At 39.6% G+C, this 115,343-nt stretch carries 112 protein-coding genes (2 of these 112 cut by a window edge); 30 read left to right on the top strand and 82 right to left on the bottom strand.

Annotated features, from left to right (window positions below):
- Both ACSLUH_RS01540 and tviB read right to left on the bottom strand, forming a co-directional pair.
- Nucleotides 1–334: the start of an NAD-dependent epimerase/dehydratase family protein gene (locus ACSLUH_RS01540; protein WP_448563872.1), read on the bottom strand. The gene continues 686 nt to the left of window position 1, outside the view; the window shows 334 of its 1,020 coding nt (coding positions 1–334); it begins with the start codon at nucleotides 332–334; its stop codon lies off the left edge, out of view.
- Between the two features lie 158 nt (nucleotides 335–492).
- On the bottom strand, nucleotides 493–1,773 hold the full coding sequence (gene tviB / locus ACSLUH_RS01535) for a Vi polysaccharide biosynthesis UDP-N-acetylglucosamine C-6 dehydrogenase TviB (protein WP_448563870.1): 1,281 nt from the start codon (nucleotides 1,771–1,773) through the stop codon (nucleotides 493–495).
- Nucleotides 1,774–2,131: 358 nt separating this feature from the next.
- Between tviB and ACSLUH_RS01530 the strand changes: the two genes are divergently transcribed.
- From ACSLUH_RS01530 to serA, 4 genes are all read left to right on the top strand, one after another.
- A complete protein-coding gene (locus ACSLUH_RS01530) occupies nucleotides 2,132–3,577 on the top strand; it encodes a peptide MFS transporter (RefSeq protein ID WP_448563868.1) in 1,446 nt (481 codons plus the stop codon).
- A 120-nt stretch (nucleotides 3,578–3,697) separates the two neighbouring features.
- Complete coding sequence (locus ACSLUH_RS01525) at nucleotides 3,698–4,297, top strand: 5-formyltetrahydrofolate cyclo-ligase (protein ID WP_448563866.1); 600 nt, start codon at nucleotides 3,698–3,700, stop codon at nucleotides 4,295–4,297.
- Nucleotides 4,298–4,352: 55 nt separating this feature from the next.
- Nucleotides 4,353–5,009: a ribose-5-phosphate isomerase RpiA gene (rpiA, locus tag ACSLUH_RS01520; protein ID WP_448563864.1), complete on the top strand. Its 657-nt coding sequence runs from the start codon at nucleotides 4,353–4,355 to the stop codon at nucleotides 5,007–5,009.
- Nucleotides 5,010–5,098: 89 nt separating this feature from the next.
- Nucleotides 5,099–6,328, top strand: coding sequence for a phosphoglycerate dehydrogenase (gene serA / locus ACSLUH_RS01515; RefSeq protein ID WP_448563862.1), 1,230 nt, complete (start codon nucleotides 5,099–5,101; stop codon nucleotides 6,326–6,328).
- Nucleotides 6,329–6,469: 141 nt separating this feature from the next.
- Here the strand turns inward: serA and ACSLUH_RS01510 are convergent, their stop codons facing one another.
- The 4 genes from ACSLUH_RS01510 to ribH form a co-directional block, all read right to left on the bottom strand.
- Nucleotides 6,470–6,940 carry a phosphatidylglycerophosphatase A family protein gene (locus tag ACSLUH_RS01510; RefSeq protein WP_448563860.1) on the bottom strand — a complete coding sequence of 157 codons (471 nt, stop codon included), beginning with the start codon at nucleotides 6,938–6,940 and terminating at the stop codon, nucleotides 6,470–6,472.
- Nucleotides 6,940–7,899 (bottom strand): thiamine-phosphate kinase, encoded by a 960-nt coding sequence (thiL, locus tag ACSLUH_RS01505; RefSeq protein ID WP_448564013.1) that lies wholly within the window; start codon nucleotides 7,897–7,899, stop codon nucleotides 6,940–6,942. The genes ACSLUH_RS01510 and thiL overlap by 1 nt, the downstream gene beginning before the upstream one ends.
- Nucleotides 7,900–8,019: 120 nt before the next feature.
- Nucleotides 8,020–8,436 (bottom strand): transcription antitermination factor NusB, encoded by a 417-nt coding sequence (gene nusB, locus ACSLUH_RS01500; RefSeq protein ID WP_448563858.1) that lies wholly within the window; start codon nucleotides 8,434–8,436, stop codon nucleotides 8,020–8,022.
- A 26-nt stretch (nucleotides 8,437–8,462) separates the two neighbouring features.
- A complete protein-coding gene (gene ribH / locus ACSLUH_RS01495) occupies nucleotides 8,463–8,927 on the bottom strand; it encodes a 6,7-dimethyl-8-ribityllumazine synthase (protein ID WP_448563856.1) in 465 nt (154 codons plus the stop codon).
- Nucleotides 8,928–9,202: 275 nt separating this feature from the next.
- On the opposite strand from ribH, the gene ACSLUH_RS01490 reads away from it, so the two are divergent.
- The 16 genes from ACSLUH_RS01490 (at nucleotide 9,203) to ACSLUH_RS01415 (ending at nucleotide 26,895) form a co-directional block, all read left to right on the top strand.
- A complete protein-coding gene (locus ACSLUH_RS01490; RefSeq protein WP_448563854.1) occupies nucleotides 9,203–10,150 on the top strand; it encodes a Wzz/FepE/Etk N-terminal domain-containing protein in 948 nt (315 codons plus the stop codon).
- 84 nt (nucleotides 10,151–10,234) lie between these two features.
- Nucleotides 10,235–11,338, top strand: coding sequence for an EpsG family protein (locus ACSLUH_RS01485; protein ID WP_448563852.1), 1,104 nt, complete (start codon nucleotides 10,235–10,237; stop codon nucleotides 11,336–11,338).
- Nucleotides 11,339–11,375: 37 nt separating this feature from the next.
- Complete coding sequence (locus tag ACSLUH_RS01480) at nucleotides 11,376–12,314, top strand: glycosyltransferase (RefSeq protein WP_448563850.1); 939 nt, start codon at nucleotides 11,376–11,378, stop codon at nucleotides 12,312–12,314.
- 3 nt (nucleotides 12,315–12,317) lie between these two features.
- Complete coding sequence (locus ACSLUH_RS01475) at nucleotides 12,318–13,499, top strand: glycosyltransferase (RefSeq protein ID WP_448563848.1); 1,182 nt, start codon at nucleotides 12,318–12,320, stop codon at nucleotides 13,497–13,499.
- On the top strand, nucleotides 13,496–14,209 hold the full coding sequence (locus ACSLUH_RS01470; protein WP_448563846.1) for an acyltransferase: 714 nt from the start codon (nucleotides 13,496–13,498) through the stop codon (nucleotides 14,207–14,209). Before ACSLUH_RS01475 ends, ACSLUH_RS01470 begins: the two co-directional genes overlap by 4 nt.
- Nucleotides 14,202–15,245, top strand: coding sequence for a DUF1972 domain-containing protein (locus ACSLUH_RS01465; RefSeq protein WP_448563844.1), 1,044 nt, complete (start codon nucleotides 14,202–14,204; stop codon nucleotides 15,243–15,245). Before ACSLUH_RS01470 ends, ACSLUH_RS01465 begins: the two co-directional genes overlap by 8 nt.
- Nucleotides 15,246–15,267: 22 nt before the next feature.
- Nucleotides 15,268–16,146: a glucose-1-phosphate thymidylyltransferase RfbA gene (gene rfbA / locus ACSLUH_RS01460; RefSeq protein WP_448563842.1), complete on the top strand. Its 879-nt coding sequence runs from the start codon at nucleotides 15,268–15,270 to the stop codon at nucleotides 16,144–16,146.
- Nucleotides 16,146–16,694: a dTDP-4-dehydrorhamnose 3,5-epimerase gene (gene rfbC, locus ACSLUH_RS01455; RefSeq protein ID WP_448563840.1), complete on the top strand. Its 549-nt coding sequence runs from the start codon at nucleotides 16,146–16,148 to the stop codon at nucleotides 16,692–16,694. Before rfbA ends, rfbC begins: the two co-directional genes overlap by 1 nt.
- 36 nt (nucleotides 16,695–16,730) lie before the next feature.
- Nucleotides 16,731–17,792: a dTDP-glucose 4,6-dehydratase gene (gene rfbB / locus ACSLUH_RS01450; RefSeq protein ID WP_448563838.1), complete on the top strand. Its 1,062-nt coding sequence runs from the start codon at nucleotides 16,731–16,733 to the stop codon at nucleotides 17,790–17,792.
- A gap of 53 nt (nucleotides 17,793–17,845) precedes the next feature.
- Nucleotides 17,846–18,715 carry a dTDP-4-dehydrorhamnose reductase gene (gene rfbD, locus ACSLUH_RS01445; RefSeq protein ID WP_448563836.1) on the top strand — a complete coding sequence of 290 codons (870 nt, stop codon included), beginning with the start codon at nucleotides 17,846–17,848 and terminating at the stop codon, nucleotides 18,713–18,715.
- A 201-nt stretch (nucleotides 18,716–18,916) separates the two neighbouring features.
- A complete protein-coding gene (locus ACSLUH_RS01440; protein ID WP_448563834.1) occupies nucleotides 18,917–21,316 on the top strand; it encodes a hypothetical protein in 2,400 nt (799 codons plus the stop codon).
- Nucleotides 21,317–21,646: 330 nt separating this feature from the next.
- The gene (gene wecB / locus ACSLUH_RS01435) at nucleotides 21,647–22,768 is read left to right on the top strand and encodes a non-hydrolyzing UDP-N-acetylglucosamine 2-epimerase (protein WP_448563832.1); all 1,122 of its coding nucleotides are present in this window, start codon (nucleotides 21,647–21,649) and stop codon (nucleotides 22,766–22,768) included.
- A gap of 67 nt (nucleotides 22,769–22,835) precedes the next feature.
- On the top strand, nucleotides 22,836–23,300 hold the full coding sequence (locus ACSLUH_RS01430) for an acyltransferase (RefSeq protein WP_448563830.1): 465 nt from the start codon (nucleotides 22,836–22,838) through the stop codon (nucleotides 23,298–23,300).
- Between the two features lies 1 nt (nucleotide 23,301).
- Nucleotides 23,302–24,576, top strand: coding sequence for an oligosaccharide flippase family protein (locus ACSLUH_RS01425; protein WP_448563828.1), 1,275 nt, complete (start codon nucleotides 23,302–23,304; stop codon nucleotides 24,574–24,576).
- Nucleotides 24,569–25,672: a polysaccharide pyruvyl transferase family protein gene (locus ACSLUH_RS01420; protein WP_448563826.1), complete on the top strand. Its 1,104-nt coding sequence runs from the start codon at nucleotides 24,569–24,571 to the stop codon at nucleotides 25,670–25,672. The genes ACSLUH_RS01425 and ACSLUH_RS01420 overlap by 8 nt, the downstream gene beginning before the upstream one ends.
- Nucleotides 25,669–26,895 carry a glycosyltransferase family 4 protein gene (locus ACSLUH_RS01415; RefSeq protein ID WP_448563824.1) on the top strand — a complete coding sequence of 409 codons (1,227 nt, stop codon included), beginning with the start codon at nucleotides 25,669–25,671 and terminating at the stop codon, nucleotides 26,893–26,895. Before ACSLUH_RS01420 ends, ACSLUH_RS01415 begins: the two co-directional genes overlap by 4 nt.
- 13 nt (nucleotides 26,896–26,908) lie before the next feature.
- Here the strand turns inward: ACSLUH_RS01415 and ACSLUH_RS01410 are convergent, their stop codons facing one another.
- From ACSLUH_RS01410 to ACSLUH_RS01160, 51 genes are all read right to left on the bottom strand, one after another.
- Nucleotides 26,909–28,336, bottom strand: a complete 1,428-nt coding sequence (locus ACSLUH_RS01410; protein WP_448563822.1) for an asparagine synthetase B family protein — start codon at nucleotides 28,334–28,336, stop codon at nucleotides 26,909–26,911.
- A 50-nt stretch (nucleotides 28,337–28,386) separates the two neighbouring features.
- Entirely contained in the window at nucleotides 28,387–29,580 is a 1,194-nt protein-coding gene (locus ACSLUH_RS01405; protein WP_448563820.1) for a polysaccharide pyruvyl transferase family protein, read from the bottom strand.
- A 9-nt stretch (nucleotides 29,581–29,589) separates the two neighbouring features.
- A complete protein-coding gene (locus tag ACSLUH_RS01400) occupies nucleotides 29,590–30,900 on the bottom strand; it encodes a lipopolysaccharide biosynthesis protein (protein WP_448563818.1) in 1,311 nt (436 codons plus the stop codon).
- Nucleotides 30,901–31,047: 147 nt separating this feature from the next.
- Entirely contained in the window at nucleotides 31,048–33,114 is a 2,067-nt protein-coding gene (locus tag ACSLUH_RS01395; protein WP_448563816.1) for a secretin GspD/PilQ domain-containing protein, read from the bottom strand.
- Between the two features lie 2 nt (nucleotides 33,115–33,116).
- A complete protein-coding gene (locus tag ACSLUH_RS01390) occupies nucleotides 33,117–33,599 on the bottom strand; it encodes a hypothetical protein (protein ID WP_448563814.1) in 483 nt (160 codons plus the stop codon).
- Complete coding sequence (locus tag ACSLUH_RS01385) at nucleotides 33,596–34,141, bottom strand: hypothetical protein (RefSeq protein WP_448563812.1); 546 nt, start codon at nucleotides 34,139–34,141, stop codon at nucleotides 33,596–33,598. Before ACSLUH_RS01385 ends, ACSLUH_RS01390 begins: the two co-directional genes overlap by 4 nt.
- On the bottom strand, nucleotides 34,138–35,094 hold the full coding sequence (locus ACSLUH_RS01380) for a hypothetical protein (protein ID WP_448563810.1): 957 nt from the start codon (nucleotides 35,092–35,094) through the stop codon (nucleotides 34,138–34,140). The genes ACSLUH_RS01385 and ACSLUH_RS01380 overlap by 4 nt, the downstream gene beginning before the upstream one ends.
- Entirely contained in the window at nucleotides 35,078–35,929 is an 852-nt protein-coding gene (locus ACSLUH_RS01375; RefSeq protein WP_448563808.1) for a type II secretion system minor pseudopilin, read from the bottom strand. The genes ACSLUH_RS01380 and ACSLUH_RS01375 overlap by 17 nt, the downstream gene beginning before the upstream one ends.
- Nucleotides 35,919–36,602, bottom strand: coding sequence for a PulJ/GspJ family protein (locus ACSLUH_RS01370; protein WP_448563806.1), 684 nt, complete (start codon nucleotides 36,600–36,602; stop codon nucleotides 35,919–35,921). Before ACSLUH_RS01370 ends, ACSLUH_RS01375 begins: the two co-directional genes overlap by 11 nt.
- Nucleotides 36,599–36,991 carry a hypothetical protein gene (locus ACSLUH_RS01365; RefSeq protein WP_448563804.1) on the bottom strand — a complete coding sequence of 131 codons (393 nt, stop codon included), beginning with the start codon at nucleotides 36,989–36,991 and terminating at the stop codon, nucleotides 36,599–36,601. Before ACSLUH_RS01365 ends, ACSLUH_RS01370 begins: the two co-directional genes overlap by 4 nt.
- A gap of 10 nt (nucleotides 36,992–37,001) precedes the next feature.
- A complete protein-coding gene (locus ACSLUH_RS01360; protein WP_448563802.1) occupies nucleotides 37,002–37,391 on the bottom strand; it encodes a prepilin-type N-terminal cleavage/methylation domain-containing protein in 390 nt (129 codons plus the stop codon).
- Nucleotides 37,375–38,565: a type II secretion system F family protein gene (locus tag ACSLUH_RS01355; protein WP_448563800.1), complete on the bottom strand. Its 1,191-nt coding sequence runs from the start codon at nucleotides 38,563–38,565 to the stop codon at nucleotides 37,375–37,377. The genes ACSLUH_RS01360 and ACSLUH_RS01355 overlap by 17 nt, the downstream gene beginning before the upstream one ends.
- Nucleotides 38,562–40,223: a GspE/PulE family protein gene (locus tag ACSLUH_RS01350; protein WP_448563798.1), complete on the bottom strand. Its 1,662-nt coding sequence runs from the start codon at nucleotides 40,221–40,223 to the stop codon at nucleotides 38,562–38,564. Before ACSLUH_RS01350 ends, ACSLUH_RS01355 begins: the two co-directional genes overlap by 4 nt.
- Nucleotides 40,210–40,638, bottom strand: coding sequence for a type II secretion system major pseudopilin GspG (gene gspG, locus ACSLUH_RS01345; protein ID WP_448563795.1), 429 nt, complete (start codon nucleotides 40,636–40,638; stop codon nucleotides 40,210–40,212). Before gspG ends, ACSLUH_RS01350 begins: the two co-directional genes overlap by 14 nt.
- Nucleotides 40,639–40,790: 152 nt before the next feature.
- Nucleotides 40,791–41,510 carry a DsbA family protein gene (locus ACSLUH_RS01340; protein WP_448563793.1) on the bottom strand — a complete coding sequence of 240 codons (720 nt, stop codon included), beginning with the start codon at nucleotides 41,508–41,510 and terminating at the stop codon, nucleotides 40,791–40,793.
- A gap of 112 nt (nucleotides 41,511–41,622) precedes the next feature.
- Nucleotides 41,623–43,464: a hypothetical protein gene (locus ACSLUH_RS01335; protein WP_448563791.1), complete on the bottom strand. Its 1,842-nt coding sequence runs from the start codon at nucleotides 43,462–43,464 to the stop codon at nucleotides 41,623–41,625.
- 511 nt (nucleotides 43,465–43,975) lie between these two features.
- Entirely contained in the window at nucleotides 43,976–45,016 is a 1,041-nt protein-coding gene (gene wecA / locus ACSLUH_RS01330) for a UDP-N-acetylglucosamine--undecaprenyl-phosphate N-acetylglucosaminephosphotransferase (RefSeq protein ID WP_448563789.1), read from the bottom strand.
- A gap of 200 nt (nucleotides 45,017–45,216) precedes the next feature.
- Nucleotides 45,217–47,955, bottom strand: coding sequence for an SLBB domain-containing protein (locus ACSLUH_RS01325; RefSeq protein WP_448563787.1), 2,739 nt, complete (start codon nucleotides 47,953–47,955; stop codon nucleotides 45,217–45,219).
- Nucleotides 47,956–48,052: 97 nt separating this feature from the next.
- Nucleotides 48,053–48,826 (bottom strand): MlaA family lipoprotein, encoded by a 774-nt coding sequence (locus ACSLUH_RS01320; protein WP_448563785.1) that lies wholly within the window; start codon nucleotides 48,824–48,826, stop codon nucleotides 48,053–48,055.
- A gap of 163 nt (nucleotides 48,827–48,989) precedes the next feature.
- On the bottom strand, nucleotides 48,990–49,448 hold the full coding sequence (locus tag ACSLUH_RS01315) for a DUF2802 domain-containing protein (RefSeq protein WP_448563783.1): 459 nt from the start codon (nucleotides 49,446–49,448) through the stop codon (nucleotides 48,990–48,992).
- 43 nt (nucleotides 49,449–49,491) lie between these two features.
- Complete coding sequence (locus ACSLUH_RS01310; RefSeq protein ID WP_448563781.1) at nucleotides 49,492–49,986, bottom strand: chemotaxis protein CheW; 495 nt, start codon at nucleotides 49,984–49,986, stop codon at nucleotides 49,492–49,494.
- Between the two features lie 90 nt (nucleotides 49,987–50,076).
- Nucleotides 50,077–50,865 carry a chemotaxis protein CheW gene (locus ACSLUH_RS01305; protein ID WP_448563779.1) on the bottom strand — a complete coding sequence of 263 codons (789 nt, stop codon included), beginning with the start codon at nucleotides 50,863–50,865 and terminating at the stop codon, nucleotides 50,077–50,079.
- A gap of 3 nt (nucleotides 50,866–50,868) precedes the next feature.
- Nucleotides 50,869–51,645, bottom strand: coding sequence for a ParA family protein (locus tag ACSLUH_RS01300; protein ID WP_448563777.1), 777 nt, complete (start codon nucleotides 51,643–51,645; stop codon nucleotides 50,869–50,871).
- Between the two features lie 34 nt (nucleotides 51,646–51,679).
- A complete protein-coding gene (gene cheB / locus ACSLUH_RS01295; protein ID WP_448563775.1) occupies nucleotides 51,680–52,816 on the bottom strand; it encodes a protein-glutamate methylesterase/protein-glutamine glutaminase in 1,137 nt (378 codons plus the stop codon).
- 32 nt (nucleotides 52,817–52,848) lie between these two features.
- Complete coding sequence (locus tag ACSLUH_RS01290) at nucleotides 52,849–54,960, bottom strand: chemotaxis protein CheA (protein WP_448563773.1); 2,112 nt, start codon at nucleotides 54,958–54,960, stop codon at nucleotides 52,849–52,851.
- 13 nt (nucleotides 54,961–54,973) lie between these two features.
- Nucleotides 54,974–55,717, bottom strand: coding sequence for a protein phosphatase CheZ (locus tag ACSLUH_RS01285; protein ID WP_448563771.1), 744 nt, complete (start codon nucleotides 55,715–55,717; stop codon nucleotides 54,974–54,976).
- A gap of 26 nt (nucleotides 55,718–55,743) precedes the next feature.
- Nucleotides 55,744–56,127 carry a chemotaxis response regulator CheY gene (cheY, locus tag ACSLUH_RS01280; RefSeq protein ID WP_448563769.1) on the bottom strand — a complete coding sequence of 128 codons (384 nt, stop codon included), beginning with the start codon at nucleotides 56,125–56,127 and terminating at the stop codon, nucleotides 55,744–55,746.
- Between the two features lie 45 nt (nucleotides 56,128–56,172).
- A complete protein-coding gene (locus ACSLUH_RS01275; RefSeq protein ID WP_448563767.1) occupies nucleotides 56,173–56,892 on the bottom strand; it encodes an RNA polymerase sigma factor FliA in 720 nt (239 codons plus the stop codon).
- Between the two features lie 24 nt (nucleotides 56,893–56,916).
- A complete protein-coding gene (locus ACSLUH_RS01270; protein ID WP_448563765.1) occupies nucleotides 56,917–57,783 on the bottom strand; it encodes a MinD/ParA family ATP-binding protein in 867 nt (288 codons plus the stop codon).
- Between the two features lie 26 nt (nucleotides 57,784–57,809).
- Entirely contained in the window at nucleotides 57,810–59,252 is a 1,443-nt protein-coding gene (flhF, locus tag ACSLUH_RS01265; RefSeq protein ID WP_448563763.1) for a flagellar biosynthesis GTPase FlhF, read from the bottom strand.
- 40 nt (nucleotides 59,253–59,292) lie between these two features.
- Entirely contained in the window at nucleotides 59,293–61,395 is a 2,103-nt protein-coding gene (flhA, locus tag ACSLUH_RS01260) for a flagellar biosynthesis protein FlhA (protein ID WP_448563761.1), read from the bottom strand.
- 149 nt (nucleotides 61,396–61,544) lie between these two features.
- Nucleotides 61,545–62,675 (bottom strand): flagellar biosynthesis protein FlhB, encoded by a 1,131-nt coding sequence (flhB, locus tag ACSLUH_RS01255; protein ID WP_448563759.1) that lies wholly within the window; start codon nucleotides 62,673–62,675, stop codon nucleotides 61,545–61,547.
- A complete protein-coding gene (fliR, locus tag ACSLUH_RS01250) occupies nucleotides 62,675–63,457 on the bottom strand; it encodes a flagellar biosynthetic protein FliR (protein ID WP_448563757.1) in 783 nt (260 codons plus the stop codon). The genes flhB and fliR overlap by 1 nt, the downstream gene beginning before the upstream one ends.
- Complete coding sequence (gene fliQ, locus ACSLUH_RS01245) at nucleotides 63,457–63,726, bottom strand: flagellar biosynthesis protein FliQ (RefSeq protein WP_448563755.1); 270 nt, start codon at nucleotides 63,724–63,726, stop codon at nucleotides 63,457–63,459. Before fliQ ends, fliR begins: the two co-directional genes overlap by 1 nt.
- Nucleotides 63,726–64,442: a flagellar type III secretion system pore protein FliP gene (gene fliP, locus ACSLUH_RS01240; RefSeq protein WP_448564011.1), complete on the bottom strand. Its 717-nt coding sequence runs from the start codon at nucleotides 64,440–64,442 to the stop codon at nucleotides 63,726–63,728. Before fliP ends, fliQ begins: the two co-directional genes overlap by 1 nt.
- A gap of 64 nt (nucleotides 64,443–64,506) precedes the next feature.
- Nucleotides 64,507–64,959, bottom strand: coding sequence for a flagellar biosynthetic protein FliO (fliO, locus tag ACSLUH_RS01235; RefSeq protein ID WP_448563753.1), 453 nt, complete (start codon nucleotides 64,957–64,959; stop codon nucleotides 64,507–64,509).
- Complete coding sequence (fliN, locus tag ACSLUH_RS01230) at nucleotides 64,919–65,320, bottom strand: flagellar motor switch protein FliN (protein WP_448563751.1); 402 nt, start codon at nucleotides 65,318–65,320, stop codon at nucleotides 64,919–64,921. The genes fliO and fliN overlap by 41 nt, the downstream gene beginning before the upstream one ends.
- Nucleotides 65,321–65,338: 18 nt before the next feature.
- Nucleotides 65,339–66,406 (bottom strand): flagellar motor switch protein FliM, encoded by a 1,068-nt coding sequence (gene fliM, locus ACSLUH_RS01225; RefSeq protein WP_448563749.1) that lies wholly within the window; start codon nucleotides 66,404–66,406, stop codon nucleotides 65,339–65,341.
- Nucleotides 66,407–66,448: 42 nt separating this feature from the next.
- A complete protein-coding gene (gene fliL, locus ACSLUH_RS01220; RefSeq protein WP_448563747.1) occupies nucleotides 66,449–66,979 on the bottom strand; it encodes a flagellar basal body-associated protein FliL in 531 nt (176 codons plus the stop codon).
- A gap of 79 nt (nucleotides 66,980–67,058) precedes the next feature.
- Nucleotides 67,059–69,182: a flagellar hook-length control protein FliK gene (locus ACSLUH_RS01215; protein ID WP_448563745.1), complete on the bottom strand. Its 2,124-nt coding sequence runs from the start codon at nucleotides 69,180–69,182 to the stop codon at nucleotides 67,059–67,061.
- Between the two features lie 122 nt (nucleotides 69,183–69,304).
- A complete protein-coding gene (fliJ, locus tag ACSLUH_RS01210; RefSeq protein ID WP_448563743.1) occupies nucleotides 69,305–69,751 on the bottom strand; it encodes a flagellar export protein FliJ in 447 nt (148 codons plus the stop codon).
- Between the two features lie 9 nt (nucleotides 69,752–69,760).
- Nucleotides 69,761–71,155, bottom strand: a complete 1,395-nt coding sequence (gene fliI / locus ACSLUH_RS01205; protein WP_448563741.1) for a flagellar protein export ATPase FliI — start codon at nucleotides 71,153–71,155, stop codon at nucleotides 69,761–69,763.
- Nucleotides 71,156–71,179: 24 nt separating this feature from the next.
- Nucleotides 71,180–71,977: a flagellar assembly protein FliH gene (fliH, locus tag ACSLUH_RS01200; RefSeq protein WP_448563739.1), complete on the bottom strand. Its 798-nt coding sequence runs from the start codon at nucleotides 71,975–71,977 to the stop codon at nucleotides 71,180–71,182.
- A 30-nt stretch (nucleotides 71,978–72,007) separates the two neighbouring features.
- Nucleotides 72,008–73,057: a flagellar motor switch protein FliG gene (gene fliG, locus ACSLUH_RS01195; RefSeq protein ID WP_448563737.1), complete on the bottom strand. Its 1,050-nt coding sequence runs from the start codon at nucleotides 73,055–73,057 to the stop codon at nucleotides 72,008–72,010.
- Nucleotides 73,050–74,747 (bottom strand): flagellar basal-body MS-ring/collar protein FliF, encoded by a 1,698-nt coding sequence (fliF, locus tag ACSLUH_RS01190; protein WP_448564009.1) that lies wholly within the window; start codon nucleotides 74,745–74,747, stop codon nucleotides 73,050–73,052. Before fliF ends, fliG begins: the two co-directional genes overlap by 8 nt.
- 69 nt (nucleotides 74,748–74,816) lie before the next feature.
- On the bottom strand, nucleotides 74,817–75,173 hold the full coding sequence (gene fliE, locus ACSLUH_RS01185; RefSeq protein ID WP_448563735.1) for a flagellar hook-basal body complex protein FliE: 357 nt from the start codon (nucleotides 75,171–75,173) through the stop codon (nucleotides 74,817–74,819).
- Between the two features lie 160 nt (nucleotides 75,174–75,333).
- Nucleotides 75,334–76,674, bottom strand: a complete 1,341-nt coding sequence (locus tag ACSLUH_RS01180; protein ID WP_448563733.1) for a sigma-54-dependent transcriptional regulator — start codon at nucleotides 76,672–76,674, stop codon at nucleotides 75,334–75,336.
- Nucleotides 76,661–77,851 carry a sensor histidine kinase gene (locus ACSLUH_RS01175; protein ID WP_448563730.1) on the bottom strand — a complete coding sequence of 397 codons (1,191 nt, stop codon included), beginning with the start codon at nucleotides 77,849–77,851 and terminating at the stop codon, nucleotides 76,661–76,663. Before ACSLUH_RS01175 ends, ACSLUH_RS01180 begins: the two co-directional genes overlap by 14 nt.
- 178 nt (nucleotides 77,852–78,029) lie before the next feature.
- Complete coding sequence (locus tag ACSLUH_RS01170) at nucleotides 78,030–79,403, bottom strand: amidohydrolase family protein (RefSeq protein WP_448563728.1); 1,374 nt, start codon at nucleotides 79,401–79,403, stop codon at nucleotides 78,030–78,032.
- 90 nt (nucleotides 79,404–79,493) lie between these two features.
- Entirely contained in the window at nucleotides 79,494–80,507 is a 1,014-nt protein-coding gene (locus ACSLUH_RS01165; RefSeq protein ID WP_448563726.1) for a helix-turn-helix domain-containing protein, read from the bottom strand.
- A gap of 41 nt (nucleotides 80,508–80,548) precedes the next feature.
- Nucleotides 80,549–82,024, bottom strand: coding sequence for a sigma-54 dependent transcriptional regulator (locus tag ACSLUH_RS01160; protein ID WP_448564008.1), 1,476 nt, complete (start codon nucleotides 82,022–82,024; stop codon nucleotides 80,549–80,551).
- A gap of 342 nt (nucleotides 82,025–82,366) precedes the next feature.
- Between ACSLUH_RS01160 and ACSLUH_RS01155 the strand changes: the two genes are divergently transcribed.
- The 4 genes from ACSLUH_RS01155 (at nucleotide 82,367) to ACSLUH_RS01140 (ending at nucleotide 87,750) form a co-directional block, all read left to right on the top strand.
- Nucleotides 82,367–84,859: a 6-hydroxymethylpterin diphosphokinase MptE-like protein gene (locus tag ACSLUH_RS01155; protein WP_448563724.1), complete on the top strand. Its 2,493-nt coding sequence runs from the start codon at nucleotides 82,367–82,369 to the stop codon at nucleotides 84,857–84,859.
- Between the two features lie 80 nt (nucleotides 84,860–84,939).
- Complete coding sequence (locus ACSLUH_RS01150) at nucleotides 84,940–85,116, top strand: hypothetical protein (protein ID WP_448563722.1); 177 nt, start codon at nucleotides 84,940–84,942, stop codon at nucleotides 85,114–85,116.
- Nucleotides 85,117–85,149: 33 nt separating this feature from the next.
- Nucleotides 85,150–86,175 (top strand): 6-hydroxymethylpterin diphosphokinase MptE-like protein, encoded by a 1,026-nt coding sequence (locus ACSLUH_RS01145; protein WP_448563720.1) that lies wholly within the window; start codon nucleotides 85,150–85,152, stop codon nucleotides 86,173–86,175.
- A gap of 3 nt (nucleotides 86,176–86,178) precedes the next feature.
- Complete coding sequence (locus tag ACSLUH_RS01140) at nucleotides 86,179–87,750, top strand: B12-binding domain-containing radical SAM protein (RefSeq protein WP_448563718.1); 1,572 nt, start codon at nucleotides 86,179–86,181, stop codon at nucleotides 87,748–87,750.
- Nucleotides 87,751–87,837: 87 nt separating this feature from the next.
- Here ACSLUH_RS01140 and ACSLUH_RS01135 read toward each other — a convergent pair whose 3' ends face one another.
- The 5 genes from ACSLUH_RS01135 to ACSLUH_RS01115 all read right to left on the bottom strand — a co-directional run bounded on the left by ACSLUH_RS01135 (nucleotide 87,838) and on the right by ACSLUH_RS01115 (nucleotide 93,249).
- Nucleotides 87,838–88,572 (bottom strand): acylneuraminate cytidylyltransferase family protein, encoded by a 735-nt coding sequence (locus ACSLUH_RS01135; protein WP_448563716.1) that lies wholly within the window; start codon nucleotides 88,570–88,572, stop codon nucleotides 87,838–87,840.
- The gene (locus ACSLUH_RS01130; protein WP_448563714.1) at nucleotides 88,565–89,674 is read right to left on the bottom strand and encodes a nucleotidyltransferase family protein; all 1,110 of its coding nucleotides are present in this window, start codon (nucleotides 89,672–89,674) and stop codon (nucleotides 88,565–88,567) included. Before ACSLUH_RS01130 ends, ACSLUH_RS01135 begins: the two co-directional genes overlap by 8 nt.
- A 281-nt stretch (nucleotides 89,675–89,955) precedes the next feature.
- Entirely contained in the window at nucleotides 89,956–91,065 is a 1,110-nt protein-coding gene (neuB, locus tag ACSLUH_RS01125; protein ID WP_448563712.1) for an N-acetylneuraminate synthase, read from the bottom strand.
- A 2-nt stretch (nucleotides 91,066–91,067) separates the two neighbouring features.
- Nucleotides 91,068–92,240: a UDP-N-acetylglucosamine 2-epimerase gene (neuC, locus tag ACSLUH_RS01120; protein WP_448563710.1), complete on the bottom strand. Its 1,173-nt coding sequence runs from the start codon at nucleotides 92,238–92,240 to the stop codon at nucleotides 91,068–91,070.
- Between the two features lie 10 nt (nucleotides 92,241–92,250).
- Complete coding sequence (locus ACSLUH_RS01115; protein WP_448563708.1) at nucleotides 92,251–93,249, bottom strand: NAD-dependent 4,6-dehydratase LegB; 999 nt, start codon at nucleotides 93,247–93,249, stop codon at nucleotides 92,251–92,253.
- Nucleotides 93,250–93,815: 566 nt separating this feature from the next.
- Here ACSLUH_RS01115 and ACSLUH_RS01110 point away from each other — a divergent pair.
- On the top strand, nucleotides 93,816–95,090 hold the full coding sequence (locus tag ACSLUH_RS01110; protein ID WP_448563706.1) for a motility associated factor glycosyltransferase family protein: 1,275 nt from the start codon (nucleotides 93,816–93,818) through the stop codon (nucleotides 95,088–95,090).
- Nucleotides 95,078–95,359 (top strand): hypothetical protein, encoded by a 282-nt coding sequence (locus ACSLUH_RS01105; protein WP_448563704.1) that lies wholly within the window; start codon nucleotides 95,078–95,080, stop codon nucleotides 95,357–95,359. The genes ACSLUH_RS01110 and ACSLUH_RS01105 overlap by 13 nt, the downstream gene beginning before the upstream one ends.
- Nucleotides 95,360–95,380: 21 nt before the next feature.
- On the opposite strand, the gene ACSLUH_RS01100 is transcribed toward ACSLUH_RS01105, so the two are convergent.
- The 19 genes from ACSLUH_RS01100 to ACSLUH_RS01010 all read right to left on the bottom strand — a co-directional run bounded on the left by ACSLUH_RS01100 (nucleotide 95,381) and on the right by ACSLUH_RS01010 (nucleotide 112,727).
- Nucleotides 95,381–95,701: a hypothetical protein gene (locus ACSLUH_RS01100; RefSeq protein WP_448563703.1), complete on the bottom strand. Its 321-nt coding sequence runs from the start codon at nucleotides 95,699–95,701 to the stop codon at nucleotides 95,381–95,383.
- A 1-nt stretch (nucleotide 95,702) separates the two neighbouring features.
- Nucleotides 95,703–96,140, bottom strand: a complete 438-nt coding sequence (gene fliS / locus ACSLUH_RS01095; protein ID WP_448563701.1) for a flagellar export chaperone FliS — start codon at nucleotides 96,138–96,140, stop codon at nucleotides 95,703–95,705.
- 31 nt (nucleotides 96,141–96,171) lie between these two features.
- Nucleotides 96,172–97,539: a flagellar filament capping protein FliD gene (gene fliD, locus ACSLUH_RS01090; RefSeq protein ID WP_448563699.1), complete on the bottom strand. Its 1,368-nt coding sequence runs from the start codon at nucleotides 97,537–97,539 to the stop codon at nucleotides 96,172–96,174.
- 26 nt (nucleotides 97,540–97,565) lie between these two features.
- On the bottom strand, nucleotides 97,566–98,024 hold the full coding sequence (locus ACSLUH_RS01085) for a flagellar protein FlaG (RefSeq protein WP_448563697.1): 459 nt from the start codon (nucleotides 98,022–98,024) through the stop codon (nucleotides 97,566–97,568).
- A gap of 85 nt (nucleotides 98,025–98,109) precedes the next feature.
- A complete protein-coding gene (locus ACSLUH_RS01080; protein WP_448563695.1) occupies nucleotides 98,110–98,922 on the bottom strand; it encodes a flagellin N-terminal helical domain-containing protein in 813 nt (270 codons plus the stop codon).
- Between the two features lie 237 nt (nucleotides 98,923–99,159).
- Nucleotides 99,160–99,975 (bottom strand): flagellin N-terminal helical domain-containing protein, encoded by an 816-nt coding sequence (locus ACSLUH_RS01075; RefSeq protein ID WP_448563693.1) that lies wholly within the window; start codon nucleotides 99,973–99,975, stop codon nucleotides 99,160–99,162.
- Between the two features lie 117 nt (nucleotides 99,976–100,092).
- Nucleotides 100,093–101,298 carry a flagellar hook-associated protein FlgL gene (gene flgL / locus ACSLUH_RS01070; protein ID WP_448563691.1) on the bottom strand — a complete coding sequence of 402 codons (1,206 nt, stop codon included), beginning with the start codon at nucleotides 101,296–101,298 and terminating at the stop codon, nucleotides 100,093–100,095.
- Between the two features lie 9 nt (nucleotides 101,299–101,307).
- Nucleotides 101,308–103,308, bottom strand: coding sequence for a flagellar hook-associated protein FlgK (flgK, locus tag ACSLUH_RS01065; protein WP_448563689.1), 2,001 nt, complete (start codon nucleotides 103,306–103,308; stop codon nucleotides 101,308–101,310).
- Nucleotides 103,309–103,357: 49 nt separating this feature from the next.
- On the bottom strand, nucleotides 103,358–104,317 hold the full coding sequence (flgJ, locus tag ACSLUH_RS01060; RefSeq protein ID WP_448563687.1) for a flagellar assembly peptidoglycan hydrolase FlgJ: 960 nt from the start codon (nucleotides 104,315–104,317) through the stop codon (nucleotides 103,358–103,360).
- Between the two features lie 14 nt (nucleotides 104,318–104,331).
- A complete protein-coding gene (locus ACSLUH_RS01055; RefSeq protein WP_448563685.1) occupies nucleotides 104,332–105,426 on the bottom strand; it encodes a flagellar basal body P-ring protein FlgI in 1,095 nt (364 codons plus the stop codon).
- Nucleotides 105,427–105,437: 11 nt separating this feature from the next.
- The gene (gene flgH / locus ACSLUH_RS01050; protein ID WP_448563683.1) at nucleotides 105,438–106,121 is read right to left on the bottom strand and encodes a flagellar basal body L-ring protein FlgH; all 684 of its coding nucleotides are present in this window, start codon (nucleotides 106,119–106,121) and stop codon (nucleotides 105,438–105,440) included.
- A 19-nt stretch (nucleotides 106,122–106,140) separates the two neighbouring features.
- Nucleotides 106,141–106,929, bottom strand: a complete 789-nt coding sequence (gene flgG / locus ACSLUH_RS01045; protein WP_448563681.1) for a flagellar basal-body rod protein FlgG — start codon at nucleotides 106,927–106,929, stop codon at nucleotides 106,141–106,143.
- Between the two features lie 20 nt (nucleotides 106,930–106,949).
- Nucleotides 106,950–107,750, bottom strand: coding sequence for a flagellar basal-body rod protein FlgF (locus tag ACSLUH_RS01040; protein ID WP_448563679.1), 801 nt, complete (start codon nucleotides 107,748–107,750; stop codon nucleotides 106,950–106,952).
- A gap of 155 nt (nucleotides 107,751–107,905) precedes the next feature.
- Entirely contained in the window at nucleotides 107,906–109,285 is a 1,380-nt protein-coding gene (gene flgE, locus ACSLUH_RS01035; RefSeq protein WP_448563677.1) for a flagellar hook protein FlgE, read from the bottom strand.
- 43 nt (nucleotides 109,286–109,328) lie between these two features.
- On the bottom strand, nucleotides 109,329–110,015 hold the full coding sequence (locus ACSLUH_RS01030) for a flagellar hook assembly protein FlgD (RefSeq protein ID WP_448563675.1): 687 nt from the start codon (nucleotides 110,013–110,015) through the stop codon (nucleotides 109,329–109,331).
- Between the two features lie 19 nt (nucleotides 110,016–110,034).
- Nucleotides 110,035–110,454, bottom strand: coding sequence for a flagellar basal body rod protein FlgC (gene flgC / locus ACSLUH_RS01025; protein WP_448563673.1), 420 nt, complete (start codon nucleotides 110,452–110,454; stop codon nucleotides 110,035–110,037).
- A gap of 2 nt (nucleotides 110,455–110,456) precedes the next feature.
- The gene (gene flgB / locus ACSLUH_RS01020) at nucleotides 110,457–110,855 is read right to left on the bottom strand and encodes a flagellar basal body rod protein FlgB (protein WP_448563671.1); all 399 of its coding nucleotides are present in this window, start codon (nucleotides 110,853–110,855) and stop codon (nucleotides 110,457–110,459) included.
- Nucleotides 110,856–110,926: 71 nt separating this feature from the next.
- Nucleotides 110,927–111,763 (bottom strand): CheR family methyltransferase, encoded by an 837-nt coding sequence (locus ACSLUH_RS01015; protein ID WP_448563669.1) that lies wholly within the window; start codon nucleotides 111,761–111,763, stop codon nucleotides 110,927–110,929.
- 28 nt (nucleotides 111,764–111,791) lie between these two features.
- Complete coding sequence (locus tag ACSLUH_RS01010) at nucleotides 111,792–112,727, bottom strand: chemotaxis protein (protein ID WP_448563667.1); 936 nt, start codon at nucleotides 112,725–112,727, stop codon at nucleotides 111,792–111,794.
- Between the two features lie 168 nt (nucleotides 112,728–112,895).
- On the opposite strand from ACSLUH_RS01010, the gene flgA reads away from it, so the two are divergent.
- From flgA to flgN, 3 genes are all read left to right on the top strand, one after another.
- A complete protein-coding gene (gene flgA / locus ACSLUH_RS01005; protein ID WP_448563665.1) occupies nucleotides 112,896–113,585 on the top strand; it encodes a flagellar basal body P-ring formation chaperone FlgA in 690 nt (229 codons plus the stop codon).
- A gap of 77 nt (nucleotides 113,586–113,662) precedes the next feature.
- Nucleotides 113,663–113,980, top strand: coding sequence for a flagellar biosynthesis anti-sigma factor FlgM (gene flgM, locus ACSLUH_RS01000; RefSeq protein WP_448563663.1), 318 nt, complete (start codon nucleotides 113,663–113,665; stop codon nucleotides 113,978–113,980).
- A 23-nt stretch (nucleotides 113,981–114,003) separates the two neighbouring features.
- Nucleotides 114,004–114,435, top strand: coding sequence for a flagellar export chaperone FlgN (flgN, locus tag ACSLUH_RS00995; protein ID WP_448563661.1), 432 nt, complete (start codon nucleotides 114,004–114,006; stop codon nucleotides 114,433–114,435).
- A 73-nt stretch (nucleotides 114,436–114,508) separates the two neighbouring features.
- Here flgN and ACSLUH_RS00990 read toward each other — a convergent pair whose 3' ends face one another.
- The gene (locus ACSLUH_RS00990) at nucleotides 114,509–114,976 is read right to left on the bottom strand and encodes an LPP20 family lipoprotein (protein WP_448563659.1); all 468 of its coding nucleotides are present in this window, start codon (nucleotides 114,974–114,976) and stop codon (nucleotides 114,509–114,511) included.
- A 210-nt stretch (nucleotides 114,977–115,186) separates the two neighbouring features.
- Between ACSLUH_RS00990 and ACSLUH_RS00985 the strand changes: the two genes are divergently transcribed.
- A protein-coding gene (locus tag ACSLUH_RS00985; protein ID WP_448563657.1) for a flagella assembly protein FlgT crosses the window boundary here: on the top strand, nucleotides 115,187–115,343 show its beginning. 1,010 nt of this gene lie beyond the right edge of the window; only the first 157 of its 1,167 coding nucleotides appear in the window; it begins with the start codon at nucleotides 115,187–115,189; the stop codon falls past the right edge of the window.

Raw genomic sequence — 115,343 nt, 5'->3', positions numbered from 1 at the left:
TAATGGGATCGGCAATCGAGCGCGGTACTGACCCTAAAGCCGCTTGATGAAGGACATAATCGACGTTTTGCATTGCTTTTTGACAATCCGATAGTTCGCGGATATCCCCTTTAATAAAGGTAAAGTTTTGCCATTGCGCCTCAGAAACAGAATATTGAACTTCATCGAGATTCTTTTGATAACCAGTAGCAAAATTATCTAAACCTATGACTTTCTGGTTTAGCAGTAATAATGTCTCTAGAATATTAGAGCCAATAAACCCCGCACACCCAGTAACTAACCATGTCGATTGATTTGATAATAAGCTGGATTTTATTTGATGGTAATCACTCATAATACGTCTTTTGGTCTGAAAAATATTAAAGATGAAGTTTAACACCACCATGATCAGGTGCCAACGATGTATCGTGCCTAGCGTTAAAAAATGTTAATAAAACGTATAACTGGTAGCAAAAAAGCCAGCAATACATCACTAGCTCAAGCATACAATACTTATAAACGAATATCAGACAACGATTGATCCAGCATGTATTTTAAATCATAAATGACATGATTCGGTTTTAAGTATGATTTAATTTCTTGCGCAGTCAACGCTTTAAATTGGTGATGAGCAACCGCAAATATCACAGCATCATAGTGCTCGTTTGTTAAACTATCAATTAAGTCCACATTATATTCATGTTTGGCTTCAGCTGGATTGACCCAAGGATCATAAACATCAACATTAACATGGTATTCGTTAAGCTCAGACAAAATATCAACTACCTTGGTATTTCGAACATCCGGACAATTCTCTTTAAATGTTAGTCCCATCACCAATACGTTGGCACCATTAACCTGTATTTTCCGTTTAATCATTTCTTTAGTTAGCTGCGAGACAACATAAGCGCCCATCCCATCATTAATGCGACGTCCAGCTAAAATCACTTCAGGGTTATAACCGATTGACTGCGCTTTATGGGTTAAATAATATGGGTCGACACCGATACAATGTCCGCCCACTAAGCCAGGTCTAAACGGTAAAAAGTTCCATTTAGTGCCAGCCGCTTTTAAAACTTCTTCGGTATCAATACCCAATTTATTAAAAATAACCGCTAACTCATTAATCAAGGCTATATTTAAATCACGTTGGGTATTTTCAATGACTTTAGCCGCTTCTGCGACTTTTATTGATGAAGCCTGGTAAGTACCTGCTTCAATAATTGAGCCATATAAACTATCAATAAAAGTTGCGATCTCAGGAGTTGAACCAGAAGTCACTTTTAATATATTCGTGACGCGATGTTCTTTATCACCAGGGTTAATACGCTCGGGGCTATAACCAGCAAAAAAATCTTGATTAAATTTCAAGCCAGATACTTTTTCAACTTCTGGCAGGCAAACCTCTTCAGTTGCGCCAGGAAATACTGTCGATTCATAAACGATAATATCATTAGCGTTTATAACCTCACCCAACATTTGACTTGCTTTAACTAAAGGCGTTAAATCTGGCTGTTTATGCTGATCGATCGGGGTTGGCACCGTAACGATATAAACATTGCAGTCTGCTAAATCTTGGACGTCCGCTGAATACCTAATTTGACTAGCCTGTGCCATCTCCTCTGACGAAACTTCAAGCGTACCGTCAACCCCCTTGCTAAGTTCGGCTACGCGTTGTTGGTTAATATCAAAACCTACAGTTGGATATTTTTTGCCAAATTCAACCGCCAATGGCAATCCTACGTACCCTAAACCTATAATGGCGATTTTTGTGTTTTCATGAGTTGGTGACATGGTATTAACTTTATCCTTCGCTTAAACCAGAGAGCTAATTTATGTAAATTATCTTACTATTATTTAACAAATGAGCACCAGTAAAATTTGCCAAAGTCGCGAAGTTAATTCGATCATATGACCAAAAACGATAATCAATTAATGTTTAAGCTTTTTTAAATTTTTGTATACAATACTTGTAATTTAAGCCTAGTTAAAAGTTGTGAATAGCTTGCACTTCTTAGCCATCCTCGGTATAACAAGCGCTGATTAACTTTAACCGTCGGTCTATTTGAACTGTTTTTAAACAGTTTGATGATAATAACAGCATTAAAATAATAATGACTGACGTTCTAATTCACTCTGGAAGGATATTTTTATGACAACGCAATCGACAGGAACGATTTTTGGTCATCCAAAAGGGCTCTTTTTACTCTTTGGAACAGAAATGTGGGAACGCTTTGGCTACTATGGTATGCGCGCCCTTTTAGTATTGTATTTAGTAGCAACAGTACAAGATGGAGGGTTTGCATGGTCAACAGCAGATGCTCTTAGCTTATATGGTTACTTTACCATGGGGGTTTACTTAACACCTCTGCTTGGTGGCTGGTTAGCTGATAATTATATAGGTCAACGTAAAGCGATCATCCTTGGTGGTATTTTCTTTTCTGTTGGTTACTTTACTTTAGGCTTTCAAAACATAGTATTAGGTAATGATGAGACTATTTTTTATCTCGGCCTTGCTCTTGTCATGTGCGGTAATGGTCTTTTTAAAGCGAATGTTTCTAGCTTAGTTGGCGACTTGTACGAAGAAGGTGACCACCGTCGTGATAGTGCTTTCACCATATTCTACATGGGGATCAATTTAGGGGCATTTTTGTCGCCACTTATTGCTGGTTATTTAGGTGAAAAAATTGGTTGGGGTTATGGCTTCATCGCCGCTGGTGTCGGTATGGTCATCGGTTTATTGCTACAGCTAACACTAGCGAAAAAGTATTTAGGTGAAATTGGTGTCGTTCCATCGGCAAAACTAGCAAAAAACAATCAACAAGCACAAGAAAACGCGGCGCCTCTTACTAAAGAAGAAAAAGATCGTACCAAAGTCATTTTAATTATGAGTGTTTTTTCGATTATTTTCTGGGCGGGTTTTGAACAAGCAGGCGGCCTATTTAATATTTACGCCTCAGAATTTACTGACAGAAACCTCATGGGATTTGAAGTGCCAGCATCATGGTTTCAATCGCTAAATGCATTGTTCATTATTACCCTTGCACCAGTGGTTGCCTCTATATGGGTAAATATGGGTAAGAAAGAGCCAACATCACCCGTGAAGTTTGCGCTAGGCCTATTTTTACTATCGATCGGTTTCTTCGTAATGATGTGGGCGACTATGGTTCAAGGTGGTGATACAACCGTTAAAGTTAGTATGTTATTCCTTGTTTTTGCTTATTTATTTCATACTTTAGCTGAGCTTTGTATTTCTCCTATCGGCTTATCGATGGTCTCAAAACTTGCTCCTTTGAAATTCACCTCGTTATTAATGGGTGCTTGGTTCTTATGTACTGCATTAGCCAACTTCTTAGCCGCCTTTATCGGTTCATTTGTCGGTGAAGGAGATGCACAAGTTGAAAATGCGTTTAGTATTTTCTTAGGGGTTGGTATCGCTGGGATTATTGCAGGTGGTATCGTGCTATTAAGCGCCAATAAACTGGTTGACTGGATGCACGGTGCAGAAGGCGACCACAGCAGCGACCTTGAAGAAAAAATTGAAGAAGAAATCAACGTTACAGGCTCACATGAAGCGATGCCTAAAAACCACGTATAAATTCATTTAAATGACGTGAACAAGCGAGCACATGTTGCTCGCTTTTTTATAACAGTTTTTGACTAACGATATGTCTTAACGCAGAATAGTCCTCTTTTACAAATATTATCAACAGTAAACATGGAAGAAAAAAGCGCCTCGCACATTCGTCAATTAATGCGTGAAAAAAGGCAATCTTTATCCAAGCAAGCGCAACAACAATCGGCAATAGACTTAACAAAGCAAGTGAGTAAACTTGAAAGCGTTAAACAGTCAAGTAAGGTTGCAATTTATCTCGCTAATGATGGTGAACTATCGACTGATAAAACCATTGAGTGGCTGTGGTCATCTAACATAAATACTTACTTACCTGTGGTGCATCCCTTTTCAAAAGGTCATTTACTATTTTTGCAGTACCACGCCGATAGCGAAATGATAGTAAACCAATACGGAATTAAAGAGCCTAAACTCGATATTAGAACCATTATTTCACCATCACAATTCGATGTAATTTTTACGCCATTAGTCGCCTTTGACAATACTGGTGCCAGAGTAGGAATGGGTGGTGGCTATTATGATAGAACATTTGCTAGCCTGTTAAGTACCGATTCGAATAAAGTCCCCTTAAAAATAGGCTTAGCTCATGATTGTCAGCAACTACCAAGAATCAAACGCCAACCTTGGGATATGCCACTTGATAGCATAATCACTCCTTCTCAAATATTTCAATTTAATCAGTAACGCGACAACACGAATACCGCTATAATAGCGACGACACCAATTTTTGGAGCATGTAATGACACAAGACGAAATGAAGAAAACCGCTGCGATTGAAGCACTTAAATACGTAAAAGACGACACCATTATTGGTGTAGGTACAGGCTCAACCGTCAATCATTTTATCGATGCATTAGCCACTATTAAAGAGCGCATCGTTGGCGCAGTTTCTTCATCAGAAGAATCAACTAAGCGTTTAAAAGCTTATGGCATTGAAGTATTCGATCTTAACAGTGTTGATTTAATTGACGTCTATATCGATGGTGCCGATGAAATTACCGAACATATGCATATGATCAAAGGGGGTGGTGCGGCACTAACTCGAGAAAAAATTGTCGCTGCGGTTGCCAAAACCTTTATTTGCATCGCTGATGAAAGCAAACAAGTTGGCATGCTCGGTAAGTTTCCATTACCGGTTGAAGTCATTCCAATGGCGCGAAGCTATGTTGCCAGAGAGCTTGTCAAACTAGGTGGTGATCCCGAATATCGCCAAGGTGTTATCACTGATAACGGTAATGTCATTCTAGACGTTCACAATTTAAAAATCTTAGATCCTAAAAAGCTGGAAAGTGACATTAACGCAATAGTCGGTGTCGTCACCAATGGACTTTTTGCCCACCGAGGTGCCGATATATTAATTTTAGGTACGGACAAAGGTGCAAAAACTATAAAATAACACTTTAGAGTTTATACACTATATGCTAGTTTAACCGGGTAGTTTTAGATATCTAGCCATCTAAAATAATTTACCAAGAGAAAACCACCATGAGCAATAAGTCGTTAGCGAAAGAAAAAATTAAAATTTTGTTATTAGAAGGTGTTCACCAAAGCGCTTTAGAGGAATTAAAGTCTAAAGGTTATAGTAATATCGAATACCTTAAAACGTCATTAAGTGACGAAGAGCTAATTGAAAAAATTCCTACAGTGCACTTTATAGGCATTCGATCAAGAACCCAACTCTCTGATGAAGTGCTGAGTCACGCTAAGAAACTTGTTGCCATTGGTTGTTTTTGTATTGGCACCAACCAGGTTGATATCATTTCAGCGCAAGAGCGTGGCATCCCCGTTTTCAATGCGCCTTTTTCTAATACCCGCTCTGTAGCCGAACTCGTCATTGGCGAGCTTTTATTGCTACTAAGAGGTATTCCTGAAAAAAGTGCTCAAGCCCATCGAGGCATTTGGAATAAATCAGCCGCAGGTTCAGTAGAGGCGCGAGGTAAAACCCTTGGTATCATTGGTTACGGTCATATTGGGATGCAGCTAGGTATAATGGCAGAAACAATCGGAATGCGTGTTCGATTTTATGATATCGAAACCAAATTACCGCTAGGCAATGCCAGTCAAGCTGAAAGTTTAACAACCTTGTTGAAAGAGTCAGATGTGGTTAGCTTGCATGTGCCTGAAACACCACAGACGCAAAATATGATGGGCGCTGCTGAATTTGAAGTGATGAAAGATGGGGTTGTTTTTATTAATGCCTCACGTGGAACCGTCGTTGATATCGATGCGCTTTCAGAAGCGCTTACCAGCAAGAAAGTCACCGGTGCAGCAATCGATGTATTCCCAGTAGAGCCTAAAGGTAATGACGAAGAGTTTATCTCACCTTTGCGTGCTTTTGACAACGTTATTCTAACACCCCACATTGGTGGTAGTACTAAAGAAGCCCAAGAAAATATCGGTTTAGAAGTCGCCAGTAAACTCGCCAAATATTCAGATAATGGCTCAACGCTATCAGCGGTTAACTTCCCTGAAGTATCATTACCAGAGCATCGTGGCACGAGTAGATTATTGCATATTCATAAAAATCAACCAGGAATCATGACAAAGATCAACCAAGCTTTTGCAGAGCTCAATGTCAATATTGCCGCACAATACCTACAAACTGACGAAAAAATTGGTTATGTCGTTATTGATATCGAAGCGCAAGACAGTGAGTTGGCTTTAAAACAGTTGAAAAAAATTGAAGGGACTATTAAAGCTAGAATCTTGCATTAACGAATTTTTCGAGTTTGAGAGGCTAGTCCTTTAAGTATTTGCGACTCGAGAAAAATGATCTATGACAGCGTTATTGACTCTACATTCAATAACGCTGCTTCAGATAAAAATTATACTGTAGTGAACGATGTCTTAATTACTTCATAAGTATGTAACTACTGAGTACATTCCACACCATGCCATTAAACCCGCAACTATATCATCTAGCATAATTCCTAAACCGCCATGACAGTGTTTGTCTAGGTATGATATCGGCCAAGGTTTAACAATATCGAAAAACCGAAAGAGCACAAATCCTAACAAAATTGATTGCCAAGTCATTGGCATGGCACACATAGTGATCAAATAACCGACTATTTCATCCCACACTATCGCCGGATGGTCATGAACGCCCAACTGTTTAGCCGCTTGACCACACAAATAAACACCTATCAACGCCAAGATCAATACAATGCCAAGATAAACAATAATAGGCAATTTACCAAGCAACATAAACAATGGTATTGCCACCAAAGTCCCCATCGTTCCGGGGGCTTTTGGTACTAAGCCACTACCAAACCCTAAGGCGAAAAACTGAACAGGGCTGCCAAGATTAAACTTTACTTTAGCCACTATGAAAAATGCTCGTATCCTGCAGAAGCAATCATAGCAGGTTTGTTATTTAATGTTGTCGTAAGCTTTTCTGTAGCATTAATTTGCCCAATACACGTTACTTTGACACCAGTATCAGCAAGAGCAATTTCCATCCCGACTTTTTTATCTTCAGAAACGGTAAAAAGTAATTCGTAATCATCTCCGCCAGTAAGCGCTAATTCAATAGCTCTTTCTTGACCCACTGCCGAAAGTGAAACTGGTGACAAGGGTAGGTTTTCAAGGACAATATTAGCGCCTACGCCAGAGCTTGCACATATATGCCCTAAATCAGCGTATAAGCCATCAGATAAATCAATAGCAGAAGTAGCGTAGTTTCTTAATGTTTGTCCCGCCAAGACTCTCGGCGTCGGGTAGTCAAGACGTTGTTTAACCGAATTGAAGTCTGAAAAACTTAATAAATGACGTTTTTGGATATGAGATAGCGCTAGCGCCGCATCCCCTACTTCACCTGTCACGTATATCCAATCACCAGATTTTGCACCACTTCTCGTAATTTGCTGCTCATAAGGGATAACGCCTTGAGCAGTTACCGTAATACTTAGAGGTCCTTGCGTAGTATCACCACCAATCACTTGAACATTATAGTATTCGCACAGCTCAAATAACCCGGTGCAAAATTCATCAACCCACTTTTCGTCAATTTCTGGCAAGGTCAATGCCACTGAAATCCAGGTAGGTTCGGCTCCCATTGCCGCCAGATCAGATAAATTTACCGCAATCGCTTTATGGCCAATGGCTCTTGCGGCGGTATCATGAGGGAAGTGCACGCCAGCAACTAAAGTGTCGGTGGTTACAGCAATATTTTGCTTCTCTGAAGGTGCTAATATTGCGCAATCATCACCGACGCCTAAAATCACGTCTTTTCGTTTAACCGCTTGTTCAGTAAAGTAACTTTTTATTAAATCAAATTCTTTCATCATAGAGTAACGCTTAACTATCTTATTTATCGTTTTAGTTTTGTAGACAGTTACTTCTTCCTTAAAGACAAAAGGCGTACACAAGTTACGCCTTATTTCAATCAATTAATCACGTCGTCATTATTGTTCTGGGCGTATTAACTTAACTGCTTTGTCTAATACACCATTAACAAACTTATGACTATCATCCGCCGCAAAGAGTTTTGCTAACTCAATTGCTTCATTGATAACAACTTTATATGGGACATCTAAGCAATCGCTTAGTTCAAAAATCGCGACACGTAAAATTGCTTTTTCGATATGATCAACATCTTCTAAAGGTCGATCTACATGTGGTTCAATCGCTAAATCAATCGCTTTAACGCTAGAGGTAGCCCCTCTAAACAATTGTTGAAAGTACTCAATATCAAAACGACGCTTAGCATTTTCAGTTAAGAAATGCGCTTCAACATCTGTGGTTGAATTATCACTTAATTGCCATGAATAAACCGCTTGTACCGCTAATTCACGAGCTTTTCTTCTCGGGGTTGGTTTCACTTGTATTACCTTTTAAAACTAACGTTTTATAACTGAGAAAGAACGTTTACCATCTCTAACGCCCCTAATGCCGCTTCACCACCTTTATTACCAGCTTTGGTGCCCGCTCGCTCAATGGCTTGCTCAATTGAATCCGTAGTAATCACACCAAATGATACAGGAATTTCAGACTCCAAACACACCTGAGCTAAACCTTTATTACACTCGCCTGCAACAAAATCAAAATGTGGCGTGCCACCACGAATAACCGCACCAATAGCAATAATTGCATCATATTTACCACTTTTAGCCGCTTTTTTCGCTACTAATGGTAATTCATAGGCACCAGGTACTTTAACCACTGTAATATCCGCATCATCTACATTACCGTGGCGCTTTAACGTATCAATAGCACCTTCTTGCAGGCTATCAACAATAAAATGGTTAAAACGAGAAACAACAATGGCAAACTTTTTACCTGTTGCGACAAAACCACCTTCAATGACATTCATGAAATATACTACCCTATGGATTATAAATTGCCGCGATTCTATCAAAATTTTACTAGATTAGGTATAGGTTTGTTATCTTTAAACAAACTAATCTTTAAAGGATAATTTTTAAGCTTCGTATTTTTCGATAAGAAGAAGGTAATACAGAACACCTCAAAAAATTAACATCAATCCGCAATACGTTCAAAATGACAAAAACTTTACAGGGCAATAAACCTATCAGTATAATGGGCAAAATTCTACGAGACTTTTCCAACTACTGAAGTGCCAAGCTAGTGTCAAATACCCCAAATAATAATGAAATAGTGAATAACAATAAGCAGCGAATTCATAGCGATAATGAAGATATTTTATGGCGTATTCTTTGGGCAAATAAACTGTTTATTATTGCTATAAGTTTTCTGTTTGCTGTAGCGTCTGTTTTTTTTGCTTTATCCAAACCTAACATTTATAGAGCTTCGGCTTTATTAGCGCCAGCCTCATCAGAAAATGGTACAAGTGGTTTATCAGCATTGGCTGGACAATTTGGCGGTTTAGCGAGTATGGCTGGTATTAACCTAGGTGGTTCAAGCACAGATAATACAGCCCTTGCTTTACAAATAATCAGATCTCGCTCATTTCTAGAACATTTTATTGCCAAACACGATTTAATGATTCCATTAATAGCAGCGAAAAAATGGGATATGTCATCAGATAAGTTGCTAATAGACAGTGAAATTTATGATGACCAAAACCAAAGGTGGATTAGACAAGTCAAAGCGCCTAAACAAACCATTCCCTCTAGCTGGGAAGGATATATGGCTTTTTTGGAGTTGCTGACTGTTTCTCAAGACGACAAAACGTCGATGGTCACCATTGCAATCGAGTTTTATTCACCAAATTTAGCTAAACAGTGGTTATCTTGGTTAATAGCTGATATTAACGAATTTATGAAAATACAAGATCAAAAAGAAGCTGAAGCATCAATAACCTATTTAAACGAACAACTTTCAAGTATAAAGTTGTCGAGTATGAAAACTGTTTTTAATCAACTTATTGAAGAACAAACAAAAAACATGATGCTTGCACACGTTAGAGACGAATATGTATTAAAAACAATAGATCCAGCACAAGTACCTGAAATAAAAGCTAAGCCCAAACGTGCTTTAATCGTCGTTATTGGTACATTACTAGGTGGCTTTCTATCTATTTTAATAGTTTTGATTAGATACTACATGAAATAGCATAAAAAAGTTTGAGAGGCAGATTTCGCAGCTACCACCTCTTTGTTATACCCATGTCTGGTTATATAGGCGCTAACGAGTTAATTGGATTCACCTTTGACCATTTTTTATATACTTTTATTGGTACTTGCATTACTTATAAGCAGTTTTGGCTGGTCAAATAAATTAAACAAACTAACGGCACCTTTTGCTTGGTTTTTCATCTACGCATTCGCTATTTTAATTGGTTTTAGAAGTGCAGAATCTGGTGTTGATACGATTGCATATTTTGATTACTTTTATGATATAAAATATCGTATCCCCCCTTACTATACATTCGAGCCTGGATTTATTTTTTTTACTGAGTTCATGACCAAGTTCAGTAGTGTAGAGGTTTACGTATTTACGCTTAGCTTCATTCAATTATTCTTTATTTACCTTGCGGCAAAACGCCTAGGAATTAATAACAAGCTTGTTGCTGTAATTGTCTACCTGTCATTTATTCCAGGTTTTGATATGCTAACTAATGGTTTAAGGAGTGGTTTCGCCCTTGGAATAGGGCTGCTCATTTTGACCTCAACTGTTATTTATAAAAACAAGTACGTTTTAGCCAATATATTGCCTGTTTTTATGCATACATCTTACACTATTATAACGCTCGTTAGCTTATTCGTTAAAAAATTTTCAGGGCACAGAATAAACACTCTAATTTTCTCCTCGAGCCTGTTCTTTTTTTGCATTTGGTTAGTTGTAAACCCAGTTGTTATTGTTAATTTTTTCGAGAGTATCTCTTCACAAGCAAATACGTTTGGGCGACTCGGGAGAATTGTAAGATATTTAATAATCGAAAAAGAACTAATGTCCTTTGCCGTGAAACTATATTTTATTGTACTGTCCTTATTTTTTTCATGCATTTACTTTTATACCTTAAAACATGCTCCGTCTGCTAAAGAAGATAACGTCCTAACTAGAATGGCATTTCTGGCATTATCGATTCAATTAATCTATGCGCTGTGTTCGTTTAGTCAGTATTCCTATCGATTTATGTTTTTAGCTTTTCCACTGCAAGCTTTGATGTTTTGTTATATCATGGACAAGTATTATTCAGGAGCGTTACGAAGCTTGATTGTGTTTATTGTGTGCTTTTTAGGAGTATTATCTACCTACAGCACAAAAACATTCTCTTCATTTAAATTATTGGATTTATAGCAGCAGACCACTCCAAATTATTTTAAGGTTTCATTTTATGACATCGAAAGTTTCAGTCGCCACATTAACTTATGGAGATAGAAAGGCTTTTTTATATAAAGTCATTGATAGGTTATTGTGTCAAAATTTCGATGATATATACGTTTTTTGTAATGGAATTTCACCTGAAAGTTTGCGTGAAATAAACGCTAAGTACTACCAAAAAAATGTAACGATAATATATTCCAAAACCAATTTAGGTTCAGCTGGCGGTTACCATGAATTACTTCGTTACGTTATAGCTAATAGCCAATCTGACTACTTATTATTATTAGATGACGATAATTTGGTACCTGAAAATTGTTTGGATACGATATCAAAATTACAAATTAAAGATAACCAACTCTATTCATTTCACCGCTCTGATCGCGAACTTGCTAAACGAGTAAAAGAGTTAGAAAAACCAGAAAAAATTATTGGTAGCGCTAACTCTTTCTTGGGTAGAGATTTTTTTTCTTTCATTAAAAACTCTGAAGCTGAGTATAAAGGTGATTTAGCAGCGGCCCCATATGGTGGTCTTTTGCTCAATCGTAAGTCGCTAGATACTGGTGTACTTCCGCGGAAAGAGCTATACCTTTATGCTGATGACTATGAATATACCTATAGGTTAATTTCAGAGTTTAATTTTGAGGTCGTTTTTTCTGAAGCCTTAGTGATTGAAGATTTAGAAAAAAGCTATCATCTCAAGAAAGGTGGAAGACTCTTGAATAACAGATATAGCCACGCATCTCAAATGCAACTTTACTATTCAGTTCGGAATAACACTTGGTTAGGCCTAAAGAGAAAAAAGTCTACTCTTATATTTCTTTCAAACTTGTGCATATGCACAGCAGTGTTCACAACACAATTTCTAGTTACGTTTAAGTTTAATAATATTGGCCTTTTCATTAAAGCGATTAAAGATGGCTATATTCTCCATAAAAAAATAGGAAGTTAGTAAATGAATTTAGTTTTTTTCCCATTTCATGATTATAAGCTAAGTTTGAAAGAAGGGTTTCGAACACGAGACGCCCATATTTATAGCAAAGTGATTGATAATACTTCTATTCACAAGACTATTATAATAAATCGGCCAACATTATTGTTAGAGGTAGTTCTAAAACGAAAAACTGCAAATACGTCTGGTGAAGTTATTTTTACTGACGGTCGTCTAACGGTACAGAAAATTAGCGAAAAGTTATTTGTTGTTGATATCATAGATTTCTCAGTTATCAGACCTATCCTAAAAGGAAAGGCATTTATTAGTGACTTATATTTTCGTAATAGAAAGCTAATTAAAAAGGCACTAACTAAACTGAATAGCCTTGAGTTTACGAGCTATGAGTCTTCCCCGTTAACAAGGAAAACGGTAGAATTTCTATCTCCTCAAAAAAAGATCTTTGATGGCGTAGATAACTTTTGTAAACATGACTCATATGCCTCTTTAAAAGAAGAGCTTCAAGCTGAATATCAAAGTATTTTAAAAAGCTATGATAAAATTTACTTCAATGGAAGAGATTCACTAAGTTATTTCAATTGCACAAACAATGAGAGGGTCGAATTCATGCCTAATGGGGTTGATTTTGATCGTTTTCAGTCCGAGTATAAAACACCAATCATTTACAAAAATAGTAAACTACGGAAAAGAAAAATTGCCGTTTATGCTGGAAAAATGCAATCCATGTTTGATGTTGATTTGGCGGCAGAGTTAGCAAAAAGTAACCCTGATGTAGATTTCTTTTATCTTGGTAAAATCTTGGAAGGGCAGCCTGATATAGAGCTACAATTATATCCAAATGTAATTTTTACTGGTGATGTACATTATGAGCAACTACCAGCTCACATTACAAATGCCGATGTTTGTATCATTCCCTATTTGGTTGATAAGCAACATGGCGGAGACCCGATTAAATTTTATGAATACCTAGCGTCTGGTAACAAAATTGTTTCTACCTGTATAGGTGACATTGAAAAATACCACGATAATTCCAGCGTCTATATTGTTGATAAAGCGGATTTTGTAGATTCATTTAATAGTGTTATACAAAGTAACACTAACAAATCAATTCGAAGCATTCCAAAGCATATGACATGGCAGTATAAAGCAGAGCGCATGTTTGATTTGCAGGAGGCAAGCAATTGATTTATAGCTTAGTTAATTACATTATTCGTAAGGTAAAAAAGTCACCTGAATACCAACTTGATAAACAACTAAACTCCTATGTAATTTTATCTTTAGCTTTAGAGCGTTTAGTGACCTTAACTCGCGGGACTCTTTTTCAATTGGTAAGATTTAAAAAACCTACCTGCCTCTTTTTAGGAAAAAGAACAAGGATAAAGTTTAGTCAATCATTAAAATTGGCAGGGACAACGACAATAGGAGCCAATGTTACTATCGAATGTTTAGGAAGAAATGGAGTAGAGCTAGGTGAAAATGTTAACATTCCAGATAACTGTTTTATTCGTTGCACTGGTGTCATCTCCAATTTAGGTTTAGGTATAAAGATAGGCAACAATACAGGTTTAGGACATAACAACTTTCTCAATGGTCAGGGTGGTATTTGTATTGGCAACGATGTGATTATCGGCCCGGATGTAAAAATTCTATCAGAAAATCATAATTACTCAGATCCTAATCAGCCAATTCGATTACAAGGTGTATCTAGACAGGGCATTGTTATCGAAGCGAATGTATGGATTGGTGCAAATGTCACCATTCTTGATGGAGTAAGAATTGGCAAGGGAAGTGTTATTGGTGCTGGAAGCGTTGTCAGCAAATCTATTCCAGAAAATAGTATAGCCGTGGGTGTTCCTTGTCGTGTAATTAAAAAGAGAAGTACAAATAATGAATAAAGTTTCAATCATTGGCACAGTAGGTGTGCCTGCATGTTACGGTGGATTTGAAACCTTAGTAGAAAACTTACTGGATGAAAACAACTTCGCCCATCAAATAACTGTTTATTGTTCATCCAGAAGCTACACAAAGAAGCTAAAAACTTATAAAAATGCAAAATTACATTATATCCCGCTTAATGCAAATGGTGCGCAAAGCATTCCATATGACATATGGTCTCTTTGTCATGCGACGTTGAAAAAGACAGACAATATTTTGCTACTTGGGGTTTCAGGCGCTATTTGTTTGCCTTTTATTAAACTTTTTTCTAACGCAAACATCGTCACCAATATTGATGGGCTAGAATGGCGTAGAGATAAATGGGGTAAGTTAGCCAAAGCATTTTTAAAGTTTTCTGAAAGAATAGCGGTAAGGTTTTCTGACAAAGTTATTGCTGATAATCAAGCGATTGCCGATTACGTCACGCAAGAGTACGGTGTAAAGTCAGAGGTTATTGCTTACGGTGGTGACCATGCCGTTAGTTCATCGTTAGAGTTATCAGATGACGGTTACGCTTTGGCGTTATGTAGAATTGAGCCAGAAAACAATGTTGAGTTAATTTTAGAAGCATTTAGCCGAACGAATAAAAAACTAAAGTTTATTGGTAACTGGGACAACAGTGACTTTGGCCGAAGAATGAAAGCTAAATATCAAAACTTTGAAAATATTGATATAATGCCGCCAGTTTACGACGTCGACTCGTTATTTGAATTAAGAAAGAAATGCTCTTTTTATGTACATGGTCATTCAGCTGGCGGAACAAATCCATCACTTGTTGAAATGATGCACTTTAAGAAAACAATTTTGGCCTTCGATTGTAATTATAATCGGGCTAGCACCGAAGAGTCTGCACATTACTTTTCCAATATTGAAGAATTAGTTACCAATATTACCCAAGAAACTGGGATTGATAATGGTAACCGTATGCTCGAAATTGCTCAGCGCAGATATACATGGGAAATAGTAAAACAGCAGTACTTCAACCTATTGAATTAGATGATATGTAAGGTAATCTCCTATGCGTAAAGGAATCATATTAGCTGGCGGCAGTGGCACACGCCTTTATCCGTTAACCAAAGTTGTAAGTAAACAGCTAATGCCTGTTTATGACAAGCCGATGGTTTATTATCCACTTGCAACCTTAATGCAAGCTGGCATTCAAGAGATTTTAATTATATCTACACCAGAAGAAATCCATCGTTTTGAAGACCTTCTCGGCAATGGCGACGCGTTTGGCGTTAGTTTGTCTTATGCCGTACAACCAAGTCCAGATGGCCTTGCTCAAGCATTTATTATTGCTGAAGAATTCTTAGCCGGAAGTTCAGCAGCCTTAGTTTTGGGAGATAATATGTTCTATGGGCATGACTTAACTAAATCCTTAAAGAATGCCTGCGCTCAGGAAACAGGTGGTACTGTATTTGGTTATCATGTCTCCAACCCTAAAGCCTATGGCGTAGTCGAGTTTGATGATAATGGTACGGCCATCTCTATTGAAGAAAAACCAGCTAAGCCTAAGTCTAATTACGCGGTTCCTGGCTTGTACTTTTTTGATTCGCGCGTGGTTGAATTTGCTAAAAATGTTAAACCATCGGCTCGTGGTGAGCTTGAAATAACAGAAGTTATCGACCAGTACTTACAAGCAGGTGAATTACAAGTTGAAATTATGGGTCGAGGTACCGCCTGGCTAGATACCGGCACCCATGATGACCTGCTCGCCGCGGCACAATTTATTGCCACCGTAGAAAAGCGTCAGGGCCTAAAAGTCAATTGTCCTGAAGAAATGGCCTTCCGTAATGGTTGGATTTCGGAGCAAAAATTACGAGAGATAGCCGAGCCACTGCGAAAAAGTGGTTATGGTGAATACCTGTTAAAACTGCTTGAAGAGCGAGTGTTTTAATGCAAATTATCAATACCAGCATTCCTGACGTAAAAATACTAGAGCCGAAAGTGTTTGGCGATGAACGCGGATTCTTTTTAGAAACCTTTCGTGACGACTGGTTTAAAGAAAATGTCGCCAACGTAACATTCGTGCAAGATAACCATAGCAAATCATCTCACGGCATATTGCGCGGCTTGCATTACCAACTAAAGCACGCTCAAGGAAAACTCGTGAGAGTTATTTCTGGCGAAGTTTATGATGTGGCGATCGATATGCGTGAAAACAGCCCTAGTTTTGGTCAGTCTTTCGGAACATTACTCTCAAGTGAAAACAAACGTATGATGTGGGTTCCAGCCGGCTTTGCTCATGGTTTTTATGTCACCTCAGAATCTGCTGAATTTGTCTATAAATGCACCGATTACTATGCGCCTGAGTTTGAACAAAGTCTGTTATGGAATGATCCAGCACTCAAGATTGACTGGCCAATAAAAACAGATGAACAACCACTGCTGTCAGAAAAAGACCAAGCAGGGAAATTATTTAAAGATGCTCAATACTATCCTTAGTATTGGGTCAAAGCGCACGGTAAGTAGACACAAATTATGAGTAAGAGAATTTTTATTACTGGTGGAGCTGGCTTTATTGGTTCAGCACTCGTTCGTTACTTAATCAACGAAACTGACTGTATTGTCATGAATTTTGACAAGTTAACTTATGCGGGTAACTTAGAGTCATTAAAATCCATTGAAAACAATGAGCGCTATCACTTCGTTCATGGTGATATTTGCGATCAAGCCTTCGCTAGCGAAACAATCAAATCATTTAAACCTGACTATATAATGCATTTAGCGGCTGAAAGTCATGTTGACCGTTCTATTGATGGGCCAGGTGATTTTATTCAAACCAATATTGTTGGCACTTATACGCTTTTAGAAGCGGCTCGTAGTTACTTCGTCACGCTTAATGAGCAAGAAAAACAGGCATTTAGGTTTCACCATATTTCTACCGATGAAGTCTATGGCGACTTGGGCGACACTGGGCTATTCACAGAAGAAACACCTTATGACCCTAGCTCACCTTATTCGGCGTCAAAAGCAGCTTCTGATCACCTAGTTCGAGCTTGGTGTCGCACCTTTAATTTACCTGTCGTGGTTACTAACTGTTCCAATAATTATGGGCCTTATCACTTTCCCGAAAAACTAATTCCATTGATAATTCTAAATGCTTTAGAAGGTAAGCAGTTACCAATTTACGGTGATGGTAAACAGGTTCGCGACTGGTTATTTGTCGAAGATCACGCCAAAGCACTCTTTTGCGTTGTTGAAACAGGCAGCGTTGGTGAAACCTATAATATTGGTGGTTTCAATGAAAAACAAAATATTGAAGTTGTTAATACTATTTGTAATCACCTCAATGAGTTGGTAACAAATAAACCCGACGGTATTAGTGATTTTAAGCAATTAATCACGTATGTGGCTGACAGGCCCGGCCACGATGTTCGCTATGCCATTGATGCAAGTAAAATTAGCTCAGAATTGGGCTGGAAACCTGAAGAAACATTTTCCACAGGTATCAAAAAAACAATAGAGTGGTATTTAGCCAACCTAGAATGGTGCCAGCACGTGCAAGATGGCAGCTACCAAAGAGAGCGATTAGGCAATTAGGCTCCCATGCTCACAAAGGCAGCTTATCGCTGCCTTTTTTAGGATATAACGAAATGAAAGCTTTAATTATCGGTAAAAATGGCCAATTGGCACACGAATTAATCGACGAAAAACCAGATAACATCGACGTATTATGTTTAGGTAGAAATGATGTCGATATCGGCTCAATTGAATCACTAGACAACGCAATAAAGAAATTCTCTCCTGATGTTATCATTAATGCATCTGCCTATACGGCTGTAGATAAAGCAGAATCAGATCAAGACGCAGCTTATGCAATCAACCAGCATGCGGTTAAAAATATTGCAAAACTGGCGAAGAAATACAATATACGCCTACTTCATGTGTCCACTGACTTTGTTTTTGATGGTCAGCAAAGCAACGCTTACCTTGTTAATGATACCACTAACCCTTGCAGTGTTTATGGTGCATCTAAACTCGCCGGCGAACAGGAAATCCAAACCCACTGCTCTGAAAACAGCGCCATTGTAAGAACATCTTGGTTGTATTCATCTTATGGTAATAACTTTGTCAAAACGATGATCAGGCTAATGAAAGAAAAGCCAGAGCTAGGTGTGGTTTGTGATCAAATTGGCTGCCCTACTTCAGCTAACAGTTTAGCTAAATTTTTATGGAAATTAACCGAGCAGCAAAGCATTTCGCCAATATACCACTGGAGTGATTACGGCGTTGCCTCTTGGTATGATTTTGCCGTAGCGATTCAAGACATTGCTTTTGATAAAGGTTTACTAAAAGAGAAAATACCAGTAAAACCTATTCCTGCAACTAGCTACCCTACTCCTGCCAAAAGGCCAAACTTTAGCTTGCTTAACGCGAGTGACTCTTACTTAATTGAACCTTCAGCTCATTGGTCTGTGCAATTAAAGCAATGTATCAACAAGCTGAGCGAAGCAAAAATTTAGAAGGTTAGAAGATTCACACAAAAGGGGGAAGCTAAAACTTCCCTCTTTTTATCTTTCTACCGATTTAGTATACTTTCTTGTATGAAGGCTACAACAGCACTAAAATTTGAATCGACACGAACTTCCTAAATTTCTTCTTGGACTTATCCATTTTAACTATTAAAATAGCGTCAAATTTAGTATCTACACGGACTGTAAATTATGACGAACACTAAGCACCTATTTCTTTATTTTATCTTCTTGTTTTTTTTAACCGCGTGCGGCGGCGGTGACAGCCCTGATAAACAAAAACCTAGCCCTACTCCATCACCAGTTATTAACAGTTTTAGTACAAATAAGACCTCTATTTTTGCTGGTGAAAGTGTTGAAATAACGGCTGTTTTTTCAAATGGCGAAGGCTCTATAAATAAAGGCATAGGTAATGTTTCTTCTGGTGTAGGAATTCAAATATCACCAGAAGAGACCACAACCTATACCCTATCGGTAACAAATTCAAATGGGCAAACTATTACTAAATTACTCACGATTACCGTCAATACCGCGCCCCCAGAAATAGTTGGTTTCACGGCCAGTAAAACGGACATCCAAGAAGGGGAGGCCATTGAATTAATTGCTAACTTTGCAAACGGAGAGGGTCAGGTAAATGGTGGTATCGGAGCTGTTTCTTCAAATACAGCGATCAGTGTTTCGCCAGTAGCGACTACCACGTATACACTTACCGTGACTAATGCTAAAGGTGTATCTGTTGCGGCGCAGTTAACTATCAATGTTACTTCGCCACACATCGGAAAGTTTTGGACTGAGTATGACGCTCAAATATTGCCAGGAGACTCCGCAAGGTTAGAATTTGCCTTTTCGGGTGGCGAAGGTAGTATCGATAATGCTGTCGGTAATGTTAAATCATATGAAGCTATATTGGTTCAACCAGAAGAAACAACGACTTACACCTTAACCGTTACTAACGAATTTGGTGCAAGTAGAACAGCACAACTTACCGTTGAAGTATTGCCTGTCATCATAAAGTACGCGCACCCAGCTAAGTTTGTCAAAGATGAGTTTCTTGTTGCGGTAGGCGTTTACGCTAATATTGAAGTTACAGAAGTTTCCGCTAGTATCGCTGGTATTACAAAGCCCTTACAAAGCTATTTGGTCACTGATGAGAAAGCTTATTTTAAAGAAACTTTTTCATTATCAGGAATGCCTCAACGAGACTACACCTTAACAGCAACAGCCATAGATTTTAAAGGCAAACAACATAGTTTTTCCAAAACGATCACCTATGATACCCCTCCTCAAGTAACGCTCTCATCCACAGTAAAACATGGCGTTGCTACACCAACATTAGCACTAGAAGCAAGCTGTACTGATGAACTCGGTGACTGTGAGATCAGCATAGTTAACTGCGGCGATAAATCGTGGTGTAACTCTATAAATGATGGAACGGTGATTTTATCAGGTCAAAATCAGATAAACGCGTCATATGATTTTAGTGATTATGATGGCAAAAAGATCTATCTATTAGCAATCGCAAAAGACGAACTAAATCAATACTCAGAGAATAATATTGCCAGTCCTATCTATGTTGAAAGTTCAACGGAACTAACCGCAGTGAATTCATTTGCTGGCCAAATAATAGATTTTAATCATGATAACGTGTTGTTGCACAATAGCAATAATTCTGGCGATAAATTAGATATCGCCGACGTAACCAATAATACTGTCAGCCCTGTTGAAATCGCACCAAATACCAACATAGATATTGACGGTAGTTTTTTAACTCCCACTGGAGCGGTATATACGGTTGACGATTATTATGCGTCACAGAACCTTTTTGACTGGAATAAAAATGAACTACTTTCTCTTGGCCAAACTCGCTCTCAACCACACGTAAGTGGTGATTTCATGACTTATTTTACCTCGGACAAAGAGAGTGATTACAGTCAATTATGGCAAAGACAGTTTTCGACCAAAACTAATGTATTAGCCAGTCAAAGGCCGCCATGTCGAGGTTCTGGTTGTAGTAGCAGTAAGTATTATCATTCGGTGGCTAGTAATGGCGTCATAACCTATCAAATCAATACTTACTATGAATCTAGACCATGTGCTGATCATATTATGAAGTTTGAAAATAACACAGAAACACAACTGCCCAATATCTCAAGTTATATTTGCTCACCTTTATCGGATGGAAGCAGGTTTATTTATCAAAATGGTAATGCTATTAGCATTCATGATGGCATTAACGAAACGATGCGAACGGACAGTTTTAGTTGGGCAAGAGTTCCAAGTCAATATCGTTTTTATGCGATAAATAATGGTTGGGCAGCATACGTAGATTTGGGCAACCTTCAGCAACTGCATGTTTTTAGCCAAGATATCAATGGTGTTGTGCAACAAAGAACCTTTTTTGGTAAAGATGCCTATATAGAAGCACTCGCAGAAAATGGCGATATTATGGTTCTCTATGAAGGCAAACGCTACTTAAGTAAACTAAATGCTGACCCTGTTTTCATTAGTTCAGCCCTTGGTACGAGTAAATATAGCAATGGTGCTTGGTACATCGCATTAGGTAATACCCTGTTTTCATTAACCTCACCTTAATATGAGATAATTTTAAGCCAGCCAAAATTATCTTCCCATTTATCCCCTTTTTATACCAAAGGGGATAAATGGAATGTTTTCTATCTTATTACGCTCATTTTTTATAGTTCGCCACAAACAATTTTCTTACTGCAATAACGAGCTGAGTTAAGTATAATCACGCAAAGCTGTAATATCATTACAGTGACACGTATTATCTAGATGAATAATCAAGCAAAAACGTGATAACTTATTCTTTAGTTTGATGTTAGTTACCTTCTCATGCGAAGGCATGCTGCTAAGTTTTCAAAAATACTGTCACTGAACAATTGAATTTAATAAGAACTCACAATGAAAGTACTTACCGTATTTGGCACTCGCCCTGAAGCCATAAAAATGGCGCCTTTGGTCCATGCACTAGCAAACGATGAACGTTTTAATGCGAAAGTATGTGTAACCGCTCAACATCGAGAGATGCTTGATCAAGTACTGGAACTTTTTGAGATTACTCCTGATTACGACTTAGATTTAATGAAAGCAGGACAAACTTTAAATGAAGTAACGGCTCGCATACTGCTAGAAATAAAACCTGTTCTTCAAGCGTTTAAACCCGATGTCGTATTAGTGCATGGCGATACAGCAACAACATTTGCTGCAAGCTTAGCTGCTTACTATGAGCAAATTGATGTCGGGCATGTCGAAGCGGGGTTACGCACCGGTAATATTTACTCTCCATGGCCTGAAGAAGCTAACCGAAAATTGACCGGTGCCTTAACGAAGTACCACTTTGCACCGACTGCGACATCAAAACAAAATTTGCTGTCTGAAAACTATGCTGCGGAAAATATTTATGTCACTGGAAATAGTGTTATTGACGCTTTACTCATGGTAAAAGAAAAAATAAATAACGACGAGCAACTTAACGCTAATTTAGCGACACAGTTTCCTATGCTTGATGGCAATAAAAAACTTATCTTAGTGACTGGCCACAGGCGAGAAAGCTTTGGTGGCGGCTTTGAACGTATTTGTGAAGCATTAGCACATACCGCCAAACGTTACCCTAATATGCAAATTCTTTACCCTGTGCATTTAAACCCAAATGTTAGAGAGCCGGTCAATCGTATCTTAAAAGGCATTGACAATATTTTTCTTATTGAGCCTCAACAGTATTTACCGTTCATCTATCTTATGGATAGAGCACACATCATCCTGACCGATTCAGGAGGAATACAAGAGGAAGCGCCTAGCTTAGGAAAACCCGTACTGGTTATGCGTGAAACAACCGAACGTCCTGAAGCAGTAGAAGCGGGCACTGTTAAGCTTGTTGGCACAAATATAGAAGCGATAACCACTGCCATTAGTGAGTTAATGGACAACGATGAGTCTTATCAAGCGATGAGTTTTGCCCATAACCCATACGGTGATGGCAAGACGAGTCAACGAATTTTAGATACCTTAATAAACTCACATTAACTAAATGAAATTTATAAATAAAGTCAAACGCTACTTGATGCTCAGGCGCTTTAAAAGCAACAATACGATGTTAACGCATTTGCTGCTGGGTAATTGCAATATCAGTAATATCGAAAACATTAAGATTGGCAATGGTTGCCGCATAGGTGATGGCTGTTTAATCAATGCTGGTGGTGGCTTAGAAATAGGCTGTAATGTTATATTAGCGCCTAATGTTGTGATTTGGACACAAAACCATAATTTCATTAATGCGACACTACTTCCTTATGACGCAAAAATAAAAAATAAAAAAGTGGTGATTGGTGACAATTGTTGGTTCGGTGAAGGTGTTAAAATAGCGCCGGGTGTAAAAATAGGCAATGGCGTTATTCTGGCAATGGGCAGTGTCGTATTTGATGACATTCCCGACTTTGCTATTGCTAGAGGAAATCCTGCAACAGTAATCAGCACTCGTACGGATATCGATAATTATCACCATCTAGATGTTGAAAAGCATAGTTATATTATTAATAAACTTTTAAGAAAATTATAATTTGAACTCAAAAATAATCAGTGCTTTTATTAAACTTATGGCCATTGCTATCGGTTTTTTAAGTAATTTCTATCTAGCAAGTATTTTATCAAAAAATGATTTTGGCTTATTCAGCGCTTTAATTAGCCTTTTCTCTCTGTGTTTAATTTTTAGTAATATGGGAATGTCATTATCTATTCTTGATTTATTCCCAAAGGTTGAGTCTAAACGGAATTTACTTCAACTTAAAAATAGAATTTTTGTCTATTCATCGGCTGCTTCACTCTTTGTTGGTTTTATCGCTTTTTTATATGCTTACAAATCTGATCTTATCAGCACAGAAACTAACCTGCTCTTGGCTTCGATGGCCATAATATTGATTATTTTCTTTCAAAATATTCATGCGTCTAACATCGCTGCCTTAAGATCGTTCCAGTCATTTCGAACCGCACTCTCTTTAGAAAGCATAATTTTCTCGCTCACCTTGGTGGGCTTTATCTATTTACTCTATCTTAGCTGGCGAATAGAACTGATATACGCATTTTTCTTTGCTACATTAATTACTTTCATTTTATCGACATACTTTACTGTCAAAAAAATACATCAATTCAAAGACAGCGTTTCGCAAGATAATAAGAAGGCATATAAAACACTTTCGCTTTCGAGCCTATTACCTTTTCTGTTGTTAGGGTTTGTCGAAGTAATCACTACAAACTTAGATGTACTTTTAGTACGTGAACTTTTTGGTAACGAACAGACCGCTGACTACTTTATAGCCAAGAAAATGCTAATTGCTTTCACCTTCTTTTGGTTTATATACAACTTTATATATACACCCAAACTATCAAAATTATTTAGTGATAGAACTAATCTTGATAAAAACAAAGTAATTTATATTATAAGACTAAAATGGCCAGTCTTATTCATATCAACTACCTTCATGCTTTTAATTAACCTTTTCTTTTATGATATCATCGGGTTGTTTAATTTGTCTCATTACGCTAATGCTAAGCCATTTTTAATGCTATTTTCCGTCTTTGCGTTTATACATATATTAACAGGACCTGTGGTAAGCTTTTTAAACGTTACTGGCTTAAGCACCTACTCACCCAAAGTGGTTTCTTTAGGCGCAGTCGTGTTTTTAATTTCATTTTACCCTCTACAATATTACTTTGGCGTGTTGGGCATTTTAATCGCACTTAATATAAGCTTGTTAGCTTGGAAAGTATTAGGTGTCTATATAATTCAAAAAGAGACTGGTTTTAATTTAATTGTTGGGAGCTATGTGGGTGAGTGATTTTGTAATTAAAGGTGGCTACGGTTTACGTAACTTCGGTGATGATGCTTTAATGTACTACTTAGTTAAAAGTATCGAAAACAAGCACCCGGGCGTTAATATTGCGTTAGACTGTAATAAAGCTAACTATATTACAAAGTGGTTACCAAATGTTACTTTTTCCAAACCATATCAAGTCCCCCAAAAGGCTTACATATATGGTGGAGGAACATTATATTATTCATTCCCGAAAAAGTTAGAATCAAAACCTTTTATAGAGAAAGTAGTATTGGGCGTCACACACCCCTCGCTTGTTCTCAACAAGTTGCTAGCAAAATCACGAAGAAAGAACTTCGAGAAATCAAAAGTTAAAAAAGTGATGTTCGGTCTTGGCTTTGGTCCTTTTCACGTAAAAAACGAACTATATGAACAGGCAATTTTGGATGCAAAAGGTACCGATATTGTTTGCGTGAGAGATTCAAAATCGTATGAATTTGTTACTCAGCACAATGCTAATGCATTTCATGGCACAGATATTTGTTTTGCCAAAGGCATCGCGAGCAAGAACACCAATAATAACTCTACTGAGGTAAAAAAAATCGGGGTAATTATTAGGGACTGGAATTACGGTACTGAAGAAGACAATTACAAAGATAACCTACAAGAAGCAATTACCCAAATAAGAAAAATCGGCTATAAGGCACAATATATTGTCTTTAGTGATTTAAGAGACAATGACTGGTTAAATACCTTGCAGGAGCAGCAGGAAGATATCCTGATCTGGAACCCAGATAATGATAGCATTGAATATTTTATGGAAAAGTTAAGTCATTTTGACTTATTCATTTCATCAAGATTTCATGGGGTAATTTTCAGCACGCTATTAAATATTCCTGCGATATCTGTCGCCATAGAGCCTAAATTAGAACTTGTAAAGGAAAATGCTATTTGCAAAGTATGGCATCCTATGAGAGATGGTGTGGATGATTTACTATCTATGGTCAATGATTTTAATGATAATTATTTAACCTTTGTAACAGAATGCCAGAGACTCGTTAACGAAAAATCAAAGCTTTACAATGAAATGTTAGATTTCGCATTTAAGGATTCAGAATGAAAATAGGTGTAGTCACCACATGGTTTGAACGCGGTGCAGCATACGTAAGTAAACAAATAAGAGACGTTTTGGTCAAGCATGGCCATGAGGTTTTTATTTTTTCTCGACACTTTTGTCCTGAAATTGAGTCTGGAGAAAAATGGAACGAATCTTTTGTTACACGAGCAAAAAGGCAACAGAGCCCTATGCCAACAGACATAAACAAAAGAGAGTTTCTTGCTTGGATAGATAGAGAAAATATTGAACTCGTTGTTTTTAATGAGCAACATTACTGGCAACCAGTGATTTGGGCAAAAGAGCATGGTATAAAAGTGGTCGCATATGTTGACTACTACAAAGAAGACACGGTAGAAGCCTTTGGTATCTATGATCAAATTTGGTGTAACACTAACCGACACTATTCTGTTTTCGAACACTTTCCACAAGCTAAATATATTCCTTGGGGGACTGACGTTGATACCTTTATACCTCAAACAACATCAAACAATGCTTCTAGCGAAGTGGTTACTTTCTTTCACTCTGCTGGTATGAGCCCGCTAAGAAAAGGCACGGATATACTTATTCTAGCGACCGAAGAGCTTGCTAAAAAGAGTACAAACTTTAACGTTTTGCTGCACACGCAAGTGGCATTGGAAGATCACATGCCAACACTAACCGATACCATTGAAGCCTTAAAAAATCAAGGTATATTGACCGTTGTTTGTGAAACCATCAGTGCGCCTGGACTCTATCATTTAGGAGACGTATACGTATATCCTTCACGGTTGGAAGGGATAGGATTAACCATTGCCGAAGCACTTTCGGTTGGCTTACCAACAATTGTGACAAATGAAGCCCCGATGAATGAGTTTTCTAGTCCATATTGTCAAACTATTGGAGTAGAGAAGCGATATGCAAGAGCTGATGGGTACTACTGGCCCCAAGCAATTGCTTCATTTGAAGATCTAGCAGAAAAGATGGCGCTTTATCTAACTGATTATGACTTTCAAAAAATAAAACCTTTGGTAAGAGAATATGCCGAAAGTAAACTTTCCTGGCAAAAAAACTCGCAATGCTTAGGTGACTTAGTTCTAGAGTGTCAATCATTACCGGCCCCACAAGCTAGTAGATTAGCTGCCGACAAAATCGATCAATATAAATGGCCTTATTTTGAAAAGCTAAGATTGCTTTACTATTTTGCCTATGATGTGCATCGACTCTTAAAAAAACTTAGAAGTCACTAATTTGATAAAAATGTTAACGATTAGAACAACCATTTCTAATTTGCTGATAGCGTCGACGCAAAAAATTATAAAGTCTATAAGGTAACTCGACTAAAGCTCTAGGATTAAATGGAGTCTCTAATAACTCTGGTTTCAGTCTAGCGATTATTTCTGGTTGTGGGTGACGCTGGGCTAGAGATAATAACTCAATAATATCTTGACAGTTTGCAGGGTGAATGCGTTCAAAATCGGTTATATCAGCGGCTTGCTCCAACGATGAAAGCCAGCCTGAGATCCTCTGTTCTAAGTAAAACCTATCCCTAAAACCTAATACTGAATACGTATTTTTAGTGTGTGATACCCACTGTTCTATTGACTGCTTGTGCAAGTTTGACTGCTTTATAATGGGAAAGCTTTGTGCTAAGTTGGCTAAAATATCTGTTTCACAGGACAAACTTTCATTAATGCCACTCGTGGTGTATTTTTTCCTACCAACTTCCCATACTCCGCCCCTTATAATGATTTTTTTAGCCACTTTGCTTTTTTTCACTAATGGCTCATATTGGCCATTTGCATAAAAAAGTACTCCTGCATCAGCGGCTTGTCCTGCTGAATGCTCAATATATTGCTGATACTTTTCCTGATTGAAGCCTGCGACTCTATCAATAAAAAATAAAGGGAAGTCATGCTTATCAGCCAATTGCCGTGGAATAGTAGCATCAGCAAAAGACAAGTTATCATGGCCAAATAAAAACGCTGTAAAAGGTAGCTGCTGAACGAGAAAAGCAGATAATAGTGTCCTAGAGTCATACCCCCCTGTTAAAGGAAGATAAACCTCTTTACCGAAATCTGAACTAATATTAGCGATAATTTCTTTTAGTCGACTAGCAAGTTCTGCATATATTTCATCTTGATTTAATTGACTAAAGTCACTTTTTCGCACTATTACAGGGTGTACTTTCATCTCTTCAATCGACAAGTAATGCCCAATTAATAATTTACGAACGCCATGAAATATTGTTAAAGGCGGAGGAAACCAATTCATTGAATTACCATAAGATATCTTTTGATAATCAGTGCGCGGTTTAAAGTCATAGTGCTCAGCAATTAAAGATAAACTAGAAGAAACGACTAAACCTTTGTCACATTGACCATAATAGCAACCTAACATGCCACTTGCGTCAAGGTATAAATTGCCCTTAATAATTAGCAGCCAACGTCCACTCCAATCAGATGTCATTAACGATACGTTGCTGTGATTAACCTTATTTAAATCATCCTTTATATTTCCAGATATGCTTTTAAAAGCAAGACCTAATAAAATATTATCACCGCATTGACTTAGCTTGATAGATAGATTGGTATGATAGTTAAGATAAAAGCCTTTACCTAACTCGACAAAGTCAAAGTTTGGTTTAGCCAATTGTTGCTTACAAATCAAAAATTGACGATTGTGTTTCATATTTTGCCTCTACTGCCCGCTAATACCAATTGAAAAACGTACCGTATAAACTATTTCTCGTTAATAGTCGCCAACATGGCCTTATAGTTTGCTTTTACTTTTTCTATAGTGACATTGGACTGCACTTGTAAGTTATTTAAACTGTCTGTTGTAATACATTCAGGTAGCACGCTCAGTTCACTGATTGAGTAGCACCTATTAAACGGCTCAATACTCCAGTCTCTCAAAAATGCATCTAATTTGATAACCTTTGGATTTATACCAAAATGCGGGAGCCCATAAGACATAGCAGTGATAGCACCATGTAAACTCGTTCCAAAATACGCTTGCGAATTTGCGATAACATACATTATTTCCCAAAGCGTCAACTCGTTTAACATGATAGTGACATCTGGTAAGGCTTTATGGATTTTATTCAATAGCCGATAATCGTCATGACCAGAGGCATAGCCAATAGGCAATAGCACGACTTTATGATCACTATACTTAGCAAGATTATTGATCTGATTGATACATTCATCAACTGAGCTACCTATTTTATTTGGCGCCCCTTGAAAAACAAAGTAATTTAAAGATAACTGATTAATAAGCTCTGCACCCACCATACTTTTCAAGCAGTCTTTAGAGAGCAAGTCTGCCATAATATAAGCTGAATCAGGTGCTAAATGTGCTGTGAGACCTATAGATGTTATATTGCCGTATGTACGTGTGTCCCTTACAGACACATACTCAGCCCTGGCAAGCCTAGCTTTAACTTCTTTCAACTCGACAGGCGATACGTTACTAAAATCCCCACCGACGGTATTAAAGACAACTTTAGTACCCTGAGTAAAAAATTCAGGTGAAGGAATGAATGGGAATTCCCAAGCCGTTGAATAGCAACGCGAGGAATACCAACTAAATGCTCGCGGTGCTAGCTTCCTAAATACTTTTAAAATAAAATGATGAAGCTGATTATTTTGCATATGCAAAAATAGTGACGAACTTTTACAACATAGCACTTCACCACCAATAACAACGATTACAGAGCCTTCAGGCAATGTATCGCTAATTAAATCTATAGCTTTGGTTGGTTGACATGAATACCTTTCTAAATTTGAATGGCTTATAGCGACATACTCAAATTCAAACTTATCTAACAAATGCGGAGCATACCTCTCCACGTATTTTTGAAAGAGAATAGGCATTAAATTATCGCCATAATTATATCTATCAAATGCCCCAAACAATACGATTTTTTTCAATATGTTATCCTAACTATTTATTGGTTTTATTAAAGATTTATCGTGCCTTTTGGCAACTAAAATTACAGAGAACACCAATAGGATTTGAGGGATAATACTAAATAAACTATGTAAGGCTATTGCATATACATAGTGATTAAAAATAAAGACACCTAAATAAAAACCAGCTATCGATAGCACTAAACTGATGATGCTATTGATAAGTAAAAATCGGTCGAGTCGTAAAACAGGAATTGCTGCCAGACAACCTCGGTTAATAAAACCAAAATAAAAACGCAATGCGAGCCATTGAGCTAATATACCCGCTTCACCCCAGTTAGCACCAAAAACAAAGCTGAAAAGTTGTGGACCAAATAAAACAAATATAATTAACGGGGGCAACGCTAAGACGGCTAACCCTAGTGTCGCCTTAATAACCAATGGGCTAATCGCTTTTGCATTAATATACGCTTCATTAATTTGCGGGAAAAGTACATCGTTAACTGACTTAGCAATTAACGTGACAGGTATAAGTAAAGTGCTTTTACAAAGGGTATACAAACCGGCAGGAATCGGCCCAAATAGCGTCATAATCAATAACACAGGTAAATTTTGATTAACGTTAGCCAATAGCCCCTGAGGCGCTCTATAAAGTGGAAAGTTTTTATACTCTTTCGCTGTATTTGTATCTAAGCCCCAACCTAGCCTGAGCCTGTGTCTTTTTTTCGCCTTAATTTTTACCCAAATAAATAGCAAAGCGGAGTGCACAAACATCCCCAGCAAGCTCAACATAATGAGAGTTTTACCAAAAGGTATAAATAGTCCAAAAAATATTTTCAAACCATTAACAATCAATGCCTGTGCAATCATTACCTGTGCACTCAAGGTAAAAAGCCTGTGTCTAATCACCCACTGACTGCAAATAGTTAAGATTGTGCTCATGATGACCGCGCAAGCTAAACTTAGCGGTATAAATAAACTACTTGTCATATCTAAACCAAAATATTTACCTACGCTTTCATTTAAATACAGGAGTACCAATAGTATTAAGGCACTGAAAATACAAACCATCGATAACGATAAACTGGCTAACTTTACCGCATCACGATTTTTTTTAGGTAATACAATTGCCATTGGATAACTAAAAGCGGCAATGGGTAACAAGACACTTAGTAGCGCAATAAAACTCCCCAACACACCAATGGCCTCAGGAGAATATAGTCGGGTTATCACTGGAGACGCGAAAAGGGCTATTAATTGTGCTCCAGCCGTGCCGCCAATAATAATAGCTATATTTCGAACTAATAGGCTGTGCCTAATTGAATGTATAAAAGCGGGCAAAGTTAAAGGCTTCTCATTGACGATAAAACTATATTACAAGCAAACTTAGTGAATGTTAACGCCATATTTTAGTGGTGTACAAAATAAAAAATGAGCCAATATCATCATATATAGGCTCATTCAAAAACAAGTCGTTAGCTAACGCAATTATTTAATGACAATCGGAGCGCTATACAACTCAGCCATTGCCTCACTAAATTCATCCACTTGCATAGAGTCACGAACAATTTTTGTGGTAATTAGCATGACAAGTTCGGTACGAGTAAAAGTGTCTGTTTTACTTGAAAACAAATTACCGACGATAGGTAAAGATCCCAGAAGCGGTACGCTATTCTCAATTTCATTTTTATTTTCTTGAATCAAGCCGCCTAGCGCAACAGTCTGACCATTTCTAGCAATAATCTCGGTTGAAATCGAACGGTTGGTGATAGTCGGCGTTACTACTTGGGTATTGGTACTTGCCTTACTGCTACTGACCGCCATTGAGACCGATAAAGAAATCACACCGTTTGAATTAATGGTCGGCGTTAGTGACACATTAACACCGGTAGACCGATATTGTACCGAGTTTGAAACCGAACCATTACTTCCTGTATCTTCAACCACCTGCGTGATAATTGGAATTTGATCGCCGGAAGATATTGATGCAGATTCGCCGTCACGAACAATCAAATAAGGTCGTGATATCACTCTAGCATCGTCTTGCTCATCACTCCAATTTAGGTTAGCTTGCCAATCACCAGAGGAAAAAACACCAGCAATAGCGCCCGAACTCAAAAAATCAAATTTTACCGACTTATCACTATTTAGGGAGTTATCATAAAGCCAATCAATACCTGACTTCATATCATCTTTTAATGTTACCTCTAAAATGGTCACATCTAAAATCACTTGCCCTGGTAATACATCAATTTTTTCTAGCAAATTAAGAATTTTCTTGTACTCTAGCGGCGTTGTATTAAGTATTAAAGCATTTTGTTGCTTATCAAGACTAATATTAATTCCCCCGGTAACTATCGCACCTTTCGATGACGGAGGGCTATTTTGAGGGTTATTTCCATTCGCCTCTTGACCTCTTGACGCTACAGCGTTCCTTTTGCTTCCCATTAAGAGGCTGTCTAACGCCTTCTGCATCTCTTCAGCTTTTGCATACTTGGGTTTGTAAACAAAGTATTGGTTTTGATCCCCAGCTAACGGCACATCGAGCTTTTTCGCCCAATAATTAATACGCTCAATAGCTGCTTCACTGGCCGCGTAGGCAACAAAAGAGTTAATGCGTGGCATAGGAACAAATGAAATATCACCATTATTGCTAAATTGAAAACCATCTTCCTTCAACAAATCAGTAATTTGTTGAATTGCTTCTTCGGGTGCAATATGAGCAAACTCAAACAAACGTATTTTTCGGCCATAAGCGCGTGGAACATCAAGCATATGAATTATCTTCAACGCTCGCAGAATTTCATCTCGCTCACCTTCAAGCAAAATAATTTTTTGGTTGGCGTTAACCGTTACTTGTGCGGTGGATAACTTTTTCATAATACTGGAAATGTTACGACTTTCGCTATAAACGTACGGTACGATGTGAGTAATTTCTCCTGAAATATCTGGAACATCAATCTCTTCTCTACCAATACCTATAGCAATATTATTTTTTTCATTGGTTTTACTAGCTTTTGCTAGATATAAAATACTACCTTTTCTGTATGACAATACATCGTTTTGGTTTAATGTTTCTAAAACTGAGTTGTAAAAAGCTTCTCTTTCGATTGGTGTGGCAATATTTAATGTTAGCTTAGTTTTTGAGGCGGCTAACTCAGGAGCCAGCACATAATTCATACTTAACAATTCATTAAATACCTTATGCGAAAATTCGCGAATACTTAATTGGTCGGCAACAAAAGTAATCGGTTCACCTTCGAAGGTTAACTCTTGCTTTTCGCTATCCAACACTTTATTGATGCCCCCAAAATCAGGAACTTCCGAGACAGTATATTTACCAGTAACCTCCTTATCATTTTCATCATCACTTTGCGCTTTTGGCTCATCAACACTGACATTACTACGTAATATAGAAGGTTTCACCTCAACTTGAGTATTTCTCAATCCTTTACTGGCATGCTGTTTGTCAGTGTCGTTATCAGTTAACGAGCAGCTTGTAAGAGCAACAGCAATCAACGCAATAAATAGTTTGTTTTTATAACATAATTTCATGATTACTCGGTTTTTTCCTTTGGTGAATCTAATACAGAAATAATAATCGACTCAAATACCTTTAAGGTAGTTTTGTCTTTGCCATCATCAAATACAATAACGCTTGGGGATATCTCAGTTAATCGATAGTGATAAAGCTCATCCCCCAGTTGCATATCAACTTCCTCTTTTTTGTCATTGACTAATTTACTTAACCTTACTTTTTGTTGGTCTTTAGAGGTATATATCAGCACAACTTCAAGTAAAACTTCGAGCGCTTGAGTCACTTCAACCTCCTCAACTAATGCCTCTTCCTCGTAGTCAACACCAAGTAATAAGGAAAGCTTTTTGATATCAACATCTTTAGGTGCATCATGACTAACAACAGAAGTCAGATTATCATTTAACTTTTCTAGGCTTGCATCTGAGGTTGGCACAAAAACACTGCTGATAAAAGCCCAAAGTAAAAGTAAAACCAAAGCGCAATAGACAACTAAATTTCTCATGAGCGCTTTAAAACCTTAAGAAATTCTATGTCAGCGACAACCGACTCTTTTGTTGCAGGATTTCTAGTTAATCTAAGCTGCCTTACTCTATTTCCGACAGATTCATTCTCAAGCTTATCTAAAAAATGTAACACTTGGCCGTAATTTCCTCTAATGTTGACCTTGCCGACAAACACTGCAAAATCACTATTGAGCTCAACTTCTCGAAGAGGTGATTTATTATTTACTGTAAAATCATATTTGGCTAAGTGTGTATCTAACTCCTGAAGCCAGACCACTGCCGAATCCTCATTCTTTCTTACAATAACATAATCTTTTATTTGCCTACTAAAACCTGTAGTTAATGCTTCTCTTTGCTCTTCTAATACTTTCGCTTTGGCGATTAATCGCTCTTGCTTTTCCAGTTTTTCCTGCGCTGAAACAATACTTGCTTGGGTTTCATTCACCCAATCAAACCAAGGGAATGCGATATATTCCACGCATAAAAGAACAACAATAGCGAGTAAGCCTGCTGATTTTACATTCCAAGTGAACTGATTCACGAAAAGAGCACCTCAATCACAAAAACTTCACTTCCAGAGCGATCTTTGGATACTGGCCTTGAAAATTTTGCCTCTTTGACGACTGATTCTTGAATTAAATGTGCCAGAATATCTGTCGCCGACTGGCTGGTAGTACCTGTTATTTTTACACCCTTAGGGTGTAAATGCACCCTATTTAATTCATAAGTAAAACCACTTAGATCAAGCGAACTAAACAGTGATAAAACATTGGGATTATCAGCAATAAACGTGTCAAAATCTTGTTTTGATTGATACCTTGCCTTCACTTCTCGTTGAACTTTAAGCGCACTTTCCACCGCAGATTGATTAGCCAGCGTTGCATCTTGATAATAACTTTGCATGACAGACAAATACACTGAAGACAATAAAACGAAGGACAGGATACTGACACTTGATAATAAAAACAGCATCTTGTTAGTAAGTTTTTGAACGACGATTTTTTCATCTTTTGCTTTTTTTATAAACAGGCCGCTCAAAGAAAAAACACTGTTATTGCCTATGCTTTCCTTAGTGTTCAAGTATTTAGTTGATACCTCTTCATTTAGTAATGAAAGTAAGCTTTCATCACTATTACTCTCTGGAAATATAAACTGGCAATAGGGGCGGATACCCTCAATAAGTTTCTTAGGAACCACATAATAATGAACAATAGCACTTTGCAGGGTTAACTGCTCAATTTGCCAAAATATCTCCCCTTCAAATGGCGCTACGTTTTTAATTTCTGCTTGAATAAGCTTAGGTAGTTCAATTAAGTTAATATTGCTGTAGTCCTTCTTGGTATGCCAATAGCAATTTCTTTTGACTAAGCAAATATTTGCCATTTTATTCTTGCTGCGCTCACCAATAGCAACTAAACCATCTTCTTTAGTGAAGTAATGGCTAATTGAAAAATAGTTAGCTATGCGAAATAGTTTATTAAAATAATTGTTCATTAGTGATAAAAAAAGGCTGAAAAGTTCCTAGTCCTCTTATTAATAGAAATTGTTTACCTAAAGAAACACCCTTATCAGCGTATGACAACCTAATCAAATAACGACCAGAAGGGTAATTAACCCCACTTTCTGAGGTACCTATAGATGCAGAATATTCTTTACTATTGTTGTTTTCTATACCTGCCGCCGAGTATAAGGCTTCAGGGGTAAATTGTCTATTCATATAGCCATCACCGTACAGCACAAGATAAGGGCTTATGTTTTGGTATATTTCTTTATCTAATAAATAAGCCAACTCATCTACAGATTGAATGACAATATTGGAAGGAAAATAGGGGTATGCTTGATAATCGCCTAATTCTTTTCCTGACAGTCTCGTCAGTGAATCTGGATCCTGCCAGTCATCTAGTCGGTCATAAAAAGCAAGTAAGCTGTCATCATCAAATTGTTGAGCGACCAATAACAAATTTAATGACTTCTTGTCTAAGGGCAACAGTGATACTAAGCCGCTAACATCTTGTACCGAGACTTTTACATTGCCGAACGCTACTTCTTGGCCATCAAAACTATCAACGATTGAATCAAACACATGCGCAGAAGAGGGAAAGTCTGGGCCAACTAAGTGTAAAGGGGTACTCATAAACTGATAAGTAAATTCTGCTTGAGCGCTATGTAATTCAAGTTCAGCCTTCGCCCTAAGCTTAACCATGGCTGCTAACTTACTGTCCAATTTACTTTGGTGTAACATTAAGGTCATAATAATAGACATAATGGCAGTTATCATAATTACCAATAATAACGCTGCACCTTGCATTTGTTTTATTTTACAGCGCATTTTTATCAGCCTTAGTGTGAGGTAACTCCTCAGGAACTTCAAACAATAGCTCTGATGGTAATAACCTGCTGCCCCCTTCTATCATGACTTTAATATATAGCGGCAATATAATGGTTTTTGCACTATCATATTGCTCGCGCCACAAAGGCTTAGGTTTTATTGCAATATTTAACATTTCAGAGTAATAATTATCGAGCTCAAGGACATCTTTCCAAGTAAAATAGGAAAACTCAATATTATCAGCCGATGTATAGACTTGATATTCATTGCAGTGTGATTCGCGAAATCTATAATTTAATAAATTCACACTGCCCAAAGGGAGTTCACAGTATGCTAATACCTTGCCCGACTCCCGTACAAAGAAGTTAGCAATCACCAAAGGCTCATCAAGATAGCCAGGTGTATTGGTAATAAATGAGAAGTAACGTTTTTCACCTTTGAAGAACAATTCATTTTTCCCATCAAGTCCAGCATAGTAATAAGGCTGAAGACCTTTAATCGCGTTGTTGATGATTTTCCTTTTAGTCAACAGAGATAAATCATACTCGGTATTGCCCTTACTGACAGTGGCATTGAAAAAATATCGATACGAAGACACAGATAATGTCATTAAAACACTGAAAATAACCATAGCAACCAGCACTTCAATTAAGGTATATCCCCGAGTCCTCATAGCTGCATTTCCCAAACTAGCTCTTTGTACGTAAATGCGCCATTTTTTGTTCCAGTCGGTGTTATCGTGACAGTGTAAAGCAGTAATAAATCACGATTGGCATGGGCAGAGCCCTCAGATTCTTCTAATACTCGTCTTGGGGGGGCTGACCTATCTGCAATCGCAAGCCATTGATACTCTTGCTGACCAAGAGTTATTTGTCCCTCTCTTACATCGCTATGCTTTAAATGATATTTGATAATATCTCTTGAATATTCTGCCAAATAGGCGGTTTCTGTCGCTCTCATCAACTTTTGTTGATTAAGAATTTTCGTTCGAGCAACAAGACTAATTGCACTAATCGAGATAAATAAAATAATACCCGCGATGAGCACTTCAATAAGCGTCATCCCTATTTGCTTATATTTGAAGTTCAACTTTCATCTCTTGTTTATTTTTAATAAGTGCTAATCTCAATTGACTAATGCTGCCCTGTTTTTCAAAATGCAAGGTCTGTGGCGCAAAAGTAAAGGTGTCAAATTGCATCGTTCTTAGAATCTCGCCGTCTTTTTTTCTGGTAACATTGAGCTTATTTTCATTGAAATTAACAATCAGTGCCTGGTTTTGATAAAAGCTAAAGTGGCGACAATACTTCACCATAGATTTAACTTTAGCGATCTCTGAACGGTATTTAACTTGATCAAACTGCTGCCACATTGACGGCAATACTATCGACGAGCTTAAACCTATCAATACCAACACAATGAGTAGCTCAACTAGCGTAAAGCCTTTATTAAAACGAGACATCATTTATCGACACAATACTTAACAGCATTATTATAACTACAGAGCCAACAACACCGCCCATAATCAAGATAAGCAAAGGTTCAAGCAATGCGGTAAACTTCATCAGCCAAGTCTCAAAGCTTTGTCTTGCTCGAGCGGCTATTTCACGAAATGAGTTTGCTAAAGTACCACTTTCTTCTCCTACAGCAACAAGAGATAAAGCAACATCATCAAATAATTTAATTGGCTGTAAACTGTCACTTAACTGAACTCCAGAGGACACTTGGCTCGCTATTTTAGTTAACTGATTTTTCAGTTCGACATCAATAACGGTTTCACCTGCCAACCTTAATGCTGAAGATAAATTTACGCCACTTTCTAGTGTCAGCTGCAAAGCGGTAGCAAATCGAATTCTATCCGCTTTGTTAGTAATACCCTTTATTAAGGGCAGTCTAACGACAAATTTAATAAATTGCTGGCGTGTCTTATGCTGTTTAAATAAATATACGCCAAAGAATATGAGTAAAATCACAATAATAACGGCATGTATTTGATAGTTTTGTACGTTATTACTGACATCCAATAAAAACTGGGTATAGGATGGCACCTCTTCCATCGACTCGAACATACTGGACATACTTGGAACTACAAAGTTAAATATCGCCCAGATCGCACTAATACAGACCAATAGAATGAAAAAAGGATAACTGATCGCCTGTAATACTTTACTGCGCAAACCAATTTGAAAACGCAAATTTTCACTTAATCGCGTAAAAACGGTTGGCAAATTACCCGTGCTCTCACCTATTTTCACCATTTCACAATAAAGTGGCGAAAACACCTCTTGTCGAGCCTCTATCGCTTCACTGAGTGACCTTCCTTTTTTAATATCTTCTAATACGCCGCGCCAAACGAGACCAATCCCACTTTTACTATTGGTACGAGAAAGTATTGTTAACGCCTTATCAACCTTCAAGCCATTATTTAGCAAAATAGCTAACTGCTCGGTTGATTGTTCAATATCAGCTAAAGAGACTCTCGATGAACCACCAGTTGCCTTTATTTCTGTGACCTTAATCACTAAAAGGTTTTTTTGCGTTAATTGCGCTTCAGCATCTGCTATATTGATAGCGCTAATTTCGCCATGTTCATGCTTACCCGAACGGTCATAAGCTTTATAACGAAATAACTGACTCAACCTGCCACCCTAAGTACTTCATTAATAGAAGTAACCCCTTGTATGGCCTTTAAAAAGCCATCCTCCTTTAATGAACGTAAATTATTCTCTTTCATTAACGTGTAAAGGTTATCAAGTAACTTTTCATCTTTTGCTAAGCGTTTTACTTGTCGATCACAAGGTAAGTACTCTAAAAAAGCAACGCGGCCACTATAGCCAGTATGCTCACAATGGGGACAGCCAACCGCTGTATACAATTGAATATCTCTTATAGCATTTCGCTTTGCTAAGTCTGCCAGTTCATACTGTTCAATTAAATGTTGTTCTTCCATCGGTTGCTTACACTCAGAGCAAAGCTTTCTCGCTAAGCGTTGTGCCATAATGGAAACAAGACCAGCATTAAGTAAATACTCTTCAATACCCAATTCCATCAAACGCGTATAGGCAGAAGGGGCATCGTTAGTATGAACGGTACTAAACACTAAGTGACCGGTTAACGCCGACTGCAGAGCAATTTTTGCGGTTTCGTTGTCCCTAATTTCACCGACCATGATCACGTCTGGGTCTTGGCGCACGATACTGCGAAGACCTGCTGAAAAATCAAAACCGATATCCGAATTCACTTGCACTTGGTTGATACCAGGCAATTGATATTCGATAGGATCTTCTAGGGTAATTATTTTAATATCGGGTGTATTGATTTGATTTAAAAAAGAATATAACGAGGTTGTTTTACCTGAGCCTGTTGGGCCCGTCATTAAAATAACGCCTGACGTACGCTTCAAATCGTCATTGACTCTCTTAATCAAATCTTCAGCATAACCCAATTTCTGTAGGTCAAACTTAACCGCGTTTTTAATAAGAAAGCGCATTACCATACTTTCGCCTTGCCCTAAAGGCAAAGAGGAGCAACGAATATCAAGATCGGTACTGCCGGCACGCATTTCAATCTTACCGTCCTGCGGGCGTCGCTTTTCAGCAATATCCATGTTGGATAATATTTTTATTCTTGATATGACCGCCAGTTGCAGGCTTTGTGGTATAGGATCCGCTTCTTTCAATATGCCGTCAATACGGTATCTCGCTCTAAAGCGGCCATTAATCGGTTCAATATGTAAGTCTGATGCACCAAGCTTAATGCCCTTGTTAATTAAGTTATTCACTAAATTAACGGTTGGCGCGCCTAGCGCGAGTTCTTTTAGCATTTCTACATTATCACCGCTAATTTCACTATGATGGGCATCAGGGAGCATGGCTTTATATTGTTCGTGATACAACTCAAACTCTTTATCAGTGATACAAACAAATTCTATATCCAAACCAATAAATCGAGTGTAATCTGCTGCTTCAGAATAATGAGGCGAACATAACGCAACGGTCAACTTTTGCTCTTTCAGGTTAACCGGTATCATTTGATATTTAGCTAAAAATGAAAAATTAACTTCTTTAAGTTCGGTAAGTTGTGATGAGGTTAAATTAAAATGATGCTGCCAGCGCGGTAAGCCCAAAATGTCACAATACAACTGACACAATTGCTCTTCATCAATCCAACCAGAGTGAGCCAAAATTTGCTCTAGGTGGTGACCAGAACTGCTCTGAAAATTTTTAGCTTCTGCTAAGCGTTGCTCATCGATCAGCTTATGCTGACAGATGTATTGCTCAACCTTAGTATTCCACATCAGCGTCTTCGCCCTCGCCACCTGGCTTTTTATCGCGCCCTAAACTTTTTAACGTAAAGCCCTCACCCGTATTTTCATCCGTCACTCTAGTGTAGTAATAATCATTCTTCCATGGATCTTGTGGGATAGCTTGGGGAAAATAAGGACCATCCCAAGACTCTTCATCTGAGGACACTAATTGAGCAAGAGATTCAGGGTAATAGCCGATATCCAAGCGATAAGAATCTAACGCTGTCGCTAATACTTGCATTTGCGCTTTTGCTGTACCAACCTTAGCAGAAGAAACCTTACTAAACATCCTTGGCGCGACAATGGCCGATAATAATCCTAAAATCACCATTACAATTAATAGCTCTACTAGAGTAAAACCCTTATTGCAATGATTAGCTTGATTCCTAAATTGTAAATATTTCATAGTAACCCTAAAAAACTCCGATGAAAAGCAGCACTACTTTACTCAATTAAAAGTACCGAAAAGCTTGCGATTGTCGACTATTCTAACTAAATTAAGCGCTAAAAAAAATAGCGCTTATGTAACTACTTATTATATCCACAGCAACTAACTCATTACTTAGCTAGCAGTTCGTCCAAGCTTGTTGAAAATTCTTGCACAGTTCCTGCGCCATCGAAAATTTTATAATCGGTTATAGCATTGCCATTGCGCTTACCAATGATAAAACTGGGTGTTTTTGCTAGCCCCAATTTCTTTGCATCCAATAAAGACGCGGTAATACTGTTATGTACTGTAGGGTCTTTTAAACAAGCATTAAAGCGTGTCTCGTCCAATGCAAAATCAGCAACAATTTTTTCTAAGTCTGATTTAGCCAGGCCTTGCCCTTTCTCAAACAAGTAATCTTTAATCTCTTTGTACTGACCCTGTTTAGCGCCGCAGCGCAATGTCACCGCTGCAAAAGCCGCTCTTGGGTGCAAACTCGCCAGTGGAAATTCACGTCCAACAAACAGCACCTTACCGGTATCTACATAGTTTTTCTTTAACTCTGGCCAAACGCCTTGATGAAACTTCTTACAAAACGGGCAATGCAAATCAGTAAACTCGATTATCACGACTTTGGCATCCTCACTACCAATACGATGGCCATTTTCAATCGAAATCTCATCGGGGCGAACAAGGCTTCCTAACCCTACTTTTTGTGCGACTAACGTTTGTACATGCTTTAATTGTTCCACTTCTTTTTGTAAAGCGTCAATTTGCGCTTGGTTATCAGTGTGGGTTGTTTGACAGGCACTCGTTAATAGTACCAATGTGGCGACAAATAATTTTTTCACTTTCCTATTCCTATTTTCTTTCGTTAGTAATGACGACCAATAGATAAAAAAAACCCCCGCAAAGCGAGGGTTTTCAGGTACTTCTAAGTAAACTTAGTTATAGCACTAAGAATTACTGTGACCAAGCGTTTTGGTCAAGTACTGGCATTACGCGGTCTAAACCACCAATGATTTTCTGTACAGATACACCGTGAACAGCATCGCGAGGAGCCGTTACCGTGAATGTTACCGTGTGACGGTTATCTGCAGACTTGAAGTTAGAACCAAATTCTGCAGTATCGTAACCACCGTCAGCACCTAAGTAACCAGCAGCTTGCGCATCTTCAAGTAATTGTGGCACAAAGTAAACCACTGAAGATTTTGCAGGAACTGTACCTAAAGAAACAGCTGTTACAACACGACCAGCGTTGGCATTACCATCGTCTGACTCACCAAACATATCGAATGTTACTTCAGCAGATTCATTGTGCTCGTTAGTAATACGTACGAAGTTACCTTCAGCAGATACTACGTAAGGCACTTTAAGAACAGCACCGTTAACACCGATTTCGTGAGTAGTTTTATCTTGAGCACAGTGGTCTAATAACGACGTATCACCAAAGTCTAACGTGTAATGAGTATCAACAGTGTAGTTGAAGTTCATTATTTCTTCACCACTATCAGCGTTACGCTCGTTAGTTACAACATAAAACATTTCGTTATAAGCAGCACCAAACAATGGTGAAGTAGCGGCTGCAGGGTTAACTTCAGCAGTAATATCGTCTACTGGAGCAAATACAAGCTGACCTTCTGTATCGTAAACGGTTGCTGTGTCTTCAGTTAAACCAGTTTCACCCCATAAAACAGTATCTTCAACTTCTTCTTGTAACGATAATGCAGCACCAGCAAGTGCAGTAAGGTCTTGAGCGTTATAAAGCGCAACTTCAATTTCTGCACCTGGGTTAGTACCAGTTACAAACTTAGTTTCTAAGTGGTCAGCAGCGTCGATAGTGTGAGCACGATCTAATACCGCAGCTCTATCATAAAATGCAGTTTTGTAAATTACTTGCTGCTTTTGAACAACTAAGTTCTCATCTGGTGTTGATGAGTCATAAACAAATTGAGTACGAGCAACTACAGGATCGCCAGCTAAATCAGTACTTTCAGCATTAACAAGTGCCTCAGCAGTTGTGCCACCTTGTAGCGCGTAAAACTGAGGTGAAATCTCAGTAATAACTTCTGGTGATGATTGAGCACCTTGAATGCCATAACCTTGGCCACCATCAGTAAGTGCTTGAGTCACTGCAAGAGTTACTGAAGATGAGCTTTCTGACGTAGTACATGCTGTATTACCTAAGTCGATACCGATTGGTTCAAGAGCAGCAAACGTTAAGCCGTTTGAAGTTTTAGAAAGCGCTAGACGCGTACCAGCACCAATGGTTGTACCTGCTTTAGTTAAAAAAGTAATAACCGATTCACCGTCTACGTTGCCATCTGATGATGCAACAGCAACGAAAGAACCATCATTAGCAACTTCATCGTATTTAACTAAATGAATAATATCATTATTACCAGCAAAACGTGCACTTGAACCTGAAAGTGTAAATTCAAGTAAAGTACCAGGAGGAATATCTGTCGTAGGAATATACACGATATGTTGGTCTGTACCAGCGGCAGGAGATAGAGCTAAATCAACATTATCATAGTCAACTACATATTGGTTGCTGCCATCAGTTGCTTTATTCGTAAGCTCATAAGCAACACCTAATGGTGCAAGAGCTTCCAAGTCAGCATCACGAACGCCAGGAGCGCTAGAACAAGATGCTTTAGTGTACGTCACATTCCAATCTAAAACAGCACCATCTGCAGCTGCAGGATATACTTCAAAACATGCTTCTGTACCAGCAAACGCTGTGTTAGAAGCAACAAGACCAGCGACAGCTAGAGGCAACGCGGCTAATTTAAAATTTTTCATTTCTGAGTTTACTCCATATTATTTTTCGGTCATGCCCTTAGTGTTAGTTTAAGTGGTGACCATTGAACACGTGTTCTATATTAAACCAGCTGAGCATTAAATAACAACAGCTTAGTTTTAATCATTGTATTTATATTCGCGTGGTTATTGTAAATAGTTAAGCTTCAGCAAATAAATAATGAAATTTATTGGCATGCCCCCACTATTTTTCTGCACTAAGTTTTACTACTTAGCAACACCCAAACAAAAAATAAAATAGCAATGCAATTGAAATTTAAAGGTAAGAGTCTTTATTGTCAATAAGTTAATTCAAAAAAATCAAAGTTTCTTCAACTTGACTTTAAAACGGCGAAATAACGTACACAAATCACACTATATAATCGTGAAAACAGCTGATTCTGTGTACTGTTTGAATCAATTAACCTTATTTAATTTTCACTCTAAAGGCTGATAAATAGGAAACTAAAATCTAATCCTTCCCTAAAAATTGGTCATTGAGAGTTAAAAACCGCTATTTTACCATCCTGATAAATTTCCATGCATGCTGAATAGCGAAAGAATACGAAAAGAATACTGAAATAAATGCCAATAACATCAACCACTCTGGCAGTTGCAATAACTCTCCTACAATACCAAATAAGGCTAACGCTATCGATAAGGCACTGATTGCCCATAGCGCTTGTCGAGAAGTCATTCCAAGTCGCATACAGATGTGGTGTAAGTGTCCATTATCGGCTTTAAATGGAGAAACACCTTTGCGAATACGCCTTAACATAATAGCAAACATATCCATTAACGGAACCGCAATAATCCACAATGCTGTCACTGGACGAAAAGTCGCATCACCGTTAGCAGTATCTTGTGTTCCTAAGCTTAACAACCAGATAACCGTTAACCCCATAAACATACTACCTGCATCGCCCATAAATATTTTTTTACCACGAGGATTACGGGTACTAACGTTATAGAATAAATAAGGGATGATGGCGACCACCAAAATTAATGGTAATAAAATATCAGGTGACTGATGATTAATTAACGTCAGAATGGCGACAGAAGCAATCGTTACAATGCTCATAGAGCCCGCTAATCCATCAATGCCATCAATCATGTTAAACGCATTAATTGCAGCGACACAGGCAAGCATGGTAAAAATCATGCCATAGTTATCTAAGTCAATATCACCTGTTGCAAAAACATTCCCAAGGTCTTCGATATATACTCCAGCACCAAATACCATGATAGTCGCAACAATACCCTGAAAAATCATGCGAGGGGCAACACTTAAATCGTAGATGTCATCCATCGTACCGATAAAGACTAATAATGCTGAAGATATAAAATATAAATTTAGCAGCTGGCTTTGTTCAACAAATAATGTAGAAGCAATCAATACGCCTGTATAAATAGAAATACCACCGATTAATGGGATCGCGCCATCGTGCTTTTTTCTCTCGCTCGGAATATCAACTAGACCAATATGGGGGGCTAAAGGAAGTAACACTTTGATTGTGAGAACAGAGACAATAAATGCAACAAATAGAGCTGACATTAATAGCATGCAAGAAATACCATTTATATTAATAAATATTGAATAACAAAAGGGCAATAATCCTAAAAAAATTACTGCCCGTTTAAAATTGAGGCTAATTATAGTCTGACTAATTTTAATAAGCTAGACCAAGTCAACAGTTTATCAGTATATTTTACAACCTGATGACATTGCCATAACTATTTATTCAAAGTATTAAGTTAAATGCCTGAAATTGCGGCGATCGCAACTGCTGCTTGATAGATAATTTGCGTCGAAACTTGCCATAAGGTTATATTTTCCATGTAGGATGAATCCAATGGAACGACGATGGTATCACCGGGCCTTAAAGTTTGCTTTGACGATGAAAACCAATTAGCACCCTGTGGTATCTCAACAGAGCCATTCGCTTTAATAACATATAAGCGTTCATCATCTGCTTGCCTTTTCATACCACCACTAAGTTCTACGTAATCTAGAACATCTAAATCAGGTTGATATACATGCGAAGTAGCGACTTGAACTTGACCAACCACGTTAATAGAATCTTGTTTGGTCGGTACGTAGAGCGTATCACCATTTTCTAAGGTGATGTCAGTATCATCATTAGTCAATATTTTATCGATATCAACAACTAACCTTCCTACCGGCTGGACTTTCGTTAAATCAGAAAGTAATTTTCTCGCTTGTTGGTAATCTAGTGCACTTCCTTCTTGATTAGATAAACTCTTCGAAGCAATTTCCATACGGAGGTTTTCAGAAACTTTTATTAAGTTCTTTAACTCTAATTGCTTTAACTTTTCACGGGTGAAAAGTGATGCACCAATATCAGCATATTCGGTAAAACCACCAACTCGCTCGATCAAATCACGAAGAGATTCACCTCTTCTGATTGTATATTTGCCGGGGAAATTAAATTCACCTTTAAGTTCGACAATGTGATTTTCTTGCCATGAAGGAATACTGAGAACATTTAAGCGGTCTTTACTTTCCAATATTAAGTTATGTTCTTCATTGCCATTTAAAGCTTTTTGCACATTAAAACCTAAGGTTTCTGTACCCGCGACATGATTTACAACATTGTTGCGAGTAATTTCCGCTTTAACCGTATAAGCTGATTCGAGAAGTCCGCCTGCTGCGGTAATGAGATCAGTAGCATGGCTATTGTTCGCTAATGGGTAAATGCCAGGAAATTTAACCGCACCATCAACCTCCACTAACATCATTGGCGCCCCAAAAGCAGCTTGCCTTTTAAGCAATTCAATCACTGGTGCTAACAACCTCTTGCGTGAAAAGAACCCCATTTCTTTTAATTCTAAAGTTTTGGACGCCTCACCCGACAACTCTTCTAATGAACGATACGCGTGTTCTAATGCGCTTTCTTCTTGTTCTGTATTATCTTCTACTTGTCCGTCACCATACATTTCCCAAAATAACATTTGTTGAAATTTTTCCTCTGCTTTTTCTTTTTCTTTTTTAAGCAATTTTTCTTCTGTTAAAGCGAAGTTTTCCAAAGTCAAACTATCGTTACTTAATGTATCGACATTTGAGAATACTAGGACTTTGTCTCTTGGTTTCAATTGAACGTTATCTTTTGAATTCACATCAGAGATAGCATTAAACAAACTGAATTGAATTACCTCAATTTGTCGTCCAAAGCCAACTTGTCTAATCACAAGACTATAAGAAAGATCCGCATCTTCTAAGGTGTATGCATTAATATCAGGGATTAGGTCAGTAATTCTCTGTTCTTTCACCCACTGATACTTCCCTGGGCGGCTAACGGCCCCAATAATAGCAACCGATTCCTCAAATTGCTCCGAGGTTGGCATGACATTAATGTAATCCCCTGCTTTAACTGGTTTCTTCAATACTTGTGAATTTGACAAATCAACATTGAGCACTGTACGTAAATTTCTATCATTAAAGCGCTCGACAACAGTTGATGAAGGGTACGCTGAAGGCAGTAATCCCCCAGCCATTTCTATAACATCGGCAAAAGTTTCCCCTTTGTTTAACTCATAAATAGCAGGTCGAGTGACTTCTCCTTCAACGGTAACTCTATTACCAACAGGTGCAACAAAAACAACATCACCTGACTTAAGTGTTAGGTCGTTAGAAGAATCACCGCGGATAAGATAGTCATAAAGATCCAGTGTTGTGATCAACTTTCCAGCACGTTTTAATTGAATATTACGCAGCGAGCCAATATCACTAATTCCTCCAGCTGAAAATAGTGCATGAGTGATATTAGATAATGAATTTAGCACATACTGACCCGGTTTAAACGCATCACCAAGTACAAACACTCTAATAGAACGCAACTCAGATAAAGTTACAATGACGTCAACACCTAGAATTTTATTTTTTAATTCATGAGATAAGAATGCTTTAGCTTCAACAAATGACATACCAACAACTGAGTAAGCTCCAAGTTCTGGAAATATCACTTGTCCTTCTCGAGAGACTTCAAGCTCAAAGCTATTATTCTCCTTACCAAAAAACTGAACAGATAAAACATCACCGGGCCCAAGTATATATTGCTCAGGAATTGCAATATCCATACTAGGAGCAAATGTTGTTGGCGCATTAGCAAACACGTCGTAACCAAACGCCTTAATTTCTTCGCTGTCTTCTTCTGATATTTGGATTTGAGACTCATCGTTTAGTATCGGGTTGCCTAGCTCATCAAATTGTGTCCCTCTAGGAAAATATTGCGGTAACTCTTCATTTTCTTGAGCACTGTTCGTTGATTGTTTAGACATATAAGAACGAATAGCGTTGTAATCGATGCCCATACTTTGAGCTAAGGCCTTTTGCTGAGCTGGGGGTAACTTTTTAAACTGTGCGATTTGGCCAGCAGAAATATTTGAAGGTAAATTATTGGCAAAAACCGAACAGGTGATCAACACCCAGATTACCGTCACTACTCTAATAAGGTTACTCATTTTTATTGTCATGTACTCAACCAATACTTTTTTATACCGAAAATAGTTTTACATTTATACTGTGCTTGGCATACGTTAGTAAAATATCAACAGCCAGCGCAGTGATTTATTACTCGTCAAATTCTTCCAAGAAAGCTTCTAATTCTTCCTCTTCAGATTGATCAATTTCTAACGGTGGATTACCATCATAGACCTTAAACTTCATGTTTTGAAAATACGCATTTTTAACGAATTCGTATGAATCAAAGGATTGATTAATTAACTGCTCTTGATCAGTTAAACTGGCCCTTGCTTCCATGCCAATCACAGCCGCTCTCACCACATTAGGCCAAAAATCGATTACCGCCAATGGCCAGTAATAACGATCAACATAATCACCGACTTCTTCTCTGACAGAGCTAGGACCTAGTGCGGGTATCACTAAATATGGGCCATCCCCTACGCCGTAACTACCAAGCACTTCACCAAACTCTTCTTGTTTGCGCGCCCAACCAAAATCACTGGCAGGATCAAAAATACCAAATAAGCCAATGGTAGAATTTAACAGAAAACGCCCTGCACTTACCGCAGCATCTTGGAACTTAGCTTGAAGCAGGTTATTAATGATCGCTGAAGGCTCATTTAGATTCAATGCAACGTTATGAAGACCTGTTCGCACATCTGTTGGAACATATTCTACGTAGGTTTCAGCGGTCGGCTTTAACACATACTTATCAGCATAATCCCAAGTAAATGTCCAAAACGGTCGGTTAATTGATTCTAATGGATCGCTATTAGTCGAATTAGTCTGCTCTTCAACACCTTTTGTCGAAGAACACGCCGAAGCTAACAAAACCAAAACAATAGAAAAAGTTCGCGAAATCAAGCTATTAATTTGAGACAATGTGATTAACTTCCTTTAAAACCATACTATCAAGGGACTATTGGCGGAAAATTTTATCACGGCAACCAAGGAAGTGGTATCGTTTAAGGAAACTTATTTAAATTATTTAGCTGCTTAGTGGAAAGTTGGCTGGTTGATTAAGCTATTTGCCCAAATAACTCACTCAACGCTTATTCTTATGCAATGCAACTAACATTTCAGCTTCGGCAAGTGGTAAATCACATTCTGACATCAGCTCAGCGGCATCAGCACCTAAAGCAACCAATTTTTGAGCCCGACTGTATAACCTGTCTTCCGGTTGTTGCTGTTTTAAAAACGTTATTGCTTCTTGATGTTCCTTAAGCTGCTTTTGCAATGTTTTGACGCGGTGTTCTAATTGTTTGCTCACTTGATTATTTTCTAATTGGTGCTCGGTGACCAATTCATTAATATTAATCAACTGCTTTTGCGCATCACTCAGTGAAAGTTGTAGTTGATTCAACATTAACTCATTACTTTCTATTTGGGACTGTAAAAACGTGAACTGTTGTGATTTTTGACGTGTGCTAACAAGGCTCCATAGGGCAAGTATCAGGGCAATACCTGCAAGCGCAATGGGTAAATAAGACAAAAGACTATTCATATAGTGTACTGTCGCCTAGCTGATTACTAGGCGTAATTAATGACTAAAATTGTTTTAGTTCATCCCACTCATCATCGGTAAGCAGTTTATTTAAATCCACTAAAATGAGTAGTTCACCTTCGCGGTTGGAAACCCCTTGAATAAACTTGGCACTTTCTTCGTTGCCAACGTTTGGCGCTACGTCTATTTCTGAAGCTTTCAGATAAACGACTTCAGCAACTGAATCTACCAAAATTCCTATCACTTGCTTTTCAGATTCGATGATAACAATACGGGTATTATCAGTGACTTCTGCCGCTTCTAAACCAAAACGCTGACGAGTATCAATGACGGTAACCACGTTGCCGCGCAAATTTATAATACCTAACACATAAACCGGAGCCCCTGGCACTGGTGCAATTTCAGTATAACGTAAGACTTCTTGAACCTGCATTACATTGATGCCGTATGTCTCACTGTCTAACTTAAACGTGACCCATTGTAGAACTTCATCATTTGTATCTATCGCTTCATTAGCGTTGCGTCTATCATCAGACATACTGCTGACCTCTTAACGTGTTAAAGTTTTAACTTATTACAAGTTTATATCTAAATTAGTAATAATTACACTATGTTAGTATATTTATTATCACTCTCTACTGTTAGCGCCATCTTCTAGCAATGAAATCAGAGATTCAACATCCAACAAGGCGCACATACGATCCTTTACTAAACCTGCAAGCCATGGCCGTTTGGTTGAGCTATCCATCCACTTAACATCTTCTTGCTCTAAGGTAACCGTGTCGACAAGATGCTCTGCTGATAAACCCCAATTGCTCTCATTTAGCATAATAATATATTGATAATTAAGTCCATCTAATAAAGCTTGATCACACTTTTCCGGCATCACCCACAAAGCCGTATCAACGACATTGATTTTATCGTCGCGGTGAACCATAACACCTTTAAACCAATCAGGTTTACCAACTAAGCTTGTGGTTTTATCAACATTATGAATACCGCCTAACTCTATCAAAGGTACCGCTATAGTCAGCCCAGCGACATCAAAGAACATCGCTTGAAAGCTACCTTTTCGGTAATTTTTCTCCACTTTTACTTTGAGTTCACCACGGCTTTTACTCGTTTGAATTTGAACTTCATCTTCAACAACAGTTCGCTCTACTACAACTTCTTTTGGCTGAACTTTAGCGCTTTCTGATTTAACCGTTGTCACCGTATTGACGTCAGTTTCAACCGTTTTACCCGCACTCGCTTGTTGTAAAAGTTTTTCTAACTTGTGTTTCTTTTCTTGCTCTTGTTGATAACTCAACTCTTCTTGCTCAACCGCTTCCCACGATATCTCCTCAGATTCTTCGGTGAGAAGCTCTGACAAATAGGTTTGCATCAACTTTTTACTAGCAGCGAGTGGTTTTGCCATGATTTATCTATTTTTGACCTCAAGCTTTATTAAGTAGTCAACTAAGTTGCGATATGCATAAGTGCCTCTAGAATTAGCGGCGTAATCAGAAGGCACCTGTTGTGCAACACTTGCATTTCTAAAATTTGTGTCTATTGGAATAACGCCCGGCCAAACGGCCTCGCCATATAATTCTTGCATTTTTATGTACGCTTGCAATGATGCTTTGGTTCTTTTATCAAACATTGTCGGCACTATCGTGTAGGTAAATGGCTTGTGTTGTTCTACTTGCATTATTTCCATGGTACGGATCATTCGATCTAACCCTTTTAATGCCAAAAATTCAGTTTGAGATGGAACAATAATCCGTTGACAAGCCGCCAAAGCATTAACCATTAACACCCCTAATACTGGCGGACAATCAATAAGCACGTAGTCGTATTCATCTTGGAGCTTCTCAATCGCTTTTTTGAGTACTAGCCCCATACCACCTTTACTGCCAAGTGACCGATCTAAAGTTGCTAACCCCATAGTAGCGGGTAAAATATCTATATTGTCATAGGATGTTGGACATAGACTCATCATAATTTGTTCTTTAGTAGAAACTTGAACAAACAAATCATAAACACTCAGTTCCAGATCTTCTGATTCAATACCAAAATAATAGCTAAGTGAGGCGTGCGGATCGGTATCAATCAATAAAACGCGATGCCCTAACTCAGCGAGTAAGCCACCTAATGCAATCGTAGTCGTCGTCTTTCCTACGCCACCTTTTTGATTCGCAACAGTCCAAACAACCAAAAAATCACCTATGAATTAGTCTTTATTTAAAAGTTTAGCTAACCGCTTTCATTATTGCTTGAGGAAAATCAAGCAAGGGTAACGCTTTTTCAGAAATACCCGCGACTGCAACTGCTTGTGGCATACCATATACAACACATGTTTCTTCGTCTTGTGACCAAATCGTCGCACCACGCCCTTTGAGTAATCGCGAACCCTCTCGACCATCTGAACCCATGCCAGTTAAAATTATACCGAGCACGTCACCAGAAAATACTTTAGCAGCAGAGCCAAAACTAACATCAACACTTGGTTTAAATGCCACGCGCGACGATTCATCGTCTAAGATTTTTAGTTTAGCTTGCTTTTCAGTTCCTTCAATGATCATTTGTTTACCGCCCGGCGCTAAATACGCATGACCTGGCTTTAAAATATCGCCATTCTCAGCTTCTTTGACACTAATATTACACAGTGAATTCAAACGATTAGCAAAAGCCAAAGTAAAAGCCGCTGGCATATGTTGCACCATTATAATAGGCAACGGAAAGTTTGCTGGTAATTGCATCAATATTTTTTGTAACGCAACCGGTCCCCCCGTTGAGGTACCGATGGCTAACAATTTATAGGACTTATCTTTTGATGATTTTTGATTACCTGTAGGTTCTGGCCTTTTGTTTACGGTTGCATCTAAACGTTCATTTAACGGAGCACGACGAAACTCGTTTACCCGCGATCTACTGGGCGAGACAGGAGTTTGCTGATTACTAATAAGCGTACGACGCAAACCGGAGCCTTTTTTACGCGCGATCTCAAGCACGCGTGAACGCAAAATAATGCCTGCATCACTATTATTTTTAGCGATTTCATTAAACTTCTTAGGTAAAAAATCAAGTGCCCCTGCTTCTAAAGCGTCGAGGGTTGCTTTTGCACCTTGATGCGTTAAAGACGAGAACATTAAAATTGGTGTAGGACAACTCGCCATAATCTGCTTAACAGCATCAATACCGTTAAGCACTGGCATCTCGATATCCATAGTAATAACATCAGGTTTTAGCGCTTTTGCTTTTTCAACCGCTTCTTGGCCATTAACCGCATAGTCAATAACCGTTAGGTTCGCATCGCTTTCTAATATATCCCCGACACGACGACGAAAAAAGCTAGAATCATCTACTACTAAAACCTTATAGGCCATTTATATTCTCTTTACTCTACTGCCAGGTAAGTTTACGAACGTAATTTCTGATTCACAACTGATTTCTTGGCATAATATTTAAGCATATTAGGCACATCAATAATTAATGCTATGCCGCCATCACTGGTAATTGTAGCGCCCGCCATACCTGGTGTTCCATGTAACAACCTATCAAGAGGCTTAATAACCACTTCTTCTTGACCAATCAAACTGTCAACGACAAAACCTATCTGCTGCGAACCAAGTTGTACGATAACCACATGGCCTTTGTCTCGAGGTTTCTCTTCGTAGTTTCTCACCAACCATTGATCAAGATAAAACAGTGGGATAGCTTTTTCCCTAACGATAATAGTAAGTTGGCCATCAACAATATTCGTTTTAGTTAAATCTAGATGGAAAATTTCGTTTACTGCAGCTAGCGGCAATGCGAAGGTCTGCTTGCCAACAACAACCATTAAAGTAGGTAAAATAGCGAGTGTCAGAGGTACTTTGATTTCTAAAACAGTACCGACCCCCATTTCAGAATCAATATTAACGGTACCATTTAGCTGGGTAATCTTAGTTTTAACAACATCCATCCCAACGCCACGGCCTGACACTTCTGAAATCTCTGTTTTCGTTGAAAAGCCGGGTGCAAAAATTAAACTAAATGCGTCTTTATCTGACATTCTATTCGCCGCATCTTCGTCTAAAACCCCACGAGATATGGCAATAGACTTTAATTTATCAGGATTCATACCGGCACCATCATCTCTAATGGTCAGTAGAATATGATCACCTTCTTGCGAAGCCGATAAAATAACTGTGCCTTCACGAGTCTTGCCATTTGCTTCACGCACATCTGGCTCTTCAATACCATGGTCAACCGAGTTACGCACTAAATGCACCAATGGATCAGCTAGCGCTTCAACTAAGTTCTTATCTAAATCGGTCTCTTCACCCTCTAAAATTAATTTAATTTCTTTATTAAGCGAGCGAGCCAAATCTCTTACCACCCGAGGAAAACGTCCGAATACCTTTTTAATAGGCTGCATGCGGGTTTTCATGACCGCACCTTGAAGATCTGTAGTGACTGCATCAAGATTCGACACTGCTTTAGTCAGCTCTTCATCTTCCTTAGTCATGCCTAAACTGGTTAACCTATTACGAACAAGCACCAATTCACCAACCATATTCATAATTTGATCAAGACGTTGGGTATCAACCCTAACGGTTGTCTCGCCTTGCGGTGCACTTGGCTGGCCTGGCTTCTTATCTGCTGGTTTCTTAGCTGGTGCAGCTGGTGACGCTGGAGCTGCAGGTTTAGCAGGTGCGGCTTTGGCTGGCTCTGGTTTACTGTTTTCTATCGGCGAATTAGTTGGCGCCGCAGAGGTACTCGCCTGAGGAGCTTTACCTTGGCCATGTAATTCATCTAATAGCGACTCAAATTCGTCATCATCGATCTCATCTGAAGACAATTTATCGGCGCCTTTTTTGACCACGTCTGACGAGAAAGCACCTTGACCATGCAATTCGTCTAAAAGCGACTCAAATTCATCGTCGGTAATTTCATTGCTATCAGTATTGTTAGTTGCCTGCTCAGGTTTCGGTGCTTCTGTTGGCGTTTTCGGAGCGCCTCCGCCGTGCAGTTCATCTAAGAGTCGTTCAAATTCTTCTTCGGTCATTTCATCGCTAGAGCCGCCCGATGTTTCTTCTACTTCGGGTTGACTAACGACTTCTGGTTCAGGAGTACTTACAGGAGCAGTCTCTGTGCCTTCAGGTTCACTCAATCGATGAAGTTCATGAAGTAATTGAGGATCTGCAGGATCAATTTCCTCGCGCGCTTGCACTTGAGCAAACATCGCGTTGATGGTGTCTAAAGCTTGCAGAATAACATCCATTAATTCTGGCGTTACCGAGCGTTGATGATTCCGCAAAATATCGAATACGTTTTCTGCACCATGGCAGGCATCGACTAGGTGAGTTAGTGATAAAAACCCTGCACCACCTTTTACAGTGTGAAAGCCTCTAAAAATAGCATTAAGTAAATCAGCATTTTCAGGATCATTTTCTAATTCAACAAGTTGCTCGGATAAACTTTCAAGAATTTCTCCAGCTTCAATCAAAAAATCTTGGAGAATTTCTTCATCTGCTTCATAAGACATCCAACAATTCCTCTTAAAAGCCTAAACTGGACAATAGATCGTCGACGTCATCTTGATCTGCCACTACGTCATCACGATTTTCCTTGTTGACAATCGGACCTTCGACTAAGTTGTCACCCACTTTAGGTTTTGCTTCTTCTTTATTATTCTCAGATGATATACCAAACGCAGTTAGCATATTGATAAGACTATCTTCAACCTCTCTGACCAAGTCGATAACCTTGCGGATCACTTGACCAGTTAAGTCTTGGAAATCTTGCGCCATTAACACATCTGTCATTAGCGCATGCATATGAGCGGTTTCTTTTTCTGTGGTTTTCAGTAGAACATCGATATCAAGACATAATGCCTTGAATTCCGATAACTCAAGCTTGTTGTGCATGAGTTTTTGCCACAAAGGATTTACAGTTTTAATTTGATCTTGTATCGAATCAACGACAGGAAATATCGATTCAACAGCGTCCATGGTTTTATTAGCCGCATCTTCAGTACGGCTGATAACGTAATTTAGTCTTTCCTTGGCATCAGGTATGTCTGCATTGGCGAGATCATTCAACCTTGAATCGAGCTGAAAATTCATCAAGGAGTCATGAAGTTGGCGCGTTAACTTGCCTATTTCAGCGAATAACTCAGAGTTAATTGGGTTTTGAATTTCAGCAATTAATTTATCTGCTTTATCTTGCTCGCCAGTCTCAAGATACTCGACTAGTAATTTAGCCTGTTCCAACGAAACATGGGCAGTCTTACTTTTACTCATTCAACGTCCTTAGGTAACAAATGGAATTAACCTAAGCGTTCAAATATCTTGTCGAGCTTAGTCTTCAATGTCGCAGCAGTAAATGGTTTAACAATATACCCGTTCACACCTGCTTGCGCTGCCATAACAATTTGCTCTTTTTTGGCTTCAGCGGTAACCATCAACACAGGAATGTGAGCCAAATTAGCATCAGCTCTTATCGCCTTTAATAAATCAATCCCTTGCATTCCTGGCATGTTCCAATCAGTCACGACAAAGTCAAAATCACCACCTTGAAGCATTGGTAAAGCAGTACTACCATCGTCAGCCTCTGAGATATTGGTAAAACCTAAGTCACGCAACAAATTTTTCACGATACGTCTCATTGTTGAAAAATCATCAACAACAAGTACTTTCATATTTTTATCCAAGGCACCCTCCGGGGATATAGTTCTTAATTCTATAATATATTGTAATCAACTTTGCCAAGATTGCATACGTGCTTTTAAGCGATGTAATGCTTGACTGTGAATTTGGCTAACCCTTGACTCGCTAACATCAAGAACTTGTCCTATTTCACGCAAGTTCAACTCTTCATCATAATACAATGACAGTACTAAAGCTTCTCGTTCGGGTAAAGTAGAAATACATTCACTTAGCGATTTTTTAAAGACAACCTGTTCAATGTTTTGATATGGATCATGATTATTATCATCCTCTAACTGAACTATCGCATCTTCACTTACACCAAGGTCTTCGATTCCTATAATTTTACCCGTACTAACTTCATTAAGAATATGATGGTACTCATTTAGCGAAATATCAAGTTTTTCAGCAACTTCAATATCAGTAACATCTCTACCAAGCTCTGCCTCTAATGCTTTTATTGCTTCACTGACCATACGACTATTTTTATGGACCGAGCGGGGAGTCCAATCACCACGGCGTATTTCGTCAAGCATGGCACCACGAATGCGAATACCGGCAAAGGTTTCGAAACTTGCCCCTTTGCTATGATCAAAATTATTGGCAGCTTCTAAAAGTCCGATCATGCCTGATTGGATTAAGTCATCCACGATAACACTTGAAGGAAGGCGAGCCAGCAGATGATAAGCAATGCGTTTGACCAAAACCGTATGTTGCTCAATTAAGCTCGTTTTATTGATGTGTTCGCTGTAAGCATTGTTTTTGACCACGTTCGCCCACCACCTATTAACGGATTAATTCTCTAGCAACTGCTCAATGAAAAACTCTAAGTGCCCAGAAGCTTGATGTGGAATCGGCCATTTTGCCACTTTACTGGCCAATAATTTAAATGCTTTTGAGGCCGGTGAATCAGGAAACGCTTCAACAATCGCTTGCTGCTTGCGTACTGACTTTCGAATATTATCGTCATATGGGATCACACCAACCAACTCCAGTGCGACATCAAGAAATCGCTCACTTACTGTCGATAACTTGCCAAACAGCTGTTGCCCTTCTTTTGGGCTTCTTACCATATTAGCAACCACTTTAAACTTGAATATATCGTGGTCTCGGCTTAATAATTTCATTAACGCATAACAATCGGTAATTGATGTTGGTTCATCACAAACTACTAATAAAACATCTTGTGCTGCTCGTGCGAAACTCAACACCATATCTGAAATGCCTGCTGCAGTATCAACGATTAAGACATCAAATTCGGTTTTCATATCACTGAAGGCTCGAATCAACCCTGCATGTTCAGAATGGGTTAAATCAACCATCGATTGAGTACCTGACGTTGCGGGAATAATTTTTATTCCCGCTGGGCCTTCAATAATAATATCGTCTAATTCACACTCACCCGATAACACATGTGATAAGTTACGCTGAACTCTTAAGCCTAACATGACATCACAATTGGCTAGCCCTAAATCGGCATCCAAAACCAATACGCGTTTACCTAATTGCGCTAGTGCAATTGATGTATTAAGCGAAACATTGGTTTTACCAACGCCTCCTTTTCCCCCTGAAACCGCAATGACTTTAACTTGATTATTATGTTTTACAGAACCTTGATTAGCATCTTGCATTTTTCGTAAGCCACTCGCTTGGTCTATCATCTAAATTTTTTCTCTTGTTATCAGTATTACACAATTGCTGCAGAAGTCATTGACATTGGACGTGAAATGTGTCGGCTATGATATTTTTCAGCCATTCGTTCTGCAAGAGTAACCAACTTTTCAGCATTTGCAACTTTAATATCTTCTGGCACACGCTGACCGTCTGTAAGATAACCGATAGGTAAGTTATTTTGAATAGCTGTATCGATAATTTCGCCAACACTTAAACTCTCGTCGAGTTTAGTAAAGATGCAGCCTGCAAGTGGTATTTTCTTAAAACGTTGAACATTTTCTTGCATGACTCGTTGTTGTGCATTGGCAGCCAACACTAAGTAATTACGAATATTCACTCGAGAGTTGCCGACTAAAGTCGCTAGGTGCTCCGCCAAACGCATATCTCTCTGCCCCATGCCGGCAGTATCTATTAACACGAGTTTTTTATTTGAAAATTCATGAAGTAAACCATCAAGTGCATTGCTATCTTTGGCCATTTTCACCTGACAACCGATAATTTTTCCATACGTGGACAACTGCTCAAATCCACCAATTCGATAACTATCCGTAGAAATCATTACCACGTTATCGCTACCGTGAATTTGTGCAAAGCGTGCTGCTAACTTAGCAATCGTCGTTGTTTTACCAACCCCCGTAGGACCGACTAAAGCAACCACGCCACCACGATGAATAATATCATTACTGGTAGTGTTTAATTGTTGTGTTAATAATTTTTTGGCGTGCTGCCAAGCCTGATCTTCATTAACCGAGTGAGGAATAAAGCGTGCAACCTGCTCAGCAAATTGTTCAGTGATACCTATCGACATAAGGCGATTAACCAACACCGCTTTTAGTGGATCTTTTTGCGCCATATCTTGCCACATGAGCCCAGACACTTGATGTTCAAGCAATTGACGAATACTGTGCATTTCTTGACGCATTTGTTCTAAATCATCGTTTTTAACTGTATTGGCGTTATTCGCCGCAGCCGCCCGATGCTCTTCAGGTGCTTTAGTTAATATTTCAGCCGTTTGTGAATTTATCGCAGTGTCATGCTGAGCATTGCGCTCTAACCTATCGGTGAAGCTTTTCAATTGACGTTCTAAATCACTTTCATTTGACTTGCGCTCTTGTGGCTTGTCTTGCTGAGCTTGACGCTTTAACAAAGCTGCTAGGCTATCAGCAGGTGGCTGTGAGGACGCAGTTACTTTTGAGGCAGAGCTTAATGAAACTACGTCGCTTGAAAGCTCATCAAGTTCTTGTGAAGAACGATTACTGGTGACTTCTCGAGAGCGCTGCGGCGTAGCTTGTTCGTTGTTACTTTCTGCTGATTGCAAGTAATCTACAGCAGCCATTAACTCAACACCATCAGCAGTTTTTTTATTCGACATGATCACCGCGTCTGGCCCTAACTCTTCTTTAATTTCGAGTAATGCGGTTCTCATATCCTTGGCGACAAAACGTTTAATTTTCATAGAAAAACTCCTACACAGCCCTTACTGCTGAACAACACCTTTATTGACCAATTGAGCTAACAATCTTAATTTGCTTATCATCCGGAATTTCTTGATAAGAAATCACTCGAAGTCCCGGAATGGTATATTTAACAAACTTGGCCATGACTGATCTTAACATTCCAGAAGTTAATAGAATTGGAGTTTCACCCGCCATTTCTTGCTGTTGCGCACCCTCAGTTAATGATTGCTGGATACGTTCTGCAAGACCTGGCTCAATCCCCGCGCCATCATCTCCTGCCATCTGCATTGACTGATGCAACATCTGTTCCAGTTCTGGCGACAATGTTATGACAGGTACTTCAAGCTCAGGTCCAACAAGCTCTTGAATAATAAACTTGCGTAATGTGATCCGCACTGCCGCAGTTAATACTTCGGGATCTTGACTCTTTGGACCGTACTCAACTAAAGTCTGAACAATACTGCGCATGTCTCTAACTGGAACCCCCTCATTCATCAAGTTCTGTAGTACTTTCACGACAGTTCCGAGTGTCAAGACATCAGGAATTAAGCCTTCAACCAATTTCGGATAATGTTTCGCCAATTTATCCAGTAAGTTTTGTACCTCTTCATGACCGAGCAATTGTGAGGCATTATTGGTTAATACTTGGCTTAGATGAGTTGCAAGGACAGTCGCTGAATCAACAACAGTGTAGCCAAGCGATTGAGCTTGCTCTCTTTGATTTTGGGTGATCCACACCGCATCTAAGCCAAATGCCGGGTCTTTGGTTTCAACGCCATCAAGTTTGCCATACACTTGACCTGGATTAATCGCCAAATCATGATCATGACGTATTTCTGCTTGACCAATAGTCACCCCCATCAATGAAATCTGATAGCTATTGGGATCAAGATCTAGGTTATCTCGAATGTGCACCGCAGGTACGAGAAAACCAAACTCTTGCGACAGCTTCTTACGAACCCCTTTAATTCGATTTAATAATTCACCGCCTTGCCCTTTATCGACTAATGGGATCAAGCGATAGCCGATTTCTAAACCAATAATATCGACATGGTTAACATCTTCCCAACCTAAATCTTTTACTTCAGATTCTTGTTGCTCAGTTTCTACTTTTTCAGCTTGTTGCTGTTCAATCAGCTGCTGTGCCTTGTTCAATTTATGTTTGCTGCTCCAATAAGCACCACCTGCAATGATAGCAGCGAACATTAAGAACGCTAAATTTGGCATACCAGGGACAATCCCCATGACAAACATCACACCAGCAGCAATATATAACGATTTTTCTTGCCCGAGCTGATTTGAGACTTGCTGTCCCATGTCCTGAGTGGTATTTTGACGGGTAACAACAATGGCGGTACCAACAGATAAAAGCAATGCTGGAATTTGGGCAACCAAACCGTCACCAATAGTTAATAATGTATAGATTTCAACCGCACTATCAAAGGTTAAGTCGTGCTGCACCATGCCGATAACAAGCCCACCAACAATATTGATAAATAAAATCAATATACCCGCTATCGCATCACCTTTAACAAACTTACTAGCACCATCCATTGAACCATAAAAGTCGGCTTCTGAGGTGACTTCGACACGACGTTCACGAGCCTGTTCTGCGGTAATAAAACCTGCATTAAGGTCCGCATCAATCGCCATTTGTTTACCAGGCATAGCATCCAAGGTAAAGCGTGCTGTTACTTCTGAAATACGGCCTGCACCTTTGGTGATAACAACAAAGTTGATAATGATGAGGATCAAAAACACCACTAAACCAACAGCATAATTACCACCAATAACCACAGACCCAAAAGCTTCGATCACTCTTCCTGCTGCATCAGGACCTTCATGCCCTTCTAACAACACTACCCGAGTACTGGCGACGTTAAGCGCTAACCGTAAAATAGTGGCGATTAAGAGCACCGCGGGGAACGAACCAAAATCTAAAGGTTTTAGGGTGTAGACGGTGATTAACAATACCACCAAAGACAAAGCAATATTGAACGAGAAGAGAATATCCAATAAAAAAGCAGGCAAGGGTAAAATCACCATACCAAGCGCTGCCATTACCAATAATGGCGTGCCTACCCCTGACAGGTAACTAAACTTTTTTTGCTTTAGCTGATTAAAACGAGCGGCTAGTTGCATTACTACATCACGTTAGTTTTTTGACACATATCCGTCAAAAGCAATATCCAGACCAACACGAGCAACTCAGTAACTTACGTACGCTAACAGGAAAATAAAACAGCCAAAACTTGGCCGTTTAGCAAAGTAGTAGTCGCGTTAGCAAAAACTTAATAGCGAAATGTTTCAGGAATAGGAAGATTGCCCGATAATGCCTTGGGTCGTTTTCCTTTACCTTTTTTGTGCTCATTAAGTTGAAAAACAAATGCTAAGACTTGCGCAACCGCAGCAAATAACTCTTCAGGAATTTCATCGTCTACTTCCGTGGTGTAATAGAGAGAGCGAGCAAGTGCCGGCGAGGCAATAATTTCAACGCCATGCTCTTTAGCAATGGTGCGAATATGAATGGCCATCTGGTCAATGCCCTTAGCAATAACGACAGGAGCGCCAGTGCCATCGGTATCATATTTTAAAGCAACCGAAAAATGGGTTGGATTGGTAATAACAACATCAGAATTTGGCACTTCTGACATCATCCTACGCTGCGACATTTCATATTGGGTGCGTCGTATACGGCCCTTTATTTCTGGGCTACCCTCAGTGTTTTTGTTCTCGTCTTTGACTTCTTGCTTGGTCATCATTAACTGCTTAGTGTGATTCCATTTTTGGTATGGCGCATCAATGATGACAATAATAATTAATGAGCACGCCAAAACAAGAAACATCCAAAGCAGCATTTCAACAGAGTGGGAAAAATTATTCGGTATCGCTTCTATACTTAATGCCAAAATTTCAGCAAATAAATTATCCAATAGAAGGTAAGCCACGATACAAACAACGAAAAACTTTAAAATGGATTTGAGCAACTCCACCCAAGCTTGGGTACCAAACATTCGTTTAAAACCTGCTAAAGGTGAGAGTTTACTCGCTTTGGGCTGCATCGCTTCCCAAGAAAAATTCAATCCACCAAGTAAGGTATTGCCAATAAATGCAGCAATCATAATAATGACAAAAATCCATAAGATAGGTACTAACAATGATGACAAGCTATCACTAACCACTTGATAAAGCGCATGAATATCCATCGCCTCTCGCCGGCTAACGCTAAACAAGCGTTTCATTACACCAGCTAAGCCTTCCACTAAGCGACTCCCCACGAGCATCAGCGCTACAGCACTACCAACTAATACAAATAATGTACCTAAGTCTTTTGAACGAGCAATTTGTCCTTTCTTACGTGCATCTGCGAGCTTTTTCGCGGTCGGTTGTTCGGTTTTTTCACCACTGTCTTTTTCAGCCATTATGACCTCTGACAATCAATCAAGTAACAGCTTAAGTCTAACGCTCTTTGCCATTGAGATTCAAAGTGAATAAAAAAGTTATCCAATGTCAGCCACATAATAATCAAACCCGAACACATGGTGATCGGGAAGCCTATCGCAAAGATATTAAGTTGAGGCGCTGCGCGAGTCATAATTCCAAAAGAGAAGTTAATCAACAGCATTGCGGTGAGGGGAGCCATTGCCAATGATAGTGCGGTTGCAAACATCCAACTGCCCCATTCAACAAGATGAAGAAACTTCACTGTTTCAAAACTTTCGAGCGGTATTGGTAGCGTGACGAAACTTGCGACGACAAAATTTAGATACGCTAGATGACCATCAAGCCCCCAAAACAATAATGTGGTTAAAATCAAGAAAAATTGTCCTACGGCTGGCACACTCATGCCACTGCCAGGATCAACTAAAGAGGCAAATCCTAAACCTGACTGCATCGCGATAATTTGACCGGCTAGCGTAAAGGTGTTCACTACCATAATGGTGACAAAGCCAATCATCACACCTATCAAAGTTTGTTCTGCCACGAGCAAAACCGTCTCAAATGAAAAAAGCTCAGCAACTTGTACAGGGGGAATAGCAGGCATAATAGCAAAGGTTATTGCTACACATAAAAACAGCTTGATCCTCATTGGAATGGTTTGAGAACCGAGCCCCATCATTGCCATAATTAGGGCGGAAACTCGTGCAAATGGCAACAAAAAGTCAGCCAGATATTGTAGAATAACTGACTCGGTAAATTCCATTAACTCACCACTGAAGGAATACTGTCAATGAGCCGAATGGTATAGTCCATTAACTTTTGTACTAGCCAGTGTCCCCCAACAATTAACGCCAACAAGGTGACAATTAAACGAGGTAAAAAACTTAAGGTTTGCTCATTGATCGAGGTAGCCGCCTGAAACACCGCGACAATTAAGCCGATGATAAGACTCGGCACGATGATAGTACTTACTAATAAAATGACTAAAAATAATGCATCACGTAATATATCAACAAATACTTCTGGGCTCATCAGGTTGCTCCTAAACCATAGCTTGTTGCAATGGTACCAATCACGAGATTCCAGCCATCTACCAATACAAATAACATCAATTTAAACGGCAGAGACACAATCATCGGTGACAGCATCATCATACCCATTGCCATTAGGACACTCGCGACAACCAAATCAATGATCAAGAAGGGGATAAAAAGCATAAAACCTATTTGGAACGCGGTTTTCAACTCACTAATAATAAAAGCAGGTATAATCACCGTCATCGGTAAGTCTGAGGGCTGATCAACCTGTTCAATACCCGCCATACTGGCCAATGTCGATAAGTCTTTAATTCTCGTTTGTTCTAACATAAAGGTACGAATAGGAACTTTTGCAACATCTATCGCTTGAGTTGACGTCATTTGGTCCGCCATATATGGCGCTATTGCCCGATCATGAATTTGATTATAAACGGGCGTCATAATAAACAAGGTCAAAAATAATGTCAGTCCAATAATCACTTGGTTAGAAGGGGTTTGTTGCAAGCCAAAAGCTTGTCGAAGTATTGCCATAATAACGACGATACGCGTAAAAGACGTCATCATAATAACCGCAGCAGGTATAAAACTGAGTGCGGTCATAAACATTAATATTTGCAGCGTAACAGAATACTCTTGAGAGCCGTCTGGATTGGTGGTTAACTTAACCGCTGACATCGACAAGTCTTGTGCTAAGGCTGTATGGCCAATCATCACCGCCATTAAAGTGATCAGTGTCAAAAGCCATGGCTTAGCCATCAGTGTGTTTACTAATGCTTTAATTTTTATCATTTTTATTATTAACACCGGTTAGAAATTTAGCGAGTGGGTTATTCACACTGGTGCCATTTGTATCGGCCGTCATTGGCACATCAAGCGTTTTCAGCAAGGTGATTTGTTGGCCACTAACACCAAGCAATAGTTGTTGCTTCTGAACCTCAACCACCACTAAGCGCTCTTTAGGGCCTAAATTAAGGCTGGCAATTACCTTCATTCCAGATAAAGATTTGCTGGTTAAGTTAAACTTTTTCAGTAGTAATGCGCTAACGATTATAACGCCTAACACCATCAGCAAAGAGATGAGCATTGCACTGGCATCAATATTAGGGTTAGCATGTTTGCCAACCTCCACCTTCTCAACTTGTGCAGATACATTAAAACACGCTGCAAGGCATAACCCTGCAGCGAACTTACTTAAGCTTTTTAATACGTTCAACTTGACTAATAACATCTGTTAATCGAATACCAAATTTGTCATTGACGACGACAACTTCACCGTGAGCAATGAGTGTTCCATTGACGAGCACATCCAAGGCTTCACCAGCAACCCGGTCTAACTCTACCACTGACCCTTGGTTTAACTGAAGTAAATTTCTTATGCTAATATGGCTGCGCCCTACTTCCATTGAAATAGTAACAGGAATATCTAAAATGGCATCAAGTTTACGCTTTTCTTCACCTGAAATCGGAGGCTCTTCCTCTTGAAGTTCGTCAAGCTCTACCTTTTGGCCAGCTTCTGCGGCTTCGGCTTCGGCTTGCTCTTCCATCGCCTCATCCCACATGCCTAAATCATCATCATTTTCTTCACTCATACCTTTAACCTCAGGTTATTAATACTCTAAATCGTCTTCTAATAAATGTAATTCAGCATCACTGTCTAGGCGTTTACCGCCTTTGGTAAGAATAGTGAGCTCTGATTTAACCGACTCAGGACGTTTAATTTTTTCTTTAATCTGTATCGCAACATTATCACGGCTCTGACCAAGCTTAGCTCTAAAGGTTGGCAGCTCCTCAATTAACACGGTAATGTGCTCTGGCATTTCTATTGGAATTATATCGCCAGCTTTCAACTCCATCACTTGCTGTAATGATAAGTTAACTTCAATAAACTTCGTCGTCAGCTCTACCGGCACATCCATAATTTCATCACGTAACGCCTTCGACCAACGCATATCGGTGTCTTCTTTATCACTTTGCACACCGGCATCTAGTAACTCTCGAATTGGCTCAAGCATCGCATAAGGTAAGGCAACATGAAAATCACCACCACCGCCATCGAGTTCAATGTGGAAAGAACTGATAACAACAACTTCGGTTGGGCTGACAATATTCGCCATTGAAGGGTTAACTTCTGAGTCAAGATATTCAAATGATACGTCCATTACTGGCGACCAAGCTTCTTTGTAATCTTCGAAGATTAATTTTAATAGCATTTGAATAATACGACGTTCAGTTGGGGTAAACTCACGGCCTTCAATTTTGGCGTGATAACGACCATCACCGCCAAAAAAGTTATCGACTAAGATAAAAACTAAACGGGCTTCCATGGTAATTAACGCTGTACCTTTTAAAGGTCTAAAACGCACCATATTCAAGCTAGTAGGTACAAACAAGGTATGTACGTACTCACCAAACTTGATCATTTGAATACCATTAATTGATACTTCAGCGGTTCTTCGCATCATATTAAATAAGCTAATTCGCATATGACGGGCAAAGCGCTCGTTGACCATTTCAAGGGTCGGCATACGCCCACGAACGATACGATCTTGAGATGAGAAATCGTAGTCAGATGTACCTTCCCTTGAAGCTACATCCTCTACAACTTCGTCCTCTTCGACTTCATCTACGCCATGGAGTAACGCATCAATTTCGTCTTGTGATAATAAATCGCTCACTCAATTCACTCTTTTGGCTAACTTAAATAACTGCCTTGTGCTCTATTGCATCACAAAGCCAGTAAATAATACCTGTTCAACTATTTTTGCATCTTCTATATCTGTCATCACTTTTTGCACTTCTGACAACGCTTTTTGTTTTAACGACGTTTTCCCCGCACTGGTCGCTAAATCATCAGCATTCGATTGGGTAAACACCGCTAATAAGGTACTTTCAATTAGTGGAATATGCTTTTTCGCCGCCTCGTCGTTTTCACTGCCTCTTACCAGCAATTGTACGCGAATTTCGACAAACCGGTCCCTAGAAGCGCCAGGAACATTAAAACGAAAAGGTCTAGGCATAGGCACATAAAGTGCAGTTCCAACTGAAGCTTTATCAACGTTGGCCCCACCACTACTTGTTTGACCGCTGCTAAGCGCCGCATCTAATTCAGCTTGAGATACATCGTCACCACCTGACATCAAGAAATACCCACCAGCACCTGCCGCAATCAAGACCACAACCGCAATGATGATGATCAACTTTTTCTTTTTACCGGAGTTATCTAACTCTAATTCTTTTTCATCAGCCATGACTAACCTTCATCATTAAACTTCTATTATGGTTTAAACTATATCGTTGTTGGGCTCTTATGCAAAAGCATTTCTTTGATTAAACATAGTAATCGACGCCAGTTGCTGAAGCTTTATACAATTGGTTGCCGACTAGACCCATTTCAATTTCCTGCGTGTCAGCATCATTCCCTTGTTGGTGCCTAGAGAGTTCACCTTGTTCACTGTCACCTTTAGTTTGCTTTTCTTGTTGCTCAACACTGGCATCACCAACATTAACACCGCTGTCTGACATCATATCACGTAGTTTATTCAAATTTTGCTCTAATGCGTCTTTAGCTTGTTGATTTTGAACTACAAAACTCACTATGGCTTGTTCATTCTGCATATTAACTTTAACCTGCATACTGCCAAGCTCTGGCGGATCTAAACGAATTTCTACCTGTTGGAGCTTTTGGTTCATCATCACCATCACTTTATCTTTAACCGCTTGATTAAAGTTTTTGCCATAAATAGCAATCGTTTCTTGATGTTGATTAAGCATTTGTTTTTGGTTTGTCGCTTCAGCATTATTAACCGCGTGACGTTCTATAGCTTGTGCTGCAATATACTGCTCACTAGCGCTATAGCTTGCCGACACACCTTGTGTCATTGCATGACTAGAAAGTTTAATCGCACCTTGTTCTACTGAGGCACCAAAAGTAAACGCTTGCTTTGGTTCATTTGTTTTTTTATGGCTATTATCAAGATTAGTAATATCCTGATCACTGTCTTCAAAGTTTATTTGCTCTTCTATTGTAACTTCGTTTCCTTGTGGATCTGCGCTAGATTTAAGTCCATTAACAGTACTGTAGTTTACCGTTGAGTGCTGCTTCGTATTTTCGTCATTGGTTTGCTTTTGATGTGCACCACTAACGAAAGACACGACTTTATCTGCTTGTTGACGATCTTGCCCAGAAGAAGCTTCAGATACTTGTTTTTGAACCGCTTGCGCTATTTTACTTGGAACTGGTTGCACGTCAGCAGCTGCTCTATCATTTTTCAATGTTTGATTAATCACTTCAGTTTCTTTTTGAGTCTTGTGACTCCCTTCTTGCAACGCTAATCGAACTTGTTCCTCGATTTCTTGCAATTTATTTGCCTTTGCCGATTGTTCATTATTATCACTGTTTGATTCAAAGCTCAGCTCAGTATCAATTTCTTTACTAACTTCTGGTGTAACCCTAGCCGTAGTTTCGCTTGTCTTGTCATTATGTTTGACAGCACCGCTGTCTGCAGTAGTTGTTGTCGAGGCGGCACTTTTTTGCATATCACCACCTTCATCATTTGATTCTAGTGGTTGATGCTCATTAGCAATATTGTGTTGATTCAACTTAACCTGTTCTTGCGTTTTCTGTGTGCTACTGTTTTTCTGCTGCAAAAGTTCAAACTCTGTTTTGGTTGATTGTGCTAAGCCCACTTTTACCTTAGCACTTACTTCAGCATTCTTAACGTTATCTGAATTATCAGGGGTAGCTTCTGCGTTTTTTGCCGTCAACTGTTTAAAACGTTCAAGCAATGGCTGTTCAATTTTAATTGAGGATGATTTATCTTCAGAACCATGAGTTTTTTGTTGATTGGTTTTATCAAGCTCTTTGTTTTGCTGGCCATCGTTAATGCCTTTAAACTGACGTAACAACTTAACTAACTCTTGTTGCTCCTCAGTGTTATCACCAGAAACTGTTTGATGATCGACGGACAACGCTTTAGAAGTTTTTAACAAAGTTAAAAGCTTTAAGTATTCTTGTTCATCAATATCAGTCTGTGCATCACCAGCTACAGAGGGCTTGATATTTTTAGCTTCTTCTATTTCTTCATGCTCAGCCGAATCAGATACTTTGCCATCAACTTGTTGCTCTTCTCCAGAGGCTTCACTTTTATTTGATTCTATTGGCGTATCGTTATTGATTTCAGATTGCTCTGAGGGCGCTTTTTCTGACGATGATTTAGTATTTTCTTCTCTAACAGAAGTTGATGGCTTAGCTTCTTTGGTTGCTTGTTGTTCGGCAACTTTTTTACCCGTTTCCGCCCTTTCTTTGCCGCCTGATGAATCGCGCTGTTGACTCATTACATCAGAAAACTTTTCACCGTTTTGCGATGAACCGTCAGACTGAATACTCGCATTAACTGCTGTATTTTCAGATGGTTGAGAAATATCTATCGATAAAGCTTTTATTGGTTGCATAACGATTCCTAACGAAAAATGTATCTCGAGGGTAACCTGAAGTTCACCACTCATTTTGCCAATCACTGTTAGTTATACAAATATCGTTCCAAAGATGTTTTAAGAAATTAAGTATCTGCAAATTACTGAGCTAATTTTCGTCTAACAAATTGCTGAGTTGATACCTCATCTAACATAATTTGCTCTTTTTTATTTTCCCGTTGAACCAACTGAAGTCGTTTTTGCGATTGCAAGTGTTCAATCGCTTTAACCCGTTGTCGTTGAGCGAGCCACTGCTGTTTTCGCTGTTCAACTACCGCTTTAGACTGTCTGATGGCGATATCAACTTGTTCGGCAGCATTATCAAGCTTGGCGACGAAGGTATGGAAATGACGATAAGTCGCACTATCAATGCCGCTTAACGCTCGCTGTTCAAGACGCTTCATGTACTCTAAACGATAATCTTTAACACTTTGCGCTCTAATGAGGTTTTGTTGGTATTCTTGCTCGGCAAATTGCAATTGTTGTGCTGCTTTTTGCTCTTTGTCGTGCTCTACTTGAAATAAGGTATCTAATTGCTTTAATAACATCTAAGCGCCTTAATTTGTGTTTTCACTGCTGTTAACACGCTGCTGTGTTTGATTATTGTTATTAGCATGAGCTTGCGCCGCTTGGATAATTTCTTGCAGTTGCGTCAAACTTTGATCATAAGGGATCACTTCATCCATCTTCTGTTGTAGGAAAAAGTCAATCACTGGAGTCACTTCAATTGCATGGTCAATACGTGGGTCGTTTCCTTTACTGTACGCACCAATGGCGATTAGATCTTTGTTTTGTTGGTATAAACTATAAATTTGTTTTAATTGTCTCGCCAGTAACTGATGCTCTTCACTGGTGACCATTGGCATAACTCGACTGATAGACGCTTCAATATCGATCGCCGGGTAATGACCTGAATCAGCTAACGTTCTTGACAGCACGATATGGCCGTCGAGTATTGCTCTTGCCGCATCGGCAATCGGATCTTGTAAATCATCACCTTCTGTTAATACCGTAAAAAATGCAGTGATTGAACCTTGACCAACGCCACCATTTCCAGCACGTTCGACTAATTGTGGTAATTTGGAGAATACAGATGGTGGATAACCTTTAGTTGCCGGCGGCTCCCCTACCGCTAGCGCAATTTCTCGCTGGGCTTGTGCATATCGGGTCAATGAATCGATCAATAGTAAAACGTTTAGGCCCTGATCACGAAAATACTCACTGATCTGCATTGCGGTTTCACAACCTTTAAGTCGCATCAATGGCGAGCAATCCGCTGGCGCTGCTACAACAACAGAACGAGAGCGTCCTTGCTCCCCCAAAATATCTTCAATAAACTCTTTAACTTCTCGACCCCGTTCACCAACAAGGCCAACAACAATCACATCTGCCGTCGTTCCTTTGGTCATCATACCAAGTAACACACTTTTACCAACACCAGAGCCCGCAAAAAGTCCCATGCGCTGTCCTTGGCCAACGGTAAGAAAACTGTTTATCGTTCGAACGCCAACATCCAAAGGTTCTGAAATAGCGCGACGAGATAACGGGTTAATATGTTGACTGGCATAATTAGCCTCTTTATCACTTTTTATTGAGCCTTTGTCATCTAGCGGTTTGCCGACACCATCGACAACTCGCCCGAGCAAGTTCATTGATAGCGGTAATTTTGCTCGGCCACTAACAGGTAAAACCCTTGCTCCTGGCAAAACACCTCGCAGACTTTGCTCCGGCATTAAAAACGTAGTTTCACCTGAAAAACCGACAACTTCTGCTAATAACTCACCAGCGGATGTTTCAACTAAACACTGACTTCCTACAGACGCTTTTACGCCAACCGCCTCGAGCGTCAAACCAACCACTCTTACTAAACGTCCAGCAACAGCAAGCTGATGCGGATGGATATAATCTTGGCATTGACTAAGTCGTTGGCTGAGGTTTTCTATATCGAACATTTCTTTGACGCTTTTGGCAATAAGCTAAGGATGTAAAGCATCTTGCAAAAAGGATTCCAAAACCTCTTGAAGACGTGTTTCTATGGTTAAGTCGATATTCGACGTACTGTTTTCAATTTGACAACTTCCCGGAGATAAGTGCGGTGCTGGTTGCAAACGCCAGCCGTTTTCTTCAATCACTTTAACGGTTAATTCTCTCTCAATCAGTTGAATGTCATCGGGGTGTAAAAAGATTTGCGTTTGTGCTTCCTGCATTGGTAACGCTTTGATCCCCTTTTTAATTGCCGAAAGTAGTATTTCATGATTCGTTTTGGCTTCATGAAGGGTAATCGCCTTAGTCAATTGGGTAACCAAGGTTAACAATTGTTGCTCCACTTTCCCTTCAATGACTTTCATCGGCTGGTGCAATTGTTCAATTAACATTTGCCACTCTTGGGTTAACTTTTCAATTTGCGCTTGGCCTTGTTCTAAACCTTGTGCTGTACCCTCTTCTATCCCTTTGGCTAAACCTTCTTGATGACCGGCTTGTTGACCTTCTTCAAAACCGGCACTAAATCCCTCTTCTTTACCTTGATTAAAGCCCTCTTGTTGAGCCGCTTGACGAATTTCTTCAATTTCTTGCGCTGTCAATGGTTGTAATTCAGGCTCATCTTCTTCGGGAGGTTCATAAACCCAGGTAGATTTTTTACCAAAGGCGTTAGTTTTTTCTTGATCGATGGCAGGATCTGGTTCAACAGCCGGCAGAGACCAAACGTCAAGCGTTTGTTCTTTAGTCGATTTAACTACATCTTCTAGCGGCTCAACCGCAGTAAAATTTTTCATGTATTAACTTCAATCAACATCTAAATGGGATTATAAGAACTCATCACCGCCACCGGCGCCACCAAGCATGATTTCTCCAGCATCAGATAGACGACGAGCAATAGATAAAATTTCTTTTTGCGCTGCTTCAACTTCACTAATACGAACAGGTCCCATCGCTTCAAGATCATCTAGCATCATTTCAGCTGCACGTTTAGACATGTTCTTCATAATTTTTTCTTTCAGTGTTTCATCGGCGCCTTTAATCGCTTTCATTAAGGCATCTTGCTGGACTTCACGTAGGATAGCTTGAATACCTCTATCATCAACGTCTGCCAAGTTTTCAAAGACAAACATCAGATCTTGGATTTGCTGACTCATTTCTTCGTCGTGCTCACGAATTGCATCCATCAAGACACCTTCAATATTAGTATCTAGATAGTTCATAATATCAGCAGCAGCTTTCAAGCCGCCCATTTTCGCTGCTTGCGCACCAGCTTGACCCGCAAACTGTTTCTCCATGATTTCATTTAACTCTTGCAACGCCGCTGGTTGCACTTCTTCTAAGTTGGCAATGCGCATCATGAGATCAAGGCGAGTTTTCTCTGCAAATTGACTCATGATCTCCGCTGATTGCTCTGGTTCTAAATAAGATAAAACAATAGTTTGAATTTGCGGATGCTCATTACGAATAATATTGGCGACTTGTTTTGAGTCCATCCATTTCAATGAATCTAAACCTTTGGCACCACCACCCATCACAATTTGGTCGATTAGGTTACCGGCTTTATCTTCACCAAGTGCAGCCGTTAATGCTTTACGAACAAACTCTTCACTTTGGAAACCTATGGTACTAAAGTTTTGAATCTCACTGATAAACAGCTTGTGGACTGCGGTGATCTTTTCTTGAGTGAAATCTTCCATTGCCGCCATCACCATGCCCACCTGCTGCACTTGCTTTGGTTCTAGATGTTTCAAAATTTGTGCAGCATCTTCTTCTGAAAGACTCAGCAAGAGAATGGCTGCTTTTTCGGCACCATCAAGCTTATCAACGTCAAAGCCTCGTGGAGCTGGCGCTAGGGTTTGATTTTCATCACTCATCTTCGTTCAACCAACTTTTAACAACTTGCGACGACAATTCTGGCTCATTAGCAACAAGCGCACGAACCGCTTTCAAAATATCTTCGTCTCGATGCAGATCTGGTAACTTAAGACTGCCATCAGGTGCAAATCCTACCGCACCAGCATCGAAATCCGCGGTTAACATATCCATGGTTTCGTCACCTAAATCTATATGAGAATCTAGTGACTTATCGCCGTACTCTGAAGGTGTTTGATCTGGGTAAATCAAACGTTTCAGCATTGGACGAACAACCGCCAAGATTAAGACAATGATAACTAAACCACCAATGCCTAATTTTAATGCTTTCCAAAACCATGGCTGCTCATGAATAGGCAGTTCACCTTTTTCTTCCACGATCATGCGTGAAAACGGCAAAGTTACCACTTCTAGGGCATCACCACGCTGCATATCAAAACCAATACTACCTTGTAATAATCGACGAATATTAGCCAGTTCTTGCACTGAACGCGGGGTTTGCTGACGTTCACCATCTGCACCAGTTTCATTTATATAGTCTAGTGCAACTGAGACGCTAATGCGACGGATAACGCCAGTTTGTTGTTTGGTGTAACTAATCGATTCATCTAACTCATAATTTTTAGTTGATTCTGAATGGTTTCGTGACGGTAAGGTTTGCTGCGCTTGCCCACCAGTGGCATTTTCAGGGATGTTAGAATCAAGCGGTGGTTGATTGGTTAATGCACCAGGAATACCACCAACGCCACCACCAATCGAGCTTTCTTCAACCTTCATTTCACTGCGAAGTGCTGGCAAGTCAGGGTTGTAGCGACGCTGCGTCTCTTCTGAATTAGTAAAATCCATTGTTACATCAACTTGGGCGGTATAATTTCCTAAGCCAACAACGGGAATTAAGATACTGTCAATTTTGTCTAAATATTCTTTTTCACGCTTTTGTTCTATTTCAAATTCTTTACGAGAGCGCGAGGAGATTGAATCCTGCGAGCCTGAATTAAGTAAGCGGCCATTTTGGTCGGTAACGGTAACACGATTCGGATCTAGGCCCTGCACTGCAGATGCGACGATATCGACCACTGAATCAACTTCTTCTTCATTGAGCAATCTGCCACGATGCATGGTTAAGACAACGGTCGCAGATGAAGACTTTTGCTTTTTAGCGAAAACATTATCACGAGGAATCGCTAACAACACTTTGGCTCTAGAAACAGATTGCAGTTCCTCAATAGTTCTTGCGAGTTGCTGCTCACGAGAGTGCTTGAGCCGTTCTCCTTCAAGACGCTGACTAACACCAAACCCCATATCTTGCATGATAATTTCTGTGCCTTCACGCGGTGGCTCATCTAGCCCTTCTCGCGCAAGTAACAGCTTTATATCTTGATATTCTTCTGAAATAACCGAAATAGTGTTGTTTTCTTGACGGTACTCAACATTATTAGCGTCAAGAAAGTCCATGGTTTTAATAAGTTGTTCTGTGGGCTGTTTAGCGAGAAAGCGATATTCAGGTTGATTTGCCCACAAGATGACAAATACTGCGATAGCTAAACAAATGGCTAATGCCATGATCAAGGTGACTTGGCGTAGTATATCAACATTTCCCAAAGCGGCAGCGAAACCAGACTTTTGTTCATCGATTTCATTATCGCTATTATCTCGAGCAATTAAGTCACTATCTTGCTCTGCTGAGACCATTGCTGTATTCGTATCTGCCACGTTACTTCTCCGCTATGTTACTGTTCACGAATGCTGCGTTTAGTAACCCTAAACAGGCATACTCATTATTTCTTTGTACGCTTCAACAAACTTATTTCGAACTTGTACTGTTGCCTCAAATGCGATGCCAGATTTTGACGCCGCTATCATGGTATCAGCTAGCGTGACACTCTTATCACCCATTTCAAATGCAGTTCTTTTTGCGCCAGCATCTTTTTGTAAATCATTGACGGTATTGACGGCTTCCTTCAACATCGAAGCAAAGTTAGCTGAAGAATCACTTACTGAGGTAACATTATTGCCTAGGCTATCTTCACCAGCACCAGCAATATTCATACGATTGCCAGATGCCTCTAATGACATTCTTTGCATTTGGGCGTAAAGTGAATTTGCTTTGATATCCATAACAATCTCTCTTGTGTCAAAATATTGTTTGTTCACATCTACCATGAATAAAGCAAAGTTAATGCCAAGAGAGGAAATTAAAAATTTCTTATAAAAAACAAAGCATAACAATTACGTCATGCTTTAAAGATCACAACAAGTGATAGAGAAAAGAAAGGATTTAGGCGGGTATTTGAATACCACTATCGCGCATTTTAGCAATTTTGTAGCGCAACGTTCGTGGACTGATCCCTAAACGCTCAGCAACCAGTTTGCGACTGCCTCGGCAAGCATGTAAAGTATCTAAAATAATTTGATGTTCCTGCATTTTAAGCTCGCTGCCTAACTTATCTTCAGTCACATCGGCTTTCGGTACATCGTTAATCGTCGCTGTTTCAAAATTTTCTATCAGCAGGTCACCTGCATCGATTTGATTGTCACTATGTAAAATCAAGGCTCTTTGCATCACATTATCCAGCTCTCTGACATTTCCAGGCCAGTTATAGGCTAAAAGTTTACTGCGCGCTGCGGCTGAAAATTCGGGTATCGCTTCGCCGCTGTTTTGACAGAGACGTTCAATAATGTGTTTTGCTAAAGGAATAATATCATCACGACGATCCGCTAACGGTAACCAAGTTAATGGGAAGACATTGAGACGATAATAGAGATCTTCTCTAAATACCCCATCACTAACCGCTTCACGTAAATCTCGATTACTGGTGGCGATAACTCGTACATCAAGTTTGATAGTTTTACGACCCGCTAAACGTTCAACTTCGCGCTCTTGCAGAACGCGTAAGATCTTAGCTTGCAAGCCAAGGTCCATTTCCGTGATTTCATCGAGCAAAATCGTTCCCCCTTGCGCTTGTTCAAACTTCCCAGGACATGCTTGAATAGCACCAGTGAAAGCGCCTTTTTCATAACCAAATAAGGTTGCTTCTAGCATGTTTTCGGGGATGGCTGCACAATTAATGGCAACAAAAGGTTTATCTTTTCTGGCCGAGTGATAATGCACATATTGAGCGAGAACTTCTTTACCTGATCCACTAGGGCCTAATACCATGACCGAAGCATCAGTTGTGGCAACTTTTCGAGCAAGGTTTAGTAACTCTACACTGCGTTTATCAGCGGCCACTGGCTCAAAATTATCGTTGGCAGCGAGTGGTACGTATTGGTTGACCATATTAAGTAACACTTCAGGAGCAAACGGTTTTGCCATGTAGTTACAAGCACCATCTTTCATCGCCTGTACCGCATCATCGATTGTTCCATAGGCTGTCATCATTAATACCGGAAGATTGGGGAGACTATTCTTCACCGACTTTAATAAGGCAAGCCCTGACATTCCTTGCATCTGAACATCACTGACAATTAAATCAACCTGTTGATTTTTAAGTAATAGTAACGCTGCTTCACCAGATTCGGCTTGTAAACACTGATAACCAGCTATTGCTAATGTATCAACAAGCGCTTCGCGTAATCCTGAATCGTCTTCAACCACTAAGATTTTACTTTGATTCATAAGTACTCTCCTGTGAAGTTTGCTTTAACTTACTGTCTTGGGTTGGTTTGGCTTGGTACAAAGGTAACTTGATACAAAAATGCGCACCTTTTTCACTGTTATCAATCAGTTCAACGTCACCATGATGGGCATTGACAACAGATTTGACAACAGCGAGCCCTAAGCCTGTGCCGTTAACTCGTGAGGTATAGAAAGGTTCGAATATTTTATCAGCGAGGTCTTTGCTAATACCTTGTCCATTATCAATAACGCTAATAAAAGCGTATTGCTGATGACAATGAGAGCGAATTTCAATTCGTGCATTTTCTGGAATGACCTGAATAGCATTGTGAATCAAATTAACAATCGCGCCATTCAATGCTCGCTTGTTTCCTAAGACCATGCAATCGTCAGGACAAGGCGTTATTATCACTTGTGCATGGGCTTTGGCGATTAAGGCTTCTAGCCCTTGCGTTGATTCATTGACTAAGCTGTTGACTGATAGAGGCTCTACGACTTGTTGTTTGCCACTTTTGGCAAATAAGAGCATGTCATTCACTTGCTGTTCAAGATCTTCTAATCTTGACATCAACTTTCGTTGAAAATTATCACGGTCTTGGGGTGATAAATTACTATTTTTTAAGTTTGCGCCATAAAGCATTGCTGACGACAAAGGTGTTCTAATTTGATGAGCAAGCTTGGAAACCATCTGCCCTAGAGAAGACAAGCGCTGTAACTGACTTAATTTGTCTTGTAATAAACGAGTTTCGGTCAGATCGGTGATTAAAATCAACTGCCCTGGCTGATCAAGTAGCGGTGTTATTTCTAACTTGACTCTGCGACCATCTTTTAATGAAACTTCATGCCAGTCATCCGCCCTTGGCTTAAAGGAGCGTCTGATAACATCGAACCAAGGGTGACCAAGAATGGGCTCATCTAGCAACTGACTGGCGACCGCGTTTATTTTAACAACCACACCATCACCATCAAGCATGATTAGCCCTGTTGGCATGACATTAATGATTTGGTTTAGCTGCTCTGATTGCTGCCTTAGTAAGGCGAGCTCACCATGAAATGCTTCAGATTGTAGAGTTGACTCACTTTCAGAAAACTGATGCGATCGAAAAGATACTCGAGCCTTGTCGAGTAACGGTACAGGATTGTCACTGATTGCTGCTGTTGAGTATGCCATTGTCATAATCTACCACCTGTTTTTTATTAACAACCGAACAAAGCACATTTAATGCCAAGATTTTTTAGCAATTAAAAACAACAACTTAAGCATTAATTTTTAAACTAGAACACGTCGTCAATTTATTGGCTACTCAACAGTTTGCAATGGTTACGCCAAGCCTACCTCCTTATCAAAATACACGCTACAGTGCTTCATAAAGCGTGGTTATTTCCTGCCAAAGACTTCTTTTAGCAATCGCGTTATCTCGCATTACTTTGAGTTCTATTTCTGAGTACCAATGGCCACCTTTTACAACAGCAGCGGGTTTTATAAGAATCGATAAATCATCAATGGGATTATTTTTGGTGTAGATAAAGTCCGCTCTATGCTTGGGCGCAATTTTACCAATTTCATTTTCTAGTCTTAGCGCTTTAGCGGGATTAAGCGTCGCGGCGGCCAAAACATCAAAAGTAGTTATACCTGCTCCCTGCATCAGCTTCATTTCTGTGTGAGTAGCAATGCCATGAGGCGATAGAAGCACTCCCGAGTCTGAGCCCACTAGCAGTTTTACGCCTCGTTGATGCATAATTTGTGTAATACCTTGCAAGAACTTCATGGTGCGTTTGTTATGTTCAACCATCTCTTGAGATGAGCTCAACCAGCGCTTTACTTGGTCATGCTCCTCACTTAATCTAATGATTGGCGATATATAATCGCGAGGCAACTGCTCAAGATATGCTTCTTTTTCTGCACTTAACATTGTCAGTTGAAAAAAGATATTTAGCGTTGGAGTTATCGGCACTTGGGTTGCTTTTATCTCTTTGACTATTACGGGTAGTTGTTCAGTAGAAAACTGATGCTTTAGAGGCCCCTGATAAATATCTTCAACGTGTTCAAAAGATTGAAATCCAGCCAATTGAGATAGCAACATTTCACCTGAAGCATGAGGGCCATGTTTAGCAACGGGCAGATTTTTTTTGCGTGCTTCGTTGATTATCGCTAACAGAGCCTCTTGGTTAAGGTTTCCGTAGGCTTTTATTAAATCATAACCTTGTTGAAAATATTCATTAACGGCTCGTTTAGCTTCAAGTGCTGTTTCCACTCCGTGATGTAAAGAGGCATTTTTATATCCTGAAATAATAGGACTACTGACCGTAGAAGTACTTCCGAGCATCTCCCCTGACGCTATTTTGTCTCGCCATTCAAGTTGTTGTGGCACTCCATTCATAATTCGCACATGCGTCACGCCATGACTTAACGTCATTAAATAGGCCGCTGGCTCGTAAATATGAACATGCATATCGATTAGTCCAGGGGTGAGGTAGCCGCTATTACCACTATAACTCTTTAGGTTATCGGGTAGTGATAATGTGCTTTGATCGAAAATTGCTTCTATGATGCCACTTTTGACGTATACGCTTTTATTGCGCCTAATTTGTTGATGCTCGACATCAACAATATTGACATTATGAATGACAAAGCTGTTGCTACGTCTAGCTGCTGATACTTCCTTTGTACACCCAACAATATAAATCGTTATAAGAAATAAGAACGGTAGTGGTTTAATTAAGGTCATTGATTACTCCTCCAAAGTAGTTTGGAGAAATTAAGCAGACGCTCGATTATTGTCGTCTATGATCATGATTTTCGCCTTAAGAAGTCTTGATCATAGACTTGCTTTGTATTCAGAAGGTGTTTTTCCTGTAACCTGTTTAAACACTTTATTAAAGGAGGCTTTGGAACTAAAACCCGCATCAAAAGCTATGTCTGTTAGCGAATTTTTATCATTATTTCTAAGCCTCTCGCATACCGTATCAACTCTAAATTGATTAATATATTCGTTGAACGATTGCTTGGTATGTAAGTTTATCGCTCGTGAAATATCTCGAGTTTGAATGCCTGTATATTCGCTAATATTGGCTAAGGTTAAACGTGGTGTTAAATACCATTGGTTTTCGACAATAAGGGTATGCAACGCTTCGAATATTGATTGATACTCTTCAGCTTTTGCTTGCCTATGCTCAGGTTGCTCAGTCTGCGGCTCATGTTGTTTTGGCAATCCACCCAACTGAGAAAATTGATAAATAATCACCATACTTGCAATTAACCAAGCAAGATTATTGATTCCCTGCCCAAATAGATTTAACTGGTAAGGTATAACGGTTTGGAGATTAAGTCTTAACAAATCCACTAAGTTGAAGACTGCCATGATAATAATTAACCATACCAACCACGTCAGTGAGTATTCATCTGAGTCTGAACGTTGCTCTTCTATTTTCTTTTTGTATGTTAACAGTATAGATGCCGTAAAGTAGGTGTAAATCAGTCGCCAGATTGTGCCTAGAGCAATCACGATATGGGTATGGGAAGTTAACAAAAGAAAAGGAACAACCGGTAAAAAGTGCCAAATATCCCGTCTATTTAAGCGACGATGAATCGCGAATTTAGCGGCTAAATAAGTTGCAGGACCATATAACATGATAAAAACAGGACTGATCAAATACCAATTTCGAGTGATGCCCGTTTCTTCTAATATATTAATGAAAGCCGCTAAAGATGTCAGAAGCAGCAGCAACGCGATGCCTTTAAATTCACTTACTCGCCACAACAAAAAGCATCCTAAAATACCGACTGTTATGGTGCCAAATTGAATTAAATTAACAGCGTTAAGTGGTTCCATTATTAAGCAAAGATTTGACGTTTGGGGAAATTCAACACGTCCTAATCTTTCTGTAAGTTGTATTTACGCATTTTTTCAACAAGTGTCGTACGACGCATCCCGAGTAATTCTGCCGAGCGAGCCACAACCCAGTTATTTTTATCAAGCGCTTGTGTGACTAATGACACTTCCAAATCAGCGAGATACTCTTTTAAATTAAGTCCTTCGTCTGGCAGTACACCAACCTGTTGAGAGCTCTCATCTTCGCTATTAAAGCTGTCAGCAAATGCTGGGTCATCAAAGCTAGCGTCACTGTCATCATCATAATCAAAACCGGCGAACAGCTCATTGATCGCTTCGCGTTCTTGCAACTCTTCAGGGTATTGAGGTTGATATTCTTCTACTTCGATATGACGATATTTGGCAGGCAGTTCACTGACATTCACCACTTGATCACCATACATGATAATCATACGCTCGATTAGGTTGGATAACTCCCTAACATTTCCTGACCAAGGATGTTCTTGCAATGACGCAATTGCTTGCTCGGTAAATTTCACTGTTTTCCCTTGCTCACTTTCAAAGCGGCTCAACAGTTCTTTTAACAATAGCGGAATATCTTCTTTTCTATCTCGCAAAGAGGGGGTTTCAATTGGAAAGACATTGAGTCGATAATAAAGATCTTCTCGAAATTCATTGGTTTTAATCATTTCCTCTAAATGTTGATGGGTCGCAGCGATGATCCGCACATCAGCTTTTAAACTTTTAGCACCACCAACACGCTCAAAGGTACGTTCTTGAAGTACGCGCAATAGCTTAACTTGCATTGGGTGTGGCATATCACCAATTTCATCGAGGAATAATGTGCCGCCTTCAGCAAGTTCAAACCGTCCTTTTCTGGATGAAATCGCTCCAGTAAAAGCACCTTTTTCATGACCAAATAATTCACTTTCCAATAAATCTGGCGGAATAGCACCACAGTTTACCGGTACAAATGGACCTTTATGTCGTTGAGATAAATTATGGATATTTCTCGCAACGACTTCCTTACCCGTTCCTGATTCACCGAGTATCAATACATTGGCTTGCGTAGATGCTACTTGTTCAATTAAAAATCTAACTTGTTGCATTGCTTCGCTTGAACCAACTAAAGAACGAAATAAACTGCTATTACTAGAGTTCATTGTACGCTTGTAGGGGAGTTTATTGTGATACTGGTGACAATGATGGATCATTTCAGTTAGCTGAGCGTAGTTTAACGGCGCGCTAAGTTCGCCAATAAGATTCACACGATCAGCAATGGCATGATGATCTACAACATCATGGATCATAAACGGACAAGCAGGGTTTTCTTTAACTAAAGAAACTATGCTATCAGTTACCTGCCCACAAATGATCACGGTCAATACTTGATCTTGCTGCTTGATAAGCTTAGCCAGCTCTTGTTCACTACAGCATTTATAGTGCTCACCAACAAACGCGAGCACAGTTGCCAAGTGGTCTTTTCTATGTTGCTGGTTATCAACCACCAATATCATTTTTTGACCGTGCATAATCCCCTGATATACCGAATAATTTGGGTTAGATTACTTTTGATTCTAACTCGATAAAATTATCTTTCAACAAATATTTGACACTATAACGTCATAAAATTGACCCTAGCATTTCAACTAACCAATAAAGTTCGAAAAAAGCTCAACCTCAGTTCAAAATAACACCACCATGATAACCATTATTCGCTACCTTTTGATGTTACTAGCTTGGCGTATAACTTGCTTTAATCATTTTCAATCGGGGCATGAGTTTACCATGTTAATTGCAGTGACAATGTTATACTCTGAACTAAACCATCAACAAAGTACGTAATATCAGGACTCTATATGATTGAAAGACAGGCAGAATTTGAACAATACCAAATCAGTAAGTTTGGTGAGCCTTACTTATATTCGGTTAATAGAAATGTCTTTGAAAAAAATAGCGCCAAAATTATTTTTAATAGCTTTTTTGATAAACGGCTTTGGGATGAAGATTATTTTTATATTATTTTAGGTTGTGACTCTGGCTTATTAACCAATTACATCATCGAACATGGTTTAGCAAAAGGCTCTCGCTACTTATTTATCGATTCAGAGCATGTGATCGAAAACCTCAATCAACAGTTAAGTTTTACTGAATGGCATGACAATGTTGACATGGCAACATTGAAAGATTGGGAAAAAAAGGCTGAAGCTTTAAATCTGCAAGCATACATGTACACCGATAAGGTACGTTATATAAAATCACTAGCAGCCAACGATGGTTACGATGAATACTACTATCAAGCCAATACCGAAGTATCATTAAAGCTAGAAACCCAACAACACTATACCATGGTCAGTCTCTACCGCTCACCTTTTGTCATAAAGCAAATCATCAACTTGGCTGACAATGTCAATCCTATGATTGCCTTAAAAGATAAATTTAACGGTATGGACTGTATTATCCTTGGAGGTGGCCCAACCCTTGATGAGGTTATTGATAAGCTTCATGCGGTTAAAGACAAAGTGATCATTATTGCTGTATCAAGAATTGCCCGAAGATTGATAAGTGAAAACATCATCCCTCACTTTGTGATATCCGTCGATCCGCACGAAGTAAGTTTCGACGTCAGCAAAGAAATGTTAACCATGGCCAACGAAGCCATTTTCTTGCATTCAACTTATGTCGTCCCCGTTTTGCTAGGACAATGGGGAGGGTTAAGTTTTCACGATGGTTTACGTGTCCCTTGGCCAAGTGAATTATCAAAAAAGAATACCCACCTTGCCGGCCCAACCGTCACTAATTCAGCGATATCTGCAGCAGTAGAATTAGGCTTTAAACGCGTTTACTTGTCTGGTGTTGATTTATGCTATTCAAGTGATGGCCATACTCATGCTAAAGGAAGCAATGAAGCTAAGGTAGGCCCTGTACTCGGTAAAAGAGAGCAATGGGTTAAAACATATAGTGGCAAACTTGCTGAAACGATGTTGACGTTTATTCACGCAACTCAAACCATTGACGACCAAGCAAAAAAAGCCTTAAAACAAGGCTGTCAGCTCTACAATCTTTCTGAAAACGCCGCGAAAATAGACAGTATTTTGTTAGCTAATTTTGATGAAATTTCCTTCGCTGATAATCACGATCTTAATCAAATTCTCTCCAGCATTAAAAAGCAGTACTCAACGATTGATGATAAACAATTTATCGAAGTTCTTGATGATATTGACCGTATTGTGGATGAAATGGATGAAATCAAACAGCTTGTTGAGCAAGCGCTTGATGATAATCATAACCTCTATAAAACCTATGATTCAGAAATAGAAAATGCAAAAATTAAAGAGCGAATCGATGTGGTTGAGGACACCCTCAATACTAAGCATGAAGAAACAACGACGTTTTTGAAGAAATATGGTATTCATCGCTTTATTCAAATTGCCCGCACCGATGGCGATCTCGAATGGAGTGATGAAGAAATGGAAGAAGTTGGCCGTGCATACTACCAATGCTTTTTGGATAACATCAACGAACTCACCCCGCTACTAGAAGCCGCAAAAAAGAAAATTCGCCTACGAATTGATGAACAACATCAGCAAACGAGCTATCAAGACATTCTCGCTCAATGGCAAAGTGAACATCACTTCGGTCGCGCCTACAATTGGAAGCAAAAACATCCACAGTGGTTTGAGCAACTCAATGACGACGATAAGCAGTTATTCGAGCAACAAATAAAACAATATTTTGAAGTACTTGAGAATCAAGACACCTATCATCTAAAACGTACTCAGGCACAAACCAGCCTGGATGGTATAAACCGAAAGGCGGTTTATATGTACAATGCAAAAAATGAAGATGGCTTAAGATCTCTAGTCGACAACCTGGAAAAGTTACAAGCATCAAAACAAGAGCAGTATAAAAATATTGGCCAACTGATATTATTGTGCCGTGGTTATTTATTATTGCTACAAGGGTTAAACCAACAAGCGTTGGCAACCTTTAACCAACTAGATGAACAACATTTGGGTGAAGACGAGCTTATTCAAATTTCGGTACTAGAAATTGAACTTCAACATTATGAAAACGCTGAAAAGTCATTAGCTAAACTGGCCGCATTAACCCCAAGTTATCAGCCTCAATATGCAACTATTTTAAGACTCAATAATAAAATTGGCGAAGCAGAACAAGTGTATTTAGATTACTTAGCACAACACGGTGAAGACGTGAGAGCTTGGTTAGCGCTGGCCAATTTATATGTTAATAACGACGCAACCGAACAAGCCAACCATGCGTTTTCGCAAGTAATACAATTAGATCCAGATAACATCGAAGCAAAACACTTTTTTGAAGGTCAACAATAAGGTTTTTAGCCATATTGCCGATATAGGGATAGGTTAACATTCCCTGACTGATACAGGTTTTAGATAACAGGAGAATATAGATGAGTGATTTATTAAAGGGTAATTTCACCACAAAAAAACAAGTAAATGCGCCAGAGAAAGCTCAAGATAATAAAAGTGCTTTAGAGCAAGAATTTAAAAAAGCCGCCTTAAACTCAATTGGCGGTTCAATGGTGTATGTTGAGCGTACCGATCTTACTTGGGATGGCGAAGAGTAACTTCATCCATTTATTTATCTATACGAGTAGTTTATGAAGCAAAATAACTTAACGACAAAGTTCGTCGATGTTGTCGACCAAATAACCGATATCGGTAAAGATTGGCACAGTAATGACTTACTCACCAATGCAGATAACAATCTTCCTTTTTGTCAAAAAAGTATTAAGGCACTCCCCGCGTTAAGTGTTGAAAAAATGCGTTCAGCAATCGTCGTTAGTGCTGGCCCTAGTCTTCATAAGTTTTCAGTATTAAAAAAACTTAAGCAAGCTAATTACAAGGGTACAATAGTAGCAATTGATGGTTCTCTGGTTAAATGCTTAAAAAATGGCATTGTACCGGATTATGTACTTACCCTTGACCCTCACCCAACGCGCATTGTACGTTGGTTTGGTGATACAAACTTTGAAGAGCACACCCGTCACGACGACTACTTTTCACGACAAGATCTTGATGTTGAGTTTCGTAATAATTCTATTAAAGAAAACCAAGCAAACATTGAGTTAATTAACCGATATGCACCGCAAATAAAGTTAATTATCTGTTCTTCTGCGCCAAAGAATGTAGTTGAGCGTGCTCGTCAAGCTGGTTTTGACATGTACTGGTGGAATCCTATTGTTGATGCTCCACAAGATCCAAATAGCTTAACAAGGCGTATTTACAATATTAATAAACTACCTTGTATGAATACAGGTGGAACGGTGGGCACTGCTGCGTGGGTATTTGCCAATGCAATTTTAAATATTAATGAAATTGCGCTAACCGGTATGGACCTTGGCTACCACAGTGAAACGCCCTACCAAATGACGCAAACTTATTATGAACTGCAAGAATTTGTCAGCAATGAGCAGGAGCTTAATGAACTGTTCCCAACATTTACTTTTCCATTAACAGGCGAGCAGTTTTATACCGATCCGACTTATTTTTGGTATCGAAAGAACTTTCTTGACTTACATTCAAGAGCGCAAGGTAACACTTATAATTGCTCAGAAGCAGGAACTCTCTTTGCTGAAAATATTACTTGCATACATTTTGAAGATTTTTTACAAAAAGAGTACTAACGTATGGCTAAGATATTATTTATTAACCCCGTAGTACGTGAAGAAGATGTTCCTCGCCATATTCCCTACGGTATAGCACTACTCGCTTCAATTGCGATGGAGAAAGGGCATTTAGTTCAAGTATACGACGCTAATGCTCACCGCCTTCCGATTGATACCATCACTGAAGTCTGCCAAGCAGACGATTGGGATGCCGTTTGTATTGGTGGATTGACCACAACATACAATTACATCAAAAAAGCGCTAAAACTTATCAGAGCCGCAGCGCCTAACACCCAAATTATTGCTGGTGGTGGCTTTTTAACGAGTATGCCCCATGATATTTTTAATTGGTTGCCTGAGATAGACGTTGGATGCATTGGCGAATCCTTTGAAACGTTTCCAGAAGTATTAAGTAAAATTGACCGAAAAGATTTTGATTACTCCGATGTCTTAGGGGTGATCTATCGCGATCTTACCGGTAAAAGCTTTTTAACTCCTGTGCGACCTAACATTCACGATCTTGATCAACTTCCATGGCCTGCGTGGGAACTTTTTCCACTCGATATATATTTCGCTAACTCAGCCAACTTGTTCAGTGAGGAGTCATTTACCTCCAAACGTCGTATGGATATTAATGGCAGCTTTGGCTGCGGATTAACATGTAAATACTGCTGGCACTTAGGCACTACCGGCGACATGCTGATTGAAGAGAATGAGCAAGGTGAAAATGACGTGGTTTTCACTTACGGTAGAAATATTCGCTATCACAGTGCTGACTATATTGTCAAAATGGTTAAGCACTTATACGAAACTTACGATATTGATTTTGCAGCATTTATTGACGAAAACCTCATGACAATGGACGTTGCAAGTAAAGGAACTTGGCTGAAAGATTTATGTAAAAAATGGATCGAGGCTGGGCTACAACCAACCTGTCGACAAAAAGGCATTCCTCATGATGAAAACTGTAAAGGCGTTCATTGGAATGGCACTTCTCATGCAGGACTACACCGCCCAGAAACATTAAAATTAATGCATGAAGCTGGTTGTACTCATCTGGTTTATGGACTTGAATCTTTTGACCCTAAAATACTGCGCAACTTAGGTAAAGGCTCTAATGCCCGCAAAAATAAACAAAGTATTGCCACTTGTTTAGCGTCAGGCATCAAACCCATACCAAATATTATTATTGGCTTCCCTGAAGAAAGCTTTGAAAGTGTTCGCAATACCATCGATGCACTAATCGAGCTTGGTATTACCGCTAAACCACACTTTGCCACCGCTTATCCAGGTTCTGAGTGGTACTATGCTTTTAAAGACTCCATATTGGAGCAGTATAACGGTGACCTCGAAGCGTACATTATGGATTTAGGTGACGCGAGTAAGATAACAGCAACCATCTCTGAAAAATTTTCACCTGTTGAATTACTCGGCCTGCAACAAATTGTTTATCTCAAAGACTTACGTTTGTTAGACCTGTCAGAAAAGCAATGGGCGCCGGCTGCGGAGTATCGAGCGCCGGTTGTTCAAGCAAAACCTTCTTTTAATCTTCGAGGTGTCAAAGAAGCAGGTCCTATAGCAAGCACGGGATAACCTAATCTCAAGAGCCTAACATAAAAAAGGAAAGCAACTGCTTTCCTTTTTCATCATTAGAAATACGATAACGTAGTGGAGTGGGTATTATGTTGCCATCGTCTTCAAGGTTAAAGACGATTCGGCCTGTTCTTGCAATAGAAATTCAGCTAATTTGAAATCAAGGTGGTGATCAATATCTATCGAAGATTCTCGACTCATGACATAAGAAAAGACATTCTCTGCTAAAAAGAATGTTTGCTGCGCTAATAACGGTTCAACCTTAGCAATATAGATAGCGCCATTTAGTCGGTAGTATGTTGGCAAGGCTTGGCTTCGTGGGTTCTTTTTAACAAAAGTTGACAAAAAGTTTTTCATATTGCCATCTTGCGCTAGCGTGTTGCTCCACATTGGCGAATGATCACATTCGCACACACTAATAACAGCATCAGCCCTTTTCTCAGACAGCGTAGCTACCGCTTGTTTAATATCGGCAGCCGTTCTTAATGGTGATGTAGGTTGCAACCATAAGACGTAATCATAAGTCTGGCCTTTATCGGCAAAATACTCAACGGTATGTTTAACCACGTCTATCGCGGTTGCTTTATCACCGGAGATTAAATCAGGACGAAGAAATGGAACTGGCACACCACATTTACTAGCGATTGCAGCGATAGTCTCACTGTCAGTACTGACAACAATATCGGTAATGTCATCACAAGCTTTCGCAGCTTCAATCGTCCATTGAACCAAAGGCTTACCAAACAATACCTTGCTATTTTTACCCGGTAGACGTTTGCTACCTGCGCGCGCTGGAATGATTGCTAAAATTCGACTAGCCACCAAAACGTCCCCCTTGCATAACATCTTTTTGTGCTTGATAAAAATCAACCATTTTACCAATATCCAACCAGTACTCATGTACAGGAAACATGGCAACAAATTGGTCTTTCTCTAGATAATCTTCAATCAATTGTGTCATATCTATTCGCTGGTTTTCATCAACAGCATTGATCATTTCTCGACTCACCACATAAACTCCAGCATTGATAAAATATTTGTGAGTTGGCTTTTCTACCAAGCTAGTAATTTTTGCGCCGTTAGCTTCAACGACCCCATAAGGTACTTTGTATTCGTCTTCTCTTACACACATCGTACAAATAGGATCATGTTGATTGTGATAACTTAACAGTTGCTCAAAATCTATTTTGGTTAATACATCACCGTTCATCATAATGATGGGTAGGTCAGGCAAATCTTTAGGTAATAACCCTAAGCTACCGCCAGTACCTAATGGTGTTTCTTCATGAACATAATGTATTTTAACTCCCCACTTACTGCCATCACCAAAATGCGCTTGTATTGCCTCAGGTAGATAATGAGTAGAAATGTAAAACTGGTGAAAACCAGAATCAACAAAGCTTTCTAAAATGGTTTCTAAAATAGGTTTATCACCCAGCTTAAGCAATGGTTTAGGGCAAGTATCCGTTAGCGGTCGAAGTCGCGTACCAAAGCCACCCGCCATCAAAAAAACCGGGTTATCATAATTAGGTCGCTTAACGATATGTTGAAGGGTTTCTAGGCCAACTAAAACGTCGTCTTTAAGCAATGGTATCGCATGTAAACCTCTTGCGTTCATTAGGTTTAACAGCTTATTTCGTGACGTATCACTTTCTGCAACTAATGGTGATGAGTTCATGACGTCTTTTATTAAGCTATCCATGCCCATATGACGAATTAACGCTCGTCTAATATCCCCATCCGTCACAACACCTAATAACTTTCGTTGTTCGTTAACGACCAGAGCCATTTGTAATGCCCCTTGATCAATGACCGCAATTGCTTGCTCCATTGTCGTCGTTGGCGAAATCAATATTTTTTGCCAGTCATGACTCATAACATCTCCACCATACATCTTTAAAACGGTTTCCTCTATATCGTCCACTCAGTCAAATTACTTTAATACTTGTAATTTAATAGTCGCTCGACGTGTCAGGAAATCGTCACCAAATAACTCCATTCAACCAATACAGAAACTAAAGCAATAACTAAACCATTTCTCTGACATTATTGCTTACGCGAAGAGACATTGAGCTATCATAGAGAATTAGGGGTGTTGATTTTTTTACGCTTGAATTTTATTCAAGTTAACTGCATTTTAATCGCGGCACTTGTGATAAACATCGTTATTCTGCGCACAGAGCAAGTAACAAAGCGTAAAACGCCCTAATCCAAGATGATTAAATCCCCTTCGGCAAATGAACGCTTCGCAGTTTTACCTAGCACTTGCCAATATTGCTCGGGCCCTAAACCTGAGCCAGGCCTCATAATGGTTAGATTGTCTTCACTAAATTGCTCGCCTTTTTCAATTGCACATTTAGCTACTAGACTTTTGCGTGCGACGGCTCTATTTTTCAGTTCTGATGGGCTTGGCTCTTTGACCCCCGACCCCATAGCGGTCTCTACAATTCGAATATTATCTATCATCGCTTTTAACTCGTCTGGTTCAATCGACGCTTGATGATCAGGGCCATGCATTTGACGACTTAAGGTAAAGTGTTTTTCTATCATTACTGCGTGTTGAGCTACGGCTGCAATAGGAATAACAATTCCTTGGGTGTGATCAGAATAACCAACTGGTATGTCAAACTGCTCTCGAAATGTATGCAATACGTTTAAATTAACTTCATCAAATGGCGCTGGATATTCGGTGGTGCAATGCAACAGCGTGACTTTTCCTTTTAATATACTTTTAGCACTCGTATGCTGAAAAGCATTGATTAAATCTTGTTGCTCTGGATGACAACTCAACTCGACAATGCCAAGCCTAGCTAAGTACCCATAAGCAATCGTTGATAATGCTAACTGAACTTCAGCTATGGTTGCCATTCCTGTTGAGACAATCAAGTCACACCCCGTCAAGGCATGTGCCAAAATAAACGGTAAATTGGTTAACTCACCTGATGGAATTTTGAGTCGCTTAAGCGCTAAGGTATGCACCAAAAAATCTAAACTTGGCAGATCAAACGCTGTAGAAAGATACTCAATATGATTATCGTCACAATATTGCTTTATTCGTGCGTGGCTTTCGAAGGGCAACTCGAGTTGCTTTAATAATTGATATTGAGTTTGCTGGCTGTCCGTATTTTGTTGCTGGTACTGTGCTTGCTCAGCCGTCTTATTGACCAGTGAATCAGCTTTAAATGTTTGAAACTTCACGATATCAGCACCAGCTAATTTCGCTTCATCAACCAACTTGAGCGCCAACGCTTCATCACCGTTATGATTAACGCCAGCTTCTGCGATAATAACAACCCTTGGGTTAGGATTTTCCATTGTTAAGTCTCTCCTTGATGAATGCGCAGATCATAAAAGCGTTTAATCTTATTAGGAAATGGCTGTTCAATTAGCTGCTTTACTATTTTTTCACATGCATGACCGTCACCATAAGGGTTAGGTAACGCTTTTATTTTATTGAGAAAGTCATCGGATAACGCTTTATCAATCCCTTCAACGATCGCTTGCTCATCTCTTTTAACATCAATGACACTATCACTACTAATACGACCTTTTTGTCGATCGCCAATATTAACCGTTGGAATATTGAATGAAGGTGTTTCAATAATGCCACTTGAACTATTGCCAATCACGAGACTGGCATGTCGCATTGCCGATAAATAGTTTAGTTGCCCGATCGAACGGAAAAGAAAAACGCGTCCTTGATTACGCTGAGCATAGGCTTCTAACTCCGCCATAATAATACGACCATCAGCATCAGCATTAGGATACGTTACCAAGACTTGATATGATGGAAACCTATCTATCGCATTAAGTAACGCTCTCATCCCTTGCTCAACAGGCAGATCGGAAAGGGTTTCGGGGTGATAAGTTACTAGCATATAAGGTTTGCTGAGTTCAATATTTAACACCTCAGACACTTTATCCAACGAAAGTAATGGCAATTTTTTAATATTATCTATACCCGGCGCGCCAAAGTTAAACACATTTTCAGGAGGTTCACCTAATTGAATAACACGCTGGCGATAAACTTCTGTAGCGGTAAAGTGCCAGTGAGACAGCTTGGTGATCGCATGGCGAAAAGCATCATCCATCGCCGCTTCTGTCAATTCTCCGCCGTGAATATGTGCAATGGGAAGACCAGCAACCACTGCGGCTTGAGCAACAGCCAATGCCTCAAAACGATCCCCTAACAGTACGAGCATATCCGGTTGATGCCGCTCAAAGCATTCTGCAGCAGCAATTTGAGCTAAAGCCATTGATTTACTGACCGCTAAAGGCCGATCAGAAGCGAGCAGGAAATCAAGACGTTCGGTGATGTCAAAGCCATCATCAATGATATGGTTTATCGTATAGCCAAAATCTTGTGATAAATGTGTCCCACCCACAAATAGCTGCAACTCAACTTTTTCACTTACTTTTAATCCTTTTAGAATTAAAGACAATAAACCATATTCTGCTCGAGTACCGGTAAAGACCGCAATTTTTTTCATTGATCATCGCCTAAACGTTATATATCTCATGTTTATATTTCGCTAAGTTGTCTGGTTGAACAAACCAATTAACCGTTTTTTCTAAACCTTGTCGAATGGTTATTTCTGGCTCAAATCCTGTTAATTGAGATATTTTGTCATTATTACACCATAAACGAAAAACCTCTGATTTTTCAGGCCGCAGACGCTGCTCATCAACAATAAATGTTACGTCACTGTTCATGATTTCTTTGATGATATTGAGCGTATCACCAACACTGATCTCAAAATTAGAGCCAATATTGACAGTCTCGCCGATCGCTTCAGAAGCATTTGCCAGTGCTAAAAAGCCACGACAAGTATCTGACACATAATTAAAATCGCGTGTTGGACTGACATCACCAAGCTTGATTTCTTTAGCGCCATTAGCTATTTGGCTAATGATTGTCGGAATAACCGCTCGCGCTGACTGCCGTGGTCCATAAGTGTTAAAAGGACGGGCTATGGTCAATGGTAAGTCAAAGGCATTAAAGTAGCTCATTGCCATCGCGTCTGCGCCTATTTTAGAGGCACTGTAAGGCGATTGCGCTTGCATGGGATGATGCTCATCAATTGGCACATACTGGGCTGTGCCATAGACTTCACTTGTTGAGGTATGTATCACTCGTTTAACGCCATTATCAAGTGACGCTTGGCAAATATTAAGCGTACCAATGACGTTGGTTGACACATAGCTTTCAGGGGCGATGTAAGAATATGGAATAGCAATGAGTGCAGCTAAATGAAATACCCAATCAATATTCTTGGTGATATGACGACAAAAATGTGGATCGCGGATATCACCTGATATAACTTCTAAGTTATCATGCTGTCCGACATCTTCGAGCCACCCCCAATAATTAAATGAGTTATATTGCGAAAGCGCTCTAACTTTGAAACCTTGTGCGAGTAACAACTCGACTAAATGAGAGCCAATAAACCCATCTGCACCGGTGACTAATATCGATTTTAACTGTTTATTTTCCGTCATAAACGGGTTACCTTTTTTGAAGCTGCATGATAATTTTCACACAAGACTAGCGGTTAGGTTTATCCAACCGACAATATGCAATAGAGAAGAAGCAATATACCTGCCAATCGTGTGCTAATCCTTTGATTTTAGCCAGCTAAATTATTTACGCAACCTTCATTAGTATAAAGACATCAGTTATTCGCTATCTAGCTAGGGTCTGTTGACCTTTGCTTGTTTTTTTTTGCAATCGACGATTATTGAAAATAACAAAGCAGCATAAGCGAACTTTGGTTATTCCAAATGAGCGAATGCTAATGCCGCTAGTATTAAAAATAGCCTTTGCCCCTTTCGTTAAGGTCTTGGGCTGAGGCCAAAATAACGTTACGCTTCGTTAAAAACTTATCGTTTAGTTCACAATACTTCAATGTGTTTGCCTTGATTACCGTCATTTTATTACTCAGCATAATTCTTAAACAAAGAGTCAACACGCTCTAATTGAATACACTGTAAGTTTCGTTAAGAGATTGAATCGTAAAAACCATTACTTTAGAATGAATTATCCATCGACGAAGGCGACAGCTGCAATGACATTAGAACAAATGCCACCCAACTTTCAAGTTATAGAGCAGCGTTGGCCTCAATTGTTCGACAAGTTAGTTAACATTGATACCTCGTCAAACGATGTTGAAGTTCTTGAACAAACCTTGGTCGTCAATGGCATTCAAGTTACTAGCAACTATGATCGGCTTGGCGAAGCGAAACGACAAGTGAGTCGAATCCCTGTTGGTGCAAATGAAGCCTACGTTTATGGGCCTGCACTTGGAGATGCCATTTCTCTTTTGCTTGAGCGAAAAGGTTTGTTAAAACTGTATGTGGTTATTTTAAGCAAGGTGACGTTTATTCATGCCCTCAGCGCCATCGAAACTATGGACTGGCTGTCAGATAGCAGAGTGCACTTGATTGAAGCAGAAAGCTTGAGTGACGTTGGCCAGCCTTTTTGCGCCAACCCCGCTGAACTCAGACTGGTCGATACGAATAATGAAACCATTGCCGATTGGGTACAATTGGAACTAAATCATGACTTTATCGTTAATCAACATCAAGGGCACCGAAAAGAGCAACTCGCCCATATCGATAACAACCGTAGCTTCATTCTCGATGATGGTGACATCAAGGATATCGCCCCACCAACAACAGATAGAATTTATATCGCGGCAGCGGGACCAACGCTTAATCATCATTTAGAATATTTGAAAACACACAAACCTTTTATCATTGCCGTTGATGCAAGTGTTAGAGTGCTAGTCGCTGAGAATATTATCCCGGATATTGTTGTCTCAATTGACTATACTGCATTTCAATTTTTTAAAGATATTCCTTCACATCAACTCGCTAAAACTAAGTTAGTGTACTTTCCTAACGTAGAGCATGAGGTATTATCCTATTGGCCAGGTAAACGCTATTGCAGCTACAGTAATACACCAATGTATAAAGACATTGCACATTATGCTCCTAAAACCTCATTGTTTTGTGCTGGCTCTGTTGTGCATCCGGCGATTGATTTAGCCGTTTATTTGCAAGCAAAAACCATCATACTATTAGGAACTGATTTCGCTTTTAGTTTTAATAAAAGTCATGCTAGTACGGAAAATTCAGCTCCCGCTTCTCATGAATTAAGCATTGAAAACGCACAAGACTCTGTCATCAATGGATTTGGCGAGCGCGTGGCAACAATGACCAGCTTAAAAGGCTATTTAAGAGAGCTAGAGCGATATATTAGCAAACACCCAACCATATCATTTATCAATGGCAGCCAGCACAGTGCAGTAATTAAAGGAGCAACGCTATGGAATCGATAGCGATGGATATTTGCGCACTTAGTGAAAAACTTATCAATGATTTACGCTGTGGATATCAGGCAAGTAGCTATCAGCTGACCATCACTTGGCTTGATGCGCTAAATGAATGCCTACAAAGTGCCAAAATAAAGGATAGACATCTAGACAACTTGTTTCAGGTAATGCTCGGTGCCCAACAGCGAAAAGATCATCTGTTTTATGCGGATATTATCGAGTATGAGCTTCTGCCATATTTGAAAAGGCTTGGTGTGATAGAAACTACGCCGTAAAGATTGGCTACGTGGCAACAATTAACCGCTAAATTTTTGATAGGTATTAACCGCTTGTTTGACTTTCGATTGCTGCTGTCCGTCGGCTAATAGTTTTATTCTTTCTTTAGCTAAATGAGTAAGTTGTTCGATATCTTGCGCCTGACAAGCTAAAAGAAACTCTCGCAAGTGTTGTTTAGCGTCATCGTCATTCTTTTCGAGCTCTTGCGCAGCTAATTGCTTTAACACCGACAATCGAACATTGAGCAACTCATTCACTTTTTCAAAGTTCTTCTGTTCGGTTTGCTGCAGTATCTCAACGGATAGCGCTTCTACCCGCTGATATAGTGCATTGGATGACATATTAAGCTCCAACAGCAGACTGTTGGTCTTTCTTCTTGAGTAATTCGAACCCTTCTTGTTTCGCATCTTCCGGAATTTCTCGCCAAGCATCTCGAATCGGTTTGAGCAGATTAGTAACTTCGTCCAAAGCTGCGACTTCTAAGGTAATATTGGTATCATTTAATCGTTGAATACAATACTGATAAAGGCTAGAAAATGTTTCCGATATTTTGGGCTCAGCTTCCGCGTCTAGCGCATTATCCAAAGCTGACAAAATATTGACAGCTTTGGTGATCATCTGCGATTTTACCGCTAAGTCCTTGCGCTCAATTGCACCTTTCACCTTGGCAATACTCTCTAATAAACCGTCATACATCATTAAGATTACTTGATGCGGATCGGCGGCCATTAAAGTGCTATCAATATTAACCTGATTGTATGCTTTTAAGTTCTTTCTCATAACCTGCTCCTAGTGCTTCTTTAATGAAACACTAACTTGATTTCTTCGGTGTAAGGCCTGAAAGTGTTTGGGTTAACCATGATCCTGTTGCATTGTAGGAGGCAACTGTTGAATCAAGAAACGCAAACTGTGATCTTAACCTATCTTCGTAATCTCGTAACCGCGATTCAAGCGCGTCATACTCATCACGAATTCCAGAAACTTGTCGATTTAATTCAGTGCTTCTTAATGTTAATGTACCGTCACTGCCATTATAACTTTCAATTAAGTCAGTAAGCTTTGGCGCTACACCATTAGCTGAAGCAAATATCTGGCCAACTTCTTGTAGATTGTTTTGCAAGGCATCAGATAACTTTTCAGTACCGCTTTTCATTGTGCCAATGCCGACAGGATTAATTTCTAATCGACCGGTTTTATCAATGGTAACACCAATGTCTGATAAGCTAGTGTTAGAACCTGTCAATCCACCAACCGCATCAGTAACTATAGCATTTAATTGCGCTTTAACTTGACGAACATTAGCATCAAACGCTAAAGCACCATTTTCGGCATTACCTAAACTATCAAGTGTTCCTCTAAGTGCATTATAAGCATCGACAAACTCTTTGATTAGCGTTTCACCATTGTCTTCATCTTGAGAGACCGTTAATATTGTCGGGTTACCAGGGTTGGCTACTTTTGCGGTAAAGGTCACATCTTCAATAATATTTTTAAATACATTGGTGTCTTGAGTAACGGTATTATTATCAACCGTAACAATAGCACTTTTCGCTACATCATCAACGCCCTGAGTGGTATTGGTAGAAATTGCATCTAATGAAGTATTATTGTTGGAAATGGTTAAGTTATTCGTGTCACCACTTATTGAGGAGTTAAACACCAAAAACGAGCCACCGTCGGCATTAATAATATTGGCTGTGACGCCAAAGTTATCGCTCTTTTCGTTGATTTTATCACGAATAACACTTAACGAGTCGGCACCATCGATTGCTACATCAAAAGTATTAGCACCTGCGGTAAAGGTTAAGGTACCCGTTCCAACTGTATCCGTTGAGGCACCAAAAGCGGTAGATTGGCGGCGGCTGCCTTGCGCCAGTTGCTGAACTTCGATTTCAAACGAGCCGTTGCTAGCATAACCATTAGTTTCAACCGTAATGTCTTCAGTGCTTGCTTCAACGACTTGCTTATTAAAGGCATCTGCTGCCCCTAATTTTTTAACCACGCTTTCAAAAGTAGATAAGGCTGATTTAAACTGTCCTACCCCTGATAATTCAGTAGTTAAACGAACTTCTTTGTTTTGAAGGCGTATTTCAGTTGGGATTGCTTCGGCATTAATATAGGCCTCGATAATACCTTCTAAATCTAAACCTGAACCTATGCCTGCTGAAGTGATATTCATTTTAATATCCCCCTAAAAATACCTAATTACACCTTCTCATCAAGAAATATACCAGATTTTAAGTCAACATCTTGACGAAGCTGCTTTATCTTCTGGGCCAATTCAATTAAATCTTCCGAAGGAAACTGTTTAATTAATTCTTGGCTATCCGAGTCAAATACTTTAATGACTGTTTTTTCTGATTGCTCATCAGTCGAAAAGTTTACATTTCGATTGTATAAGCTCATAAACTCAGAAATTTCAGCATATGCTTCTTCTAACTTTTCAACTTCCTGTTCAATTTTTTTGGCTTCAACATCTTGCGCTTTTTTGAGCGCGGTATTGTCTGTCTCAGCAACCTTCATTGGACTTAAAGCTTCATTAGGTCTATTACCATTTTTCAATGAAGCTTTTTTGTCATCATCTTGAACGGGTTTAAAGCTATTGGTGGCAATTTCAGAGAACTGGCTCGCTAGCGGATTTTCTGCTGTTACTGGCTTCACCATAATAAACTCCTAATCTTTTTAAACACAAAATGGCACTCGAGTTAGAGTGCCATTGAATTTACCCTTTGTTAATAACTTCCCGTTATTATAACAATGACAACGCTATCTGTGGTTGCTGGTTAGCCTGCGCTAACATCGAACTTGATGCCTGTTGCAATACTGAACTTCTCGCTAGTTTCGCAGTTTCTGCGGCAAAATCGGTATCTTCGATTCGTGAACGCGATGCTGAAACATTTTCTGCAGTATTGTCGTTACTTCTAATTATAGATGAAAAACGGTTTTGTTTCGCACCTAAATCTGCTCGTACGCCGTTAACAGTTTTTAATGCTGAGTCAATTTTAGCAATTACAGACTGTGCCTTAGTAAATGTTGATACACCTTGTGATACACTCACACCACCAGCACTTAGCTTTTTACTGATTGTGATTGTGATCAACTGACCTTTGTTAGCACCGATTTGGAATGCTTCTTTATATGAACCGATAAGTAACTTCTTACCACCGAATTCTGTATCTTTTGCAATACGGGTTAGCTCAGTTGTTAACTGGCCGAACTCCGCATTTAGTGCTGCACGGTCAGACGTGTTGTTCGAACCGTTTGACGCTTGTACCGCTAGAGTACGCATACGTTGTAGTGCATTGGTATATTCATCTAATGCACCTTCAGCCGTTTGCGCTAAAGAAATAGCGTCGTTAGCGTTACGTGATGCTTGGTTTAAGCCGTTGATTTGTGCTGTCAAACGACTAGAAATTTGAAGACCTGCTGCATCGTCTCTAGCGCTGTTAATACGCTTACCAGAAGATAAACGTTGGTAGTTCGTAGCCAATGAGTTGGTTGAACGAGACAACTGACGTTGAGAGTTAAGTGATGCAATATTACTATTTACAACTAAAGCCATGATAATGCTCCCGGGGTAATATACCCATTCCAGTTTGTTAATCTTTGAGGTTCGTCTAGCAACTCATCCTCTCTTGGAATCTTTATCGGTTACAAAAAAAATAACTTTAATCTTTTTTAATAAAAACTATCATTTTCCGAGCAAAACAAACATAACACTTTGATTTTAAATAAAACAAAGTCAACAAAAAAACCCTCTGATGAGGGTTTAATCATTCTAAAATAAGCGCTATTTCGCTTATTGTAACAGCTGTAATGCGATCTGCGGTTGCTGATTAGCCTGCGCCAACATCGAGCTAGACGCCTGCTGCAATACTGAAGATCTGGCCAATTGTGCCGTTTCAGCGGCAAAATCTGTATCTTCAATACGAGAACGAGAAGCTGAAACATTCTCTGCAGTGTTTTCGTTACTTCGGATCACCGAAGAAAAACGGTTTTGTTTAGCACCCAGATCTGCTCGCACACTGTTGACTGTTGCCAATGCTTGGTCAATCTTAGCAATAACCGACTGCGCTTTGGTAAAGGTCGACACCCCTTGAGAGACACTGACACCACCAGCACTTAACTTCGCACTAATAGTAATCGTGATTAATTGTCCTTTATTGGCGCCAATCTGAAATGCTTCTTGGTATGAAGAATTTAAGATTTTAACACCACCGAATTCTGTATCGTTCGAGATACGAGTCAACTCAATGGAAAGCTCTTGAAACTCAGCATTCAATGCTTGGCGGTCCGAGGTATTGTTCGAACCGTTTGAAGATTGAACGGCGAGGGTACGCATACGATGCAGCGCGTTTACGTATTCATCCAAAGCACCTTCAGCAGTTTGTGCTAATGAAATACCATCATTGGCATTTCGTGAAGCCTGATTTAACCCATTAATTTGCGCTGTTAAACGGCTGGAGATTTGCAAACCTGCCGCATCATCTTTTGCACTGTTAATACGTTTCCCTGAAGATAAACGCTGATAATTGGTTCCTAACTGATCCGTTGACTTGCTCAGTTGACGCTGTGCATTCAACGAAGAGATATTACTGTTTACGACTAATGCCATTGCTATCATCTCCTAAGTTATAGGGTGTGGTTCAATTCCTGATAACAACCGTTACTTAAGAACCACTTACAAAATATTGTCACTGTTTAAAAAGCATACTCTGTGCCAACTTGGCCATTAAATATAATTAAATAGGCTTAACCCTTTGATTTGAATAAAGGTTTGTTGAGCTGCTTGCAGTGCAACCTGTGACTGTTCAAAGTTAGAAATGGCTTTTGCAAAATCTAAATCTTCAATGTTAGAGCGGCCTGAAGACAGTGCGAGGGTGGCCTCAGCATGGCTATTATCTTGAGTTTCAATAAGTTTTAGCCTTACACCTGCTTCAGTTCTACGCGAAGTGATGTGATTTAACGCTTCGTTTAGCTGCGTCAAAATATCACCATAATCAACACCATGCTGGACAGGATCTGCCGGATTAGCGCCAACATTCATCCAATCTATTGCCGCTTTCATTGTATCGAAAATACTAATGTTGGCGGTCGGCGTCATATCAAACTCATCACCCGGCAACGGGTTGCCGCTGATCTCAACCTCTATACCGTTAAAGGCAATAGTTTGCCCAGAAACATAGGTTGCTGTGCTGTACACTACAGCGCCATTTCCATCGGTTACGGTAAGATCGGTTGAGGAAGTAAAATTAAAGTTATAATCAGGTGGGTTGGATGCAGGATCATAAGCACCTGGATTGGCGATTACGGCACGATTCAACGCAATACCTGATGTATTATTGACATAGTTGGCGGTAAAATCACCAACGGCATTGGCGACCTGCTCAAACGCCTCATCACCAGGTTGATTAGTTTCAACCATGACATTTTTAGCAATTTGTAGCTCTCTGGTGCCATTATCGCCTTGATAGGTAACTATATTACCCGGTTGCCATGCAAAAGGTTGCGTGTCAATTTGATAACCTGAGAAAATATAGCCTCCGGTTTCATCTTTGCTGTTAGCGATATCAAGCATTTGTTGCAAACTATTATTTGCTAGTTCTCCTAACGACTTTAAGTCGCTATCTGCCAAAGTGCCGTTATTTGCTTGAATAAAAAGTGTTTTTAACTCTTGCATCAAATTTTCTGCATTAGCAAAACTGGTTTCTTGCAAACTGTTGCGGTTAGTCGCTTGAGTGATATTACGCTGATACTTTTCAATGTTGGTCAGCTCATCTTTATAGCCTTGCAAGGTGCCATAAGTTACCGGATCATCTTTGGCGGTAAGTACTCGCTTACCAGATGATATATATTTCATTTGATCATTAACAATCGATTGTTTAGAGCTTAACTGCTGACTATTTTGAAAATAAAACTGTTGAGTAGAAACTCTCATGTCACTCTCCTATCGCACCGCGTTTAATAGCGTATCGAAAATCGTGTTAGCAGCGGCGATAATTTGTGAAGAGGCCTGATAAGCTTGTTGAAATTTGATCATATTAGCCGCCTCTTCGTCTAAATTAACGCCTGATATTTCTTGGTTTCGATTAAACGCTTGGGTATATAGCGATTCAGCTGTGTTAGCAACAAGTTGTGCAGATTTCGCGCTTGAACCCACATCAGCTATTGAGATAGCAATACTTTGCCCAAAGGTTTCACGCCCATTACTTAGCACGCCTTGTTCTTGAGTTAATGCCATTGCCACGGCATTGTCTCCATTACCGATACCAAAGGCATCGACGATGGTAAATGTCTCGCGAGCTAGCGGTCCTTGTCCAATAGGATCTCCGCCAATTTCTATTTGAAATGCCGCACCAGCCGGTGCTGGCGGTAAGTCGATTAACGCTGTACTGCCACTTGCAAATGTACCACTGGTAATTACCGGTGCAGGTGGTGGATTTCCAGAGTCATAAACACGGTAACTGTATGTACCAGGCGCACTCTCGTAGACATCAACGGTTAGGCCGGCATTCAAGGTTGACGTAAAATTGCGAGCCGCAACCGGATCGTAAACCTCGCTAATGGTCATTACACCATCGCTGACATTGTTCGGAGAATTTTTCACTTCTACTGCAGAGCTTGCAGCAATACCCATTTCACTGGTCAAGGTCACTTTCATTAACGCTGCACTATTCTCACCAGGGCGAATAACAAAAACGTCATCTGTTGCAGGGACACCCGAATTAATAACAAAGTCAAATCCCTGTCCACTGTCATAGCGATTAGGAGGAGTAAGTACTAACGTTGTTTGTGCCATAGTATCCATATTCGTCATGACATAGTTAACGCCGTCATACTTTATTTGATATTCATCAGCCGTTAATGCGCCTACATTAGTAATTTCAACGCTCGCATCAACCGTACCTGTATTTTTCGACGGTGTTAGTACACGGCCCGCCATTAATGCAGTGGTATTAATATCGGTGAAAAAATTTAACCCTTGTTGTTGATTTAAATCTAAACCATTGTTTTGTGCTTCATTGAGGGTATAGGAAATCGCTATTGCTAAACGATTTACCTCAGCTTTAACCGTCGCTAAATGCTCATCTCGAAACTCCATCTTAGCGGCAAGTGCACCACCAAGCGTTGCGCCATTTAAGGCAACTGTACTGTTAGGGCCTTTGAGTTGAATAACGGTTTTTTGTGGATCAGGATCGCCAGCGGCGACATTAACCCCCATCGGTGTAATACCAGCAACTAAGGTCGCGCCACTGCCGATCATGACCGTTAAAACGCCATTTTTATCTTCTATGGCGTTAACATTGGTATATTCACTTAACTCATGAATTAGTTGATCTCTGCGGTCGAGCAAATCGTTAGGTTGGCCATTAACATTAACATTTTTATCGGTTAATACTTGCTCGTTAATTTTGGCGAGCTCTACTGATATCTCTGAAATCTTAGCGGCGATCTGATTAATCTCGCCATTCACCGATTTTTCTAATTGTTCAAAATCTTCACTTAGTGAACGAAAGTCACTAGCAAGAATGTTAGCCTGGCTTAACGCGATACTTCGAAGACCCAAGTCACTTGGATTATCGGCAATGCTATTAATGGTTTGGTAAAAATTATTGATGCCGACACTAACTGCTTCACCAGAGTAGCTCATGATTTCATTTAAATGATTTAAGTCTTTGTGCAGCGTATCGGCATTGCCTAAGTTACTGTTACTTAGCAACTGCTCTTTATAGGAAAACTGGTCGTAGATGCGAACAATGTCCTCTACGTAGGTCCCTGTGCCAATATAATTACTACCAAAGGGATGACCAAGCGTGGCATTTTGTTCTGTACGCTGACGGTTATAACCTTCGGTATTAACATTAGCGATATTGTGACCTGTCGTCGCAAGCTGCTGCTGCGCCGCCATTAAGCCACTTACACCTGTTTGATATAAACTTACCGTCATGATTTTAACTCCCGCCAGAGGAATGTTTACTTATCTAAATTAAAATTAATTAGTCTGCTATTAAGCTAGTGACGGTTTTGAGTGTTCCAAGAATTTTATTTGCGTAATTTGGATCAGTCGCATAACCGGCACTTTGTAAACCCTGCAAAAACTGTTCCACGTTACCTGCTTGTTTTAAGGCATTTTGATATCGACTGCCAGAAGAGAGAAATTCAATATAATCGTTAACACTGTCTTGAATAGATTGATAGACACGAAAAGGCTCTCGTTTTTTAACCATAGCGCCATTTTCAAATTCTAATGTTTCTTTATGAGTCTTATCGCCATTCCAGCGCTTATCCGCCTTAATATTAAATAAATTGTTTGAGCTTTCACCTTTACCCGTTCTAATGATTTTCTTTCCCCAGCCTGTTTCTAACGCAGCCTGAGCAATCACCACTTCAAAAGGCACATTCAGTTTTTCTTGAACGAGCTTTGCTGGCTCAGTTAATGCGCTAACAAAATCTTTGGGTTGCTCATAAGTTTGTGCATCAAGTTTGCGAATGCGTTTACTGAGTTGCTTATCTTCTATCGACTTATTGTCAGTAGTTTGACGTTCAAGCTTTTTAAGCAAATCTTGCTTTACCTGCATAAGTTGAGTTTGGGTAGCGTCTGTTCGCAATACGCTACTTGGCGTGAAATTATCTTGATCGCCACCTAACTGGCGAACGATCAAATCAGACAAACCTAACGAGCCATTGCTTGACATTTCTAAGGCCATTTGCTGGTCATGCATGTCACGGTAAAATTTAGAGGATTCCGAATTAAAAGGACTGTCCGACTCTAATACTTCTTGAGCCGAACGCATACTTTTTAACAGCATTTGCATAAAAATCGCTTCAAACTGTTTTGCCGCTTTCTTTAATGCATCACTCTTATCTGAAGCATCTTTTGAGGTTGATTGCACCCTTAGCTCGTTTAAGCCATTTATATCTAGAAAGTTTTGTGCATCACTAATTCGAGAGTTCATGATATTTTCAACCGCTAAATAATCACCAAGTCACCACGTAATGCGCCGGCTTGCTCTAATGCTTCTAAAATAGCCATCACATCGCCAGGGCCAGCACCAACATCGTTAATCGCTTTAACTAAAGTGTCTAATGTTACTCCTGGGTTAAAAACAAACATCCGCGAATCGTCTTTTCTGACATCAACGATTGATTGCGTTGTTGTGGTGGTTTCGCCTTCAGAAAAAGCGTCGGGCTGGTTAACTTCCTGAGTTTCATTAATTGTTACAGTAATTCCACCGTGAGTAATCGCTGCAGGTAGCAATCTAACGTCGGCCCCAATCACTATGGTACCGGTACGTGAGTTAACGATTATCTTAGCGGCAGGCGATGCAGGCTCAAACTCTAAGTTTTCAATAACCGACAGAAAACTCACTCTATCAGCAGCATCTCTAGGCGCATTCACTTGTACCGAGGTCGCGTCAATGGCACGTGCAGAGCCAGCGATAAAATCATTAATGGTGTCAGATAACCTTTTTGCAGTGGTAAAATCAGAATTTTTTAAGTTGAACGTAATGTAATCGCCACTGGTAAATGGTGATGGCACTTCGCGCTCAACCATGGCGCCATTAGCGATACGCCCGACCGTTGGTGTATTAATGACCACACTCGAACCATCTAACCCTTCAGCCCCAAGACCACTAACAATAATACTACCTTGCGCCACGGCATAAGCGTTGCCATCTAACCCCATTAAAATGGTTTGTAGTAGTGTGCCACCTCTTAAGCTTTGTGCACTACCCATTGAAGAGACCGTGACATCAATCGTTTGACCAGGCTTACTAAATGCTGGCAGTTCAGCATGGACCGCTACCGCCGCCACATTTTTTATCTTAGGCTTTAAATTCGCCGGCATGGTAATACCAAAATTACTCAGCATGGTTTTAAAGCTCTGCTCAGTAAACGGGCTTTGTTCACCGGTTCCTGGCAAACCAACCACTAAACCATAACCCACTAGTTGGTTTGAGCGAACACCTGCTACATCAGCTAAATCTTTGATTCGTTGGCCATAACTTTGTGCAGAGGCTAGTATGGTTAAGGATATCAATACGTATTTTATGACTGCTTTCATACATTACTCTCCTACAGAGGCCACCACGTACTATTAAAGAATTTCGATAACCAGCCTTGTTCATTAACCTCAGCAAAACTGCCAGTGCCAGAGTATTGAATACGAGCATTAGCGACTTTATTTGATAAAATGGTATTGTTGGCGCTAATGTCTTGAGCACGAATAACGCCAGTTAAACGAATATATTCATCGCCACTGTTTAATGTCATCCATTTTTCACCGCGGATCATTAAGTTGCCATTGGGAAGGACTCGCAATACATGTACCGAAATATTCCCGCTTAAACTATTGCCCTGATTGGTTTTTGAATCACCTTTAAAATTTGAAGACTGATTTAAACCAAACTGAATGGCGTCATCTTTAAAATTAATTGCATTTCCACCAAAACCAACGACCGGGTCAAGCGTCGCTGCATTATCTTTTTTAAGCTCGGTTTTGGCATTTTTCTGTGCTTGGGTACTTTCACTTAAAATGACAGAAATAATATCGCCAACTCGATGTGCTTTAGAGTCAGAGTAAATGTTATTTACATAATTCGCCTTAAACAATGAGCCTGATGGAACGATAGATTCTTCTTCCATTTCCGGCATGATTGGCGCGAAATCAGGATCATTAGGTAAAGTTTGTGCTTTTTCTGTACTAGCACATCCAGATAACGTCATCCATGCGATAAATAGCGTAATTGCAATTTTCATTTTGACGCTCCTTGAGCCATTAAAGCTGCTGATTAATATAGCTAAGCATTTGATCAACTGATGAAATAACTTTTGAGTTCATTTCATAGACCCGTTGGCTTTCGATCAAATTAACCAATTCTTCGGTGGTGTTTACATTGGAAGTTTCTAGTGCGCCCTGCACTAACATCCCAAAACCTTCTAAGCCAGGAACCCCCTCTTGAGGAGCACCACTGACGGCGGTTTCAACAAATAAATTCTGACCAACTGGCTCTAAACCTGTTGGATTAACAAAGTTAATGGTATTAATTTGCCCTATAACTGCTGGCTCAGGTTGCCCTTGCAGGGTTACCGAGACTTCACCGTCTTGCGAAACATTGATACTTAATGCGTCTTGAGGAATGGTCACTTGCGGCTGCAGTAAATAACCTGCGCCAGGCGTTACCATATTGCCCTCTTCGTCCATGGTAAATTGACCATTTCGCGTATAGGCAGAGCTGCCGTCCGGCATTAATATTTCAAAAAAACCTTCACCTTGTATCATTAAGTCCAATGAATTATCCGTGGTGATCAAATCACCTTGTGAATGAATTTTTTGTGTCGCTACAACTTTGGTTCCAGCGCCAAGCATCAATCCTGAAGGCAACTCGGTATCTTGAGCACTTCGGCCACCCGGTTGATTGATTGTTTGATAAAGTAAGTCTTCAAATACCGCACGACTTTTCTTAAAGCCTACGGTACTCGCATTCGCTAAGTTATTAGAAATTACCGCAATATCTTTAGTTTGCGCATCTAAGCCGGTTTTACTGATCCATAATGCTGGGTTCATAAATCACCTCAATAATTAGTTTAGAAAGCACGTAATAACGATCCGGATGCCGAATCAATTTCTTCCGCGGTTTTCATCAGTTTCAATTGCATTTCAAATTGTCGTTGCAATGCAATCATGTCAGTCATCTCGCCGATAGGGTTAACATTACTAGACTCTAGCGCCCCACTCGCCACCGAGACGGTTATATCAGCATCAAGAGCAGAGCCATCTTTCATACGAAACAGGCCATCATTGCCTTTTTCTAGTTGACGCGTATCAGGATTAACTAACTTAATTCGCGCAACTTCTTCTTGCACGGTAGCTGGTGCTCCCTCTGGTTGAACCATAATAGTTCCATCGCGAGAAATGGTAATATTGTTAACTGGCAGAGGAATGGTTATCGGCCCAGCTTCACCAATCACTGCATAACCATTAGCCGTTTCTAACACCCCTTCCGGAGAAAGTTTAAGTTGGCCAAAACGGGTATATGCTTCACTACTCGTGTCGAGCTGCCCAACCTGTTGAATACCTACTTGGGTGCCAATGACAGGAGCAGGACCTGGAGCTTGAACGGCGATGAAGCCATCGCCCTCAATGGCAACATCAAGGTCTCGACCCGTGGTCATTAACGTACCACTGTCAAAGTTTTGGCTAGCTCGCTCAGTCATGGCAAAAACACGTGTTGGCATACCTTCACCAAATGCCTGCATTGAACGTGCTTGTGCTAAATCAGCTTTAAATGCCGTAGTCTTTGCGTTTGCAAGGTTATTGGCATTCACAGATAAGGCGTGCATATTTTGTTTAGCGCCGCTCATCGCGACATAAAGCAACTTATCCATTGTTATTCCTGTCTAGCTATAAATCGTATTAAGACAAATGCAAGGAAAGTGCCAACAACATAATAACGGTGTTGCTAAATGAGGGTAATTAATGAAGAATTAAAAAAGCCCAGGCGGGAGCGCTGGGCTGAAGAGAAAATAACGACTCGTTATTATTATCGAATCTGTAAAATCGTCTGATTCAGGGTATTATCCACTTCAAGTGCTCTTGAGTTGGCCTGGAAGTTACGTTGCGCTGAAATCAAATCAATCAACTCATTGGTTAAGTTAACGTTTGATTGCTCTAACGCTGATGAATTAATGGTACCAAAGGTTCCTGAACCCGCTTCCCCCGCCAATGCTTCACCTGAGCTAATACTTTCTTTCCACGACGTATTACCAATTTGCGTTAACCCTTGTTCGTTGGCAAAGTTAACTAAAGCAATACGAGATAACGGCTCTGAAGTACCATTACTATACGTTGCGCGTACTAAACCGTCGATACCAATATCAATACCGGTTAATCGGCCAACCGCCAAACCATCTTGCTCTAATGACGTCACTTCGAAATTCGAGGCAAATTGAGTTGGTTCATTCGGATTTGGGGCGATTGGATCTAAGTTAAAATCAATTGCTACGGCTTGGTTCGGATCAGCGCCATTAGATAAAATAGTCGCACCAAAGGCTGCAGTATTAATTCCGCCGTTGGCTAATGTTGGAATTTGAGTTTTGAAGTCACCCGAATTATCAAACTCTAGCTTTGCGCCGCTAATTCCGCCACCACCGGCAAGTGGGCCGGAAACTGAACCCCCGATTTCACCTGTTGGAACGCCCGCACCATCGACGATATCAATAGGATTTCCATCTACACCGGCAAACACAAACCACTCATTAGGGTTGACGGTTGGATCGTCTTTAACAAAGTAGTAAGTCATAATATGACTATCACCTAACGAGTCAAAGATGGTCACTGAGGTAGAATAGTTAAAGGTTAGCGGATCATTAGGATCAAAATTACCCGGCGCTGTTGAAATATAAGCATCACCTGCAGGTAAATTCATACGAATATCAACTTCGGCGGTTTTTTGTGGCGCGCCAGACGCGGTTGGTATACGAATTGGCTCAGCTGTCGATAAACTTACCGATGCAGAGGTACCATCTTGGTTTACCGGAAAGCCCATTAAATATTCGCCATTTGAATTAACGACAAAATTACTGTCATTTAGCTTAAATTGACCTGCTCGAGTGTAGGATGTCTCTAAACTATCGAGCTCTGGCACCACAGCAAAGAAACCATTACCGGTAATTGCTAAATCTAGGGCATTGTTAGTAAATTGAATACTACCTTGTGAGAACTGTTGGGCAACATCCGCTGTCAACACACCGTCACCAACTTTGGTTTTGCCAGAAGCAAGTAATGAAGATGCGTAAACATCAACAAACTCAGCACGCGATTCTTTAAAACCCGTGGTATTTACATTGGCAATGTTATTAGACGTAACGTCTAAGTCTTTTTGGGCAGCGTTTAAACCGCTTAAAGCTATATTAAATGACATAATTGCACCTCTTTAAAAATCTTGTTCAGTTACCACAAATGAATTAGCCTTCTGACACTTCAACCACATCGGTTAATGCCATTGACGTTCCGCCATTTAGGTTCAATAAAATACTGCCGCCAGGGCCTGCAAGTGTGACACTATCGACTTTTCGATAAGTCATCGCGCTTAGTTCTGACGCATGTCCTTCAACTAAGCCGGCAATACGAAAACGATAAGCGCCAGTAGCGGCAGGCTCACCATCGGATGCCATACCATCCCATGTGAAGGTAAACTCACCGGCATTAACATTACCGACAGGTACGGTTTGAATGATCTCACCGGCGGTATTTTCAACATAAATATTCACGTTGCTCGCTGGCGCATCAGTAACTAACTTACCTTTGACGGAATCACCTTCTTTGGTACCAAAGACATTGTCATTTACCAAGACACTACGACCAACCAATGATGATGCCTGCAATGCCTGACTCGATGTCATTTGCGATGCAAACTGAGTAAATTGTTCGTTCAACTCTTGCACTCCATCAGTTGTAGAGAACGCTGTCATTTGCGAAATCATTTCATTGTTGTCGACAGGCTTAGTTGGGTCTTGATGCGCCAATTCTTTAGTCATCAAGGCAAAAAAGTCTTCTTGCGTTAACATGCCGCGATTTTCTTCCGCACGTTTATACTCTTCTTTTTGCCAACGTAGACCTTCTAAAGGGCTGCTACCTGATACTGATTCCATAATGGCTCCTAACTAACGATTACCGCTGACCAAGTGATAAGGTTTTGGTAAGCATATTTTTTGCCGATTCTGCCAATTGAATATTCGTTTGATAAGAACGAGATGCAGAAATCATGTTGGTCATTTCTTCAATAACATTGACGTTAGGCTTATAGATATAGCCATCTTTGTCTGCCATTGGATGGTCTGGGGCATATTCAATGTTAAGCGGTTTGTCACTTTCAACAATACCTAACACTTTTACATTTACGGTTTCATCTTGGCCAGCGGCAGCTTTTTGCATTTCAGCGGCAAAGACTGGATGTCTGGCTCGGTAAGTTTGGTCAATACTACTACTGACGCTATCAGCGTTAGCGATATTACTAGCGGTGGTGTTTAAGCGCACAGACTGTGCACTCATGCCGCTGCCGCTAATATCAAATACATTAAAAAGGCTCATTATTACTGCCCTCCTTTAATCGCTTTTTGTAGGCCACTGATCTTACTGTTCATAAACTGTAGACTCGCTTGATACCTCATTGAATTATCTAGATACAAGTTTCGTTCCACTTGTACATCAACAGTATTACCATCACCCGTATCTGGTTGATCTGGCACGCGATAATCTACGTTATTGTTTAATTCACCACGAACATCAAAGTGTTTTTCATGAGTACGAGCCATGCCGGCTTGCTGCTTATTTGCCGCTTGTGACAATACAGAGCGGAAATCCATGCCCTTAGCTTTGTAGCCAGGGGTGTCTGCATTCGCAATGTTACTGGCAATAACCTCTGCATTTTTTGAACGAACTCGTAAACTATCTGGATGGATACCAAATGCTTTTTCAAACGTAATAGCCATAATCCTACCTCCAACGTAATGAAAGTAGGTATTCAATAATTATGCCAAGCTAAGTGAAGTAAATTTGACGGTTAGGTGGGTTTCTTTTGATAAATGATGCCTGGATTACAACGCACCATGTCAAAATCTTTGTTTAATCCTGATAAAGATTCAGACGCGCCTAAAAAAAGATATCCCTCTTTATTTAACACGCCATGAATTTGTGAAAGAATTTTTGCTTTAATTTCAGGAGAAAAATAGATCAGCACGTTTCGACAAAAAACAATGTCAAAACGCCCCATGAGACTATAGCTATTCAATAAGTTTAATGGCCTAAAACTGACCATTTTCTTGACATGGTCTTTGATTTTCATCATCCCATTGTCGCCATCTTCAAAAAATTGTCGCTTACGCTCTAAAGATAAACCACGTGATAACGCTAATGCATCGTAGTGACCATATTTGCAGTGCTCAAGCATAGTATTGGAGATATCAGTACCAACTATTTGAACACCTGATGGAAGCACACCTGGATTTTGTTGCTGAAACTCTAAGACGCTCATTGCAATAGAATAAGGCTCTTGTCCAGAAGAGCTTGCCGCCGACCAAATCTTTATTGGCTTTTTTTGCTTAGCTAGTTCCGGAAGTAATTTCGACTTTAACAACGCGTAGGGGTATTCGTCTCTGAACCACAGGGTTTCATTAGTCGTCATCGCATCAATAACGGTGGCTCGTAATTGTCGTTCAGTGGGACTTAACGTTAAGGCAACCAACTTACTTAGCGAGTCAACATGGAACTTGGCCATAAGCGGCGCTAGCCGACTCTTTACCAAATATTGCTTATTCTCTCCAAGCACAATACCACATTGTTGCTCTAGAAATTCACGAAACAGATGATAACTTTTATCATCCAGTTCTCTAGCTGACACTATCTATTCCTGCCTTACTATAATATGCCTAAGATAACTCTTCAGCTTTCAACCACTTTTTAACCGCATTGGCTAGCTCGTCAGGGTGGAACTTAGGGATAAAATCTTCCGCCCCTACTTTCTCAACCATTGCGTTATTAAATACACCGCTAAGTGACGTATGTAAAATAACAGGCATTTTCTTTAATCGATCGTTATTTTTTATCTCTGCCGTTAAGGTGTATCCGTCCATTTCAGGCATTTCAATATCAGAGATAAGTAATGCGACCTTTTCGTTTACTGATTTCTCACAGCTCTCTTCAATTTCTTTTAATTGATTAAGCGCTTCCTGACCATTTTTGGCCAACAACATTTTTAATCCTAAAGGCTCTAATGCACGTTTGACCTGATTTCTGGCAACGGTTGAATCATCAGCAATCATAATAACGCGCTCGCCTAAACTTTCACCAACGCTGGTATCAGCTACACCTTCACTCAATTCAGTGGAGACGGGGTTAATTTCATTTAATATTTTTTCAACATCTAAAATTGACACCATTTCTTTGTCAATTTCAGTAACCGCGGTCAAATAACTTGATTTACCGGCTCCTTCCGGCGGCGGCATGATATCCTGCCAGCTCAAGGTGACGATTCGTTCAACACCGGAAACCAAAAACCCCTGAACACTACGATTATACTCAGCGATAATAACAAAAGCATTAGATAAATCGGTTATTTCTGGGCCACCTGTCGCTTTACTTAAATCAATAACCGATATCGTCTGACCACGAATATGAGCAACACCTTTAATATACTTATCCTGCTTAGGTAAATTGGTTAATCTGGGACATGGCATAACTTCTCTAACTTTAAATACGTTAATACCGAACCTTTGCCGTCCGACTAATTTAAACATCAACAGCTCAAGTCTGTTTTGTCCTACTAGCTGAGTACGTTGATTAACTGAATCTAAAATACCTGCCATATAAACCTCTTTCAAAATTGCCCAATTTACGACAACAGGCACAATTCTTGATAGTACAGTAATAGATAAAATAAGTGACTTTTTATTGACACTTATTGTGATACAAATTTCTCATAATGTTAAGCATAGTCGAGTATTTGAAATTCCCTAATTTTTGGTGACAAAAAAATGAGCAAATTAAAGATTTTTAAAACATTTTCGATCATCTCGCTTTGGTTCACCGCTCACGCTTTAGGTCAACAATACGATAGTGAGAGCGTGCGTCAGTTAGCCAAGTCATTCGTAGAGAAGCACATTTCAACACCGGCTTATGGAAAAACGGTTGTTACACCTGCAGACATTGACCCACGTATTGTGATCAAGCCCTGTAAAACACCCTTGGCGTTGAATATACCTGAAAATAGGCTTAGTAGAAACGTAAATGTAAAAATTTCTTGCGAGGATTCAACACCCTGGCAATTTTACTTACCAGTAAAAGTTGAAACTCAGGTACCCGTGCTGGTGGCAAATCAGCCGATTAGTAAAGGTTCAATATTAGATGAATCAAACATTAGTTTGGTTTACAAAGACCAATTTGAGGTAAGAGGCGAGTCATTTAGTGATTTTGATACCGTGCTTGGTGCAAAAGCGCAGCGCACCTTATCGCACGACACCCCAATAACTCCTCGGAATATTTGTGTCGTTTGTAAAGGTGATACTGTTGAAATAGTAGCCAAGTCAGATGCTTTTATGATAAAAACAGATGGTATAGCCATGAGAAATGCCAATATCGGAGAGCAAATCAGAGTTAAAAATGCTCGTTCAGGCAAAATGGTAACGGCTGTTGTTGAAACGATTAACAAAGTTATAATTAATTGATCATTAATACTCAAGTATTTGTTAATATTGCCGATAAAAGGATAGAAATTTAATGAATTTGCCACTAAGGTTTTATTATGGCTATAAATATCAATAACTTGTCTAACAGCAATCAAGTTAAACAACAAAACGTTGACTTGAAATCGCAAGTGAAAGAGCAAGCTGTGCAAAATGCAAATACTGCTGAAAGTGCAAAATTTGCTAGTAAAGACTCGGTATCTTTAACACCACAGGCTAAGCAAATGACCGAATTGCAGAAAAAAGCGCAATCAGGTCCGGCTGTGGATGCAAAAAAAGTTGCTGAGCTTAAGAAAGCTATAGAGTCAGGTGAGTATAAAATAAACCCTGATAAACTAGCCGCTAGTATTGCTAAATACGAACTGGATCTTATCTAGTTTACCTATAAAGGATAGTCAGTGTGTCTACAGAATTTAATGGTCAACAAGCGTTAAAAAAGCAACTCGAGCAGTTGCAGCAACTACTATCTTTACTAGATAAAGAACGAGAAGTTCTTACTCAAAGCGCGCCAGAAAAGCTGGTGGAGCTTAGTGAACAAAAAAACAATTTATTGGTGGCCATTGAATCACTCGACAAACAAATCGAGCAAAGTGTTCAATTTAGAAAAGATAAAGCGAATGGCCTTTTTGAGCAGCAACTTGCTGAGATTGAGGCTTGTTTGCTCAAGTGCAAAGAGCAGAATACGATTAATGGCCAAATTATCGAGCATTCTCAATTAGCGGTTGAAAGAATGAAAACCTCGTTATTGCAAAATCACAATAAGTCATCTCTCACCTACGATAATAAAGGTAAAACTAGTGGTGGCTTAAGTAGTTTAGGCATCAAAGCCTAATATTTTATGCGTTAAACATTAATTAAAAAAGCCCAACGTGAAGTTGGGCTTTTTTGCATTTAGCGCACCTAGGTTAATAGTAACTAACCTCCTTGATAGTTCGATTACGACTTGAGCCTAAGTAAATCTCGTAAACCTTTCTAAAGTCTAGCTCTAACTCGGTTGTATAGGTATCGCCAACAGGATAGCTTTTGATAACTCTTGCCCCGCGTATTACCCCATTAATTGATGATGCCAATTGTTGATCCCCCATCACAAGGTTTTGCATATTGGTTTTGCCATTAACCTGTTGACCAAACACCTGTTCAGCAAGTTCAGCATATGCCGCTAATTTTGACGCTTTAATCGCCAGTAACATACGCTGAGTTTCGTTATCTGAATTTTGTAAGCTGATTGGTGCTTGTCCAATTGCTTTTAACACAGGAAATGCTTGTGGCGTCGCCGTAGCCCATTCAACATGTTTATCATATACACTGCTGCATCCGAAGAGTATGATACTGGCTGTGGCTGTAAGTACACTTTTTAATAACGGCATTTTCATTTAAAACCCCTCTCTTGCCAGAGATTTAACCTTAATGGGAATGTTGACTTGTTTTCCCTTGATTCTATTGCCTAGATCTTCAAGCATTTTTTATGCCTACTTTATTTTGACGATTTTTAGGCATATTTAATGCATAAACGGATGTAACTAACTTAAGTCATCAGTGACGCAATACTTGTTACCAAGTTTTAACGATGTTTAGGAATGATCATGCGTGTATCAACTTTGCTAGTAATTTCATTACTACTATTATGTCCACCAGTTTCAGCACAATGGTATGAAACTCAAGGCCATGCATTTGTAACCAATGGAGATGAAAAACTTGCCCGCACTAAAGCGATGGAGAACGCGCTAAAGAAAGCCCTGT

It is taken from the genome of Thalassotalea ganghwensis, assembly GCF_053485795.1.
This window is presented reverse-complemented; position numbering and strand designations above follow the sequence as displayed.

What these genes read in the sequence shown, in the direction of transcription:
- tviB (WP_448563870.1), bottom strand. Translation starts at nt 1,773, where the DNA reads ATGTCACCAACTCATGAAAACACAAAAATCGCCATTATAGGTTTAGGG.
- ACSLUH_RS01530 (WP_448563868.1), top strand. Translation starts at nt 2,132, where the DNA reads ATGACAACGCAATCGACAGGAACGATTTTTGGTCATCCAAAAGGGCTC.
- ACSLUH_RS01525 (WP_448563866.1), top strand. Translation starts at nt 3,698, where the DNA reads ATGGAAGAAAAAAGCGCCTCGCACATTCGTCAATTAATGCGTGAAAAA.
- rpiA (WP_448563864.1), top strand. Translation starts at nt 4,353, where the DNA reads ATGACACAAGACGAAATGAAGAAAACCGCTGCGATTGAAGCACTTAAA.
- serA (WP_448563862.1), top strand. Translation starts at nt 5,099, where the DNA reads ATGAGCAATAAGTCGTTAGCGAAAGAAAAAATTAAAATTTTGTTATTA.
- thiL (WP_448564013.1), bottom strand. Translation starts at nt 7,899, where the DNA reads ATGAAAGAATTTGATTTAATAAAAAGTTACTTTACTGAACAAGCGGTT.
- ribH (WP_448563856.1), bottom strand. Translation starts at nt 8,927, where the DNA reads ATGAATGTCATTGAAGGTGGTTTTGTCGCAACAGGTAAAAAGTTTGCC.
- ACSLUH_RS01480 (WP_448563850.1), top strand. Translation starts at nt 11,376, where the DNA reads ATGACATCGAAAGTTTCAGTCGCCACATTAACTTATGGAGATAGAAAG.
- ACSLUH_RS01475 (WP_448563848.1), top strand. Translation starts at nt 12,318, where the DNA reads ATGAATTTAGTTTTTTTCCCATTTCATGATTATAAGCTAAGTTTGAAA.
- ACSLUH_RS01465 (WP_448563844.1), top strand. Translation starts at nt 14,202, where the DNA reads ATGAATAAAGTTTCAATCATTGGCACAGTAGGTGTGCCTGCATGTTAC.
- rfbA (WP_448563842.1), top strand. Translation starts at nt 15,268, where the DNA reads ATGCGTAAAGGAATCATATTAGCTGGCGGCAGTGGCACACGCCTTTAT.
- rfbC (WP_448563840.1), top strand. Translation starts at nt 16,146, where the DNA reads ATGCAAATTATCAATACCAGCATTCCTGACGTAAAAATACTAGAGCCG.
- rfbB (WP_448563838.1), top strand. Translation starts at nt 16,731, where the DNA reads ATGAGTAAGAGAATTTTTATTACTGGTGGAGCTGGCTTTATTGGTTCA.
- rfbD (WP_448563836.1), top strand. Translation starts at nt 17,846, where the DNA reads ATGAAAGCTTTAATTATCGGTAAAAATGGCCAATTGGCACACGAATTA.
- ACSLUH_RS01440 (WP_448563834.1), top strand. Translation starts at nt 18,917, where the DNA reads ATGACGAACACTAAGCACCTATTTCTTTATTTTATCTTCTTGTTTTTT.
- wecB (WP_448563832.1), top strand. Translation starts at nt 21,647, where the DNA reads ATGAAAGTACTTACCGTATTTGGCACTCGCCCTGAAGCCATAAAAATG.
- ACSLUH_RS01430 (WP_448563830.1), top strand. Translation starts at nt 22,836, where the DNA reads ATGTTAACGCATTTGCTGCTGGGTAATTGCAATATCAGTAATATCGAA.
- ACSLUH_RS01415 (WP_448563824.1), top strand. Translation starts at nt 25,669, where the DNA reads ATGAAAATAGGTGTAGTCACCACATGGTTTGAACGCGGTGCAGCATAC.
- ACSLUH_RS01410 (WP_448563822.1), bottom strand. Translation starts at nt 28,336, where the DNA reads ATGAAACACAATCGTCAATTTTTGATTTGTAAGCAACAATTGGCTAAA.
- ACSLUH_RS01395 (WP_448563816.1), bottom strand. Translation starts at nt 33,114, where the DNA reads ATGAAATTATGTTATAAAAACAAACTATTTATTGCGTTGATTGCTGTT.
- ACSLUH_RS01390 (WP_448563814.1), bottom strand. Translation starts at nt 33,599, where the DNA reads ATGAGAAATTTAGTTGTCTATTGCGCTTTGGTTTTACTTTTACTTTGG.
- ACSLUH_RS01380 (WP_448563810.1), bottom strand. Translation starts at nt 35,094, where the DNA reads ATGAACAATTATTTTAATAAACTATTTCGCATAGCTAACTATTTTTCA.
- ACSLUH_RS01375 (WP_448563808.1), bottom strand. Translation starts at nt 35,929, where the DNA reads ATGCGCTGTAAAATAAAACAAATGCAAGGTGCAGCGTTATTATTGGTA.
- ACSLUH_RS01370 (WP_448563806.1), bottom strand. Translation starts at nt 36,602, where the DNA reads ATGAGGACTCGGGGATATACCTTAATTGAAGTGCTGGTTGCTATGGTT.
- ACSLUH_RS01365 (WP_448563804.1), bottom strand. Translation starts at nt 36,991, where the DNA reads ATGACGCTTATTGAAGTGCTCATCGCGGGTATTATTTTATTTATCTCG.
- ACSLUH_RS01360 (WP_448563802.1), bottom strand. Translation starts at nt 37,391, where the DNA reads ATGATGTCTCGTTTTAATAAAGGCTTTACGCTAGTTGAGCTACTCATT.
- ACSLUH_RS01350 (WP_448563798.1), bottom strand. Translation starts at nt 40,223, where the DNA reads ATGTGGAATACTAAGGTTGAGCAATACATCTGTCAGCATAAGCTGATC.
- gspG (WP_448563795.1), bottom strand. Translation starts at nt 40,638, where the DNA reads ATGAAATATTTACAATTTAGGAATCAAGCTAATCATTGCAATAAGGGT.
- ACSLUH_RS01335 (WP_448563791.1), bottom strand. Translation starts at nt 43,464, where the DNA reads ATGAAAAATTTTAAATTAGCCGCGTTGCCTCTAGCTGTCGCTGGTCTT.
- wecA (WP_448563789.1), bottom strand. Translation starts at nt 45,016, where the DNA reads ATGTCAGCTCTATTTGTTGCATTTATTGTCTCTGTTCTCACAATCAAA.
- ACSLUH_RS01325 (WP_448563787.1), bottom strand. Translation starts at nt 47,955, where the DNA reads ATGACAATAAAAATGAGTAACCTTATTAGAGTAGTGACGGTAATCTGG.
- ACSLUH_RS01315 (WP_448563783.1), bottom strand. Translation starts at nt 49,448, where the DNA reads ATGAATAGTCTTTTGTCTTATTTACCCATTGCGCTTGCAGGTATTGCC.
- ACSLUH_RS01310 (WP_448563781.1), bottom strand. Translation starts at nt 49,986, where the DNA reads ATGTCTGATGATAGACGCAACGCTAATGAAGCGATAGATACAAATGAT.
- ACSLUH_RS01305 (WP_448563779.1), bottom strand. Translation starts at nt 50,865, where the DNA reads ATGGCAAAACCACTCGCTGCTAGTAAAAAGTTGATGCAAACCTATTTG.
- cheB (WP_448563775.1), bottom strand. Translation starts at nt 52,816, where the DNA reads ATGGCCTATAAGGTTTTAGTAGTAGATGATTCTAGCTTTTTTCGTCGT.
- ACSLUH_RS01290 (WP_448563773.1), bottom strand. Translation starts at nt 54,960, where the DNA reads ATGTCTTATGAAGCAGATGAAGAAATTCTCCAAGATTTTTTGATTGAA.
- ACSLUH_RS01285 (WP_448563771.1), bottom strand. Translation starts at nt 55,717, where the DNA reads ATGAGTAAAAGTAAGACTGCCCATGTTTCGTTGGAACAGGCTAAATTA.
- ACSLUH_RS01270 (WP_448563765.1), bottom strand. Translation starts at nt 57,783, where the DNA reads ATGATAGACCAAGCGAGTGGCTTACGAAAAATGCAAGATGCTAATCAA.
- flhF (WP_448563763.1), bottom strand. Translation starts at nt 59,252, where the DNA reads ATGAAAATTAAACGTTTTGTCGCCAAGGATATGAGAACCGCATTACTC.
- flhA (WP_448563761.1), bottom strand. Translation starts at nt 61,395, where the DNA reads ATGCAACTAGCCGCTCGTTTTAATCAGCTAAAGCAAAAAAAGTTTAGT.
- flhB (WP_448563759.1), bottom strand. Translation starts at nt 62,675, where the DNA reads ATGGCTGAAAAAGACAGTGGTGAAAAAACCGAACAACCGACCGCGAAA.
- fliR (WP_448563757.1), bottom strand. Translation starts at nt 63,457, where the DNA reads ATGGAATTTACCGAGTCAGTTATTCTACAATATCTGGCTGACTTTTTG.
- fliQ (WP_448563755.1), bottom strand. Translation starts at nt 63,726, where the DNA reads ATGAGCCCAGAAGTATTTGTTGATATATTACGTGATGCATTATTTTTA.
- fliP (WP_448564011.1), bottom strand. Translation starts at nt 64,442, where the DNA reads ATGATTGGCCATACAGCCTTAGCACAAGACTTGTCGATGTCAGCGGTT.
- fliO (WP_448563753.1), bottom strand. Translation starts at nt 64,959, where the DNA reads ATGTTATTAGTCAAGTTGAACGTATTAAAAAGCTTAAGTAAGTTCGCT.
- fliN (WP_448563751.1), bottom strand. Translation starts at nt 65,320, where the DNA reads ATGAGTGAAGAAAATGATGATGATTTAGGCATGTGGGATGAGGCGATG.
- fliL (WP_448563747.1), bottom strand. Translation starts at nt 66,979, where the DNA reads ATGGCTGATGAAAAAGAATTAGAGTTAGATAACTCCGGTAAAAAGAAA.
- ACSLUH_RS01215 (WP_448563745.1), bottom strand. Translation starts at nt 69,182, where the DNA reads ATGCAACCAATAAAAGCTTTATCGATAGATATTTCTCAACCATCTGAA.
- fliJ (WP_448563743.1), bottom strand. Translation starts at nt 69,751, where the DNA reads ATGTTATTAAAGCAATTAGATACCTTATTTCAAGTAGAGCACGACAAA.
- fliI (WP_448563741.1), bottom strand. Translation starts at nt 71,155, where the DNA reads ATGTTCGATATAGAAAACCTCAGCCAACGACTTAGTCAATGCCAAGAT.
- fliH (WP_448563739.1), bottom strand. Translation starts at nt 71,977, where the DNA reads ATGAAAAATTTTACTGCGGTTGAGCCGCTAGAAGATGTAGTTAAATCG.
- fliG (WP_448563737.1), bottom strand. Translation starts at nt 73,057, where the DNA reads ATGAGTGATGAAAATCAAACCCTAGCGCCAGCTCCACGAGGCTTTGAC.
- fliF (WP_448564009.1), bottom strand. Translation starts at nt 74,747, where the DNA reads ATGGTCTCAGCAGAGCAAGATAGTGACTTAATTGCTCGAGATAATAGC.
- fliE (WP_448563735.1), bottom strand. Translation starts at nt 75,173, where the DNA reads ATGGATATCAAAGCAAATTCACTTTACGCCCAAATGCAAAGAATGTCA.
- ACSLUH_RS01180 (WP_448563733.1), bottom strand. Translation starts at nt 76,674, where the DNA reads ATGAATCAAAGTAAAATCTTAGTGGTTGAAGACGATTCAGGATTACGC.
- ACSLUH_RS01175 (WP_448563730.1), bottom strand. Translation starts at nt 77,851, where the DNA reads ATGACAATGGCATACTCAACAGCAGCAATCAGTGACAATCCTGTACCG.
- ACSLUH_RS01170 (WP_448563728.1), bottom strand. Translation starts at nt 79,403, where the DNA reads ATGACCTTAATTAAACCACTACCGTTCTTATTTCTTATAACGATTTAT.
- ACSLUH_RS01165 (WP_448563726.1), bottom strand. Translation starts at nt 80,507, where the DNA reads ATGGAACCACTTAACGCTGTTAATTTAATTCAATTTGGCACCATAACA.
- ACSLUH_RS01160 (WP_448564008.1), bottom strand. Translation starts at nt 82,024, where the DNA reads ATGATATTGGTGGTTGATAACCAGCAACATAGAAAAGACCACTTGGCA.
- ACSLUH_RS01155 (WP_448563724.1), top strand. Translation starts at nt 82,367, where the DNA reads ATGATTGAAAGACAGGCAGAATTTGAACAATACCAAATCAGTAAGTTT.
- ACSLUH_RS01150 (WP_448563722.1), top strand. Translation starts at nt 84,940, where the DNA reads ATGAGTGATTTATTAAAGGGTAATTTCACCACAAAAAAACAAGTAAAT.
- ACSLUH_RS01145 (WP_448563720.1), top strand. Translation starts at nt 85,150, where the DNA reads ATGAAGCAAAATAACTTAACGACAAAGTTCGTCGATGTTGTCGACCAA.
- ACSLUH_RS01140 (WP_448563718.1), top strand. Translation starts at nt 86,179, where the DNA reads ATGGCTAAGATATTATTTATTAACCCCGTAGTACGTGAAGAAGATGTT.
- neuB (WP_448563712.1), bottom strand. Translation starts at nt 91,065, where the DNA reads ATGGAAAATCCTAACCCAAGGGTTGTTATTATCGCAGAAGCTGGCGTT.
- neuC (WP_448563710.1), bottom strand. Translation starts at nt 92,240, where the DNA reads ATGAAAAAAATTGCGGTCTTTACCGGTACTCGAGCAGAATATGGTTTA.
- ACSLUH_RS01115 (WP_448563708.1), bottom strand. Translation starts at nt 93,249, where the DNA reads ATGACGGAAAATAAACAGTTAAAATCGATATTAGTCACCGGTGCAGAT.
- ACSLUH_RS01110 (WP_448563706.1), top strand. Translation starts at nt 93,816, where the DNA reads ATGACATTAGAACAAATGCCACCCAACTTTCAAGTTATAGAGCAGCGT.
- ACSLUH_RS01105 (WP_448563704.1), top strand. Translation starts at nt 95,078, where the DNA reads ATGGAATCGATAGCGATGGATATTTGCGCACTTAGTGAAAAACTTATC.
- ACSLUH_RS01100 (WP_448563703.1), bottom strand. Translation starts at nt 95,701, where the DNA reads ATGTCATCCAATGCACTATATCAGCGGGTAGAAGCGCTATCCGTTGAG.
- fliS (WP_448563701.1), bottom strand. Translation starts at nt 96,140, where the DNA reads ATGAGAAAGAACTTAAAAGCATACAATCAGGTTAATATTGATAGCACT.
- fliD (WP_448563699.1), bottom strand. Translation starts at nt 97,539, where the DNA reads ATGAATATCACTTCAGCAGGCATAGGTTCAGGTTTAGATTTAGAAGGT.
- ACSLUH_RS01085 (WP_448563697.1), bottom strand. Translation starts at nt 98,024, where the DNA reads ATGGTGAAGCCAGTAACAGCAGAAAATCCGCTAGCGAGCCAGTTCTCT.
- ACSLUH_RS01080 (WP_448563695.1), bottom strand. Translation starts at nt 98,922, where the DNA reads ATGGCTTTAGTTGTAAATAGTAATATTGCATCACTTAACTCTCAACGT.
- ACSLUH_RS01075 (WP_448563693.1), bottom strand. Translation starts at nt 99,975, where the DNA reads ATGGCATTAGTCGTAAACAGTAATATCTCTTCGTTGAATGCACAGCGT.
- flgL (WP_448563691.1), bottom strand. Translation starts at nt 101,298, where the DNA reads ATGAGAGTTTCTACTCAACAGTTTTATTTTCAAAATAGTCAGCAGTTA.
- flgK (WP_448563689.1), bottom strand. Translation starts at nt 103,308, where the DNA reads ATGACGGTAAGTTTATATCAAACAGGTGTAAGTGGCTTAATGGCGGCG.
- flgJ (WP_448563687.1), bottom strand. Translation starts at nt 104,317, where the DNA reads ATGAACTCTCGAATTAGTGATGCACAAAACTTTCTAGATATAAATGGC.
- ACSLUH_RS01055 (WP_448563685.1), bottom strand. Translation starts at nt 105,426, where the DNA reads ATGAAAGCAGTCATAAAATACGTATTGATATCCTTAACCATACTAGCC.
- flgH (WP_448563683.1), bottom strand. Translation starts at nt 106,121, where the DNA reads ATGAAAATTGCAATTACGCTATTTATCGCATGGATGACGTTATCTGGA.
- flgG (WP_448563681.1), bottom strand. Translation starts at nt 106,929, where the DNA reads ATGAACCCAGCATTATGGATCAGTAAAACCGGCTTAGATGCGCAAACT.
- ACSLUH_RS01040 (WP_448563679.1), bottom strand. Translation starts at nt 107,750, where the DNA reads ATGGATAAGTTGCTTTATGTCGCGATGAGCGGCGCTAAACAAAATATG.
- flgE (WP_448563677.1), bottom strand. Translation starts at nt 109,285, where the DNA reads ATGTCATTTAATATAGCTTTAAGCGGTTTAAACGCTGCCCAAAAAGAC.
- ACSLUH_RS01030 (WP_448563675.1), bottom strand. Translation starts at nt 110,015, where the DNA reads ATGGAATCAGTATCAGGTAGCAGCCCTTTAGAAGGTCTACGTTGGCAA.
- flgC (WP_448563673.1), bottom strand. Translation starts at nt 110,454, where the DNA reads ATGAGCCTTTTTAATGTATTTGATATTAGCGGCAGCGGCATGAGTGCA.
- flgB (WP_448563671.1), bottom strand. Translation starts at nt 110,855, where the DNA reads ATGGCTATTACGTTTGAAAAAGCATTTGGTATCCATCCAGATAGTTTA.
- ACSLUH_RS01010 (WP_448563667.1), bottom strand. Translation starts at nt 112,727, where the DNA reads ATGGCAGGTATTTTAGATTCAGTTAATCAACGTACTCAGCTAGTAGGA.
- flgA (WP_448563665.1), top strand. Translation starts at nt 112,896, where the DNA reads ATGAGCAAATTAAAGATTTTTAAAACATTTTCGATCATCTCGCTTTGG.
- flgM (WP_448563663.1), top strand. Translation starts at nt 113,663, where the DNA reads ATGGCTATAAATATCAATAACTTGTCTAACAGCAATCAAGTTAAACAA.
- ACSLUH_RS00990 (WP_448563659.1), bottom strand. Translation starts at nt 114,976, where the DNA reads ATGAAAATGCCGTTATTAAAAAGTGTACTTACAGCCACAGCCAGTATC.